Annotated in this window: 104 protein-coding genes, 3 tRNA genes and 4 pseudogenes (2 of these 111 only partly in view); 61 read left to right on the top strand and 50 right to left on the bottom strand. The window is 69.5% G+C overall.

The features are described 5' to 3' along the window. Together QQM39_RS22315 and QQM39_RS22310 are read left to right on the top strand one after the other, a co-directional pair. Positions 1–1,250 carry the 3' portion of an MFS transporter gene (locus tag QQM39_RS22315; RefSeq protein ID WP_301999153.1) on the top strand. Its footprint begins 28 nt before the window's first position, so the window shows 1,250 of its 1,278 coding nt (coding positions 29–1,278); the start codon falls outside the window, past its left edge; its stop codon occupies positions 1,248–1,250. Between the two features lie 110 nt (positions 1,251–1,360). After that, positions 1,361–1,900 (top strand): hypothetical protein, encoded by a 540-nt coding sequence (locus tag QQM39_RS22310; RefSeq protein WP_301999151.1) that lies wholly within the window; start codon positions 1,361–1,363, stop codon positions 1,898–1,900. Between the two features lie 97 nt (positions 1,901–1,997). On the opposite strand, the gene QQM39_RS22305 is transcribed toward QQM39_RS22310, so the two are convergent. Continuing rightward, entirely contained in the window at positions 1,998–3,440 is a 1,443-nt protein-coding gene (locus QQM39_RS22305; RefSeq protein WP_301999149.1) for a CCA tRNA nucleotidyltransferase, read from the bottom strand. A 270-nt stretch (positions 3,441–3,710) separates the two neighbouring features. On the opposite strand from QQM39_RS22305, the gene QQM39_RS22300 reads away from it, so the two are divergent. The 7 genes and pseudogenes from QQM39_RS22300 to trxA all read left to right on the top strand — a co-directional run bounded on the left by QQM39_RS22300 (position 3,711) and on the right by trxA (position 13,441). Then, the gene (locus QQM39_RS22300) at positions 3,711–6,119 is read left to right on the top strand and encodes a DUF6049 family protein (RefSeq protein ID WP_301999147.1); all 2,409 of its coding nucleotides are present in this window, start codon (positions 3,711–3,713) and stop codon (positions 6,117–6,119) included. Between the two features lie 45 nt (positions 6,120–6,164). After that, positions 6,165–8,417, top strand: a complete 2,253-nt coding sequence (gene murJ, locus QQM39_RS22295) for a murein biosynthesis integral membrane protein MurJ (RefSeq protein ID WP_301999145.1) — start codon at positions 6,165–6,167, stop codon at positions 8,415–8,417. Between the two features lie 136 nt (positions 8,418–8,553). Next, a complete protein-coding gene (locus tag QQM39_RS22290) occupies positions 8,554–10,251 on the top strand; it encodes a protein kinase family protein (protein WP_301999143.1) in 1,698 nt (565 codons plus the stop codon). A 21-nt stretch (positions 10,252–10,272) separates the two neighbouring features. Next, complete coding sequence (gene sigM, locus QQM39_RS22285; protein WP_301999142.1) at positions 10,273–11,010, top strand: RNA polymerase sigma factor SigM; 738 nt, start codon at positions 10,273–10,275, stop codon at positions 11,008–11,010. After that, positions 11,007–11,929 (top strand): annotated as a pseudogene (locus tag QQM39_RS22280) (hypothetical protein). The gene sigM and the pseudogene QQM39_RS22280 overlap by 4 nt, the downstream one beginning before the upstream one ends. Positions 11,930–12,097: 168 nt before the next feature. Next, complete coding sequence (gene trxB, locus QQM39_RS22275; protein ID WP_301999140.1) at positions 12,098–13,066, top strand: thioredoxin-disulfide reductase; 969 nt, start codon at positions 12,098–12,100, stop codon at positions 13,064–13,066. 42 nt (positions 13,067–13,108) lie between these two features. Further along, complete coding sequence (trxA, locus tag QQM39_RS22270) at positions 13,109–13,441, top strand: thioredoxin (protein ID WP_062707865.1); 333 nt, start codon at positions 13,109–13,111, stop codon at positions 13,439–13,441. 69 nt (positions 13,442–13,510) lie between these two features. Here trxA and QQM39_RS22265 read toward each other — a convergent pair whose 3' ends face one another. The 9 genes and pseudogenes from QQM39_RS22265 to rpmH all read right to left on the bottom strand — a co-directional run bounded on the left by QQM39_RS22265 (position 13,511) and on the right by rpmH (position 20,449). After that, entirely contained in the window at positions 13,511–14,128 is a 618-nt protein-coding gene (locus tag QQM39_RS22265) for a GNAT family N-acetyltransferase (protein ID WP_062145546.1), read from the bottom strand. A gap of 321 nt (positions 14,129–14,449) precedes the next feature. Beyond that, a complete protein-coding gene (locus QQM39_RS22260) occupies positions 14,450–15,547 on the bottom strand; it encodes a ParB/RepB/Spo0J family partition protein (RefSeq protein WP_301999135.1) in 1,098 nt (365 codons plus the stop codon). Further along, positions 15,544–16,617, bottom strand: coding sequence for a ParA family protein (locus tag QQM39_RS22255; protein WP_302003681.1), 1,074 nt, complete (start codon positions 16,615–16,617; stop codon positions 15,544–15,546). The genes QQM39_RS22260 and QQM39_RS22255 overlap by 4 nt, the downstream gene beginning before the upstream one ends. 298 nt (positions 16,618–16,915) lie before the next feature. Next, positions 16,916–17,632, bottom strand: coding sequence for a 16S rRNA (guanine(527)-N(7))-methyltransferase RsmG (gene rsmG, locus QQM39_RS22250; RefSeq protein ID WP_301999133.1), 717 nt, complete (start codon positions 17,630–17,632; stop codon positions 16,916–16,918). A gap of 122 nt (positions 17,633–17,754) precedes the next feature. After that, complete coding sequence (locus QQM39_RS22245) at positions 17,755–18,267, bottom strand: R3H domain-containing nucleic acid-binding protein (protein WP_301999130.1); 513 nt, start codon at positions 18,265–18,267, stop codon at positions 17,755–17,757. 15 nt (positions 18,268–18,282) lie between these two features. After that, positions 18,283–19,566: a membrane protein insertase YidC gene (gene yidC / locus QQM39_RS22240; protein ID WP_301999128.1), complete on the bottom strand. Its 1,284-nt coding sequence runs from the start codon at positions 19,564–19,566 to the stop codon at positions 18,283–18,285. Between the two features lie 3 nt (positions 19,567–19,569). Then, positions 19,570–19,923 carry a membrane protein insertion efficiency factor YidD gene (gene yidD / locus QQM39_RS22235; protein WP_301999126.1) on the bottom strand — a complete coding sequence of 118 codons (354 nt, stop codon included), beginning with the start codon at positions 19,921–19,923 and terminating at the stop codon, positions 19,570–19,572. Then, positions 19,920–20,290 (bottom strand): annotated as a pseudogene (gene rnpA, locus QQM39_RS22230) (ribonuclease P protein component). The gene yidD and the pseudogene rnpA overlap by 4 nt, the downstream one beginning before the upstream one ends. 21 nt (positions 20,291–20,311) lie before the next feature. Beyond that, on the bottom strand, positions 20,312–20,449 hold the full coding sequence (gene rpmH, locus QQM39_RS22225; protein WP_003956500.1) for a 50S ribosomal protein L34: 138 nt from the start codon (positions 20,447–20,449) through the stop codon (positions 20,312–20,314). A 385-nt stretch (positions 20,450–20,834) separates the two neighbouring features. Here rpmH and dnaA point away from each other — a divergent pair, with 385 nt between their 5' ends. From dnaA to QQM39_RS22180, 9 genes are all read left to right on the top strand, one after another. After that, the gene (gene dnaA / locus QQM39_RS22220; protein WP_301999125.1) at positions 20,835–22,727 is read left to right on the top strand and encodes a chromosomal replication initiator protein DnaA; all 1,893 of its coding nucleotides are present in this window, start codon (positions 20,835–20,837) and stop codon (positions 22,725–22,727) included. Between the two features lie 858 nt (positions 22,728–23,585). Continuing rightward, the gene (gene dnaN / locus QQM39_RS22215) at positions 23,586–24,716 is read left to right on the top strand and encodes a DNA polymerase III subunit beta (protein WP_302003680.1); all 1,131 of its coding nucleotides are present in this window, start codon (positions 23,586–23,588) and stop codon (positions 24,714–24,716) included. 207 nt (positions 24,717–24,923) lie between these two features. Continuing rightward, positions 24,924–25,799, top strand: coding sequence for a phosphogluconate dehydrogenase (NAD(+)-dependent, decarboxylating) (gene gnd, locus QQM39_RS22210; RefSeq protein WP_301999123.1), 876 nt, complete (start codon positions 24,924–24,926; stop codon positions 25,797–25,799). 176 nt (positions 25,800–25,975) lie between these two features. Then, positions 25,976–27,097: a DNA replication/repair protein RecF gene (gene recF / locus QQM39_RS22205; protein ID WP_301999120.1), complete on the top strand. Its 1,122-nt coding sequence runs from the start codon at positions 25,976–25,978 to the stop codon at positions 27,095–27,097. Beyond that, a complete protein-coding gene (locus QQM39_RS22200; RefSeq protein WP_301999118.1) occupies positions 27,094–27,645 on the top strand; it encodes a DUF721 domain-containing protein in 552 nt (183 codons plus the stop codon). The genes recF and QQM39_RS22200 overlap by 4 nt, the downstream gene beginning before the upstream one ends. 526 nt (positions 27,646–28,171) lie before the next feature. Further along, complete coding sequence (gene gyrB / locus QQM39_RS22195) at positions 28,172–30,232, top strand: DNA topoisomerase (ATP-hydrolyzing) subunit B (RefSeq protein ID WP_301999116.1); 2,061 nt, start codon at positions 28,172–28,174, stop codon at positions 30,230–30,232. 42 nt (positions 30,233–30,274) lie between these two features. Continuing rightward, a complete protein-coding gene (gene gyrA, locus QQM39_RS22190; RefSeq protein ID WP_301999114.1) occupies positions 30,275–32,863 on the top strand; it encodes a DNA gyrase subunit A in 2,589 nt (862 codons plus the stop codon). Between the two features lie 18 nt (positions 32,864–32,881). Further along, on the top strand, positions 32,882–33,703 hold the full coding sequence (locus QQM39_RS22185; protein ID WP_301999113.1) for a DUF3566 domain-containing protein: 822 nt from the start codon (positions 32,882–32,884) through the stop codon (positions 33,701–33,703). A 146-nt stretch (positions 33,704–33,849) separates the two neighbouring features. Next, positions 33,850–33,926, top strand: a tRNA-Ile gene (locus QQM39_RS22180). 68 nt (positions 33,927–33,994) lie between these two features. Here the strand turns inward: QQM39_RS22180 and QQM39_RS22175 are convergent. The 13 genes from QQM39_RS22175 to QQM39_RS22115 all read right to left on the bottom strand — a co-directional run bounded on the left by QQM39_RS22175 (position 33,995) and on the right by QQM39_RS22115 (position 40,854). Next, the gene (locus tag QQM39_RS22175) at positions 33,995–35,152 is read right to left on the bottom strand and encodes a site-specific integrase (protein WP_301999111.1); all 1,158 of its coding nucleotides are present in this window, start codon (positions 35,150–35,152) and stop codon (positions 33,995–33,997) included. Next, on the bottom strand, positions 35,152–35,340 hold the full coding sequence (locus tag QQM39_RS22170; RefSeq protein WP_067000369.1) for a helix-turn-helix domain-containing protein: 189 nt from the start codon (positions 35,338–35,340) through the stop codon (positions 35,152–35,154). Before QQM39_RS22170 ends, QQM39_RS22175 begins: the two co-directional genes overlap by 1 nt. Then, the gene (gene repSA, locus QQM39_RS22165) at positions 35,337–36,728 is read right to left on the bottom strand and encodes a replication initiator protein RepSA (RefSeq protein WP_301999106.1); all 1,392 of its coding nucleotides are present in this window, start codon (positions 36,726–36,728) and stop codon (positions 35,337–35,339) included. The genes QQM39_RS22170 and repSA overlap by 4 nt, the downstream gene beginning before the upstream one ends. Before the next feature lie 4 nt (positions 36,729–36,732). Next, positions 36,733–36,921, bottom strand: coding sequence for a hypothetical protein (locus QQM39_RS22160; RefSeq protein ID WP_301999104.1), 189 nt, complete (start codon positions 36,919–36,921; stop codon positions 36,733–36,735). 5 nt (positions 36,922–36,926) lie between these two features. Continuing rightward, positions 36,927–37,109 (bottom strand): hypothetical protein, encoded by a 183-nt coding sequence (locus QQM39_RS22155; protein ID WP_302003678.1) that lies wholly within the window; start codon positions 37,107–37,109, stop codon positions 36,927–36,929. A 92-nt stretch (positions 37,110–37,201) separates the two neighbouring features. Further along, on the bottom strand, positions 37,202–37,516 hold the full coding sequence (locus QQM39_RS22150) for a SpdD protein (RefSeq protein WP_301999102.1): 315 nt from the start codon (positions 37,514–37,516) through the stop codon (positions 37,202–37,204). A 14-nt stretch (positions 37,517–37,530) separates the two neighbouring features. Further along, a complete protein-coding gene (locus tag QQM39_RS22145) occupies positions 37,531–37,686 on the bottom strand; it encodes a hypothetical protein (protein WP_301999100.1) in 156 nt (51 codons plus the stop codon). Between the two features lie 12 nt (positions 37,687–37,698). Next, complete coding sequence (locus QQM39_RS22140) at positions 37,699–37,887, bottom strand: mobile element transfer protein (RefSeq protein WP_030067617.1); 189 nt, start codon at positions 37,885–37,887, stop codon at positions 37,699–37,701. 21 nt (positions 37,888–37,908) lie between these two features. Next, on the bottom strand, positions 37,909–38,574 hold the full coding sequence (locus QQM39_RS22135) for a DUF2637 domain-containing protein (RefSeq protein ID WP_301999096.1): 666 nt from the start codon (positions 38,572–38,574) through the stop codon (positions 37,909–37,911). A 78-nt stretch (positions 38,575–38,652) separates the two neighbouring features. Then, positions 38,653–38,835, bottom strand: a complete 183-nt coding sequence (locus tag QQM39_RS22130; protein ID WP_301999094.1) for a hypothetical protein — start codon at positions 38,833–38,835, stop codon at positions 38,653–38,655. Positions 38,836–38,840: 5 nt separating this feature from the next. After that, positions 38,841–39,098 (bottom strand): hypothetical protein, encoded by a 258-nt coding sequence (locus tag QQM39_RS22125; protein WP_301999092.1) that lies wholly within the window; start codon positions 39,096–39,098, stop codon positions 38,841–38,843. Between the two features lie 83 nt (positions 39,099–39,181). After that, on the bottom strand, positions 39,182–40,522 hold the full coding sequence (locus QQM39_RS22120) for an FtsK/SpoIIIE domain-containing protein (RefSeq protein ID WP_301999090.1): 1,341 nt from the start codon (positions 40,520–40,522) through the stop codon (positions 39,182–39,184). Between the two features lie 2 nt (positions 40,523–40,524). Next, positions 40,525–40,854 carry a hypothetical protein gene (locus QQM39_RS22115; RefSeq protein WP_043433451.1) on the bottom strand — a complete coding sequence of 110 codons (330 nt, stop codon included), beginning with the start codon at positions 40,852–40,854 and terminating at the stop codon, positions 40,525–40,527. Between the two features lie 189 nt (positions 40,855–41,043). Here QQM39_RS22115 and QQM39_RS22110 point away from each other — a divergent pair, with 189 nt between their 5' ends. After that, the gene (locus QQM39_RS22110) at positions 41,044–41,802 is read left to right on the top strand and encodes a GntR family transcriptional regulator (RefSeq protein ID WP_301999085.1); all 759 of its coding nucleotides are present in this window, start codon (positions 41,044–41,046) and stop codon (positions 41,800–41,802) included. Here the strand turns inward: QQM39_RS22110 and QQM39_RS22105 are convergent, their stop codons facing one another. Then, the gene (locus QQM39_RS22105) at positions 41,803–42,372 is read right to left on the bottom strand and encodes a nuclease-related domain-containing protein (protein WP_302003677.1); all 570 of its coding nucleotides are present in this window, start codon (positions 42,370–42,372) and stop codon (positions 41,803–41,805) included. Positions 42,373–43,712: 1,340 nt separating this feature from the next. On the opposite strand from QQM39_RS22105, the gene QQM39_RS22100 reads away from it, so the two are divergent. Both QQM39_RS22100 and QQM39_RS22095 read left to right on the top strand, forming a co-directional pair. Then, the gene (locus QQM39_RS22100; protein WP_301999083.1) at positions 43,713–44,660 is read left to right on the top strand and encodes a restriction endonuclease; all 948 of its coding nucleotides are present in this window, start codon (positions 43,713–43,715) and stop codon (positions 44,658–44,660) included. Between the two features lie 709 nt (positions 44,661–45,369). Next, positions 45,370–46,113 carry an AAA family ATPase gene (locus tag QQM39_RS22095; protein WP_301999081.1) on the top strand — a complete coding sequence of 248 codons (744 nt, stop codon included), beginning with the start codon at positions 45,370–45,372 and terminating at the stop codon, positions 46,111–46,113. A 175-nt stretch (positions 46,114–46,288) separates the two neighbouring features. On the opposite strand, the gene QQM39_RS22090 is transcribed toward QQM39_RS22095, so the two are convergent. Next, a complete protein-coding gene (locus tag QQM39_RS22090) occupies positions 46,289–46,663 on the bottom strand; it encodes a DUF6344 domain-containing protein (protein WP_301999079.1) in 375 nt (124 codons plus the stop codon). 336 nt (positions 46,664–46,999) lie between these two features. Between QQM39_RS22090 and QQM39_RS22085 the strand changes: the two genes are divergently transcribed. Together QQM39_RS22085 and QQM39_RS22080 are read left to right on the top strand one after the other, a co-directional pair. Next, on the top strand, positions 47,000–47,128 hold the full coding sequence (locus QQM39_RS22085; protein WP_003999697.1) for a DLW-39 family protein: 129 nt from the start codon (positions 47,000–47,002) through the stop codon (positions 47,126–47,128). A gap of 220 nt (positions 47,129–47,348) precedes the next feature. Further along, complete coding sequence (locus tag QQM39_RS22080; protein ID WP_301999077.1) at positions 47,349–48,728, top strand: hypothetical protein; 1,380 nt, start codon at positions 47,349–47,351, stop codon at positions 48,726–48,728. Between the two features lie 102 nt (positions 48,729–48,830). Here QQM39_RS22080 and QQM39_RS22075 read toward each other — a convergent pair whose 3' ends face one another. Next, a complete protein-coding gene (locus tag QQM39_RS22075; RefSeq protein WP_301999075.1) occupies positions 48,831–50,492 on the bottom strand; it encodes a serine/threonine protein kinase in 1,662 nt (553 codons plus the stop codon). A gap of 331 nt (positions 50,493–50,823) precedes the next feature. Further along, positions 50,824–51,372, bottom strand: a complete 549-nt coding sequence (locus tag QQM39_RS22070) for a hypothetical protein (protein WP_062707807.1) — start codon at positions 51,370–51,372, stop codon at positions 50,824–50,826. A gap of 182 nt (positions 51,373–51,554) precedes the next feature. Here QQM39_RS22070 and QQM39_RS22065 point away from each other — a divergent pair. Beyond that, positions 51,555–51,627, top strand: a tRNA-Ala gene (locus QQM39_RS22065). A gap of 594 nt (positions 51,628–52,221) precedes the next feature. On the opposite strand, the gene QQM39_RS22060 is transcribed toward QQM39_RS22065, so the two are convergent. Then, positions 52,222–52,935, bottom strand: coding sequence for a DUF5324 family protein (locus QQM39_RS22060; RefSeq protein WP_301999071.1), 714 nt, complete (start codon positions 52,933–52,935; stop codon positions 52,222–52,224). Between the two features lie 327 nt (positions 52,936–53,262). On the opposite strand from QQM39_RS22060, the gene QQM39_RS22055 reads away from it, so the two are divergent. Then, positions 53,263–53,796 (top strand): peptidylprolyl isomerase, encoded by a 534-nt coding sequence (locus QQM39_RS22055; RefSeq protein WP_301999069.1) that lies wholly within the window; start codon positions 53,263–53,265, stop codon positions 53,794–53,796. A gap of 121 nt (positions 53,797–53,917) precedes the next feature. Beyond that, positions 53,918–54,805 (top strand): rhomboid family intramembrane serine protease, encoded by an 888-nt coding sequence (locus tag QQM39_RS22050; RefSeq protein ID WP_301999067.1) that lies wholly within the window; start codon positions 53,918–53,920, stop codon positions 54,803–54,805. Between the two features lie 269 nt (positions 54,806–55,074). Here the strand turns inward: QQM39_RS22050 and crgA are convergent, their stop codons facing one another. Then, the gene (gene crgA / locus QQM39_RS22045; protein ID WP_030047324.1) at positions 55,075–55,329 is read right to left on the bottom strand and encodes a cell division protein CrgA; all 255 of its coding nucleotides are present in this window, start codon (positions 55,327–55,329) and stop codon (positions 55,075–55,077) included. 141 nt (positions 55,330–55,470) lie between these two features. On the opposite strand from crgA, the gene QQM39_RS22040 reads away from it, so the two are divergent. The 6 genes from QQM39_RS22040 to QQM39_RS22015 are packed head-to-tail and all read left to right on the top strand — an operon-like array spanning position 55,471 to position 59,902. Further along, positions 55,471–56,247 carry a DUF881 domain-containing protein gene (locus QQM39_RS22040; protein ID WP_301999064.1) on the top strand — a complete coding sequence of 259 codons (777 nt, stop codon included), beginning with the start codon at positions 55,471–55,473 and terminating at the stop codon, positions 56,245–56,247. 19 nt (positions 56,248–56,266) lie between these two features. Further along, positions 56,267–56,980: a class E sortase gene (locus tag QQM39_RS22035; RefSeq protein WP_301999063.1), complete on the top strand. Its 714-nt coding sequence runs from the start codon at positions 56,267–56,269 to the stop codon at positions 56,978–56,980. A gap of 17 nt (positions 56,981–56,997) precedes the next feature. Further along, positions 56,998–57,195, top strand: a complete 198-nt coding sequence (locus QQM39_RS22030; protein ID WP_199830144.1) for a hypothetical protein — start codon at positions 56,998–57,000, stop codon at positions 57,193–57,195. Then, complete coding sequence (locus tag QQM39_RS22025) at positions 57,192–57,830, top strand: aminodeoxychorismate/anthranilate synthase component II (protein ID WP_301999059.1); 639 nt, start codon at positions 57,192–57,194, stop codon at positions 57,828–57,830. The genes QQM39_RS22030 and QQM39_RS22025 overlap by 4 nt, the downstream gene beginning before the upstream one ends. Beyond that, on the top strand, positions 57,827–59,116 hold the full coding sequence (locus QQM39_RS22020; protein WP_301999057.1) for a class E sortase: 1,290 nt from the start codon (positions 57,827–57,829) through the stop codon (positions 59,114–59,116). Before QQM39_RS22025 ends, QQM39_RS22020 begins: the two co-directional genes overlap by 4 nt. A 12-nt stretch (positions 59,117–59,128) precedes the next feature. Further along, positions 59,129–59,902 (top strand): class E sortase, encoded by a 774-nt coding sequence (locus tag QQM39_RS22015; protein ID WP_301999055.1) that lies wholly within the window; start codon positions 59,129–59,131, stop codon positions 59,900–59,902. Between the two features lie 91 nt (positions 59,903–59,993). Here the strand turns inward: QQM39_RS22015 and QQM39_RS22010 are convergent, their stop codons facing one another. The 7 genes from QQM39_RS22010 to QQM39_RS21980 form a co-directional block, all read right to left on the bottom strand. Next, a complete protein-coding gene (locus tag QQM39_RS22010) occupies positions 59,994–61,034 on the bottom strand; it encodes a restriction endonuclease (RefSeq protein WP_301999054.1) in 1,041 nt (346 codons plus the stop codon). A 203-nt stretch (positions 61,035–61,237) separates the two neighbouring features. Further along, positions 61,238–63,247, bottom strand: a complete 2,010-nt coding sequence (gene pknB, locus QQM39_RS22005; RefSeq protein ID WP_301999053.1) for a Stk1 family PASTA domain-containing Ser/Thr kinase — start codon at positions 63,245–63,247, stop codon at positions 61,238–61,240. 169 nt (positions 63,248–63,416) lie between these two features. Further along, complete coding sequence (locus QQM39_RS22000; RefSeq protein WP_301999051.1) at positions 63,417–64,892, bottom strand: penicillin-binding protein 2; 1,476 nt, start codon at positions 64,890–64,892, stop codon at positions 63,417–63,419. Next, positions 64,889–66,337, bottom strand: coding sequence for an FtsW/RodA/SpoVE family cell cycle protein (locus QQM39_RS21995; RefSeq protein WP_301999049.1), 1,449 nt, complete (start codon positions 66,335–66,337; stop codon positions 64,889–64,891). The genes QQM39_RS22000 and QQM39_RS21995 overlap by 4 nt, the downstream gene beginning before the upstream one ends. 28 nt (positions 66,338–66,365) lie before the next feature. Continuing rightward, positions 66,366–67,910 carry a Stp1/IreP family PP2C-type Ser/Thr phosphatase gene (locus QQM39_RS21990; protein WP_301999047.1) on the bottom strand — a complete coding sequence of 515 codons (1,545 nt, stop codon included), beginning with the start codon at positions 67,908–67,910 and terminating at the stop codon, positions 66,366–66,368. Positions 67,911–68,038: 128 nt separating this feature from the next. Continuing rightward, on the bottom strand, positions 68,039–68,551 hold the full coding sequence (locus QQM39_RS21985; RefSeq protein WP_301999045.1) for an FHA domain-containing protein: 513 nt from the start codon (positions 68,549–68,551) through the stop codon (positions 68,039–68,041). 10 nt (positions 68,552–68,561) lie between these two features. Continuing rightward, positions 68,562–69,440 carry a DUF3662 and FHA domain-containing protein gene (locus QQM39_RS21980; protein WP_301999043.1) on the bottom strand — a complete coding sequence of 293 codons (879 nt, stop codon included), beginning with the start codon at positions 69,438–69,440 and terminating at the stop codon, positions 68,562–68,564. Between the two features lie 521 nt (positions 69,441–69,961). On the opposite strand from QQM39_RS21980, the gene QQM39_RS21975 reads away from it, so the two are divergent. Further along, a tRNA-Leu gene (locus QQM39_RS21975) sits at positions 69,962–70,045 on the top strand. A 143-nt stretch (positions 70,046–70,188) separates the two neighbouring features. On the opposite strand, the pseudogene QQM39_RS21970 reads toward QQM39_RS21975, so the two are convergent. Continuing rightward, positions 70,189–70,550, bottom strand: a pseudogene (locus tag QQM39_RS21970) (DUF1304 domain-containing protein). A gap of 149 nt (positions 70,551–70,699) precedes the next feature. On the opposite strand from QQM39_RS21970, the gene QQM39_RS21965 reads away from it, so the two are divergent. Next, positions 70,700–72,013 (top strand): glycosyltransferase 87 family protein, encoded by a 1,314-nt coding sequence (locus tag QQM39_RS21965; RefSeq protein ID WP_301999041.1) that lies wholly within the window; start codon positions 70,700–70,702, stop codon positions 72,011–72,013. A 406-nt stretch (positions 72,014–72,419) separates the two neighbouring features. On the opposite strand, the gene QQM39_RS21960 is transcribed toward QQM39_RS21965, so the two are convergent. Further along, positions 72,420–73,070: an FMN-dependent NADH-azoreductase gene (locus QQM39_RS21960; protein ID WP_301999039.1), complete on the bottom strand. Its 651-nt coding sequence runs from the start codon at positions 73,068–73,070 to the stop codon at positions 72,420–72,422. Positions 73,071–73,197: 127 nt separating this feature from the next. Between QQM39_RS21960 and QQM39_RS21955 the strand changes: the two genes are divergently transcribed. The 4 genes from QQM39_RS21955 to QQM39_RS21940 all read left to right on the top strand — a co-directional run bounded on the left by QQM39_RS21955 (position 73,198) and on the right by QQM39_RS21940 (position 76,980). Continuing rightward, positions 73,198–73,560 carry a helix-turn-helix domain-containing protein gene (locus QQM39_RS21955; protein WP_301999038.1) on the top strand — a complete coding sequence of 121 codons (363 nt, stop codon included), beginning with the start codon at positions 73,198–73,200 and terminating at the stop codon, positions 73,558–73,560. A gap of 321 nt (positions 73,561–73,881) precedes the next feature. Next, positions 73,882–75,360 carry a DUF2252 domain-containing protein gene (locus QQM39_RS21950; RefSeq protein WP_301999036.1) on the top strand — a complete coding sequence of 493 codons (1,479 nt, stop codon included), beginning with the start codon at positions 73,882–73,884 and terminating at the stop codon, positions 75,358–75,360. 235 nt (positions 75,361–75,595) lie between these two features. Beyond that, positions 75,596–76,498 (top strand): J domain-containing protein, encoded by a 903-nt coding sequence (locus QQM39_RS21945; protein WP_301999034.1) that lies wholly within the window; start codon positions 75,596–75,598, stop codon positions 76,496–76,498. A 152-nt stretch (positions 76,499–76,650) separates the two neighbouring features. After that, positions 76,651–76,980, top strand: a complete 330-nt coding sequence (locus tag QQM39_RS21940) for a rhodanese-like domain-containing protein (RefSeq protein WP_302003676.1) — start codon at positions 76,651–76,653, stop codon at positions 76,978–76,980. A gap of 18 nt (positions 76,981–76,998) precedes the next feature. Here the strand turns inward: QQM39_RS21940 and QQM39_RS21935 are convergent, their stop codons facing one another. Then, a complete protein-coding gene (locus QQM39_RS21935) occupies positions 76,999–78,132 on the bottom strand; it encodes an acyl-CoA dehydrogenase family protein (RefSeq protein WP_301999033.1) in 1,134 nt (377 codons plus the stop codon). 234 nt (positions 78,133–78,366) lie between these two features. Here QQM39_RS21935 and QQM39_RS21930 point away from each other — a divergent pair, with 234 nt between their 5' ends. From QQM39_RS21930 to QQM39_RS21920, 3 genes are all read left to right on the top strand, one after another. Continuing rightward, complete coding sequence (locus QQM39_RS21930) at positions 78,367–79,143, top strand: DUF5819 family protein (RefSeq protein ID WP_301999031.1); 777 nt, start codon at positions 78,367–78,369, stop codon at positions 79,141–79,143. Continuing rightward, a complete protein-coding gene (locus QQM39_RS21925) occupies positions 79,140–80,354 on the top strand; it encodes an HTTM domain-containing protein (RefSeq protein WP_301999029.1) in 1,215 nt (404 codons plus the stop codon). Before QQM39_RS21930 ends, QQM39_RS21925 begins: the two co-directional genes overlap by 4 nt. Before the next feature lie 214 nt (positions 80,355–80,568). Then, positions 80,569–81,321 carry an RNA methyltransferase gene (locus QQM39_RS21920; protein ID WP_301999028.1) on the top strand — a complete coding sequence of 251 codons (753 nt, stop codon included), beginning with the start codon at positions 80,569–80,571 and terminating at the stop codon, positions 81,319–81,321. On the opposite strand, the gene paaN is transcribed toward QQM39_RS21920, so the two are convergent. Further along, the gene (paaN, locus tag QQM39_RS21915) at positions 81,318–83,012 is read right to left on the bottom strand and encodes a phenylacetic acid degradation protein PaaN (protein ID WP_301999027.1); all 1,695 of its coding nucleotides are present in this window, start codon (positions 83,010–83,012) and stop codon (positions 81,318–81,320) included. The two genes, QQM39_RS21920 and paaN, sit on opposite strands and share 4 nt — an antisense overlap. A gap of 160 nt (positions 83,013–83,172) precedes the next feature. Here paaN and QQM39_RS21910 point away from each other — a divergent pair, with 160 nt between their 5' ends. The 3 genes from QQM39_RS21910 (at position 83,173) to QQM39_RS21900 (ending at position 85,652) form a co-directional block, all read left to right on the top strand. Then, positions 83,173–84,735, top strand: a complete 1,563-nt coding sequence (locus tag QQM39_RS21910) for a 3-hydroxyacyl-CoA dehydrogenase (protein ID WP_301999025.1) — start codon at positions 83,173–83,175, stop codon at positions 84,733–84,735. A gap of 19 nt (positions 84,736–84,754) precedes the next feature. Then, positions 84,755–85,345: a TetR/AcrR family transcriptional regulator gene (locus QQM39_RS21905; RefSeq protein ID WP_301999023.1), complete on the top strand. Its 591-nt coding sequence runs from the start codon at positions 84,755–84,757 to the stop codon at positions 85,343–85,345. A 97-nt stretch (positions 85,346–85,442) separates the two neighbouring features. Continuing rightward, on the top strand, positions 85,443–85,652 hold the full coding sequence (locus QQM39_RS21900; RefSeq protein ID WP_301999021.1) for a hypothetical protein: 210 nt from the start codon (positions 85,443–85,445) through the stop codon (positions 85,650–85,652). Positions 85,653–85,668: 16 nt separating this feature from the next. Here the strand turns inward: QQM39_RS21900 and QQM39_RS21895 are convergent, their stop codons facing one another. After that, positions 85,669–86,154, bottom strand: coding sequence for an Lrp/AsnC family transcriptional regulator (locus QQM39_RS21895; protein ID WP_302003675.1), 486 nt, complete (start codon positions 86,152–86,154; stop codon positions 85,669–85,671). A 190-nt stretch (positions 86,155–86,344) separates the two neighbouring features. On the opposite strand from QQM39_RS21895, the gene pdhA (QQM39_RS21890) reads away from it, so the two are divergent. The 6 genes from pdhA (QQM39_RS21890) to QQM39_RS21865 all read left to right on the top strand — a co-directional run bounded on the left by pdhA (QQM39_RS21890) (position 86,345) and on the right by QQM39_RS21865 (position 93,382). Then, the gene (pdhA, locus tag QQM39_RS21890) at positions 86,345–87,481 is read left to right on the top strand and encodes a pyruvate dehydrogenase (acetyl-transferring) E1 component subunit alpha (protein ID WP_301999018.1); all 1,137 of its coding nucleotides are present in this window, start codon (positions 86,345–86,347) and stop codon (positions 87,479–87,481) included. Next, entirely contained in the window at positions 87,478–88,482 is a 1,005-nt protein-coding gene (locus QQM39_RS21885; protein ID WP_301999016.1) for an alpha-ketoacid dehydrogenase subunit beta, read from the top strand. Before pdhA (QQM39_RS21890) ends, QQM39_RS21885 begins: the two co-directional genes overlap by 4 nt. Next, entirely contained in the window at positions 88,482–89,882 is a 1,401-nt protein-coding gene (locus tag QQM39_RS21880; RefSeq protein WP_301999014.1) for a dihydrolipoamide acetyltransferase family protein, read from the top strand. The genes QQM39_RS21885 and QQM39_RS21880 overlap by 1 nt, the downstream gene beginning before the upstream one ends. Positions 89,883–90,033: 151 nt before the next feature. Beyond that, complete coding sequence (locus QQM39_RS21875; RefSeq protein ID WP_302003674.1) at positions 90,034–90,909, top strand: NTP transferase domain-containing protein; 876 nt, start codon at positions 90,034–90,036, stop codon at positions 90,907–90,909. Further along, positions 90,906–92,276, top strand: coding sequence for a molybdopterin molybdotransferase MoeA (locus tag QQM39_RS21870; RefSeq protein WP_301999012.1), 1,371 nt, complete (start codon positions 90,906–90,908; stop codon positions 92,274–92,276). The genes QQM39_RS21875 and QQM39_RS21870 overlap by 4 nt, the downstream gene beginning before the upstream one ends. After that, positions 92,273–93,382 (top strand): TrkA family potassium uptake protein, encoded by a 1,110-nt coding sequence (locus QQM39_RS21865; protein ID WP_301999010.1) that lies wholly within the window; start codon positions 92,273–92,275, stop codon positions 93,380–93,382. Before QQM39_RS21870 ends, QQM39_RS21865 begins: the two co-directional genes overlap by 4 nt. Before the next feature lie 13 nt (positions 93,383–93,395). On the opposite strand, the gene QQM39_RS21860 is transcribed toward QQM39_RS21865, so the two are convergent. Both QQM39_RS21860 and QQM39_RS21855 read right to left on the bottom strand, forming a co-directional pair. Continuing rightward, positions 93,396–94,244, bottom strand: a complete 849-nt coding sequence (locus QQM39_RS21860) for an ABC transporter permease (RefSeq protein ID WP_301999008.1) — start codon at positions 94,242–94,244, stop codon at positions 93,396–93,398. Continuing rightward, positions 94,241–95,269, bottom strand: a complete 1,029-nt coding sequence (locus QQM39_RS21855) for an ATP-binding cassette domain-containing protein (protein ID WP_301999006.1) — start codon at positions 95,267–95,269, stop codon at positions 94,241–94,243. Before QQM39_RS21855 ends, QQM39_RS21860 begins: the two co-directional genes overlap by 4 nt. 160 nt (positions 95,270–95,429) lie before the next feature. Between QQM39_RS21855 and QQM39_RS21850 the strand changes: the two genes are divergently transcribed. Further along, on the top strand, positions 95,430–96,410 hold the full coding sequence (locus tag QQM39_RS21850; protein WP_301999004.1) for an NAD(P)H-quinone oxidoreductase: 981 nt from the start codon (positions 95,430–95,432) through the stop codon (positions 96,408–96,410). 171 nt (positions 96,411–96,581) lie between these two features. Here QQM39_RS21850 and QQM39_RS21845 read toward each other — a convergent pair whose 3' ends face one another. Continuing rightward, complete coding sequence (locus QQM39_RS21845) at positions 96,582–97,217, bottom strand: hypothetical protein (RefSeq protein WP_301999003.1); 636 nt, start codon at positions 97,215–97,217, stop codon at positions 96,582–96,584. A 375-nt stretch (positions 97,218–97,592) separates the two neighbouring features. Here QQM39_RS21845 and QQM39_RS21840 point away from each other — a divergent pair. Together QQM39_RS21840 and QQM39_RS21835 are read left to right on the top strand one after the other, a co-directional pair. Next, positions 97,593–97,700: pseudogene (locus QQM39_RS21840) on the top strand (PadR family transcriptional regulator); the annotation flags it as partial. Between the two features lie 302 nt (positions 97,701–98,002). Further along, the gene (locus QQM39_RS21835; protein ID WP_301999002.1) at positions 98,003–98,545 is read left to right on the top strand and encodes a bacterial proteasome activator family protein; all 543 of its coding nucleotides are present in this window, start codon (positions 98,003–98,005) and stop codon (positions 98,543–98,545) included. Positions 98,546–98,604: 59 nt separating this feature from the next. On the opposite strand, the gene QQM39_RS21830 is transcribed toward QQM39_RS21835, so the two are convergent. Beyond that, positions 98,605–100,239 (bottom strand): protein kinase, encoded by a 1,635-nt coding sequence (locus QQM39_RS21830; RefSeq protein ID WP_301999001.1) that lies wholly within the window; start codon positions 100,237–100,239, stop codon positions 98,605–98,607. Between the two features lie 363 nt (positions 100,240–100,602). Between QQM39_RS21830 and QQM39_RS21825 the strand changes: the two genes are divergently transcribed. From QQM39_RS21825 to QQM39_RS21810, 4 genes are all read left to right on the top strand, one after another. Beyond that, positions 100,603–102,153: a protein kinase gene (locus QQM39_RS21825; RefSeq protein ID WP_301999000.1), complete on the top strand. Its 1,551-nt coding sequence runs from the start codon at positions 100,603–100,605 to the stop codon at positions 102,151–102,153. A 487-nt stretch (positions 102,154–102,640) separates the two neighbouring features. Continuing rightward, positions 102,641–103,819 (top strand): pyruvate dehydrogenase (acetyl-transferring) E1 component subunit alpha, encoded by a 1,179-nt coding sequence (gene pdhA, locus QQM39_RS21820; RefSeq protein ID WP_301998998.1) that lies wholly within the window; start codon positions 102,641–102,643, stop codon positions 103,817–103,819. Between the two features lies 1 nt (position 103,820). Beyond that, positions 103,821–104,816: an alpha-ketoacid dehydrogenase subunit beta gene (locus QQM39_RS21815; protein WP_301998996.1), complete on the top strand. Its 996-nt coding sequence runs from the start codon at positions 103,821–103,823 to the stop codon at positions 104,814–104,816. A 10-nt stretch (positions 104,817–104,826) separates the two neighbouring features. Further along, positions 104,827–106,251, top strand: a complete 1,425-nt coding sequence (locus QQM39_RS21810) for a dihydrolipoamide acetyltransferase family protein (RefSeq protein WP_301998994.1) — start codon at positions 104,827–104,829, stop codon at positions 106,249–106,251. Between the two features lie 95 nt (positions 106,252–106,346). On the opposite strand, the gene QQM39_RS21805 is transcribed toward QQM39_RS21810, so the two are convergent. Next, positions 106,347–107,246 (bottom strand): D-alanyl-D-alanine carboxypeptidase family protein, encoded by a 900-nt coding sequence (locus tag QQM39_RS21805; RefSeq protein ID WP_301998993.1) that lies wholly within the window; start codon positions 107,244–107,246, stop codon positions 106,347–106,349. Positions 107,247–107,452: 206 nt separating this feature from the next. Between QQM39_RS21805 and QQM39_RS21800 the strand changes: the two genes are divergently transcribed. Both QQM39_RS21800 and QQM39_RS21795 read left to right on the top strand, forming a co-directional pair. Then, the gene (locus tag QQM39_RS21800; RefSeq protein WP_301998991.1) at positions 107,453–108,130 is read left to right on the top strand and encodes a GntR family transcriptional regulator; all 678 of its coding nucleotides are present in this window, start codon (positions 107,453–107,455) and stop codon (positions 108,128–108,130) included. Beyond that, on the top strand, positions 108,127–109,419 hold the full coding sequence (locus tag QQM39_RS21795) for a nitrate/nitrite transporter (RefSeq protein ID WP_301998989.1): 1,293 nt from the start codon (positions 108,127–108,129) through the stop codon (positions 109,417–109,419). The genes QQM39_RS21800 and QQM39_RS21795 overlap by 4 nt, the downstream gene beginning before the upstream one ends. Positions 109,420–109,480: 61 nt before the next feature. Here the strand turns inward: QQM39_RS21795 and QQM39_RS21790 are convergent, their stop codons facing one another. After that, positions 109,481–110,254 (bottom strand): cyclopropane-fatty-acyl-phospholipid synthase family protein, encoded by a 774-nt coding sequence (locus tag QQM39_RS21790; RefSeq protein WP_301998987.1) that lies wholly within the window; start codon positions 110,252–110,254, stop codon positions 109,481–109,483. 251 nt (positions 110,255–110,505) lie between these two features. Continuing rightward, the gene (locus QQM39_RS21785) at positions 110,506–111,330 is read right to left on the bottom strand and encodes a maleylpyruvate isomerase family mycothiol-dependent enzyme (protein WP_301998985.1); all 825 of its coding nucleotides are present in this window, start codon (positions 111,328–111,330) and stop codon (positions 110,506–110,508) included. 202 nt (positions 111,331–111,532) lie between these two features. Between QQM39_RS21785 and QQM39_RS21780 the strand changes: the two genes are divergently transcribed. Then, a complete protein-coding gene (locus QQM39_RS21780) occupies positions 111,533–112,330 on the top strand; it encodes a carbon-nitrogen family hydrolase (protein ID WP_301998983.1) in 798 nt (265 codons plus the stop codon). 102 nt (positions 112,331–112,432) lie between these two features. Here the strand turns inward: QQM39_RS21780 and QQM39_RS21775 are convergent, their stop codons facing one another. Both QQM39_RS21775 and QQM39_RS21770 read right to left on the bottom strand, forming a co-directional pair. Next, positions 112,433–112,930 carry an LURP-one-related/scramblase family protein gene (locus QQM39_RS21775; RefSeq protein WP_301998982.1) on the bottom strand — a complete coding sequence of 166 codons (498 nt, stop codon included), beginning with the start codon at positions 112,928–112,930 and terminating at the stop codon, positions 112,433–112,435. Continuing rightward, positions 112,927–113,931: a helix-turn-helix domain-containing protein gene (locus QQM39_RS21770; protein WP_301998980.1), complete on the bottom strand. Its 1,005-nt coding sequence runs from the start codon at positions 113,929–113,931 to the stop codon at positions 112,927–112,929. The genes QQM39_RS21775 and QQM39_RS21770 overlap by 4 nt, the downstream gene beginning before the upstream one ends. A gap of 51 nt (positions 113,932–113,982) precedes the next feature. On the opposite strand from QQM39_RS21770, the gene QQM39_RS21765 reads away from it, so the two are divergent. Next, positions 113,983–114,058: the 5' end (the start) of a cupin domain-containing protein gene (locus tag QQM39_RS21765; protein ID WP_301998978.1), read on the top strand. Its footprint extends 311 nt past the window's final position; the window shows 76 of its 387 coding nt (coding positions 1–76); its start codon is at positions 113,983–113,985; its stop codon lies off the right edge, out of view.

Genomic DNA, 114,058 nt, shown 5'->3' with positions numbered 1-114,058 from the left:
TGCTGCGCTTTGGGAACTTCCGGCGCCTGCTCGTCGTACGCCTGCTCTCACAGGGCGCCGACGGCGTCTACCAGACCGCGCTCGCCACGTACGTCGTCTTCTCTCCGGAGAAGCAGACCTCGGCCGCCGCGATCGCCTCCGCGATGGCGGTACTGCTCCTGCCGTACTCCCTGGTGGGCCCTTTCTCCGGCGTCCTGCTGGACCGCTGGCGCCGCCGCCAGGTCCTTCTGTACGGCAGCCTGCTGCGCACGGTACTGGCCTCGGTGACAGCCATCCTGATCATCACCGAGGTTCCGGACTGGCTCTTCTACGTCTCCGCCCTATGCGTCACCGCCGTCAACCGCTTCGTCCTTTCCGGCCTCTCCGCCGCGCTGCCACGCGTGGTCGACGACGAGCGTCTGGTGATCGCCAACTCCCTTTCCCCGACCGCCGGAACGCTCGCCGCGAGCATGGGCGCCGGTCTGGCCTTCCTCGTACGGCTGGTGGCCTGGGACTCCGATGCCGCCGTGGTCCTCATGGGAGCCGCCCTGTATCTGTGCGCGGGGCTGGCGGCACTGCGCATGTCACGAGAACTGCTGGGTCCTGATCGAGAGTTGGTGCAGCCGCGCCTCGCGGCGGCGATCTCCGGCACCGCGCGCGACCTGGCGGCAGGGGTACGCCATCTCGCCACGCCGCCGCGGAGAGAGGCCGTCTGGGCACTGCTCACGATGACCCTTATGCGCTTCTGCTACGGCGCCCTGCTGGTCACGCTGCTGATGCTCTGCCGGTACGCCTTCTCTTCGAACGCCGATGACGGACTCGCCCTACTGGGGCTGGCGTTGGGAATCTCCGCCGCCGGATTCTTCGCGGCGGCCGTGGCAACCCCCTGGGCGGCGGCACGGCTGGGCTCCGGCCGCTGGATCGCCATGTGCGCGGGGGCTGCCGCGGTCCTGGTGCCCGCGCTCGGCCTCCCGTTCGCCACAACTCCCATGCTGGTGGCGGCATTCGTCCTTGGCCTGACGACGCAGGGGGCGAAGATCGCGACGGACACGATCGTGCAGGCCTCGGTCGAGGACGGCTTCCGCGGCCGGATCTTCTCCATGTACGACGTGCTGTTCAACGTCGCCTTCGTCGGTGCCGCCGGCGTCGCCGCCCTGATACTGCCGCCGGACGGCCGCTCGACACCGCTCGTTGTCGCAGTCGCCGTTATCTACGCGGCAGTTGCTGGGGCTATGGGCCGCTTTGAACGCCGCTCTGTGTCACATCAATGACACAGGGCCGCTCCCGGCCGCTCGGGTGTCAGTGGGGACCGATAACTTACGTGCGTCTTATTTCCGCGCTTAGTTCGCGCCACGCACCCAAGTTCTAGGGGGACCCTCAAGTGACAACTCCGCCGCCCCAGGGCAACCCGTACACCCAGGGCCAGAACCCGTACGCCCAGGCTCAGCAGCCCTACGGCCAGCCCCAGGGCCAGGCCCCGTACCCGCCCCAGGGCGGCTACCCGCAGCAGCCTGGCCAGCCCGGGTTCCCCCCGCAGGGGGCGGCGCCGTACGCGCCGGTTCCGCCGCAGCCTCGCCGCAAGCTCAGTTTCAAGACGATCAAGAACATCCTCATCGTCGTGGCCGCCGTGACTGTGGCCATCGGGGGCTACATAGCCAGCCGGGACGATGCCGAGACGGCGGCGGTCGGTGACTGCATGCACCGCGGCAGCACCAGTGACACCCGCCCGGACCTCGAGGTCGTCGACTGCAGCTCTTCGGAGGCCCAGTACGTGGTGCTGGCCAAGATCGAAGGCTCGTACACCACCGAGCTCTCGGCCAGCAATAAGTGCGCAAGCGAGGCCAAGGACTTCCAGTACACGTACACGGAGAGCAGGAAGAGCAGCGACTTCCTGCTCTGCCTGAAGGAGTACGAGAAGTAAGCAGACGCAAGGGGGGCGGTGTTTCACGTGAAACACCGCCCCTCAACACGTCCCCGGGGAGCATGTTTCACGTGAAACATGCCCCCGTTTCACAGCCTCAGCCTTGCTCGGCCCACCACTCCTTGAGCGCCGCAACCGCCTCGTCGTGCGCCATCGGCCCGTTCTCCAGCCGCAACTCCAGCATGTGCTTGTAAGCGCGACCGATGACCGGCCCAGGCCCGACGTCGAGGATCTCCATGATCTGGTTGCCGTCGAGGTCGGGCCGGATGGCGTCCAGCTCCTCCTGCTCCTGGAGTTGAGCGATCCGCTCCTCCAGGCCGTCATAGGCGCGGGACAACGCAGCGGCCTTGCGCTTGTTGCGCGTGGTGCAGTCCGAGCGGGTCAGCTTGTGGAGGCGGTCCAGGAGCGGACCGGCATCACGGACGTAGCGGCGGACAGCGGAGTCCGTCCACTCTCCGGTGCCGTATCCGTGGAAGCGCAGATGGAGTTCGACCAGATGTGAGACGTCCTTCACCAACTCGTTGGAGTACTTGAGCGCCGTCATGCGCTTCTTCGTCATCTTCGCGCCGACCACCTCATGGTGGTGGAACGAGACCCGGCCGTCCTTCTCGAAGCGGCGCGTGCGCGGCTTACCGATGTCGTGCAGCAGCGCGGCCAGCCGGAGGGTCAGGTCGGCGCCGTCCTCCTCCAGTGCCATCGCCTGCTCCAGGACGATCAGCGTGTGCTCGTAGACGTCCTTGTGCCGATGGTGCTCGTCGCTCTCCAGGCGCAGCGCCGGCAGCTCGGGCAGCACATGATCCGCGATCCCGGTGTCCACCAGCAAGGTCAGCCCCTTGCGGGGGTACGCGGACAGGATCAGCTTGTTCAGCTCGTCCCGCACCCGCTCCGCCGAGACGATCTCGATGCGCCCGGCCATCTCCTTCATGGCCATCACCACCTCGGGAGCCACCTCGAAGTCGAGCTGCGCCGCGAAGCGCGCCGCCCGCATCATGCGCAGCGGGTCGTCCGAGAAGGACGACTCCGGCGTACCCGGGGTCCGCAGCACCCGCGCCGCGAGGTCCTCCAGCCCGCCGTGCGGATCGATGAACTCCTTCTCCGGCAGCGCGACGGCCATCGCGTTCACCGTGAAGTCGCGCCGGACGAGGTCCTCCTCGATGGAGTCGCCGTACGACACCTCGGGCTTGCGCGAGGTCCGGTCGTAAGCCTCCGACCGGTAGGTCGTCACCTCGATCTGGTAGCCGCTCTTCTGCGCCCCCACGGTGCCGAAGGCGATCCCGACCTCCCACACGGCGTCGGCCCAGGGGCGCACGATCTTCAGTACGTCCTCAGGGTGGGCGTCGGTCGTGAAGTCCAGGTCGTTGCCGAGCCGGCCGAGCAGCGCGTCCCGGACCGACCCGCCGACCAGGGCGAGTGAGAACCCGGCCTCCTGAAAACGGCGGGCGAGGTCGTCAGCGACAGGGGCAACCCGCAGCAGTTCACTCACCGCGCGGTGCTGCGCCTGGCTCAGGGCGCTGGGCTTGTCTTCGTAGGCGTTCGGCACAACATAAGAGGGTACGTGGCCCGGGCGACCGGGACCGCCTCCATTAAACGTGCACATCCGAGGGCACAGACAGCTCCGTCAATACGCGCACAAGGCCTGCCCTTACGACGTACGAAAACGCTCCCCTTTATAGGGGCACATACGGGACAGGCCGACGGTCTGAACCGATCTTGTGGAGGAGACCGCGGCACTTCCCCTCAGCGCGCATCGTTACCATGCGTGGACGCACATTCCGACGACCACTGACGACGACGAGGGACGGGCGAGCGCGTGGCCGAGGCGGCAGACTTCCAGGGGATGAGTCCCTCACCTGCCCGCCGGTGGCTGCGGCGCACCGGAGCACTGTTCGCCGGGGCGCCTCTGCTGGCCGGCCTGCTCCAGCTGCCCGCGGCCACGCCTTCGCACGCCGCCGGGCAGGACTCCCTGAAAGCCGCCTCCGACTCGGGCACGGTGGCCGTCGCTGTGGACTCGCTCACCCCCTCTGTCCCCGGCGACGGCGACACGCTGACCGTGTCCGGCACGGTGACCAACAAGGGCAAGCAGGCGGTCACCGACGCGCAGGTGGACCTGCGCCTGGGGTCCGCGCTGAACACGCGCTCGGCCATCGACACGGTCGCCGGGCGCACCGGCTACCAGGGCAGCCTGGACGGGGCACCGGTGGGCGGGAAGTACGTCAAGGAGTTCTCCAAGCTCACCCCGGGCGTCTCCCAGCGCTTCAGCATCTCCGTGCCGGTCGACGATCTGGACCTCGGGGGAGACGGGGTCTACCCACTCGCCGTCTCCCTGTCCGGCGAGACGTCCACGCAGCCCTGGGATCAGGTGCTCGGCATCCAGCGGACCTTCCTGCCGTGGCAGCCCGACGGGGCCGACACGAAGACCCGGACGACGGTGCTGTGGCCGCTCATCTCCACCGCGCACATGACGGCACAGACGGGATCGAACGAGTCGCAGACGCCGGTCTTCCGCGACGACGACCTCGCCAAGGAGATCTCCCCCGGCGGCCGTCTGCAGCAGCTCGTGTCGCTGGGCAGGGAGCTCGACGTCACCTGGGTGATCGACCCCGACCTGCTGGCCTCCGTGGACGCGATGACGGACAACTACCGCGTGCAGGGCGAGGGTGACACGACCACGGCGGGCACCCATCAGGCGGTCGCCAACCAGTGGCTGGCCGAGTTGCAGGCGGCGGTGCAGGACAAGGAGGTCGTCGCCCTGCCCTTCGCCGACCCCGACCTGGCCTCACTGGCGCACAACGGCACGAACGTCACCGGCTCGCTGAACCACCTCAAGGAGGCCGCCGACGTCGCCACCGACACGGTCGAGTCGATCCTTCACGTGGAGCCGACCACCGACTTCGCCTGGCCCGTGAACGGCGCCGTCGACCCGTCCATCGTCAAGGTCGCCACGTCCGCCGGCGCGGACAAGGTGATCACCCGCAGCGACAGCCTGGTGGAGACGGGCGGCCTGCCCTACACGCCCTCCGCGGCCCGCCCCATCGGCGGCGGCACGACGGCGGTCGTCGCGGACGCCAGGATGTCCACGTTGTTCCAGGGGAACCTGACAAGGGCGTCGAGCTCGACGCTCGCCGTGCAGAGGTTCCTGGCCCAGAGCCTGGCCCTCAACCTCCAGTCGGACAAGCAGCGCAGCATCGTCGTCGCCCCGCAGCGGATGCCGACGGCGAGCCAGGCCCAGGCGATGGCGGAGGCGGTGACGGCGCTCCAGGACGGCACGTGGTCCCAGTCCCAGGAGCTCACGACCGCGGCCACGGCCAAGCCCGACTCCGGCGCCGCCACGAACGTGCCGGCGGCCTCCAAGTACCCCTCCTCGCTGCGTAAGCAGGAGCTGCCGCGATCGGCCTATGAGCAGATCGCGACCACCCAGGACAAGCTCGACAAGTTCAAGGTCATCCTCAGCAAGGAGGCCCGCGTGGTGACGCCCTTCGGGCGTGCCATGAACCGCGAGATGTCCACGTCGTGGCGCGGCCGCTCCGGGGAGGCGGCGGACTATCGCAATGCCGTGGAGGCGTACATCGATTCCCTGGCCGGCCAGGTCACGCTGATCGACAAGTCGGAGACCAAGCTCTCCGGCCGCAGCGCCACGATCCCCGTGACGGTGCAGAACAACCTGGTGCAGGGCGTCGAGCACCTGGTGCTCCGGCTTACCTCGAAGAGCCCCAGGCGGCTTGAGATCGGTGGCGAGCGCTTCTACGAACAGGACGTCGCGGTGTCCGGCGGGCACAGCCAGACGGTGAAGTTCACCACGTCGGCTCAGGCCAACGGTCAGGCGACGGTGGTCGCCCAGCTGTTCACGGAGGACGGCCAGCCGTACGGCGCACCCGTCACCTTCGACGTGAAGGTCACCGAGTTCACGGCCACGGTGATGCTGGTCATCGGCGGCGGCTTCCTCCTGCTCGTCCTTGCCGGATTCCGGATGTACACGCAGCGCAAGCGTGCGGCCGCGCGTGCGGCAGAGGATAACGACGCCACGGAGACGAGCGAGGCCGACGGCGGGCCGGAGAACCAGGAAGGCCCCGAGGACCGTCTCACGCCCGAGGACTTCCCTGAGGAGGAATCCGGCACCGGTACCCGGGCAGACGCCCCGGAGCAGCCGAGTGACCTGACACCGGACACCGCAACGGAAAGCGCCGACCCGTCCGGCACGGGTGAGAGAGTGGACCGTTGAGCGATGTCGTGGCCGGTGGGCCCGGGACGATGAGGTGGGGTAACCATGAACGCGCCGTACGACGGTGACCGCGGCCAGGCCGCGGGCAGCTCGGGGCACCCCGAGGGCCCGCCGCCCGAGCACGGCCAGGTACCGCCGCAGCACCCCGCGGACATGTACCTCCAGGACGCCTACGACCAGGATCCCTACCGGGCCCAGGACCTCACCGCCCAGGACCCGGTCGCCGAGGCGCTGTACGACCGTGCCGCCCACCCGCCGCCCCCTCCGGGCACGTACCAGCCGCAGCAGCCGCTGTACGGCCCGCCGCCCCAGTCGCCGTACGCCCCCGACCCGCACGTGTGGGCCCAGACCCCGGCGCCCGAGCCGGACGGCCCGAACCAGTACATGCCGTACGGCGACGACCCCCGCACGACCCAATACGTGGGCGTCGACGACCTCGTCACACACTCCACCGAGGAGCGCCCCGAGCACGACGCCTTCGCGCACCTCTTCCGCGACCAGCAGCAGGGCGGGCATCCGCAGTACCAGCCGCCGACGGTCCCGGGACCTTCCCCGGCACCGGCCGCGGGCCCGGCTGCGGGCCCGTACGAGGCTCCTACGCCACCTGCGGCAGCCGAGGCGACCGCGGCATCGCCCGCTCCTGCCCCGGCGCCTGTCCCGAAAAAGGGTGGGCGAGCCGGTGGGCTGCTGAAGTCGAGCGCTGTGATGGCGGCCGGGACGATGGTCTCCCGGCTCACCGGGTTCGTCCGCTCCATGATGATCGTCTCTGCGCTGGGCCTCGGTCTGCTCGGTGACTCCTTCCAGGTCGCCTACACGTTGCCGACGATGATCTACATCCTGACTGTCGGCGGCGGCCTCAACTCCGTCTTCGTGCCCCAGCTGGTGCGAGCGATGAAGGACGACGAGGACGGCGGCGAGGCGTACGCGAACCGTCTGCTGACACTGGTGATGGTGGCTCTGGCCACGCTCACCACTCTGGCGTGGTTCGGCGCGCCGCTCCTGGTCCGCGCACTGTCCAACCCCGTGGCCAACGACACCGCGGCCAACGAGGTCGCCATCACCTTCACCCGCTTCTTCCTGCCCTCGATCTTCTTCATGGGCGTCCACGTGGTGATGGGTCAGATCCTCAACGCCCGCGGCAGGTTCGGCGCGATGATGTGGACACCGGTCCTGAACAACATCGTCATCATCGTGACGCTCGGCATGTTCCTCTGGGTGTACGGCACTGCGGAGCACTCCGGTATGGAGGTCTCGACCATCCCGCCGGAGGGGCAGAGGCTTCTCGGCGTCGGTGTTCTGCTCGGCCTGGTCGTCCAGGCTCTCGCCATGATCCCGTACCTGCGCGAGACCGGGTTCCGGCTGCGGCTGCGCTTCGACTGGAAGGGCCACGGCCTCGGCAAGGCCGCCATGCTGGCCAAGTGGACGATCCTGTTCGTCCTGGCCAACCAGGCGGGTGCGCTCGTGGTGACCCAGTTGTCCACTTCGGCCGGCATCGACTCCCGCGTCGACGGCACCGGCTACGCCGCCTATGCCAACGCCCAGCTCATCTGGGGCCTCCCGCAGGCCATCATCACCGTCTCTCTGATGGCCGCCCTGCTGCCCCGTATCTCCCGCTCGGCCGCCGAGGACGACGCCGGCGCGGTGCGCGACGACATCTCCCAGGGCCTGCGCACCACGGCGGTCGCGATCGTGCCGCTCGCCTTCGGATTCGTCTCGCTCGGCGTCCCGATGTGCACGCTGATGTTCGGCTCCTCGGGCACGAGCGAGGCCACGAACATGGGCTTCATGCTGATGGCCTTCGGTCTCGGCCTGATCCCGTACTCCGTGCAGTACGTCGTCCTGCGTGCCTTCTACGCCTACGAGGACACCCGCACCCCCTTCTACAACACGGTCATCGTGGCGGCTGGCAACGCCATCGCTTCTGCCATCTGCTACTTCGTCCTTCCGCCCCGCTGGGCCGTGGTCGGCATGGCCGCCTCGTACGGCGTGGCCTACGCGATCGGCGTCGGCGTCGCCTGGAACCGGCTGCGCAAGAAGCTGGGCGGCGACCTGGACGGCGCCCGGGTGATGCGGACGTACGCAAGACTCTGCATCGCCTCGGTGCCCGCAGCCCTGCTGAGCGGGGCGGCCTGCTACGGGATCGCCCGGACCCTCGGTCAGGGCGTCCTCGGCTCCTCCGCCGCCCTGCTGGCCGGCGGAGCCGTGCTGCTCGGCATCTTCTTCGTCGCCGCCCGTCGGATGCGCATCGAAGAGCTGAACTCACTGGTCGGCATGGTCCGCGGGCGCCTGGGTCGCTGAAGCTGGGGTATCCGCACAACCATCGTCCGCCACCGTGTGTCGTGCATAGCGGCGGACTGTGGGCACAATTGGTTCGGCGTCGGACGGCGCGCACGGAGTCGTACGGCGCGCAATAGATGGGGAGGCAGGAACGACGGTGGCGGAACGGAGCACGGCTGCCGTCGACGTGGCAGACAACAGCGGCGACGAGCCGCTGACCGCACAGGCGGACCAGTCCACGGCCGACGGGGTGGCCAAGAATCGGGAGCGGGACACGGACACCGACGAGGCACAGGGGAGTGGCGGGACCGAGGGTCCCGGAAAGGCCTCACCACCCGAGCTGCACAGCGGCCACAAGCTCGCCAGACGCTATCGCCTGGAGGAGTGCGTCACCCGTCTGGACGGTTTCAGCAGTTGGCGTGCGGTCGACGAGAAACTCCGTCGCGCCGTCGGCGTCCACATCCTGCCTGCGGACCATGCGCGGGCCCGTTCCGTGCTGGCCGCGGCCCGCTCCTCCGCGCTGCTCGGTGACCCCCGCTTCGTCCAGGTCCTCGACGCGGTCGAGGAGAACGACCTGGTCTACGTCGTCCACGAGTGGCTCCCCGACGCGACCGAACTGACGACGCTGCTCGCCTCCGGCCCGCTGGAGGCGTACGAGACCCATCAGATGGTCACGCAGGTGTCCGCCGCCATGGCCGCCGCCCACCGCGAGGGCCTGGCCCACCTCCGTCTCAACCCGAACGCCGTACTGCGCACCTCCTCCGGCCAGTGGCGCATCCGCGGCCTCGCGGTGAACGCCGCGCTGCGCGGCATCAACTCCGACACCCCGCAGCGCACCGACACGGAGGCCATCGGGGCGCTGCTGTACGCCGCGCTCACCCAGCGGTGGCCGTACGAGAGCGACGCCTACGGCTTGTCCGGGCTGCCCAAGGACGTCGGCCTGATCGCCCCCGACCAGGTGCGTGCCGGCGTCCACCGCGGCCTGTCCGAACTCGCCATGCGCGCGCTGGTCAACGACGGCGCGACAGCGTCCCGGCACGAGTCCGCGTGTACGACGCCGGAGGAGTTGGTGAAGGCGATCGGCGAGATGCCTCGCATCCGCCCGCCGGAGCCCGCGTTCACGGCCCCGCCGGACTATCAGCGCACGACGTACCAGCAGGGCACGTACGGCCGCCAAGCCCCGCATCCTGGCGCCACCCAGCCGGTACCGCCCCCGCCGCCCCCGCTGCAGAGCCGCACCGGCAAGGCCCTGAAGTGGGCCGTCTCGGCCCTTCTGATCGCCGCCCTCGGTCTTGGCAGCTGGCAGCTGGCGGATGCGCTCATGGACCAGGGCAACAAGTCCGAGGACAGCAACCAGACGCAGACGACGGAAGACAACGACAAGGGCCAGACGAAGCCGGTCAGCAAGCCGATCGCCATCGAAGGCGTCAGCGACTTCGACCCGCTCGGCTCGGACGGCTCCGAGAACCCGAGGGACATAGACAAGATCTACGACACCGCTCCGAACACGTACTGGCAGACAAGCTTCTACACCAGCTCCGACTTCGGACGGCTGAAGTCGGGCGTCGGAGTCATCCTCGATCTCGGCAAGATCCAGCAGGTCGGAAAGGTGACCATCACCTTCGTCGGCGACACCTCCGTCGAACTCCGCGCCGCTTCTGGTGACACCGGTAGCGAACCGACGTCCCTCGAAAGCTACGCCAAGGTGGCCGAGGGCTCCGGAGCGAGCGTGACGCTCAAGCCCGGCGAGTCCCTCAAGGCCCGCTATCTTCTGGTCTGGCTGACCGATCTGCCGCGACAGGCCGACGACGGCAAATTCCGGGGCAGAGTGGTGGACGTCAAGGTGAGCAGCTGAGAGTGAGGGGGAGGGGGTCCGATGGCAGATGGCAACGCATTCGGTGACACAAGCGATCAGGACCTTCTCGCCTGCCATGTAGAGGGCGACCCCGACGCCTTCGGTGAGCTCGTGCGGCGTCACCGCGATCGGCTCTGGGCGGTGGCGTTGCGGACGCTCGGCGACCGTGAGGAGGCCGCTGACGCCGTGCAGGACGCCCTCGTCTCCGCCTACCGGGCCGCGCACACGTTCAGGGGCCAGTCGGCCGTCACGACCTGGCTGCACCGGATCACGGTGAACGCCTGCCTGGACCGCGCCCGCAAGGCCGCCTCCCGGAAGACCTCCCCCGTCGACGACACCGAGCGCCTGGAGCAGTTGCTGGAGCCCCACGAGGAGGCCTCCGCTCCGGCAGAGCGCAACGATCTGCACCGCCAGCTGCTGGAGGCCCTCGGCACGCTGCCTCCGGACCAGCGTGCGGCCCTCGTCCTGGTGGACATGCAGGGATACCCCGTCGCGGAGGCCGCGCGGGTCCTCGATGTGCCGACCGGCACGGTCAAGAGCCGATGTGCGCGCGGCAGAGCCAGACTCCTGCCTCTCCTCAAGCATCTGCGCCCGGAAAGCGGCAGTGACGGCAAGGATCGTGGCGACAGGCGGAACCGGACGCAGGGGACATCCGTCCCACCGGCAGCGGGTCCACAGAGCACGGAGCAAGCCACGGATCCGCGCGATACCGGGCCGAGTGATTCAGCTGCAGTGAAGGGCGGAGGTGGGCGAGCGTGACTTCCACGACAGACACGGCCGGGCACCCGGACGTCGCCGAGATCTCCGACCTCACCGAGGGTCTTCTCCCCCGTCCAGGACCGCCGACGTACGGCGGCATCTGGACGAGTGCGAGCTGTGCGCGGACGTCCACGCATCACTTGAGGAGATCCGGGGGCTACTCGGCGCTCTGCCCGGACCGGCGCACATGCCCGCTGATGTCGCGGGACGGATCGACGCCGCCCTCGCCGCAGAGGCACTGCTCAACGCCACGGCGCCCGATGACGTCGACCAGCCGAAGTTCGCCAGCGCCGCCCGCTCGGTCTCGGAAGCGGACGACAGCGCGCATGTTTCACGTGAAACATCGGCAACGACAGACCGTCCGGCAGGCCACGCCCGCTCCTCGACCACCGGCCCCGGCCGGAAGGACCGCAAGAAGGCCGGCCGACGCAAGGTCGCCGTCCTCAGCGCCGCTTTCACGGCCGCCGCCCTGGGTCTCGGCTCTGTGCTGCTGACCTCTTTGATGGGCGGCGGAGCCGGTCCATCGGCCAACGGTGAGCAGACCTCCGCCGACACCTTCTCCGCAGCGAAACTGGAGAAGCAGGTCGCAGATCTCCTGGCCAAGAGCGAGAGCTCCCCAGGTAGCTCCCGCGGCCCGGAGCGGAGCCTGGGCGTGGAAGGCGGACCGGACACCAAGAGTCCCCAGATCCTGCGCGAGATCACGGTGCCCGACTGCATCAAGAAAGGCATCGGCCGCAACGACGCGGCGCTCGCCGCTGAGGAAGGTGTCTACCAAGGCAAGGACGCCCTGCTCGTCGTCCTGCGCGATGCCTCGGACAACACCCGGGTCACCGTCTACGTCATGGACGCGACCTGCGTGAAGCAGCCGTCGTCAGCCACGGCCAAGGTTCTCCTGAAGGACTCCTACACGCTCTCCTGAGAATCCGGCGCTTCGTCTCCCTCAGGCGTGACAACCCCTACAGTGTGGCGTCACCGTGTGCCCGGACACAGTGGGAATGCGCGCCCCTTAGGATCCGTTGGGTGGGGTGAGAGTTCTGAAAGGGCTCCCCCGGTCCGACGACGCAGTCCAGAGACGAGGAATCAAGCCGTGAGCGACGTCCGTAACGTGATCATCATCGGCTCCGGGCCCGCCGGCTACACGGCAGCGCTCTACACCGCGCGCGCGTCGCTGAAGCCGCTTGTGTTCGAGGGAGCCGTCACCGCTGGCGGTGCGCTCATGAACACGACCGAGGTGGAGAACTTCCCGGGCTTCCAGGACGGCATCATGGGCCCCGAGCTCATGGACAACATGCGCGCCCAGGCCGAGCGCTTCGGCGCCGAGCTCGTCCCGGACGACATCGTCAACGTCGACCTGAGCGGTGAGATCAAGACCGTCACCGACACCGCGGGCACGGTCCACCAGGCGAAGGCCGTCATCGTCACCACCGGCTCGCAGCACCGCAAGCTCGGCCTGCCGAACGAGGACGCGCTCTCCGGCCGCGGTGTCTCCTGGTGCGCCACCTGTGACGGCTTCTTCTTCAAGGACCAGGACATCGCCGTGATCGGCGGCGGCGACACCGCGATGGAGGAGGCCACCTTCCTCTCCCGCTTCGCCAAGTCCGTGACCATCGTCCACCGCCGTGACACCCTGCGCGCCTCCAAGGCGATGCAGGACCGCGCCTTCGCCGACCCGAAGATCAAGTTCGTCTGGGACAGCGAGGTGGCCGAAGTCCAGGGCGAGCAGAAGCTCTCCGGCCTGAAGCTGCGCAACGTCAAGACCGGCGAGCTCTCGGACCTGGCGGTCACCGGCCTGTTCATCGCGATCGGCCACGACCCGCGCACCGAGCTGTTCAAGGGCCAGCTGGAGCTGGACGAGGAGGGCTACCTCAAGGTCGACGCGCCCTCCACCCGCACCAACCTGACCGGTGTCTTCGGCGCCGGCGACGTGGTGGACCACACCTACCGCCAGGCCATCACCGCGGCCGGCACCGGCTGCTCCGCCGCCCTCGACGCCGAGCGTTTCCTCGCCGCCCTCGCGGACGAGGAGCAGGCCGAGCCCGAGAAGACCTCTGTCTGACCCTCACCCACCCCACCACGCACCAAAGTTAAGGAGCCCGCCGTGGCCGGCACCCTGAAGAACGTGACCGACGACTCCTTCGAGCAGGACGTCCTCAAGAGCGACAAGCCCGTCCTGGTGGACTTCTGGGCCGCCTGGTGCGGGCCGTGCCGCCAGATCGCGCCGTCCCTCGAGGCGATCGCCGCCGAGTACGGTGACAAGATCGAGATCGTCAAGCTGAACATCGACGAGAACCCGGGTACGGCCGCCAAGTACGGCGTCATGTCCATCCCGACGCTGAACGTCTACCACAACGGCGAGGTCGCCAAGACCATCGTCGGCGCCAAGCCGAAGGCCGCGATCGTCCGCGACCTCGAGGACTTCATCGCCGAGTGACGTTTCACGTGAAACACGAATGGGCCAACCCGAGGGGGTTGGCCCATTCGCTTTAAGAGGCAGCTCGCTCTACAGCGGCCTCAGCGCCGGTTCCTTCTGCACCGCTCCCAAAAGACGGTCGATCGCCATCTCCACGTCTTCCTTCCAGGACAGCGTCGTCCGCAGCTCCAACCGCAAGCGCGGCGAGGTCGGGTGAGGGCGAACCGTCTTGAATCCCACGGCCAACAGATGGTCCGCAGGCAGAACACACGCAGGCTCTTTCCAGCGCGCATCTCCGAAGGCCTCGATCGCCTTGAAGCCCCGCCGCAGCAGATCCTTGGCGACCGTCTGGACCATCACGCGACCCAGTCCCTGCCCCTGATAGCCCGGCATGATGAATGCGGTCATCAACTGCACCGCGTCCGGTGAGACAGGGCTCGTGGGGAAGGCCGTCGAGCGGGGGACGTAAGCAGGTGGGGCGTACAGCACGAAGCCGACCGGTACGTCGTCGACGTAGACGACCCGACCGCAGGAGCCCCAGTCCAGCAGGACGGCGGAGATCCAGGCTTCCTTCTCCAGGGCTGCAGTGCCGGCTTTTACCGCGGCTTCACCACTGACCGGGTCCAACTCCCAGAAGACACACGCCCGGCAGCGCTTGGGAAGGTCCTGAAGGTTGTCCAGCGTGAGCGGTACGAGCCGACGCCCCATGAAGGCTGTTCCTCGCTTCCTTCGCCCGCGGCGTCGCGAGCGGCTGTCAGGGCGCTTCGTTCCCTGAGCAGGCTGCCGACGAACCCGCCGACTACGCCCAGCAGCCCAAGGCCCGCGCTCACCAGTCCGGTGCGGCTCACCGTTCGCATGGACCCCGCCTCCCCTAAGAGGTCTGCCAGGTGGATGCGCCATACCCGAACGCATCGTATCCATGATGCGATTCCATCGATACCGTCAGAAAGCAAAGAGCGGGCCGTGTTCCGGTACACACCGGACACGGCCCGCGTGGGTAAGCCGGGAAGCAAAACCGGCCTGCCGGCCTCAGGCTTCAGTCTCCTCCGCGTCATCGTCCAGGAGACTCTTCTGCAGAGCCAGCCTCTCGCCCGGAGCGAGCGTGCTGAGAATCCTCTCGAGGTCCTCCGGAGAGGCGAACTCGACGGTGATCTTGCCCTTCTTCTGGCCCAGTTCGACCTTCACCCGAGTCTCGAAGCGGTCCGAGAGGCGGGTCGCGAGATCAGACAGCGCCGGGGAAGGAACAGAGCCGGCCCTCGGCCCCCTGGAACGCTGGGTCTTCTGCGGGCGGGAGCCCATCAGGGTCACGATCTCCTCGACGGACCGGACCGAAAGCCCCTCGGCCACCACCCGGTACGCGAGCCGCTCCTGCTCCTCCGGATCCTCGACGGAGAGGAGCGCCCTCGCGTGGCCGGCGGAGAGCACCCCGGCGGCGACCCGGTTCTGCACCTTGGGCGAGAGCTTCAACAGGCGCAGGGTGTTGGAGACCTGCGGACGGGAACGGCCGATGCGGTCCGCCAGCTGGTCGTGCGTGCAGTTGAAGTCCTTCAGCAGCTGATCGTAGGCGGCCGCCTCTTCGATCGGATTCAGCTGAGCGCGGTGCAGGTTCTCCAGGAGCGCATCCAGGAGGAGCTTCTCGTCGTCCGTGGCCCGCACGATCGCAGGGATCGCATCAAGACCGGCCTCACGGCAGGCCCGCCAGCGCCGCTCGCCCATGATGAGCTCGTACTGTGCGGGGCCGATCTGCCGCACGACGATCGGCTGGAGGAGACCGACCTCCTGGATGGAGGTGACGAGTTCCTGCAGGGCGTCATCGTCGAAGACCTCACGCGGCTGCCGCGGGTTCGGCTTGATCGCATCGAGGGGGATCTCCGCGAAGTGGGCGCCCATGGGAGGTGCGGGCGTCTCCACGGCGCCGTTCGGCGACGGCTCCTCGGTTTCACGTGAAACAGGCGGCAGTGTGGCCACCTTCGCCGCGGCCACCCCGCGGTCGGTCAGCACCGGGACAGCGGCCGGAGACGCGGAAGCAGCGCCCCCCACTGCGGCCGGGGCCACCGTCTTCTCCGTCGGTGCAGCAGGGATCAGTGCGCCGAGGCCACGACCCAAACCCCTCCGTCGCTCGCTCACTGGATCCCCTCCACCATGCTCGGGTTGCTCTGGGCGCCGATATGGGCGTGCGTCGGGTCGTAACTGACGCCGACACCCCTCAGCGCGATTTCTCGTGCCGCCTCAAGATAGGACAGGGCACCGCTCGATCCTGGATCGTAGGTCAGCACCGTCTGTCCATAGCTCGGCGCCTCGGAGATACGGACCGAGCGGGGAATGCTCGTCCGCAGCACCTCTTCGCCGAAGTGGTTGCGCACCTCGTCCGCGACCTGGGACGCGAGCCGGGTCCGGCCGTCGTACATGGTCAGCAGGATCGTCGAGACGTGCAGGGCGGGGTTGAGGTGCCCCCGCACCAGGTCGACGTTGCGCAGCAGCTGGCCGAGGCCCTCCAGCGCGTAGTACTCGCACTGGATCGGGATCAGGACCTCCTGCCCGGCCACCAACGCATTGACCGTCAGCAGACCGAGCGAGGGCGGGCAGTCGATGAGGATGTAGTCCAGCGGCTGCTCGTAGGCCTGGATGGCCCGCTGCAGTCGGCTCTCGCGTGCCACCAGGGACACCAGCTCGATCTCCGCACCGGCGAGATCGATCGTGGCGGGGGCGCAGAAGAGTCCCTCGACGTCGGGGACCGGCTGGACGACTTCCGCGAGCGGCCTGCTCTCGACCAACACGTCGTAGATGGAAGGCACTTCGGCGTGATGATCGATCCCCAGGGCCGTGGACGCGTTGCCCTGCGGGTCAAGGTCGATGACCAGCACACGGGCGCCATGCAGGGCCAGTGACGCGGCAAGGTTGACGGTCGTTGTCGTCTTGCCCACGCCCCCCTTCTGGTTGGCGACCACCATCACGCGGGTCTGCTCGGGCCGTGGCAGGCCCTCGCCGGCGCGGCCTAGAGCCTCCACCGCCAGTTGGGCAGCACGACCGATGGGAGTGTCGTCCATCGGGGGCGGTGTTTCACGTGAAACATCCTCCCCCATCGACTCGGTACGGGGACCGGGGACCGGATCGGTCATCGGTCCCGCGATGTTGGCGTCGGACCGCAAGGATTCACTCTCCTCGACTTCAGGCTCGCAATGAACAGAGCCTCCCATGTCTTCGGGGTCGCGAACCAGTGAGGCCTGTTGTTCTGTGGAGAAATCCACCTCTGTGGACAACTCCGTGCCCCTCAAGGGGGACGGAGCGTCATCGGAGGCACCTTCTCTAAGGGATCCGAGGGGCTTTCGGTCGCGGGGTTCGGCCGCAGCGCGGCCGCGACTGATGATGCCGTGCAGCAGTGAGCGACGTTTCACGTGAAACACGATGCACAGCAGCAGTGGCCGAACTGTCGCGACACTCCGGCGTGCGTAGGTTTGCCAGCTTGTGTGGAGTACGTCTCGTCGTCAGGACGGATCAGCGTCGCCGACGAGCGCGACCCGTCCTGGCCGCCTTCGCCCTCTTCGCAGCGAAGCGCACACCGCCCGGGCTCTCCCCGACCTCGACGCGCACGACCGTGGACATCGGGTCCACCACGCCCTCCCCGACATGGAGGATCGACGTCTCGACCGCGCCCAGCTTGCTCAGAGCCGTCGCCGCGCTCTTCAGCTCCTCTTCCGCCGTGTCGCCCTTGAGGGCGAGCATCTCACCGTAGGGACGCAGCAGCGGGATGCCCCAGGTGGCCAGCCGGTCCAGTGGTGCCACCGCACGTGCGGTGACGACATGCACCGGCGTCAGCTTCCCCATGACCTCTTCGGCACGACCACGGACGACCGTCACATGGTCCAGCCCCAGCAGCTCCACGACCTCCGTCAGGAAGTTCGTACGGCGCAGCAGGGGCTCCAGGAGCGTGATCTTCAGGTCCTCCCGGACAAGCGCCAGGGGAATGCCGGGCAGTCCGGCGCCCGAGCCGACATCGCACACCGTCACGCCCTCGGGAACCACCTCGGAGAGCACCGCGCAGTTCAGCAGATGCCGCTCCCACAAGCGGGGCACCTCACGCGGGCCGATCAGGCCGCGCTGCACACCCGCCTCGGCGAGCAGTTCGGCGTAGCGGACCGCATCAGCGTAGCGATCGCCGAACACCGCACGCGCCTGCTCAGGAGCAGGGGGAAGCTCCGCTGCCTCCGTCACGGGGACCGTCCTTCCGTACCGCCGACGCCCGGGCGCCGGCCACCAGAACCACCAGAACTATCAGGCTGACAAAGTTCGGCCCCGCCTGCGGGCAGACGGGGCCGGGGGAACGTACGGGCCGATCAGGCGGGAAGCACGACGACGAACCGCTGCGGCTCCTCGCCCTCGGACTCGCTGCGCAGGCCCACGGCCTTGACCGCGTCGTGCACGACCTTGCGCTCGAACGGCGTCATCGGCTTCAGCTTCACGGGCTCACCGGAGCTCTTGACCTCGGCGGCGGCCTTGGCACCGAGCTCGGACAGCTCGGCACGCTTCTGAGCCCGGTAGCCCGCGATGTCCAGCATGAGCCGACTGCGGTCCCCGGTCTCCCGGTGCACGGCCAGACGCGTGAGTTCCTGCAGCGCCTCCAGCACCTCGCCGTCACGCCCCACCAGCTTCTGCAGGTCTCGGCCGCCCGCGTCGCTGATGATCGAGACAGCGGCGCGGTCGGCCTCGACGTCCATGTCGATGTCGCCGTCGAGATCGGCGATGTCGAGCAGACCCTCGAGGTAGTCCGCCGCGATCTCACCCTCCTGCTCCAGGCGGGTCAGGGTGTCTACACCCTCGGCAGCGGCGGAGGTGGTGCCTTCCGTCACGGGATGGGCTCCTTCTTACTTCTTGGACGGGGACTTGGGACGCTGCGGGCCGCCCTTGCGCTGCCCGGACTGGGCCTTGCTGCGGGTGCCGCCGCCGGCCTTCTGCGCGGCCTTCTTGGCGCCCTCGGGCTTGGCGTCCTCGGGCTTGGCGTCCTCGGGCTCGTCGGACTTCTCCAGCGACGTCGGCTCACCAGCCTGCTTCGGACCGCCACCCTGACGCTGAGACTTGCTCTGCCGCTTCGGCTGCTGACGCTTGGGGGCAGCAGCAGCGGTCGGCGTACCGTCCTCGGTCACGGTGGCAACAGCACCCTCGCTCTTCACCACGGTGCCGTCGGCCTGCGCCGCGAGACCGGCCTTGCTCAGGCCATTGATGAACTTGCGCTCGAACTCGTTGCGGTCGCGGCCCTTGGCCACGATGGCCTTGACGATGGCGCGCTCGCCACGGCCGCGGGTCTTGCCGTGGTGCGTGACATGCTTGGTCAGCCGCTCCAGGTACGCGGCCTGAGCCTTGGAACCCGGGGTCGGGTTGTTGTGGATGACGTACATCTGCTGGCCCATGGTCCACACGTTGGTGGTCAGCCAGTAGACGAGAACACCGACGGGGAAGTTGATACCGAAGACGGCGAACATGATGGGGAAGACGTACATCAGCATCTTCTGCTGCTGCATGAACGGCGTCTTCACCGTGGTGTCGACGTTCTTCGTCATCAGCTGGCGCTGCGTGTAGAACTGCGACGCCGACATCAGGATGATCATGACCGCGGTGACGATGCGGACCGTGGTCAGCGAGGCTTCGAGCGCCGCGACGTCCGAGGAGCTGTCGGTGAACTTCGCAGCCAGCGGGGCCCCGAAGATGTGCGCCTTCTGCGCGCTCTGCAACAGGCTCTGGTTGATGACACCGATGGTGTCGTTGTTCGCGATGCTGTTGAGCACGTGGTACAGGGCGAAGAAGAACGGCGACTGCGCCAGGATGGGAAGGCACGAGGAGAGCGGGTTGGTGCCCGTCTCCTTGTACAGCTTCATCATCTCTTCGGACTGACGCTGCTTGTCGTTCTTGTAGCGCTCCTGGATCTTCTTCATCTCAGGCTGGAGCGTCTGCATGGCCCGGGTCGCCTTGATCTGCTTCACGAAGAGCGGAATCAGGCAGATACGGATCAGAATCACCAGGGACACGATGGACAGGCCCCAGGCCCACCCGGTGTCATCGCCGAAGAGAGCGCCGTACACCTTGTGGAACTGGACGATGACCCAGGAAACGGGTGTCGTGATGAAGCTGAAGAGGCTGGCAATCGTGTCCACTAATCATGCTCCTTGGACATGGGACGGGGTCTCTGCGGCCGGGCTCGGAGGGACTTTCCCTTCGGTGGCCGTTTCGGCGGCGGAGTGCCCGCCCTTGCGTGCGCGCCAAGCGTTGCGCAGCAACTCGTGCCACCGAGGACGCTTGCGGGGCGGGACATGGTCCACCCCGCCCAGCGACCACGGATTGCACCGCAGGATGCGCCAGGCGGTGAGCGCCGTGCCCTTGATCGCACCGTGCCGGTCGATGGCGGTATAGCCGTAGTGAGAGCACGACGGGTAGTACTTGCACACCGGCCCGAGCAGCGGACTGATCGTCCACTGGTACAGCTTGATCAGAGCCAGCAGCGGGTACTTCATCGCGCGCCCCCTCCCAGCAGCCGCTGCAGAGCGGCATCCAGGTCTTGGGCCAGCTGTGCATGGTCGGCGTCACCCGCACCGGGCAGCGCTCGTACGACTACCAGGCTACCGGGGGGCAACTGGTCGACTCGGTCGCGCATCAGATGACGAAGCCTGCGCTTCACCTTGTTCCGCACCACCGCGCCGCCCACTGCCTTGCTCACGACGAAACCCGCACGCGTCGGGGAGCGCTCTCCCCAGGCGCGTGCGGGTCCGTGGCACCGCTACGAAGGTGGACGACGAGGTGCTGGCGTCCTGCTCGGCGTCCTCGTCGTACCGCGGTCGCGAAGTCCTCGCGCCGCCTCAGCCGGTTCTCGGTGGGCAGCACGACGTCATGACCTGACCGGGATCAGGCGGACAGACGGGCGCGACCCTTGCTACGGCGGGACGCGAGAATCGCGCGGCCGGCACGGGTGCGCATACGCAGCCGGAAGCCGTGGGTCTTCGCGCGACGACGGTTGTTCGGCTGGAAGGTGCGCTTGCTCACTCGGGGGCTCCAGAAATAAATCGGTAGTTGCGGGGTGCCGTCCTGGCTGTCACCGTGCGCCCACGAGTAGCTCGCAGTAACGCCCGAGTGCACCGCTTCCCGATCACCGAAACGCGATCTGTGCCCATCGGAGGCAGGCGGCAGCAGCCATCGACAACTCGACCTGGTTACGGTACGCGCGGCTGCGCCATCCGGTCAAACCAGCGGTCACCAGGAGACACTATCCACAGGCTGGGGACAACAACTTGAACCGCAGCCGCCGCCCTGACTACCGTGGCTGAACTCCGATTCGTTCCCTTGTCCCCTTGATTCGGGCTCCACCCGATTTGAATCCCGACCCGTCCCACAATCACACGTTCGTGGGACCCGTGAGAGAGCGTGCCCTGTGGCTGACGTACCTGCCGATCTTGCCGCAGTGTGGCCACGAGTACTGGAGCAGCTCCTCGGTGAGGGCCGCGGACAGGGTGTCGAGGTGAAGGACGAGCACTGGATCCGGCGCTGCCAGCCGCTCGCGCTGGTCGCCGACACCGCTCTGCTCGCCGTACCGAACGAGTTCGCGAAGGGCGTACTGGAGGGCCGTCTGGCCCCGATCGTCAGCGAGACCCTGAGCCGCGAATGCGGCCGCCCCATCCGCATCGCGATCACCGTCGACGACTCCGCCGGCGAACCCCCGGCCCCGCCGGCGCCCCCCACACCACCCCAGTCCCGCTACGAGGAGCCGGAGCTGCCCTCGTACGACGGCTACGGCCGCCACCGCGCCGACGACCACCGGTCCGGCGGCTCCAACGACCCCCTGCCGACCGCCCGCCCGGCCTACCCGAGCGAGTACCAGCGCCCCGAACCCAACCCCGGCAGCTGGCCGCGCCCGACACAGGACGAGTACGGCTGGCAGCAGCAACGGCTCGGCTTCCCGGAGCGGGACCCGTACGCATCGCCGTCGCAGGACTCCTACGCACAGGACTCGTACGCACAGGACTCCTACGGCCCGCCCTCCCAGGACTACCGCCCGCAGCCCATGGAGCGGCCGTCGTACGACGGACACCGCCCCGACTACGAGCAGCAGCGGCCCGACTACGACCAGCCGCGCGGCGACTACGACCGTGACGGCCGTCGCGACCTGCCCGAGCCGCCCCGCGGCTCCGGCCATGTGCACCGCGGCGGCCCCGTAGGCGCGAACCTGCCCACCACCGGCGCCCCCGGCCCCCTGGCCGCACAGCCCGCGCCGGCACCCGGGCCCGGCGAACCGACCGCGCGCCTGAACCCGAAGTACCTCTTCGACACGTTCGTCATCGGCGCCTCCAACCGCTTCGCGCACGCGGCCGCCGTCGCCGTCGCCGAGGCTCCCGCGAAGGCCTACAACCCCCTCTTCATCTACGGGGAGTCGGGCCTGGGCAAGACCCACCTGCTGCACGCGATCGGGCACTACGCGCGCAGCCTGTACCCCGGCACCCGCGTGCGGTACGTGAGCTCGGAGGAGTTCACCAACGAGTTCATCAACTCCATCCGCGACGGCAAGGGCGACAGCTTCCGCAAGCGCTACCGCGAGATGGACATCCTGCTCGTCGACGACATCCAGTTCCTCGCGGACAAGGAGTCGACGCAGGAGGAGTTCTTCCACACCTTCAACACGCTCCACAACGCCAACAAGCAGATCGTGCTCTCCAGCGACCGGCCGCCCAAGCAGCTGGTCACGCTGGAGGACCGGCTGCGGAACCGTTTCGAGTGGGGTCTGATCACCGACGTCCAGCCGCCCGAGCTGGAGACACGGATCGCGATCCTCCGCAAGAAGGCGGTCCAGGAGCAGCTCAACGCCCCGCCGGAGGTTCTGGAGTTCATCGCCTCCCGCATCTCGCGCAACATCCGCGAGCTGGAGGGCGCGCTGATCCGGGTGACGGCGTTCGCCTCGCTCAACCGGCAGCCGGTGGACCTGGGCCTCACCGAGATCGTCCTCAAGGACCTGATCCCCGGCGGCGACGACGCGACGCCGGAGATCACCTCGACGGCCATCATGGGGGCGACCGCCGACTACTTCGGCCTCACGGTCGAGGACCTGTGCGGCAGCTCGCGCGGCCGCCAGCTCGTCACGGCCCGCCAGATCGCCATGTACCTGTGCCGCGAGCTGACGGACCTGTCGCTGCCGAAGATCGGCGCACTGTTCGGCGGCCGCGACCACACCACGGTGATGCACGCCGACCGCAAGATCCGCAACCTGATGGCCGAGCGACGCTCCATCTACAACCAGGTCACCGAGCTGACCAACCGCATCAAGAACGGCTGACAGAGACAGAGCCACGACGCCGAGGGCGCCCCCGGGACGAGTTCCCGGGGGCGCCCTTCTTCGTCCCGCGGCCACCCGCTGTTCGATTACCTGCCGCGTTACGGCCTCTCTCCACAGATTCGGTGACTTTTTCCCGTCCACATCCTGGGGACTGGGAAGTTGTCCAGAGTGTGTCCACAGCCCCCTCTGCCGAGAGACCATCCAGCGAGGTCAGCCGCCTGTGGATTGGTGGACGAAGGATCTCCACAGACTGTGGACAGCGCGGTGATCCACAAGCTGTGCATGAAGTTGTCCACCGACAACCCACAGGCTGAGGACAGTTGTCCCCAGTGATCCCCAGCTTCTCCACATCGCTGTCCACTGTTCGGCAACGCGACGCGCCTCCTCACCGTGTCGAGTGAAAGGCGTCACATGAAGTTGCCTGGTTGGGCTGTGGGAAAGGTGGGTAAAGCTGGGGACGGCACTGGGGAGAAGTCGCCCCATCCTGTGCACGGCGTGTGCAGAACTTTCCGTTCTCCACAGAGACGCCCAGTTGTCCACCGCCTCCGCCCACAGGGTCCGTGGACAAAATTTCCTGCCTGACCTGCGAAAACAAGGTTATCCACGGTTTCCACAGGCCCTACTACTACTCCCAACTAGAGAGAGCTGGGAATCCGTTTCGAAGTGGGCCCTGTGCACAACTCGCTGTCCGGCTCCTGGCTGCCCCTCGTCACGACTTGACCCCGAGAGGCACCTACTGTCAGTGGGGTGCGTCAGACTGGTCCCGGTGTCCTTCCCCTCACTGGGGCCGACGACACCGAGACAGACGACGAAGCCAGGCAGGCCGAGAAGCGCCGGCAACAGCAGGAGGCGGCAACAGTGAAGATCCGGGTGGAACGCGACGTACTCGCGGAGGCCGTGGCCTGGGCGGCGCGCAGCCTCCCGGCCCGTCCGCCGGCGCCTGTCCTCGCCGGCCTCCTGCTCAAGGCCGAGGACGGCCAGCTGAGCCTGTCCAGCTTCGACTACGAGGTCTCCGCGCGTGTGTCGGTGGAGACCGAGGTCGAGGAGGAGGGCACGGTCCTGGTCTCCGGCCGCCTGCTCGCCGACATCTGCCGCGCTCTCCCCAACCGGCCGGTGGAGATTTCCACAGACGGTGTACGGGCGACCGTGGTCTGCGGCTCCTCGCGGTTCACACTCCACACCCTGCCTGTGGAGGAGTACCCGGCACTGCCGCAGATGCCGAACGCCACGGGCACCGTGCCCGGCGAGGTCTTCGCGTCCGCGGCCGCCCAGGTCGCCATCGCGGCCGGCCGTGACGACACGCTGCCCGTTCTCACCGGTGTGCGGATCGAGATCGAGGGCGACACGGTGACGCTGGCGTCCACCGACCGCTACCGCTTCGCGGTCCGCGAGTTCCTGTGGAAGCCGGAGAACCCGGAGGCCTCGGCCGTCGCCCTGGTCCCGGCCAAGACGCTCCTGGACACCGCCAAGGCGCTCACCAGCGGCGACAGTGTCACGCTGGCGCTGTCGGGCTCGGGTGCGGGCGAGGGCCTGATCGGTTTCGAAGGCGCCGGGCGTCGTACGACGACCCGCCTCCTGGAGGGTGACCTCCCGAAGTACCGCACGCTGTTCCCGACGGAGTTCAACAGCGTCGCCGTGATCGAGACGGCCCCCTTCGTGGAGGCCGTCAAGCGCGTGGCCCTGGTCGCCGAGCGCAACACCCCGGTGCGGCTGAGCTTCGAGCAGGGCGTGCTCATCCTGGAGGCCGGCTCCAGCGACGACGCACAGGCTGTGGAAAGGGTCGACGCCCAGCTGGAGGGCGACGACATCTCGATCGCCTTCAACCCGACGTTCCTGCTGGACGGCCTGAGCGCCATCGATTCCCCGGTCGCCCAGCTGTCCTTCACGACGTCCACGAAGCCCGCGCTGCTGAGCGGCAAGCCGGCGGTGGACGCGGAGGCGGACGAGGCCTACAAGTACCTGATCATGCCGGTGCGGCTGAGCGGCTGAGCGTCCCGCTCGCCGTGAGTTGTCCACAGGCCGGTGGAGAAGTATCCCCGGCCTGTGGGGGGAACCGCAGGTGAGGGCGTACGTATGAGCGCGTATGCCCACAGCTGTGCGCGGACGTCCGGGTTTAGGCTCGGACGCGGGTACGAAGGTGCCCCAGGGGTGCGAGGGCGCCCCGCACGCCACACAGCGACCTAAGGAACACAACTGATGGAGCTCGGTCTCGTCGGCCTCGGCAAGATGGGCGGCAACATGCGCGAGCGGATCCGCCGCGCCGGCCACACCGTCGTCGGATACGACCGCAACGCGGACCTCGCGGATGTCCACAGCCTGGAAGAGCTTGTGGGCAAGCTCTCGGGCCCGCGGGTGGTCTGGGTGATGGTCCCGGCCGGTGCCCCGACCCAGTCGACGATCGACGAGCTCGCCGAGCTGCTGGAGCCCGGTGACGTCGTGGTGGACGGCGGGAACTCCCGCTGGACGGACGACGAGCGGCACGCCGAGGAGCTGGCGGCCAAGGGCATCGGCTTCGTCGACTGCGGCGTCTCCGGCGGCGTCTGGGGCCTGGAGAACGGCTACGCGCTGATGTACGGCGGCGACGCGGAGAACGTCGCCAAGGTGCAGCCGATCTTCGACGCCCTCAAGCCCGAGGGTGACGTCGGCTCGGTGCACGCCGGCAAGGTGGGCGCGGGGCACTTCGCGAAGATGGTCCACAACGGCATCGAGTACGCGATGATGCAGGCCTACGCCGAGGGCTGGGAGCTGCTGGAGAAGGTCGACTCCGTGACCGACGTCCGGGAGGTCTTCCGATCCTGGCAGGAGGGCACGGTCATCCGTTCCTGGCTGCTGGACCTCGCGGTGAACGCCCTCGACGAGGACGAGCACCTGGACAAGCTCAGGGGTTATGCACAGGACTCCGGTGAGGGACGCTGGACTGTGGAAGCCGCCATCGACCACGCGGTGCCGCTGCCGGCGATCACCGCGTCGCTGTTCGCGCGGTTCGCGTCCCGCCAGGACGACTCCCCGCAGATGAAGATGATCGCCGCGCTGCGGAACCAGTTCGGCGGCCACGCGGTCGAGACGAAGTAGCCGTCGAGAACGACCGCTGGAAACGGCCGTCGAGAACAACAGTCGGAAACGGCCGTCGGAAACGAGAAGAAGTAATCCACACCCTGGGGATGGCACCCTGGCACCTTCAGGAGTGACCCGGTTGTCCACAACTGGGGAAAGTTGAAGCACACGTTGGGGGAGGTCGGCGAACGACCATGCACGTCACGCATCTGTCGCTGGCCGACTTCCGCTCGTACGCCCGGGTCGAAGTCCCGCTCGACCCGGGCGTCACCGCCTTCGTGGGGCCCAACGGCCAGGGCAAGACGAACCTCGTCGAGGCCGTCGGCTATCTCGCGACCCTCGGCAGCCATCGCGTCGCCTCCGACGCCCCCCTCGTCCGTATGGGTGCCGACCGCGCGATCATCCGGGCCCAGGTCAAACAGGGCGAGCGGCAGCAGCTGGTCGAGCTGGAGCTGAACCCGGGCAAGGCCAACCGGGCCCGCATCAACAGGTCTTCGCAGGTCAGACCCCGTGACGTGCTCGGCATCGTGCGGACCGTCCTGTTCGCCCCGGAGGACCTCGCCCTGATCAAGGGCGACCCCGGCGAGCGGCGCCGTTTCCTAGACGAGCTGATCACCGCCCGCTCCCCGCGCATGGCGGGCGTCCGCTCCGACTACGAGCGGGTCCTCAAACAGCGCAACACCCTCCTCAAGACGGCCGCGCTGGCCCGTCGGCACGGCGGCCGCACGATGGACCTGTCCACCCTCGACGTCTGGGACCAGCACCTCGCGCGCGCGGGCGCCGAGTTGCTCGCCCAGCGCCTGGACCTGATCGCGACGATCCAGCCGCTGGCCGACAAGGCGTACGAGCAACTGGCCCCTGGCGGCGGCCCTGTCGCCCTGGAGTACAAGCCGTCGGCTCCCGGCGAGGCGCACACGCGGGACGACCTCTTCGAGCAGCTGATGGCGGCGCTCGCCGACGCCCGCAAGCAGGAGATCGAGCGCGGTGTCACCCTCGTAGGCCCTCATCGGGACGATTTGGTTCTCAAACTCGGTCAGCTGCCCGCCAAGGGATACGCCTCGCACGGCGAGTCCTGGTCCTACGCGCTGGCGCTCCGTCTGGCCTCGTACGACCTGCTCAGGGCCGAAGGAAACGAACCGGTGCTGGTCCTGGACGACGTCTTCGCCGAGCTGGACAGCCGGCGCCGCGAGCGCCTGGCCGAGCTGGTCGCGCCCGGTGAGCAGGTCCTGGTGACCGCCGCGGTCGACGACGACGTACCGCATGTGCTGGCGGGGGCGCGGTATGCCGTGGCGGAGGGGACAGTGGAGCGCGTATGAGCGAGAAGCCGTCCGAGAACCCGTCCGAGAACGCCCCCAAGAAGGCGCCCGAACCTTCCGGCGTCGACCTCGCGCGCGTGGCGCTGCGGGCGGCCAAGGAGCAGGCACGCGCGCGTGGGGACGCGGCGCGGCAGAAGAAGCAGGCCCGGCGCGGAGGCCTGCGCTCCGGCGCGCGGGCGGACGGCCGCGACCCCTTGGCGCTCGGCGCTGCCATTAACCGCTTGATCACCGAGCGGGGTTGGGAGACCCCGGCGGCGGTGGGCGGTGTGATGGGCCGTTGGCCGCAGATCGTCGGCGAGGACGTCGCCAAGCACTGTGTGCCGGAGAAGTACGACGAGGACGAGCGGGTTCTGATCGTGCGCTGCGACTCGACGGCCTGGGCGACGAATCTGCGGCTGCTCACCCCGATGCTGGTCGCCCGCCTCAATGAGGACCTCGGCCACGGCGCGGTGCGGCAGATCAAGGTGAACGGCCCCGGCGGCCCCGCACGCCGTTACGGCCCCCTGCGCGCGCCCGGCAGCACCGGCCCCGGCGACACCTACGGCTGATCGGATCGGCCCGCACGCGCGTGTGTCCGACGTCGGTGCGAGGGGCGAGCGGCGGCGTCCGAGTCGCCGTGATCCGGGCTGCGGAGCCGCCGTCACAGCAGTCCCACCGGCCCCGTTTTCCACAGGTGATGGACATCACATCAGTGGTCGTCGGCGGTCCCGGCGTACGGTCGGCGACCCCCTCGTCGTACAACCGCACGCGGTTGCGAATCACGACCTGACTCCGAAGTAGCCAAGGGTTGACGGCCGGAAGCGCTGAGTGCCTCCCTGAGCCTCTTGGAGCCCCCATCCGTATATCGGGAGTCGGCCGAGCCGGGTTCAGGGCGCCACATGCGGACTCAGGTACCGGCAAACCCCCATCACTGTCGGCGCAACCGGTAGACTGGAGGCCAATCCCGCCCCAATCGTGGGGACCGTCCGGGAAAAGCTGAGCAACGCTGATCAAGGCTTACCAACGCAACATGCCGCAGCCGCTCCGGCAACCCGCCGACGAGCCTGGCTCGTGCTGTGCCAGAAAGGGCGCTTCGTGGCCGATTCCGGCAACCCCAACGAGAACATCCCGTCCACCGACGCCGGCGCCAACGGCGCGGTGACCCCGTCGAACGGCGAGGTCACCGCCTCGTACGACGCCAGCGCCATCACCGTCCTCGAGGGTCTGGACGCGGTCCGCAAGCGACCCGGCATGTACATCGGCTCGACCGGTGAGCGCGGACTCCACCACCTGGTGCAGGAGGTCGTCGACAACTCCGTCGACGAGGCGCTGGCCGGCCACGCGGACACCATCGACGTGACGATCCTGGCCGACGGCGGCGTCCGGGTCGTCGACAACGGCCGCGGCATCCCGGTGGGCATCGTGCCGTCCGAGGGCAAGCCGGCCGTCGAGGTCGTGCTGACCGTCCTGCACGCGGGCGGCAAGTTCGGCGGCGGCGGCTACGCGGTCTCCGGCGGTCTGCACGGCGTCGGCGTCTCCGTGGTGAACGCCCTGTCGACGAAGGTCGCCGTCGAGGTCAAGACCGACGGCTACCGGTGGACGCAGGACTACAAGCTGGGCGTCCCGACCGCCCCGCTCGCCAAGCACGAGGCCACGGAGGAGCACGGCACCTCGGTCACCTTCTGGGCCGACCCGGACATCTTCGAGACCACCGACTACTCCTTCGAGACGCTCTCGCGGCGCTTCCAGGAGATGGCGTTCCTCAACAAGGGTCTGCGGATCAACCTCACCGACGAGCGTGAGTCGGCGAAGGCCACGGCCGGTGCGGACGAGGCGGGCGAGGACGAGAAGCACGAGGTCAAGCACGTCTCGTACCACTACGAGGGCGGCATCGTCGACTTCGTGAAGTACCTCAACTCCCGCAAGGGAGAAGTGGTGCACCCCACCGTGATCGACCTTGAGGCCGAGGACAAGGACAAGCACCTGTCCCTCGAGGTCGCCATGCAGTGGAACGGCGGCTACACCGAGGGTGTGTACTCCTTCGCCAACATCATCCACACCCACGAGGGCGGTACGCACGAAGAGGGCTTCCGCGCCGCGATGACCTCGCTGATCAACAAGTACGCGCGCGACAAGAAGCTGCTGCGCGAGAAGGACGACAACCTCACGGGTGACGACATCCGCGAGGGTCTGACCGCGATCATCTCGGTGAAGCTGAGCGAGCCGCAGTTCGAGGGCCAGACGAAGACCAAGTTGGGCAACACGGAGGTCAAGACCTTCGTGCAGAAGGTCGTCTACGAGCACCTCGCGGACTGGCTGGACCGCAACCCGAACGAGGCGGCGGACATCATCCGCAAGGGCATCCAGGCGGCCACCGCGCGCGTGGCGGCCCGCAAAGCCCGTGACCTGACGCGTCGTAAGGGCCTGCTGGAGACGGCGTCCCTGCCGGGCAAGCTCTCCGACTGCCAGTCGAACGACCCCACCAAGTGCGAGATCTTCATCGTCGAGGGTGACTCCGCCGGCGGCTCGGCCAAGTCCGGCCGCAACCCGGAGTACCAGGCGATCCTCCCGATCCGAGGCAAGATCCTCAACGTCGAGAAGGCGCGGATCGACAAGATCCTGCAGAACCAGGAGATCCAGGCGCTGATCTCCGCCTTCGGCACGGGCGTGCACGAGGACTTCGACATCGAGAAGCTCCGCTATCACAAGATCATCCTGATGGCGGACGCCGACGTCGACGGCCAGCACATCAGCACACTGCTGCTGACCTTCCTGTTCCGCTTCATGCGGCCGCTGGTCGAGGCCGGGCACGTGTACCTCTCCCGCCCCCCGCTGTACAAGATCAAGTGGGGCCGGGACGACATCGAGTACGCGTACTCGGACCGTGAGCGTGACGCGCTGCTGGAGATGGGCCGTCAGCGCGGCAAGCGTGTCCGCGAGGACTCCATCCAGCGCTTCAAGGGTCTCGGCGAGATGAACGCCGAGGAGCTGCGCGTGACCACGATGGACCAGGAGCACCGCGTCCTCGGCCAGGTCACCCTCGACGACGCCGCCCAGGCCGACGACCTGTTCTCGGTCCTGATGGGCGAGGACGTCGAGGCCCGCCGCCAGTTCATCCAGCGCAACGCCAAGGACGTCCGCTTCCTCGACATCTGAGTCGGTCTCAGCTGACCGCACCAGGAAGGACCTTCACCAGCAATGACCGACGAGAACACTCCCGTCACTCCTGACGAGGGACAGACCCTGCGTGTCGAGCCCGTCGGGCTCGAGACGGAGATGCAGCGCTCGTACCTCGACTACGCGATGTCCGTCATCGTCTCGCGTGCGCTGCCCGACGTCCGCGACGGCCTCAAGCCCGTCCACCGCCGCGTGCTGTACGCGATGTACGACGGCGGCTACCGCCCCGAGCGCGGCTTCTACAAGTGCGCCCGCGTGGTCGGCGACGTCATGGGCAACTACCACCCGCACGGCGACAGTTCGATCTACGACGCGCTGGTCCGCCTCGCCCAGCCGTGGTCGATGCGGATGCCGCTGGTGGACTCCAACGGCAACTTCGGCTCCCCGGGCAACGACCCGGCGGCGGCGATGCGCTACACCGAGTGCAAGATGGCGCCGCTGTCGATGGAGATGGTCCGTGACATCGACGAGGAGACCGTCGACTTCACGGACAACTACGACGGCCGCTCCCAGGAGCCGACCGTCCTGCCGGCCCGCTTCCCGAACCTGCTGATCAACGGTTCGGCCGGTATCGCGGTCGGCATGGCGACCAACATCCCGCCGCACAACCTGCGCGAGGTCGCGGCCGGCGCCCAGTGGTACCTGGAGAACCCCGAGGTCTCGCACGAGGAGCTCCTGGACGCGCTCATGGAGCGCATCAAGGGCCCCGACTTCCCGACCGGCGCCCTGGTGGTGGGCCGCAAGGGCATCGAAGAGGCGTACCGCACCGGCCGCGGTTCGATCACCATGCGCGCGGTCGTCGAGGTCGAGGAGATCCAGAACCGCCAGTGCCTGGTGGTCACCGAGCTGCCCTACCAGGTCAACCCCGACAACCTCGCGCAGAAGATCGCCGACCTGGTGAAGGACGGCAAGATCGGCGGCATCGCGGACGTCCGCGACGAGACGTCGTCCCGCACCGGCCAGCGCCTGGTCATCGTGCTGAAGCGCGACGGCGTCGCCAAGGTCGTCCTGAACAACCTCTACAAGCACACGGACCTGCAGACGAACTTCGGCGCCAACATGCTGGCGCTCGTCGACGGCGTCCCGCGCACCCTCTCCCTGGACGCGTTCATCCGCCACTGGGTGACGCACCAGATCGAGGTCATCGTCCGCCGTACGCGCTTCCGCCTGCGCAAGGCCGAGGAGCGGGCGCACATCCTGCGCGGCCTGCTGAAGGCCCTGGACGCCATCGACGAGGTCATCGCGCTGATCCGGCGCAGCGACACCGTCGACATCGCGCGCACGGGCCTGATGGACCTCCTGGAGATCGACGAGATCCAGGCCAACGCCATCCTCGAGATGCAGCTGCGCCGACTGGCCGCCCTGGAGCGCCAGAAGATCGTCCAGGAGCACGACGAACTCCAGGCGAAGATCACCGAGTACAACGAGATCCTCGCCTCGCCGGTCCGCCAGCGCGGCATCGTCAGCGCGGAACTCGCCGCGATCGTCGAGAAGTACGGCGACGACCGCAAGACCATGCTGGTGCCCTACGACGGCGACATGTCCATCGAGGACCTGATCGCCGAGGAGGACATCGTCGTCACGGTCTCGCGCGGCGGCTACGTCAAGCGCACCAAGACCGTCGACTACCGCGCGCAGAAGCGCGGCGGCAAGGGTGTACGCGGCACGAAGCTGAAGGAAGACGACATCGTCGACCACTTCTTCGTCTCGACCACGCACCACTGGCTGCTGTTCTTCACCAACAAGGGCCGCGTGTACCGGGCGAAGGCGTACGAACTGCCGGACGCCGGACGTGAGGCGCGCGGCCAGCACGTCGCCAACCTGCTGGCCTTCCAGCCGGACGAGGCGATCGCCGAGATCCTCGCGATCCGCGACTACGAGGCGGCGCCGTACCTGGTGCTCGCCACGAAGGCCGGACTTGTGAAGAAGACGCCGCTGAAGGATTACGATTCGCCCCGCTCCGGCGGCGTGATCGCGATCAACTTGCGTGAGCGCGAGGACGGTTCCGACGACGAACTGATCGGCGCCGAGCTCGTCTCGCCCGACGACGATCTGCTTCTGATCAGCAAAAAGGCACAGTCTATCAGGTTCACCGCCACCGACGAGTCGCTGCGCCCCATGGGCCGTGCCACCTCCGGTGTCAAGGGCATGAGCTTCCGCGAGGGAGACGAGCTGCTCTCGATGAATGTTGTTCGAACCGGTACGTTCGTGTTCACTGCCACCGACGGTGGGTACGCGAAGCGGACCCCTGTCGACGAGTACCGCGTCCAGGGCCGCGGCGGCCTCGGTATCAAGGCCGCCAAGATCGTGGAGGACCGCGGCTCGCTCGTCGGGGCGCTGGTGGTCGAGGAGACCGACGAGATCCTCGCCATCACGCTGGGCGGCGGTGTGATTCGTACGCGAGTCAACGAGGTCAGGGAGACGGGCCGTGACACCATGGGCGTCCAACTGATCAACCTGGGCAAGCGCGATGCCGTGGTCGGTATCGCTCGTAACGCCGAGGCGGGACGCGAGGCGGAGGAGGTCGACGGCGATGTGGCCGTCGACGAGACCGCCGAGGGTGTCGCGACCACCGGCATGGACGAGGGTGAGGCACCCTCGGCCGAGTAGCACGAGGAGAGAGTCATCGTGAGCGGAGCCACGGGCGCCGGATCGTCCGGTACCTCGACCGGTTCTACGGCCGGCAAGGACACGGACGGCGGCGGCCGTGGCTCCGCCGCGCGTGCGGCGGACACGCACACGACCCAGCTGAAGGCGATCAAGTCGCCGGCGAAGGACTCGCCCTCGCCGGACGCACCTGGATCCCAGGGGGGAACCGTGTCGGACACCCGAGGCTCGCAGCCCCAGCAGTACGCGGCCGGCGCGGGCTCGGCTGCTCCGGGCGCCCAGCCGCAGCCGCAGCCGCAACCCGCGCCCACAGGGGCGCAGCAGGCGGCCTCCGCGCCGCCGGCGTCGCCGCTGCCGGGGGAACGGCAGACGCAGCAGCCCTCCGGGCCGTACCACCCGCCGCAGGCCTACCAGACGCCCGCTCCGGCGAGCACGGCACGCCGGCCGCGCACGGGGGCGAGTACGACGCCCCGCACCCGCAAGGCGCGCCTGCGCGTGGCCAAGGCCGACCCGTGGTCGGTGATGAAGGTCAGTTTCCTGCTCTCCATCGCGCTGGGCATCTGCACCATCGTCGCGTCCGCGGTGCTCTGGATGGTCATGGACGCGATGGGCGTCTTCTCGACGGTGGGCGGCACGATCTCCGAGGCGACCGGCTCGAACGAGTCGAACGGCTTCGACCTGCAGTCCTTCCTGTCGCTGCCGCACGTGCTGATGTTCACGTCGATCATCGCGGTCATCGACGTCGTCCTCGCGACGGCGCTGGCGACGCTCGGCGCGTTCATCTACAACCTCTCCGCCGGCTTCGTAGGCGGCGTCGAGCTGACGCTCGCGGAGGACGAGTGAGGGTGACCGAGGCCGGATGACGGTTGCCGCCCGGAGACGGTTTCAAACCTCTCCTGACGGTCCCCCGACAACCGATTTTGGGACTGCCCATGTCGTGCGCTAATCTTCAAGAGTCAGCGCGCGGGACACACACCGCAGAGCGCGGCGGGGCTATAGCTCAGTTGGTTAGAGCGCATCCCTGATAAGGATGAGGCCACAGGTTCAAATCCTGTTAGCCCCACCAGCGAAAAGACCCCCGGATCATCGGTCCGGGGGTCTTTTGACACCATCAGTTGACACCAACAGCGGCGGTCAGCCGATGAGCGGATCTTCCAGCAGCTCCGCGAGCATGCCGACCGCTTCACGCTCACTGTCGCCGACGACGTGCGTGTACACGTCCATGGTCATGCTGATCTGGCTGTGCCGGAGGATCGCCTGAGCCACCTTGGGGTGCACCTTCAGGAAGGCGAGCAGGGTCCCGCAGGTGTGCCGGGCGAGCCGCACCGTGATGCGGCGGACGCCGGCGCGCTTGACGAGGCGATCAAAGGTGCGGGAGAAGCCCACCGGGTCGATCATGCCGCCATGCTCCGAGGAGAAGATCAGGTCATGGTCCGGCTCCTGTGACCAGTGCTCACCGGCGATCTTCTGTTCCAGCTCTTGCAGCTCCCGACGCTCTTCCAGGGCGCGGGCGCAGAACTCCGGCAGGGGAAGCACGGCCTGTGACGACTCGGTCTTGAGGTCTTTGAGGACCAGGCCGACGCCCTTCACGCGCTGCACCTGCTTGACCGGCGTGAACTGCCTCGCCTCGAAGTCGACATCCTGCCAGCGCAGGCCCAGCACCTCACTCCGGCGGAGACCAAGCACCAGGACGAGCACGCAGGCCGCGTAGAGGCGGTGGGAACGAGTCGCGCGGAGGAACGTGATCGCTTCACGTGCATTCCATGCCGTGCCCTTGTCCTTGCTGACCTTGGGCATGTCGACCAGGAGAGCGACGTTGCGCGTCAGGATCTCCTCTCGGATGGCTCGGTTGAGCGCGTTGCGGAGGACGCGGAGCACCTCGAAGCGAGTGGACGCCCCGACCTTTTCGCGCTTCAGGCCGGCCATGAACGTACGGATCTGGGCGGGGGTGAGCTTGACCAGCGGCTTCTTACCGAGGTGCGGCAGCAGATACAGCCTCACCTTGGACTCGTACTTGACGTACGTGTTGTGCTCGGAGTCCGGCTCAACGATGTGCTCAAGCCAGTACGCCAGCCACTCGCCGAGCGTCCAGGAGCGGGAGGGCACCGGTACGCCGTTGCGTTCCTGGTCTTGAAGCTTGCCGAGCTTCTCGTTGGCTTCGTCCCATGTGGCGCCGTACACGGTCTTGCGGACGCGGTTGCCGTCCGTGTTGGTGACGTACGCGCGGCCCATGTATCGGCCGTCCGCTCGCTTTGAGATCGTGCCGCCGCCGTTGGGGCGCCTCTTGGTCATCAGGCACCCCTCTCGATCTGCCCGCGGATGAAGTCCCCGACCGAGTCAGCCGGGATACGACGGCAGCCGTCGACTTTGATCGAGACCAGGCGGTGAGTGCGGATCAGGTCGTAGACCTTGGTCCGGCCGACCTTGAGACTCGCCATGACCTCCGGCACAGTCAGCAACTCGGGGGCGGCGGTGGTCATGCGGCAGCTCCTTCCAGGTCGAGCAGGGCGGGTAGTTCCTCGCGGGCGGTTTCGCGGTTGTGCTGGATGTCGCGGCGGACGTTGGCGGCTAGCCAGGATTCGCCGGGAGTGTGGCCGTGGCCGGCGTAGGCCCAGTGGGCGAGGGTGAGCGTGGTGGCCTCTTCGTCGTCGGGGTCCGGCAGGCCGAGGGCGGCGCGTTGCTGGGCGGCGCGGTAGTCGGCGCGGGTCTGGCGGAGGGCGCCGAGGGTGGTGGAGTAGCGGCGGGACTTGGTGGAGAAGTGGCCCCGGAAGCCGAGCATGTGAGCCCAGTCCCGAAGCTTTCGGTCCGGGTAGAGGGCGTGCAGGTCGAGGCACGCGGCGATGAGCCGGGCAGGGTGGTCGGGTACGCCGAGCAACGCCAGGGCCTCTTTGTTGCCGATGCGGCGATCCACGGTGCCGGTCGTTTCGGCGGCCTTGGTGGCGTACTTGGCCACGTAGGAGGCGACGGCCTGTTCGGTGATCTCTTCGCCGTGGCCGAAGGCGCCGATCGGCTGGACATCGAGCTGTGTGCCCCAGTGCAGGGTGCGGGCGGGCTGGTCTCCCGCGGGCGGTACGTCGACAGCGACGCGGCCGGCGGCGGCGCGGATAGCGTCGGTGAGCAGGTCGAGGGTTGCCCAGGCCGGCGGCGGACTGTCGGGCCCGTCGGGACCGTCGAAGCGGACCACGGCATGGAAGTGCACGGCACCGCGCTTCTGGTACTCGGCGACCTTGCCGAAGGACACACGGGACTGTTCGTGGGCGTCCTTCTGCGTGAGGCCGGCCCGGCGGGCGATCTCGCGGCGCAGGTAGATCGTGAAGTAGCGCCACAGGTCGGAGGCATGGTTGTTCCACAGCACCGCGCCCGCGTAGTCGTACGTGTCCGGGTCGAGTGGCGTGCCGAGTTCGGGTGCGTCCTCAGCGTGGCGGGTGCCGCAGGCGCACGGGCGGTTGCCGGGGCGGTTGTGAACGCGGCCGAACGAGGGCGCGGTGAGCGTGGCGAAGACGCGGGGGTGATCCCGGATGGTGTGCGGGGTGCCCTTGTCGGGGTCGCCGACGAGGCCGGCGCGGATCAGGTGGTAGGTGTCGCCGGCGTACGTCCAGGCGCAGGACGGGCAGCGCGAGGCACGGCGGTTACCGCAGGCGATACGGAGCCGTCCGCCCGGTTCGGTGTCGGTCGAGTAGGAGTGCAGCACGTAGCCCGTGGCAGCGTCGCGGGTGACGGTGGAGCCTTGCAGGTGGATCGGGTCGGAGCAGCCGCCGGTACGGCGGATCTGTTCTTGGATGCGGTCGAGGTCCGAAGACCCGGCCAGCCTCAGCACGTCAGCGAGGGTGGCCGGGTCCAGGCCCGCCATGGTGGCGGTATCAGTCAAGGTGTCACCTCCTGCCGTGGGCAGGGCCGTGGTTGGCGGTGTAGCCGTCGACCAGCGCCTTGACCTGGGCGTCACCCTTAGCGGTGGCGCTTGCACCGCAGTGGCAGACGGCCGATGCGGTGGCGGGGGCGGACGGGGACGGCTTGCTGACGTGCAGGCCGGGGCGGTCCGGGGTCGGGGTGAGGTCAGCCACGGCGGTCACCGCCCGGCGCGGGCGAGGGCGGAGGCGGGGGCGGTGTGACCGGTGCCCTTGCAGGTCGGGCAGGTGACGCGGAGGGTGGCGCGGGTGCCGTCGGCGTGGCGGGTGCCGGTGGTGATGGCGGCGGTGGCGAAGCCGTCGCAGTCGCGGCAGACGCGCGTGTTCTGGGCGTGCTGGGGCATCATGAGGCTTCCCTTTCGGGTCCGATGGATCTGGAAGAGGTGCAGGCGTCCGGGGCGGCGGTTCTTTGGCGAGAGAGCCGCCCCGGGGGCCGTTAGCGGTGCTTGTCGAGGTCCTTGAGCAGCGAGCGGAGGACGACCGCGACCACGGCCACGGACATGCCGGTGATGGCGACCGCGAGTAGGAGCGAGACCAGGACCGCGCCGACGACGAGGACCACGGCGCCGCCGCCGGCGGCGAGGGCGAGCGCACTACCGGGAGTGAGCTGGACGGTGGGCCGGTTCGAGGCCGGGGCGACCGGGACCGGCGCCGGGGCCGACGGCTGGATGGGCGCCGGGGTGTAGGCGGTCGGGGCGGTGGCCGTGGCGGGCGGTGCGGTGTCCTGAGGCGGGTACTTCGGCGTGAACACGAGGGTGATCCCTTCTACTTGAGGACGGTGCCGAGGGCGGGGGCGAGGAAGCTTCCGGCGACGAGGTAGCCGCCGACCAGGAGCACGGCGACCAGCCACCACGGCGGGCGGGCGAGCTTGACGCCGAGCCATCCGACGATGAGCAGGGCGAGCCAAAGCGGTACGTCCATGGCGATCTCCTGTCAGGCCTTGCAGCGGTGGGTGCGGGCGGCGAGTTCGGCGCCGGCGCGGGTGTCGTAGTCGGCGGCGAAGCCGCAGCCGGGGGCGGTGCAGGCGGCGGTGTGCTTGTCGCGGCCACGGCCGTCATAGGACGTGGCGACCTGCACAGGGCCGATGCGGATCACGTTGCGGAAGCGGCGGTAGGCGGTCACGGGCGGTTTCTCCCTTCCTGGTCAGGTGAGTTGGAGTTCAGCGGCGATGGCGTCGGCCATCGGGGCGGGCAGTTGGAGCCGGGCGGACAGGGCGTCGGCGGGCATCGGGGACCCGGTGGAGGCCTGGTGGGCGTCGGCGATCTTCCGCGCGTGGTCGAGCAGCGCGACCGGAACAGCGGGGGCGCCGGGCGCGGGCTTGGGCGGTGCGGGGGTCAGCTCCGGCACGGTCGCAGCGGGGGCCGGTTCGGGTGCGGGTTCGTCGGTGCGGTGCATCTCGACTTCCGGCGCGGTCACCTCTTCCACAGGCTGTGGAGGAGTGGCCGCGTCGGTGGGCGAGTGGACCAGGAGGGTTCCGCCGAGGAAGGCCAGGGCGGGCCAGCCGGCGACGAGGATGCACAGCCACGCGGGCACGTGGGCCAGGTCGAGGAGTCCGGCGGTGGCGATGTTCGCGCCGAGCGAGGCGAACAGGGCGATCACGAACCAGGTCCAGGCGGACCGGTCGCGGCGAGCCGTGCGCAGCCGACGCCAGGCGGCGACCAACAGCAGGTCGACCGAGACCGGGTAGGCCCAGGCCTTCCAGCCGGTCTGTCCGGCGGCTTCGGCCAAGTCGTGCAGGTGGGCGAAGGACAGCGCGCCGGCGATGACAGCCTGTACGAGTACGGCATCCGGGCGGATCGGTCGGGACATGCGGGGCACCTCCCTTCAGGGAGTCGGGCCAGGGGCGGGCGGGGAACGGTGTCTGGGCGGCCCAGCCCCGGCGGGGGTTCAGTCGGTGGGGGCTTCGCCGGACCCGAGGCAGGCCAGGCACAGGCCGGTCTGCCGGCCGACGGTGCGGCGCTTGCGGCCGACGCGGACGGTTCGGGAGACCTCCCCGGAGCCGTGGCACGTCGGGCACTTCGCGGGCTCCGGGTCGGCGGTCACCGGGGCGGGGGTCTTCCGTGCGGCCACGGCGATCACCCGTCCTGCGTGGTCGCGGTGTCGGCACTCTGCGCGGCGGCCCAGCGGTCCACGGCCGCGAGGTAGCCGGTCACCGTCCGGGCGAGGCTCTCGGCGAACGCCTTGTGGTCGGCGGGCGAGCGGCTCTCGAAGACCGAGATGGTCAGGTGGTAGCCGTCTCCGTCGAGGGCCAGGATGGGCGGGTGGACGGTGCCGTAGTCGTGAACGTGGACCCAGGTGGAGGGCTCCCCGTGGAAGGACATAGAGGCGGACATCGTGCGTACCTCCCTGCGTTCGGGCATGGCTCGGGTAGGGACCTGGCGCGATGCGGTCGCGCCGACCGGGGTGGAGCGGGGTGCTAGTCGGTGACCGGGCGGGGCTTGACCAGCGACGGACCGGCCGCCGGCGCGGGGGCGGGCACGTAAGGGCGGAACGGGCCGAGGAACGGCAGCTCCGGGACCAGGTGGGCGAACTCCCGGCAGACCGCCACGACTTCATCCCGGCTGGTGTTCGGGGTGCGGATCTTCGACCAGCCGCCCGAGGAGTCCGCCGCGACAGCCGTGCCGGGGCGGTTCATCGGGATCAGGCTCGCGGCCGGCACAGCGTCCGGGGCCACGTCCGCCAGGCCCATTTCGGCGGTCTGCTTGTCGTTGACGCGGTGCACCACGCGGCCGGTGAGCTGAGCGCGGAGCATGGTGGCGCCCTTGCCCAGGTCGGAGCCGAAGCGCTGCCCGCAGATCTCCAGATAGATGCCGATCGCGCGGGCCATCTGCGCGAGGCGGATCAGCGCGGTGACGATCCGTTCCCGGCGCTCCTCATCCTTCTTGGAGGAGATCAGGAACAGTTCCGCCACCTCGTCGACCAGGACGACCACCGGCACCGGGCGCAGCTCTGCGGGGAGTTCCCACAGGTCCGAGACGCCGTGACGGCTCAGCAGGTCGAAGCGGTCTTCCATCTCCGCGACCAGGACGCCGAGCAGTGAGCTGGCATCGTCGGGGTTGGTGACCAGAGCCGACAGACGAGGCGCGAAGGCGGACTGTTCCACCCCTCGCTTGCAGTCGACCCCGACCAGGGCCACCGGCAGTTGCGCCAGTCCCTTGATCAGGTTGCGCTGATACATGGACTTGCCGGAGTGGTTGGCGCCCAGGGTGAGCGCCATCGGTGCCTTGCGGTAGTCCCGCTCGAACGCGGTCCCGTCCTCCCGCACCGCGACCGGAACGGCCATGTCGTGGGGTACGGCCTTGCGGGGCATCTTCACCCGGCGCAGCACGTCGTAGCCGGTCATCCGCAGTTCGACGAAGCCGGGCTTCGTCTCGACCACGGTCACGGAGTGGACGCCCCAGGCGTGCCGGAGCCGTTCCGAGGAGGCGATCACGTCGGCGGGCTCCAGGCCGGCGGGAAGCCGCAGGGTCACCCGCAGTCCGGTCGACGTGCCGCGTACCCGGCGGATCTTCGGCGGGACCGGCTGAACCTCACGACGGGCAACGCTGCGCGTCATGAACGCCCGCAGACCCGACGGCTGCACCGTCAGCCCGCACACGTCCATGGTCGACCGGTACGAGAGGGTGAAGCGGCCCCACGTCACCGGCATCCCGACCAGCGACCAGTACACACGCGGTGCGCGGTACTTCGCGTAGCCGAGACCGCCGGCACCGGCCAGGGCTCCCGTGGCCTCCAGCCACATCGTCAGGTCGGTCATGGTCAGGCCGCCGGGGTGATCGCGACCGCGCGGAACGAGATCCCGTGCCGCTTCTGGCCGTTGAACTCGTTCTCCCAGTCACGGGCCTTCAGGCCGATGACCTTGACCGGCATGCCCGGCGCCAGACCCTCGGGGAGGCCGGTCTCCGGCACGGTCACCTGGTAGAGGTTCCCCTCCCCCTCGTCCGAGACCAGCAGACCCACGGTCGAGAGGCTCGCGTTGGTCTCCCGGTCCACGGCCCGCTCGCCGGTCTTCTTGTTGACCATCTTCGGTTCCGGCGCGGTCGCCACGAACACTACGGCGGTCGAGGTGTCGATCTTGAAAGACGGCATCAGCACATCCCTCGTTCTGTGAGGTCACCTTGCGCGACCTCTCTAGACATATCCATGGGAGCACATCTCTAGAGATGCCGTCAAGGGAGATGTCTAGAGATGTTGTCGGCGAAGGATTGCGGATACACGCACAGAGCGAGCGACTTACCCATGGCCTAGGCTGTCTAGAGAAGAGAGGAGGGCTCCCGAATGGCCACCACCGACGACGACCGTCGGCCGAAGTACCAGCGGATTGCGGACTCTCTACGAGAAGCGATCCAGTCGGGCGAGTACGGTCCTGGTGATCGGCTTCCGGGGGAGAACGACCTGATGGCCGCGCATGGCGTGGCTCGCATGACAGCGCGCCAGGCGTTGAGCGTGCTCAAGGATGAGGGCGTTGCCGAATCCCGCAAGGGCGCTGGCGTCTTCGTTCGATCCTTCCGCCCGTTGAGGCGCCGAGGCATCCAGCGGCTTGCACAGGAGCAGTGGGGCAGCGGCCGGTCCATCTGGTCTGCCGACATCGAGAACCGCACCCTTTTGGTGGATCAAGTGACGGTGTCGGAGGAAGCCGCACCGGAGCAGATCGGGCAGGTGTTGGACCTGAGCGAAGGGGACACCGTCTGCGTCCGACGCCGGCGGTTTGTCTTGGACGGGAAGCCTGTTCTTCTCGCGACGAGCTATCTCCCCACGGCGGTGGTCGCAGGGTCGGCGATCACTCAGGAGGACACGGGGCCCGGCGGAACGTACGCCCGCCTTGCTGAACTCGGCTACAAGCCAGTGCACTTCCGCGAAGAGATCCGCTCACGCATGCCCACGAGGGACGAGGCAGCACAGTTGAGCATCTCCGCAGGTACGCCGGTCATACTCATCTGCCGAACCGCGTTCGCAGACGAGGGGCGTCCCGTGGAGATCAACGAAATGACGCTTGACGCAGCCTCTTACGTCCTTGAGTACGACTTCGACGCCTGATCAGCCAGACCAGATTTGAGCCCGCCGTGCGACTCCGTAGATGTGGGACACCTGGTCGGCTGACAGCGTCGGTGTCAGCCCGGACAGAACTCGGTCGAGTTGATCGACAGCGAGGACGAGCACCGGCGGATTGGCGCTCTTGACGGTGAGCTTCCCCGCGTGCACGACAGAGATCACGGGGCGGACTGGCACATCGAATCCGCAGTGTTCGGACAGGGTGCGGGAGACTCGACGCGCTTCGGACTGACTGGCCGCGATGTGGCGGGTAGGAGTGCCGTTCACAGTGATGGCCCTGTCTCCGTACCAGACCGTCTTTCCCCGGTGCCGCTTGGAGTTGATGGAGAAGACGCCGGCTGGCCCGATGGTGAGGTGATCGATGTCCGTGCCGGTCACCCACTGGACAGCGTGAAGGGTGAACCATCCATGGCCACGGAGCCTGCTCAGTCGCCGGGCGGTGAGCAGTTCACCACGGAGGCCGACAGCCCAGTTGTAGACGTCCGTATCGGGCCGCCACCGATCGACCAGTCTCAGCAGAGGGTTCGGCTGCAACTCCCGGATCTTGCGGCGCACCGCGTCGCCGGGCCGATTACGTGCCAAGTCATCTGCCAACGGCTGCACACCTGCCCCCTCGCGTGTGACTGAACTGCCAGATCACCACGGAGACGGCTTCTCTGCCCAGGCCCGGACAGGCCATGAGCTGTTACAGGTTTCTCTACCTCATCAAGGCACCCGGCTGCGCTCCGCTCCGCCGGGCGCGCTTCCCGGCTCCGCTCCGGGCGCCGCTCCTGCCTTCGGCCCGCTCCGCCCGCGCTGCGCCGACGCGCGCCCACACGTGGATAGGGCCGGTAGCCATGAGTCGATCACCGCACATAACGCCCGCGGGTTAGAACAGTGCCTCCGGCGGGGGATCGGCCGGCACCGGGATGGAGGGGGCGCCGTTCCCGACCGCGGGTCCATAGTGGCGTGCGCGGGAGGCTCCCATCCCGTACGCCATCGACCCAGGCAGAGCCGAGCAGGCGCGGCCCATGGCGTCCAGGTCGTTCGTACAGTGGCGCGCTCCACCTGGACGCCATGAACCACGCCTGCTCCACGGTGTGTGGGTCGACGGCGTACGGGATGGGAGCTGGGGAGAGTGGTGGGTTGCTGAAGCCCGTAGCGCGACGTACCGCGATGAAGCCGCTAACGGCATCCAGAACCATCTAGGGGTAACTGGAGGCAAGACAGATATAGTGGGTTGACATTGCAATCTCGGGTTGCAACTTCGGATTGCAAGCCCGCAGCGCACCTAGGCTCTCCAGCACGGAGGCCCGGCCCAGGTTTGCCGACCAGGACCGGGCTCGTGCGTGGAGTAATCGAAGCGGGTCCGGCCGAGTATCAGACGGTCGGACCCGCTTCGTTGCGGTCCACCATCGCCCGGCACCACTTCAACTCGCGGCTCTAGAGCCGCGCCAGCTGCTCCACACAGGCTGCGATAGCCGCCGCAGCGGTCAGAGTAGCGATCAGGAGCCGGAACCACCGTGGGTCCGGGCCGCGATCAGACTTCTCTTCCTGCTCCTCAGGCTCTCGCTTCTCCATCTCTTCTCCTCACCTGAGTGGTGGGACCCGGCGAACCTGGGCCCCCTCGACCATGTGCAGGTCAAGAGCAGGGATCGGTGAGAAGTCAGATGGCGACAGCTTACCTGCCGCTTCTAATGCTCCACGGAGCGTAATTAGTAGAGCGAATTAGCAAGCCGCGCAGATCAATTCATTCCTTCCAAAGCTCGTCACAGGTTCGTCGTCGTGGCACGCCCTGTCCGAATCGGATACCGAAATCACGCATCCGATTCCTGTGTCTGATTCACATCCGTCCCGGACAGCGTACAGTACGACGAGCCGTAGTAGACGCGGCTGGACTGAGGAGGCGAGCAACCGTGACGGAGGTGAGCTCCGCGGAGCACGAGGCCATCGAGTGGGATCTCGAACCAGGTGCTGTGATCGAGCGCAAGCAACTGCACGTCAAGTACGGCGGACGGACGCAGGGCGGCATCGGACCCTCGGCGAAGACGCCGAACGTGATGATCTTTACGGATCCGATCGCTGGCGAGAAGCATGGGTATTACGACGGCTGGATGCCCGATGGGCTCTTCCACTACAGCGGGGAAGGGCAGTACGGAGACCAGCGGATGCTCTCCGGAAACGCCAGCATCCTGAACCATGAGGCCGAGGGGCGAGCCCTGCGCGTCTTCCAGGGCGCCCGCGGCAACGTGACCTACCTCGGCCGTTTTGCCGTCGCGGGATGGTACGAAGCAGACGCGCCGGAGACGGGAGACGGCCCGCTGCGCAAGGTCATTGTCTTCAAGCTTCACCCCTTGGACATCCCAGCCAAGCACCCTGGCACGAAGTTGGGCCGGCTACTCGCGGAGCAGCGTGGTGAGACGGTCACCGAGATCGACATCGAGCGGCTCGAAACCGAGAAGACGTTCGTTGACCCGAACCGCGAGCCGTACGAGGCCGAGCGCCGAGAAAGCAAGCTGGTGCTGGACTTCAGCGCGTACCTGCGCACCAAGGGCTACCGCGTGCACCGCCAACGCATCCTGCCAGAAGGGGAGACTAGGCCCCTCCTCACAGACCTCTACGTGCCAGACCTAGACGTTTTGATCGAGGCCAAAGGCAGCGTGACGAGGGAAAATATGCGTATGGCCCTGGGTCAGCTGATCGACTACAACCGCTTCGTGGGCGCCAAGTATCAAGCCGTTCTATTGCCGAGCAAGCCCCGAGCTGACCTCATTGGGCTCGCGAACGCTGCTGGGCAGGCGATCATCTGGCCTCATGGGAGCGGCTACCAGTGCTCGGACGCTGACCTACTACCCCACCCTTGATCACCCTTCACGGGTTCCCAACGCAGTTCTTCGGCGCAGATGTCAAGGGGAGCCCTAGCATCTGACACCAGTGGCTGACACCAACAGACCCGGACGCGAGCGGTCAGACCCGGCTCTCAGCGGAAGCGCATCCGAGGCCGGGAGCTCGTGAGCCGGTACCGTCAGCTCGCCGTGATCGACCTGATAAGGATGAGGCCACAGGTTCAAATCCTGTTAGCCCCACCAGCCAGAAGACCCCCGGACCATCGGTCCGGGGGTTTTTGACATCAACAGCTGACACCACCAGTTGACACCAACGGCGGTGAACGGCTGCGGTCAGCCGATTAGCGGGTCCTCCATCCGGCGTGGTTGAGACGGTCGTTCCTGACCCACCGTCGGGTGGGGACCCGATCGCCTCGCCCGGCCAGTCCTGCCCTTTCGGGCGCCGCCCGCGTTCTGGTACCCCGCAAGGTGATGGAGTCCACGCGCACGGGTCTGCCTCCCCGCCTCTGCTCTGGCCGCCTCTGCTCTGGTCGACGGCGCAAGCCGGTAGCGAGGCCGAGGCCGAGGCCGGTGGGGGTGCAGCGAGGCATACGCGCGCCTGACCGGCCGACGAACCCGCCGTTGTGGCTGGCTGTTGTTGGCCTCACCAGTGAAAAGGCCCCCAGTCCACACGGACTGGGGGTCCTTCGCACGCACGATTGTCAGTGCCGGATGAGAGCCTGGCGGCATGATCGTCGAACGGGCATACGCGCATGTTGCCGAGGGCGAGCTGGGCGAGGAGAGCCAGTGGCCGTGGTCGGTGCCGTGCGTGCGGCAGCTGCTCGACGACGGCCTGAAGTTCACCGCGCCGGTCACGTTCCTGGTGGGGGAGAACGGCTCGGGCAAGTCGACGCTCGTCGAGGCGCTGGCGGAGGGGTTCGGCCTGGACTCCTGGGGCGGATCCGCGGGCTACCGATACGCCAGTGGGCGTGAGCCGTCGGCGTTGGGCGGGCGGATACGGTTCGAGGCGACGGCGGCCGGCCGCCGCATGCTGCGCGGGCCGCGTACACGCCGTAGAGGCTTCTTCCTGCGGGCGGAGACCGCGCTCGAAGCGCTGGGCCGGGAGCAGGAGACGGGGCGGCTGTCCGGGGCCGCGGACGAGATGAGCCACGGCGAAGGCTTTCTGATGGCCTTCCGAGAGCGGTTCCAGGAGCTGGGGCTGTACGTCCTGGACGAGCCCGAGGCCGCGCTGTCCTTCGCTTCTTGTCTTCAACTCGTCGGGCTGCTGCATGAACTGGGGCGTTCCGGCGCGCAGATCATCTGCGCCACGCACTCACCCGTGCTGACGGCGCTGCCCGGCGCCGAGATCATCGAGGTGGGCGACCACGGAATGCGTCCCGCCGACTGGCGGGAACTGGAACTCGTCGACCACTGGCGGCGTTACCTCAACGACCCTTGGGCCTATCTCCGGCACATCGTCGAAGGGGGATGAGGTACGTCGTAGGGGCCGGCGTCCTGAGCGGTGCTGTGTATGAGCGGTGCTGTGCTTGAGCGGTGCTGTGCTTGAGCGGTACTGACTGTGTGCGGTGCTGTGTACGCAAGCTCGCCGTGGCGGTGCGGTCTGGACAATGGGATTACGCGGTTACGGCTCGGGGCGAGCCGTGGGCTCAGCGCTGGTGCGGGACCAGGGGCTGGGCCGGGGGCGCGGCGGAGTCGCAGGCGCCGACGGCCGAGGTGGGAGGGGCCGCTTCGGTGTCCGTGAGCGGACGGTGGCGGCAGCTGGGGGTCTTGCCGTGCGCCTCGGCGCGGATGCGCTGCTTCATAGTGGGGGGCAGTGCTCTGGCGTAGGACCAAGCCCACTGGGGCATCGCCGGCACTGTCAGCTGGGTGCTGGTGTCACGCTCGCTGTCGCTCTTGCGCGCCGCCTCCTTGTGCGGTGCGGCCGCGGCGGCGGTCGTCGTGACGAATCCGAGCGCCGTGCAGAGCGCGAGGAAGGCAGTGACGATGGTGGTCCACAGGTTCATGACCTTGTTCCGGGCCATGGCCCCTCACTTTCGGGTTGGGCGATTTGCGTACTTTCCTCATGATGTGTATGGGGGCCGAGAAGTCATGGACCGACGCCCATGAAGCGCCGATCTTCAGATGAACACCACACGAATGGGCGCATCAGACCTGAAAAGTGCCGGAAGTGAAGGAAGGGGAGCAAAGTCACCATCTGTCGAGGCGTCATCACTCTCCGATCACAGCGCCGTCGTCCGCTTCTACTGCGCTGTACCGGACGGCAGTTGAGCCCCGGCGCAGGTCACCGATCGATATCGGTCGGTGTGTATAGTCGGGCGCCAGAGGTCCCCTACGTCAAGGAAAGACGAGGTCGCGCGGTGAAGAAGCTTCTCCTGGTCGCACTGGCCGCCATCGGCGGGCTCCTCGTGTACCGCCAGATCCAGGCGGATCGCGCCGAGCAGGATCTGTGGACGGAGGCGACTGACTCCGTGCCCACGGGTTCGTGAGTCACCACAGCGGAATCTGAACAGACCCCGGCCGCCCTCGCGGTCGGGGTTTTGTGTGCTCGCCGAGAGCTCGCCGCGTTCGCGCCGGGTTCGCGCCGTCCCTTGTCGTGTCGCGGAGTGCCGTGGCTTCGAGTTGCGGGAGCGGCGCGGAGGTCCTAGAGCCGGGCGTTTCGGACGGTCGTACGGATTGCGCGGGTGACGAGCGGCCGGGCTGGGCAGGATGGGCGACGGTCGATGGTCCGGTGACGACGAGGAGCGGCGCGTGATGGGGCGGCGGCGTACGGCGCGGTGGCGTCGCGCGGGGATGAGGCACGGACATCGCTCGGCACGCGCGCGTACGGCTGTCGTAGCCGCACTGCTGCTGTGTACGACGGCCGCCCTGCCGGGCCGGCCCGCCCTCGCGGCCGGAACGCCGAGCCCTTACGCCATCGCTCCGGACGCCCGCCCCGTCGCCGGCGCGACGGACGCCGCGGACGCCGCACCCCTTGTGCCCGGCACGACGTACAAGAGCTCCCTGCCGAGCGGCGCGAAGAGCTACTACCGCCTCGACCTCGACGCCACCTCCGACGCGTACGTCTCCGCGACGGCCATCCCCGCCCCCGGCACCTCCGTCGCCGCGGGCGACGGCATCAAGGTGTCCGTGCAGAACGCGGACGGCCGCGACTGCTCCTCCGGCACCAAGACCTTCGGCGTCGTCCACACACCACGCCCGATCGCGGCGTGGGCCGCACGCGAGGTCTCCTCCAAGCGGCCTCGCTGCGAGGGCGCGGGTACCTATTACGTGCTCGTCGAGCGCATCGGTACGGCGGTTTCCGCCCAGGACACCTGGGACCTGGAGCTCTTCGCCACCGCTGAGCCGGCCCTGAAACAGGCCGGAGCCACGAGCTCCCCCGAAGCCTGGAACTCCACCTCACCAGAGCCCGTCACCGGCGAGGGCGTGCGCCGCGCCGGCGGCTCCGGATTCGCCTCGGCGGCACCCGTGGGGCAGGGCGTCTGGAACTCCGGCATCGAGCCCGGCCGGACGTTGGTCTACGAGGTGCCGCTCGACTGGGGCCGGCAGCTGTCCGTCACCGCCGAACTGGGCGGTTCGAACGGCCGCGACGGCTACGTGGCCGGTGCGCTGAACCTCTCGCTCTACAACCCCGTACGTGGCTTCGTCGACGATGCCAGCACCAGTTACAACGGCAGCCAAGAGGCCGTCGAGATCGGTCCCCTGCCGCCGGTCGCGTACGAGAACCGGTACGCCGTTCCCAAACGGTTCAAAGGCATGCGGTTCGCCGGTTCCTACTACCTCGTGGTGCACCTCGCGGCCGACGTGGCCGAGAACTACGGCGACGGGCCGCTCCAGCTGACGTTGCGCCTGCGGGTGGGGGGTGCGGCGGAGGCTGGGCCCGGCTATGCGGGGGAGCCGGAGCCCGGAGACGTCTTTCAGGTCGTGGAAGGCGATCGGTGGGTGGCTGCGGGAGGCGGGGCGGCCGGGGGTGGCGGTGACGCTGCGATGACCGTGCTCGCGGTGAGCGGGATCGGAACGGGGACTTTGGTGCTGGTGGTGCTGGGGGTGTGGGCTGTGGTGGCTCGGCGGAGGGTTGGGGCCTGGTAGGGCGTGGTCCTGGCCGGGAGGGTGCCGGCTCGGGGTCCGGAGCGCGCCGACTGGGCCACTCGGGCAGCTGCGCTCGGGGCGGCCTTGGCCGTCGGCAGCGGCTCAGATGCGGGTCAGTGCCCAGAAACCCACGGCGTAGCAGGCCAGCGCCAGCAGCAGGAGGGGGACGGTCACCTTGGCGGGCGGGCCGGGCCGTCGTGCGAGGCCGTGGGAGGCGCGCCGGGTGGCACGGTGGCCGCCGCGGCGGCGAGGCTGCCGAATCGGGGGCTCCGAAGACGGAACCTGAGGGCTCTGAGCGGTGTACGAAGCGGTAGAGGCATCGACGCGCTGGTGCTGCGCCGGCGTCGGGGGCTGAGCCGGGTACTGAGGCGCGTGCGAGTGAGGGGAGGACAGGACGTGTGTGTTGTCGTAGGGGGAGATGTGAGCGGAGTGATGCTGCGCGCCATGGTGTGACTGGCCCCCCGGTCTCCGATCCTGTGCCTGTGCCGGTGCATGTGCCTGCATGCGGGCTGGTGCCTGCGCCACGTGTGGCTGTGACGGGGGCGTTTGGGTCCGGGGGGAGGAGCCTGTGGCGTCAGGCGGGGGCAGGTGGAAGCTGCCGGTGTCCGACATGGGGAGAGGAGCGTCCCCGTCGCTGGGCTGCGAAGGGATGGACGGCTCCTGAGCGACGGGTGGCTGGGACCCGGGTCGGGGCGTCGGCGGGGCGGGCGTGGAGGGGGGCGCCGAGACCTCCGAGGCCGGGATCGGCCCCGCCACGCTGTGCCGTGGATCGCTCGGTACGGAGCCGGTGCCCGTCAGCCCCGAGCCGGTGACACCAGCACCCGCGGTGCCCGTGCCGAACTGCCCGGAGCCACCCCTGCCCCGGTCGACTCCTGGCGCCGGTTTGAGCGGCCCGCCCGCCTCGAACCCCGGTGGCAGCGGTCCGAGTTGGTCGAAGATCTCGATCAGCTCGTCGTCGGGGCCCGGTTCCGGCAGGAGCTCGGCGGCCGAGGCGAGAGCCTTGCGTGCCCCGGTGGCCGTGCGGAACCGGGCCTGCGGATCCGGCTGCACCAGCGAGGCCACGACCTGCCACAGTGGTTCGGGAATTCCCTTGGGCGCACCGGGTGTTCCGTGCGCGGCGAAGTACTGGACGAGCGCCTTGGTGTCCGGCTTGGCGCCCTCCAGCAGATACAGCGCGACCAGTCCTACGGCGAACAGGTCGGCGGGGAAGTCCGGTTCCGCGCCCATGAGTTGCTCGGGCGCGAGGTAACCGGGCGTTCCCACCACGAGGTTGGTCTCGGTCAGGCGGGGTTCGCCCAGCCGCATGGCGATGCCGAAGTCGGACAGGCGAAGCCGCGGGCGAGCAGTGCCGGTGGCCTCGAGGAGCAGGTTGGCGGGCTTGATGTCCCGGTGGACGACGCCCTCCGCGTGCACGGCGGCCAGACCGGCGAGGAGCTGGTCGAGGAGCGTGCAGACGAAGGAGGGCGGCAAGGGGCCGTAGTCCCCGACGAGATGGACCAGTGAACCGCCGGCCACCAGGTCCATGGTGAACAGGACCTTGTCGTCGTCGGCGGCCCAGCTGGCGGGCGCGAGCACATGGGGATGATCGATCCGCAGGGCCTGTTCGCGGACGAACCGCAGCAGGGAGTGCGCGTCGCTCTGCTGCAGGACCTTGGCGGCCACGTACCGGCGGCGGCGGTGGTCCCAGGCGCGCCAGACGGCGCCGACGCCTCCGCGTCCGATCGGGTCGACCAGTTCGTACCGGCCGGCGAAGACCTCACCCATGGCTGTGCGTCGCTCCTCCCCCTTCGGTTACCCCCCTTGCTTCCCCCTCGACGAGCGATACGACTCCCCTCGCAGTCCCCTCCCTTTGCGGACTCCCCTGTCGGCCCCCCGTGAACCCCTTCGCGGGCTCCCCCGTTGCTGCCTGCCCCGCGCGCCCTTCCCTGTGAGGGACACGCCCCCGTCGTAGTCCCACCGTGAACGGCCGGCCAGTTTCCCCGCGTGGTCGCGCCGGTGAACCGTACGGCCTGCTCATCACGGCCTGCTCATGACCGCCCAGAACCTGGGCCGTCGGCCCGGCTGCCGAACCCCCTTCGGCGACCGGGCCCCGGGGTCAGTTCTGGTGGGACTGGTAGTGCGTGACCGCGTCGGAGGTGCGGCCGGCGCCGTACACCCGAAGGAACTCTGCCAGTTCCGGGTGGGTGGGGGCGAGGGTGTCCGCGGCCTCGATGATGTCCCCCGCAGCGGCCACCGAGCGCAGCAGCGACTGGATCTCGCGGACCACCCGCTTGACCGTGGGCGCCCCCGAACTGCTTGTTGTCTGCGTCGTGTTGCTGAGCACCGAGCCCCCCTGCGACTTCTTGATCTCCTCCATGCGGTCGGTGGCCTCGGCCGCGCTCACGCTGCCGTCCGCGACCTGCCCTGCCAGGTCCTGCAGCAGCTGCACCCGCTGGACCACGGCGGGATTGCCGATCTTCGCCCGCTGGCCGCTCATCAGCTGCGACAGCATCGGTGCGGACAGTCCCAGTACCCCCGCGAGACGAGCCTGGTTGAGACCAAGATCGTCGATGAGCTTACGGAAGAGCGCCCCCAGCGGCTCCCCGTACCAGTTCCGCTGCAGTTCCCGCGCTCTTGCGGTCGCTTCCTGCTGTGCGGCGTCCATTGCGTCTCCCCATCGCTTCCCCAAAAACCGTGGTTCGCTGTAGCGAACCACGCCGAGCATCTTACGGAGAGTGGTCGTTCATCGGGACCCCCAATCTTTTTGCGAGATCAGGGGGGCGACCCGGTAGTCTGGTCTGCGGCACCTGCCGGTACGTGGTTCTTCCGGTGGGATGCTTCCCTTCCGGGGCCTTAGCTCAGTTGGTAGAGCGCTGTCTTTGCATGGCAGATGTCAGGGGTTCGACTCCCCTAGGCTCCACACCTCGGACCGGTCAGACGCCCTCGCGGCCTCTGGCCGGTTTTGCATTCCGCAGGCACCGACGGAGCCCCCTGGGTGACCTGCATCACGTGACGGGCGGTGGCGTCGTTGCGGATGTTTGCGCAAACCGGTGCGGTGAACGCAGCGCGGGGGATGGTCGGACCGGTGTCCCACACGGCGCCAGGGTCACGCGCTCCACTGCGGAGACCTTGTGTGAGCTGGCATGAACGCAGACGGGTAACCAGAAGGATGCGCCCCGTTAAGAAAGTCTGTGCGGGACCCGCACAGACGGCCCGTTGCAAACGTCATCGCGGAGGCAGGGCGTAAACACGCGCCGTCCCGAGGTCGCCGGGGGCGCTGACAGCCTCGGGGAAAGCCTCGACCTCTGCGCAGCGATCGGGCGACTGCCGCCGCGTCAGACGGACGTCACCTTCCTGCGCTTCGGCCCCGGCGAAAGAGGCGGCCTTACCGCGAGCACGGGAGATGTTCCACGTGAAACATCGCTGTGGGGCGGAGGACCCTCAAGTCCTCCGCCCCACAGCGCAGTTCGGCGTGCAGGCCGTCACCGGCCCTCACACATCAGCTGCCCTCACATCACCGGCCCTCGTCGCGCCGGGCAGCCTCCTCCTCGGCCTCCTTCACCTGGACCTCAGGATCGAGAGCGGACTGGCCGCTGCCGTCCACCGAAGAAAGACGGCTCGACTCCGGCACCTCGGTCGCGGCAGGGGGCTCGACCAGCCAGTCCGGGTTGGCCTGCTTGTCCCACCACTTCCAGGCGGCGAAGGCACCACCTGCGAGAACACCGACCACCGCCAGCACCCTCGCGGCACGGCCGGCCTTCGCACGCCGCTGATGCTTGCGTACCAGTTTCTCGATCTCCTTCGGCGAGACCTGACCGCGCAGCGCAGCCAGCGCGGCGGCGCCACGCGCAGCGGCCTCGCCCCTGACGGGCCCGGCCGCGGCCACCGCCTGCTCGATCCTCGGCCGGGAATAGTCGGCGGCCTGCCGGGCCGCCTTGCGTGTACGGGCGGCCGCCTCATGAGCGGCCAGGTCGACCTTCAGCGGCACATGTGAACGGGCCTGCTCCAGACGCGGCGCGACATACGCCCCGTATTGCAGCAGGGCTTGCGCGCGAGCCTGCTCGGTGGCCTGCGTCACCTTCGGCGCGAGCCGTACGCGTGCCTCGTGTGCGTAGTGCGCGGCCCTGTCCTTGGCGGTGTCGGCGTAGGGCGCCACCACTTCCGCGGCGTGCAGCACGCTGTCCTTCGCCGAGCCGGTCGCGGCGCGCACGCTGTCGATGCGGGTCACGGGATCCTCCTCCTCGGTGGCGTACGGTATTTCGACTCTCCACCCTTTTACGGATCATGCCTCCCCGACCGCTCCGCAGCATGCGAAGGCAGGCATATGGGTGCGGATCGAGTTGATCGACTGCAATAGCGGATCAATAAGGGACAACGGGAGCTTGTCGTCGACAATGCCACGGATCCCCGCGCCGCGCGCCCCGTCCCGGGACTACTCGCGCAGTTTTCTGCAAGGGATCGCCCAGGTTGCGTGCCCATGAACGAGCGACGGGGGACGTGAGCCACCGTCCATGCGAGGATCGGGGAGTCACAGAAAGACAACGGAAGGCAGATCGTGGCCGAGCAGCTCTACGCCACCCTGAAGACCAACCACGGCGACATCCAGGTCCGGCTCCTCCCGAACCACGCGCCGATCACGGTCAAGAACTTCGTCGAGCTAGCCAAGGGCGAGCGTGAGTGGACGAACCCCACCACCGGTGAGAAGTCCGCCGCCAAGCTCTACGACGGCACGGTCTTCCATCGCGTCATCAGCGGCTTCATGATCCAGGGCGGCGACCCGCTCGGCAACGGCACCGGCGGCCCCGGCTACCAGTTCCAGGACGAGTTCCACCCGGACCTCCGCTTCGACAAGCCCTACCTGCTCGCCATGGCCAACGCAGGCCCGGGCACCAACGGCTCGCAGTTCTTCATCACCGTCTCCCCGACGACCTGGCTGAACCGCAAGCACACCATCTTCGGCGAGGTCACCGATCCCGCCAGCCAGAAGGTCGTCGACGCCATCGCGACCGTCCAGACCAACCCGCGCACCGACCGCCCGCTGAGCGACGTCGTCATCGAGTCGGTGGTCGTCGAGACCCGCGAAGGCTGAGTCCGAGACGCAGCTGAGTCCGACACCTCCCACAGGGAACCAAACGCCCCGCTCGTCCGTAAGGATGAGCGGGGGCGGTGCATTGAGGACGTGCACCGCGTAAAACGACCTAGGGGACCTCATGGACCAGCCGGCAGGCAGCCCGCAGGACGCGCAGAGCCTGCCCGTCTGCTACCGCCACCCCGACCGAGAGACCGGCGTGCGCTGCACCCGCTGCGAGCGCCCTATCTGCCCGGACTGCATGGTCAGCGCTTCCGTCGGCTTCCAGTGCCCCCATTGCGTCCGTAGCGGCTCCGGCACGGGACACGCCCCCACCGCCTCCCAGCCCCGCACTCTGGCCGGCGGCACCATCACGGCCGACCCTCGGCTGTTCACCAAGATCCTCATCGGGATCAACGTCGCGGTCTTCATCGCCGTGCACGCGCGGTCGTCACTACTCACCGACCTGGTCCTCCTCGGCGCGTGGCCGCCGGCCCCGTTCACGCCCACCGAGGGCGTCGCCGGAGGCGAGTGGTACCGCCTGGTCACCTCGATGTTCACGCACGAGGAGCCATGGCACATCGGCTTCAACATGCTCAGCCTGTGGTTTCTCGGCGGCCCTCTGGAAGCCGCCCTCGGCCGGGCCCGCTACCTCACGGTCTACTTCGTCTCGGGCCTGGCGGGCAGCGCCCTCGCCTATCTGCTGGCCTCTCCGACCACGGCCACCCTCGGCGCCTCCGGTGCCATCTTCGGCCTGTTCGGCGCCACCGCCGTCCTGATGCGGCGGCTCAATTACGACATGCGGCCGATCATCGCCCTGCTGGTGATCAACCTGATCTTCACCTTCAGCCCAGGCTTCAACATCTCCTGGCAGGCCCACATCGGCGGCCTCGTCGCCGGTGTCATCACGGGGTATGCGATGGTCCACGCCCCGCGCGAACACCGCGCTCTCGTACAGTACGGGGCTGCCGCTCTCGTACTGGCTGTCGTAGTGCTCCTGACCCTGCTCAGGACCGCGCAGCTCACCTGACGCGTCCTGTTGTCCACAGCGTGTGCCGGATCTTGTGCACGCTGTGTGGGAACAACTGTGCCCCCTGTCCGAGACTGCCGTTTCCGCAGGTCAGACAGGGGGCGAACAAGCTTTCGGCAAGTCGCGATTGACCGGTAGTTCCGTCACACCGGCGTCAACTGCCGATGGGTTATCCACAGATCGTCTTTCTTTTTCAACACTGTGGAAAACGGCTGTGGATAACTCACCGGATAGCCCTGGGCAGAGCTGCGTTCACCGCTGCTTCCGCGCTACTTCCACTGCGTGGAGACGCCGAATCCGGCGGCGATGAAGCCAAAGCCCACCACGATGTTCCAGTTGCCCAGCGCGTCGATGGGCAGCGAACCGTCGGTCACGTAGAAGACGACGATCCAGGCGAGGCCGATGAGGAACATGGCCAGCATCACGGGGGCGACCCACGCGCGGCTGTTCAGCTTGATGGCGGTCGCCTGCTTGGACGGCGGCGGCGTGTAGTCGGCCTTCTTGCGGATACGTGACTTCGGCACGAGGGTCTCTCCTGTCGATGCGCTGCGTGGCCGCGCAGGGAACTGTGGCTGGCTCGGGGCAGCGTACAAGGGGACTCTGATTGCTCCCCCGGGCGTCCGTTAGCGTAGTGCTTCCGCGGCGCCGAAGGAGATAAGGGTACGTTGAGCAATTCTGCCGACTCTCCCGGGTCAGGATCCAGTCCTGTCCGCAGCCGTTTTCGGCCGGTGTGGGTGCTGACCGCGGCTGTCTTCGCTCTTGCGGGGCTCATATTCTGCACGAGCTTCAACACGGCCAAGGGCACCAACATCCGCACGGACGCCTCGCTCCTGAAGCTTTCGGACCTGATTCAGGAGCGCAGCCACGAGAACGGCGAGCTCAACGAGTCCAACGCGGCCCTGCGGGACGACGTGGAGGCGCTCGCCGAGCGGGACGACGGCAGCACCAAGGCCGAGGACGACAAGCTGGCGGCGCTGGAGCGGCGTGCGGGGACGCAGAAGCTCACGGGCGAGGCGATCACGGTGACGCTGAACGACGCCCCGCCGGACGCCACGGCCAAGCTCCCCGGTTATCCCGAGCCGCAGCCGGACTATCTGGTCATTCACCAGCAGGATCTCCAGGCCGTGGTCAACGCATTGTGGCAGAGCGGTGCCAGGGGCATCAAGGTCATGGACCAGCGGCTGATCTCCACCAGCGCGGTGCGCTGCGTGGGCAACACCCTGATTCTCCAGGGCCGGGTCTACTCTCCGCCGTACAAGATCACGGCGGTCGGTGATCCGGAGAAGATGCAGAAGGCGCTCGCGGCTTCGTCGGCGATCCAGAACTACATGGTGTACGTCAATGTCTACGGTCTCGGCTGGAAAGTGACCGAGGACGGGACGGTGACTCTGCCGGGCTACTCCGGCACAGTGGATCTGCAGTACGCCAAGCCCGTGGAGTGAGCCTTCTCTGGAGCTGCCGGTGCGTGTCGTGGTCAGGACCGTCAGCGAGCTGTGTATCACCGTGGGCACGGTGATCGTTCTTTTTGTCGTCTATGTGCTGTTCTGGACGGGCGTGAAGGCCGACCATGTCATGGACGATCAGATCGATCGGTTACAGGAGCAGTGGGCGCAGGGGGCGGTGCGGCCGACGGGTGCGGCATCCGGTGGCGCCGCGAGTCCGGGTGAGAGTTCGCAGTCGAGTCCGCCGAAGCCGGGGCCGTACACCGCGGACGAGCCCTTCGCGATCATGTACATCCCGCGTCTTGGTTTCACGTGGAACAAGCCGGTTCTCGAAGGCACCGCCGCCAAGACCCTGAAGAAGGGGCTGGGCCACTACGCGAACACCGCCGAGCTCGGTCAGAAGGGCAACTTCTCGGTGGCCGGCCACCGGCGTACGTACGGTGATCCGTTCAAGGACTTCCCCAGGCTGCGTCCCGGTGACGCGGTGGTGCTGACGGACGGGGCGTCCTGGTTCACGTATCGGATCGACAAAGGCCCTTACAAAACACTGCCCACGGACATTGAGGTGATCGACCCTGTGCCTCGTAAGTCGGGGTACACGAGGGAGGGCCGTTATCTGACCCTGACCACGTGTGATCCGGAGTGGGGGCACAGTCACCGGCTGATCGTGTGGGCGCATCTGGACTCCGTCCAGCCTGTGGAGGCCGGGATACCGGAGGCGTTGCGCCGTTAGTCTGTTGGCTGTACGGCGTGAGTCTGGTGCCGTGGTGCGACGGAAGGGACGGCATGTACGGCTGGATCTGGCGGCATCTGCCGGGGAATGCGTGGGTGAGGGCGCTGATCTCGCTCGCTCTGGTCGTGGCCGTGGTCTACGTCCTGTTCAACTACGTCTTCCCGTGGGCCGAACCGCTGCTGCCCTTCAACGATGTGACGGTGGACAACCAGTGAGCGCGCGCATCCTTGTCGTGGACAACTACGACAGCTTCGTCTTCAACCTGGTCCAGTACCTGTACCAGCTGGGCGCCGAGTGCGAGGTGCTGCGCAACGACGAGGTGTCGACGGCGCACGCCCAGGACGGCTTCGACGGCGTGCTGCTGTCGCCGGGCCCGGGTACGCCGGAGGAGGCCGGGGTCTGCATCGAGATGGTGCGGCACTGTGCCTCGACCGGGGTGCCGGTCTTCGGTGTCTGTCTCGGCATGCAGTCGATGCAGGTGGCGTACGGCGGTGTGGTGGACCGTGCGCCGGAGTTGCTGCACGGCAAGACCTCGCTGGTGGAGCACGCGGGCAGGGGTGTCTTCGCGGGCCTCCCGACGCCGTTCACGGCGACGCGCTACCACTCCCTCGCCGCCGAGCCGGAGACGGTGCCGACCGAGCTGGAGGTGACCGCGCGCACGCACGACGGCATCATCATGGGCCTGCGTCACCGTGAACTTCCGGTCGAGGGTGTGCAGTTCCACCCCGAGTCGGTGTTGACCGAGCACGGGCACCGGATGCTGGCCAACTGGCTGGTGGAGTGCGGCGACCAGGGTGCGGTGGCGAGGTCGGCGGGGCTCGCCCCGGTGGTGGGCAGGGCCACGGCGTGACCGCGCTGCGCCCCGAGCGCGAGTCCGGCGCCGCGTACGGGGAGTCCTTCACGGATTCCTACGGCGGCGCCGGCGGCCAGGGCACCTCGTACGGGCAGCAGCCGTACGAGGAGTCCGGTGCGCTCGGGGAGTGGTACGGCGGGGAGACTCACGTCGCTCAGGGGCGGGGCGCCGAGGGGTATGGCGCTGACGGTTACGGCAGCGATGGCTATGGGGGCGAGGGCTACGGCGCTGGCGGTTACGGCGCCGAGGGGGCTGCCGCGTCCCAAGAGCCGTATGCGGAACCGCGTGTGGAACCGTACGCCGAGCCGCCCGTGGAACCGTACGCGGAGCCGTATGTACCCCCTCCCGACGACGAGACCGTGGCGTTGCGGATAGCCGATCCGCCCGTCGGCGGGTCCATATCGGCCTCTCCGGCCACCTCCGCCCCTTCGGCCACAGGAACCCCTACGGGCGGCCGTGCGGCCCGTAGAAAGGCCGCCAAGCGGCGTCACGGGCGTCATGGCGGCTCCCGTCAGGAGTCCGAGGCCGGTGAGGCGGCCGAGAGTGGCTCGGAGGCCTCTCAGGCCCCCCTCTCGCGTCTGGAGGCCCGTAGGCAGGCGCGGGCGCGCAGGCCCAGCCCGGCCGTCCTTGCCAGCCGGGCGATCGGTGAGGTGTTCATCACCACCGGTGTGCTGATGCTGCTGTTCGTGAGCTACCAGCTGTGGTGGACGAACGTCCGGGCGCATGCGCAGGCGGACAAGGAGGCGAGCAGCCTCCAGGACGACTGGGCGAGCGGCAAGCGCAACCCGGGGACGTTCGAGCCGGGGCAGGGTTTCGCCATCCTGCACATTCCGAAGCTGGACGTCGTCGTTCCGATCGCGGAGGGCGTCAGCAACAAGAAGGTGCTCGACCGGGGCATGGTCGGTCACTACGGCGAGGGCAAGCTGAAGACGGCGATGCCGGATGCCAAGACCGGGAACTTCGGGCTGGCGGGGCATCGTAATACGCACGGCGAACCGTTCCGGTACATCAACCGGCTCACGCCCGGTGATGAGATCGTCGTGGAGACGCAGGACAAGTATTTCGTCTACAAGATGGCGTCGATCCTGCCGGTGACGTCGCCGAGCAATGTGAGCGTGCTGGATCCGGTTCCGCGGGACTCGGGTTTCACCAAGGCGGGCCGTTACATCACGCTCACCACGTGCACGCCGGAGTTCACCAGCAAGTACCGGTTGATCGTCTGGGGCAAGATGGTCGAGGAACGGCCGCGCAGCAAGGGCAAGCCGGATGCGCTCGTCAGTTAAGGGCAGATGAACGTGGCAGCGACCACCGACGACACCGAGCACACGGAGCGCACCGCCGCGACCGAGTCCACGCGCCGGCCGGCTCGCCGCCGCGGCATGGGCCGGATCGCGACGGCGATCAGCGTTTTCGGCGAACTCCTCATCACGGCGGGCCTGGTGCTGGGCCTGTTCGTCGTCTACTCCCTGTGGTGGACGAACGTCGTCGCCGACCGTGAGGCGAGCAAACAGGCCGACAAGGTGCGTGACATCTGGGCCCACCAGGACGACGGGGACTCCGGCCGTCCCGCCGAGTTCGACTCGAAGAACGGCATCGGCTTCCTGCATGTGCCGACGATGAGCGGGGACGACATCCTGGTCGAGAAGGGCACGTCGTCGAAGATCCTCAACGACGGCGTGGCCGGCTACTACACCGACCCGGTCAAGGCGACTCTGCCGACCTCGGGCAAGAAGGGCAACTTCTCCCTCGCCGCCCACCGCGACGGCCATGGCGCGGAGTTCCACAACATCCACAAGATCGGGAAGGGTGACCCGATCGTCTTCGAGACGAAGGACAAGTGGTACGTCTACAAGGTCTACGCCGTCCTTCCCGAGACCTCGAAGTACAACGTCAAGGTCCTCTCCGCCGTCCCGAAGGAGTCGGGTAAGACGAAGGCGGGCCACTACATCACACTGACGACGTGTACGCCGGTGTATACGAGCCGGTACCGGTACATCGTGTGGGGGGAGTTGGAGCGGGTGGAGAAGGTGGATGCGGAGCGGACGTTGCCGGAGGAACTGCGCGGCTGACAGAGGTTCTTCGAGGACCTCTGTCCCCTAACATGGCGGAGGCCCGAAGCCGCAACTTGCTCTTGCGGCTTCGGGCCTTTGCGCGTGGTGCCTATCGCAGTGCCTTGAGCCGCACTCCGGCGCTCCATGCCTCCAGCTCGTCGCGGTTCACAGTGATGACGCCGCTCAGGTCGGCGATCGCCTGTGCTTCCAGGCTGAAGTTGCAGGTGGCGACGAACAGTGCGATGTCGACGCGGTCGACGGCTCGGGCGGCGCCGGCGAACTTCTGCATGTCAGCGCTGGGGACGGACGATCGACCAGCCCGGTTCTTGCACTGGACGGCCACGCTGCGTCCGTCGGCCGTGCGCCCGGTGATGTCGATGCCGCGGTCGCTGCGGGCCTGCCGTACGACGACGTCCGTGCAGCCGTCCCGGCGCAGCAGGTCGGCGACGTGGCGCTCGAACGCCTGCCAGGTCATGGCCGCGATGGAGGCCCTGATCTGGTCCGTCGGGGCTTCTCCTTCCAGGGTGCTGATCCGCCGGTGATGCCAGCAGAGCTTGCGCTCGACGTTCTCGATGTCCTCGCGGAGCTCGATGAGTTCGCGGCGGTGTTCGCCGGCGGTGGCGATCAGGGCGTTGAACATGGGGACGACGGTCTTGCCGAGGATGTGGGTGATGTGTTGGCCGACGCGGTCGTCGAGGGAGATGACGTCAGCGGGGGCTGGGTTTTCCACAGGCTGTGTGCGGGCCAGGTACTCCATGTCGAGGAGGTACGTGCGTACCTGACGGGCGACGTTGCTGTCTCGGAGGAGCATGGCGACGTTGAGGACTGCGCGGCGCGGGTAGAGAGTGAGGCTCGACCGAGGCTGTGGATAACCTCCCGGAAAGCGTGACAAGACGTCACGCTTGAATTCTGCGAGCTCAGAGCCCTGGAGCGTCACCATTCCATTGCACGACAGCTCCTCGTGGTGGCGTGCCTTGAGCTGGCGGATCGCCTCGGCGCTTACCCCGAAGTACGCCGCCACCATCGCCGTCGTCACATGCATCCCGTCCGGCAGAAGCGACAGCGCCTTCACTTTGTCGAGGACGTCGGTTCGTTCCAGCACGCTGTCGCGCAGGCTCTTCGATTCCAGCAGTGCCGATTCGTTGATCACGTTCTGCCCCTCTGTTCGCGGTGTGGCCGTATGGCCGGGGCAGAGCTCTGACTCCCCACCCCACCCGATCAACGAGTCGTGAAATGGGAAGACACGATCGACGTAGGAACGATTGACCTACAGCTCGGTGGTCATGGCAGCCCGACATGGCTGAGCCCCGGCACCCTGCTCAGGGCGCCGGGGCTCAGCCAGGTAGGCCGGGGTCAGTCCTCCGTGCGGGCGGACGTTCCGGTTACGCCGCCGAAGATCTGGCCGCCATTGTCGCCGCCGCCGCCGTTGTTGTTGCCGTTCTGGTCGAGGGCGATCAGGTTGACCGCGGTGCCCTGGGCGACCTGGGTGTTCGGCTGCGGGTCCTGGGTGATGACGACGGCGTTGTCGTCCTGGGAACCCTGGATGCTGCCCACGGTCAGCCCCGCGTCCTCGATGGCCTTCTTGGCGTCCTTCAGCGACAGCTGGGTCACGGTCGGCACCGTCACCTGCTGCTGCTCGGCGGCCTTGCCGATCTGGATGTTCACAGAGGAGTTCTTGTTGGCCGGCGTTCCCGCCTCCGGCGAGGTCGCGATGACCTTGCCGACCTGGTTCGGGTCCTGGGTCTCCACCTCGGTGCAGTTGCCGACCAGCTCGTTGGCCGTCATCTGGGCCTTCGCCTCGTCGCAGGACTTGCCGAGGACGTCCGGCACGGTGGCCTTCTCTTCCTCCTTGGCGACGGTGAGGGTGATCGTCGTGCCCTTCTCCTGCTCCGTGTCACCCTGGGGGTCCTGGCTGATGACGACGCCTGGAGTCCGGTCGGATTCCTCGGTCTTCTGGTCGACGGTGAATCCCTTGTCCTCGAGCTGGGCCTTCGCCTTGTCGAAGGTCAGGCCCGTGACATCCGGCACAGTCACCTTCGGCGCACCGGTCGACACCACGATGTTGACCGTGGAGTTCTTCTCGACGTTGGTCTTGAAATCAGGGTCCTGGTCGCAGATCTTGCCTGCGGGCTGGTCCTCGCACTCCTTCTTCGTGACCGTGCCCATTTTGAGGTCGACGTTGCCCAGCAGTTCCCTCGCAGTGCTCTCGGACTCGCCGACAAGGCTCGGGACGGCCACGGTGTCGTTGCTCGCGCCCTGCCCGTCGAACACCCACTTGCCGATCAGGACCGCGCCCACCAGGACCAGTACAGCCGCGACGACCAGCAGGATCGTCGAGGTGTTGGACTTCTTCTGGCGGCGTCGGTCGACGCGGTCGTCGTAGCCGTAGCCGCCGTCGTCGGGGTTCATGGGCGGCAGCATCGACGTAGCGCCGGCGTCCGTGGCGCGCAGGGCCGTGGTCGGCTGGTCGTCGGGGTAGCCGCCGTAGCCGACGGAGCCCATGGCCGCGGTCGCCGCCACCGGCTGGCCGTCGAGGCAGGCCTCGATGTCGGCGCGCATCTCGTCGGCCGACTGATAGCGGTAGTCGGGGTCCTTGGTGAGGGCCTTCAACACGATCGCGTCCATCTCGGGCGTGATCTCGGGGTCGAAGACGGACGGGGCCTGCGCTTCCTCGCGGACGTGCTGGTAGGCGACCGCGACCGGGGAGTCGCCGACGAAGGGCGGGCGGACCGTCAGGAGCTCGTAGAGCAGACAGCCGGTCGAGTACAGGTCCGAGCGGGCATCCACCTGCTCGCCCTTCGCCTGCTCCGGCGAGAGGTACTGGGCGGTGCCGATGACGGCCGCGGTCTGGGTCATCGTCATGCCGGAGTCGCCCATGGCGCGGGCGATGCCGAAGTCCATGACCTTGACCTGGCCGTTGCGCGTCAGCATGACGTTCGCGGGCTTGATGTCGCGGTGGACGATGCCGTTGCGGTGGGCGTACTCGAGGCCCTGGAGGATGCCGATGGTCATCTCCATGGCGCGCTCCGGCAGCAGCTTGCGGCCGGAGTGGAGCAGCTCACGCAGCGTGGAGCCGTCTACGTACTCCATGACGATGTACGGGATCGACACGTTGTCGATGTAGTCCTCGCCCGTGTCGTAGACCGCGACGATCGCGGGATGGTTGAGCGAGGCGGCCGACTGGGCCTCCCGGCGGAACCGGGCCTGGAAGGACGGGTCGCGCGCGAGGTCCGCTCGCAGCGTCTTCACCGCCACGGTGCGGCCGAGGCGGGTGTCATGCGCGAGGTAGACCTCCGCCATGCCACCACGACCGAGCACCTGGCCCAGTTCGTACCGGCCGCCGAGGCGACGCGGCTCTTCCATAGCTACCTACCAGCCCTCTCCGTCGGTCCCGCCGTCACCCTTGCGGGTGTGGCGGTGGTCCGTCCGGGCATACCGTACCCGGCTCATCTTGTGTGACCTGGCCAAGCCCGTAACCCGATACAGGACCGGTATCGCAACGTGCACCGATGTGAAGGGGGCGTGAGCGGGGTCACTTCCTGTTGCCGATGACCGCCTCCATGACCTTCTTCGCGATGGGGGCCGCGAGGCCGCCGCCGGAGATGTCGTCGCGGACCGCGTTCTCGTCCTCGACGACCACGGCCACGGCGACGGGTGAGCTGTTGTCGCTGAGCTTGGCGTAGGAGATGAACCACGCGTAGGGGTTCTCGCTGTTGTCCACGCCGTGCTGGGCGGTGCCGGTCTTGCCGCCCACCTTGACGCCGTCGATCTGGGCGTTCTTACCCGTGCCCTCATCGACGACCGTCTCCATCATCGACTGCAGGATCTCCGCGTTCGCCGCCGAGAGCGGCTTGCTCATCTCCTCGGGGGTGGTCTTCTCGAGGGGGTCGAGGTTGTGCGTCTGGACCTCGTCGACCATGTACGGCTTCATCAGCGTGCCGTCGTTGGCGACGGCCGAGGCGACCATGGCCATCTGCAGGGGCGTGGCGGCGGTGTTGAACTGGCCGATGGAGGACAGCGCGGTCTGCGAGGGGTTCATGTCGTCGGAGAAGACCGATGCGCTGGTGCGGACCGGCGTGAACTGCTCCTCGGTGAAGCCGAACTTCTTGGCTTCCTCCAGCATTTTGTCGTTGCCGAGGTCGGAGCCGATCTTGCCGAAGACGGTGTTGCAGGAGTACTGCAGGGCGACCCGCAGCTTGGCGTTCTTGCAGGGGATGTTGCCCTCGTTCTTCAGCACGGTCGTGGTGCCCGGCATGGTCCACGGCAGCGGCGTCCTGGTGTTCTGGTCCGCGTCCGTGTAGAGGCCGTTCTCCAGGGCCGCGGCCGCGGTGACGACCTTGAAGGTCGAGCCGGGCGGGTAGACCTCGCGCAGCGCCCGGTTGAGCATCGGGTCGTCGGGGTTGTTCTTCTTCTGGAGCTTCTTCCAGGCCTCTTCGTCGGAGGTGCTGCCGCCGGCGATCGTGCCGGGGTCGTACGACGGGTAGGAGGCCAGCGCCAGGATCTTGCCGGTGGACGGCTCGATGGCGGCCACGGCGCCCTTGCCGCCCTGCGCCTTCAGGCCGTTGTACGCGGCCTTCTGCGCGGCGGCGTTGAGGGTGGTGACGACGTTGCCGCCTTCCCTCTCCTTGCCCGTGATCATGTCGAGGGTGTTGCGGAAGAAGAGGCGGTCGTCGGTGCCGCTGAGGATGCCGTCCTCGATGGACTCCAGCTGGTTGGCGCCGTAGGCCTGCGAGACGAAGCCGGTGACGGGCGCCCACATCGCGCCGTTCTTGTACGTGCGCTTGTACTTGAAGTCGCCCGTCGTCGTCTCCGCGTACCCGGTGATCGGGTTTCCGCCGACGATGATGTCGCCGCGCGGCGTGGCATAGCGCTCGATGGCGACCCGGCGGTTCTTGGGGTCGTCCTTGAGGCTGTCGGCCTTGACGTACTGGAGCCAGTTGTCCCGGATGAGCAGGGCGAGGATGAGGAGGCCACAGAAGATCGCGATCCGGCGCAGGGGCTTGTTCATGACGGTCGGACCACCTGGGTCATCTCGGCGTCGGGGTTGGGGGCGGGGGCGGGGGCGGGGCGGCGGGCGGTGTCGCTGATGCGGATGAGCACGCCGATGAGTGCCCAGTTGGCGATGACGGAGGAGCCGCCGTACGCCAGGAACGGCATCGTCATACCGGTCAGCGGGATCAGGCCCATCACACCGCCGGCCACGACGAAGACCTGGAGCGCGAAGGCGCCGGAGAGGCCGATGGCGAGCAGCTTGCCGAAGGGGTCGCGGGCGGCGAGGGCGGTGCGCACGCCGCGCTCCACGATCAGGCCGTAGATCAGCAGGATCGCCATGACGCCGGCGAGGCCCAGCTCCTCGCCGAAGGTGGCGAGGATGAAGTCGGAGTTGGCGGCGAACCGGATGAGCTCGGAGTGGCCCTGGCCCCAGCCGGTGCCGAGGGTGCCGCCGGAGCCGAAGGCCCACAGGGCCTGCATCGACTGCTCGGAGTGTCCGCCGACTCCCTGCTGGCTGAGGGTGTACTCGCGCATCGGGTCGAGCCAGGCGGCGACGCGCTGCTGGACGTGCGGTTCGAAGCTCGCCACGCCGACGGCGCCGGCCCCGGACATCAGCAGACCGAAGACGATCCAGCTGGTCCGCTCGGTGGCGACGTACAGCATGATGACGAACATTCCGAAGAACAGCAGGGACGTACCCAGGTCGGTCTCGAACACCAGGATGAGGATCGAGATCATCCAGACGACGATGATCGGGCCGAGGTCGCGGCCGCGCGGCAGGTACAGGCCCATGAAGCGGCGGCTGGCGAGGGCCAGCGCGTCGCGCTTCACCATGAGGTAGCCGGCGAAGAAGACCGCCAGCACGATCTTGGCGAACTCACCGGGCTGGATGGTGAAGCTGCCGACCTGGATCCAGATCTTGGCTCCGTAGGTGAGTTCGGCGCCGAGACCCGGGACGAGCGGTAGCAGCAGGAGGATCAGCGCGCCGACCATGGAGATGTAGGTGTAGCGCTGCAGCGTGCGGTGGTCCTTGAGGAAGATCAGCACCACGATGAACAGGGCGATCCCCATCGCCGTGTAGATCAGCTGGTTGGTGGCCTTGCCGCCGGCCTGCCCGATCTGTTGCAGCAGCTTCGACTGGTCCAGCCGCCAGATGGCCACCAGCCCCAGTCCGTTCAGCAGCGTCGCCAGCGGCAGCAGCAGCGGGTCCGCGTAGGGCGCGAACTTCCGTACGGCGAGATGGCCCACGCCGGCCAGCAGGCCGAGCCCCACGCCGTAGCTGAGCAGCCCGGCCGGCACCTGGTCGTCGATCGCCAACCCCACGTTGGCGTAGGCGAACACCGGGATGAGGACCGCGAAGACCAGCAGCGCGAGCTCGGTGTTGCGCCGGCTCGGCGCGCCGATCGCGCCGATCGTGGATGTGTGGTGCGTCGGCGAGTTCGTTGAATTCGTACCGCTCATGGATGTGACGGGGCCTCTCACGGCTTGCCTACTGCGTACCGCAGTTCGAGACGACCTTCTGCTCTTCCTCCGAGAGAGTCGGGCCGGGGTTTGGCGTCGCAGTCGGTGTCGGGGAGGTGGACGGGTTCGGGGAGTTGGTGGCCGACGGATTCGGCGTGGGTGTCGCCTTGGACGTAAGAGAGGTACGGGTGGTTCCCATGGTGCCTCCGGCCTCGCCCTCGCCCGTCCTGGAGTTCTTCTCGCTCTCGGTGGCCTGCTGCTCGGCCCGCTTCTGGCACGCGGAGGCCTGCAGGGCGAGCTCGTCGATCTTCGCCTGGGCGTCCTTCAGGCCGCCCTCGGTGATGGTCCCCTCGACCAGCTTCCTCTGATATGGCGGCAGGTACTTGAGTTCGATCTCGGGGTGGTCCTTCTCCACCTTCGAGAGCGAGACCCAGGCCAGGTCCTGGCTGATCCCCCGGTACAGCGCGACGTGTTCCTCGTTGGCGCCGACGTAGTACTGGGTCTGCGTCCAGCGCCAGCCGCCGTACAGACCGCCGCCGATCACGCCGAGCGCGAGGGCGATGTAGAAGGATCTCTTCAGCCACTTGCGGCCCTTGCGGGGCTTGACGAAGTCGTCGTCGCCGTAGTCGCCGAAGCTGCCCGCCGGGATGTAGCCGGTGGTGTCGCCGGAGCCGGGCGGGCCGAACTCGCCGCCTCCGCCGCTCTGCCCGGGCACCTGGCGGCCGAGCCCGGAGGCGCGTCCGGCGGGGGTCTGCATGATGCCGTTGTCGTGCAGCTGGTGCTGGTTCTCGGCGACGGCGCCGACCACGACCGGGGTGTCGGACAGCTGCCCGGCGAGGGTGTCGCCGGTGTCCAGGTCGAGGACGTCCGCGATGATCACGGTGATGTTGTCGGGGCCGCCGCCGCGCAGCGCGAGCTGGATGAGCTCCTGGACGGTCTCCTGGGGGCCCTGGTAGCTGGCGAGGGTGTCCTCCAGGGTCTGGTGGGACACCACCCCGGACAGGCCGTCGGAGCAGATCAAGTACCGGTCGCCGGCGCGGACTTCGCGGATCGACAGGTCGGGCTCGACGTGGTCGCCGCTGCCCAGTGCGCGCATCAGCAGGGAGCGCTGCGGGTGGGTGGTGGCTTCCTCTTCGGTGATGCGGCCTTCGTCGACGAGGCGCTGCACCCACGTGTGGTCCTGCGTGATCTGCGTGAGGACGCCGTCGCGGAGCAGGTAGGCGCGCGAGTCGCCGACGTGGACGAGGCCGAGGCGCTGACCGGTCCACAGCAGGGCCGTCAGGGTCGTCCCCATGCCTTCGAGCTGGGGGTCCTCCTCGACCATCGAGCGCAGCTGGTCGTTGGCGCGCTGTACGGCGGTGCCGAGCGAGGTGAGGATGTCCGAGCCGGGGACGTCGTCGTCGAGCGCGACGATGGTGGAGATGGCCTCGGAGGAGGCGACCTCGCCCGCGGCCGCGCCGCCCATGCCGTCGGCGATGGCGAGCAGGCGGGGTCCGGCGTATCCGGAGTCCTCGTTGCCCTCCCGGATCATGCCTTTGTGCGATCCGGCGGCGAAGCGCAGTGACAGACTCATGCGCACCTCGCCCGTCGGCTCCGGGTACATCCGCACGGTGCCCACCCTCCGGTCGGGAGCGCGCCGGGGCCCGGGGTGGGGGCCCACGCCGCGTGCTCGCTCCGCTCGCGCCTATTCATGATGTAGCACTACTTCCGCAGCTCGATGACGGTCTTGCCGATGCGGATCGGCGCGCCCAGCGGAATCGGTGTGGGGGTCGTCAGCCGCGTTCGGTCGAGGTACGTGCCGTTGGTGGAGCCCAGGTCCTCGACGATCCACTGGCCGTCGCGGTCCGGGTAGATCCTGGCATGTCGGCTGGAGGCGTAGTCGTCGTCCAGCACGATGGTGCTGTCGTGCGCCCGGCCCAGGGTGATGGTCTGGCCCTGGAGCGCGACGGTGGTGCCGGTCAGGGTGCCCTCGGACACGACCAGCTTGGAGGGGGCGTTACGGCGCTGGCGGCCGCCGCCCTGCTGGCCGCGCTGCTGCGGCGGCGCCGCTTGCCGGGCCGCCTGCTGCGCCCGGCCGGCCTCGCGCCTGGAGCCGCGCTGGGTGACGCGCGTACCGAACAGGTCGCTGCGGATGACCTGCACGGCCACGATCACGAACAGCCACAGTACGGCCAGGAAACCCAGCCGCATGACCGTGAGGGTCAGCTCTGACATTGCCCCCGCTTCACCCTTCGGCTTGCCGGTAAATGATGGTGGTGCTGCCCACGACGATCCGCGAGCCGTCGCGGAGCGTAGCGCGGGTGGTGTGCTGCCCGTCCACCACGATGCCGTTGGTGGACCCGAGATCCTGGATCGTCGAGGGCGTTCCGGTCCGGATCTCACAGTGCCGGCGCGAGACGCCGGGGTCGTCGATCCGCACGTCGGCTTCGGTGCTGCGGCCCAGCACCAGCGTCGGGCGGGAGATCTGATGGCGGGTGCCGTTGATCTCGATCCAGTAGCGGGTGCGTCCGGCGGCCGCGGGAGCCGCGGGGCGCTGGCCGCCCGCGGGCTGCGGGTAGCCGTAGCCGCCGGGGCGACCGCCCGGGGGCGGCGCGGTCGGCATGGGCGGGGCCCCCGCGGGTGCGGCGGCCGGCGGATAGCCGTAGCCGCCCTGGCCCTGGGCGCCGCCGGGCCGCCCGGCCGGGGCGGCGGGTGCGGGAGCCGGTCGGCCGCCGCTCTGCTGGTCGGTGGAGCCGGCGAGGGTACGGCTGCGTACGCGGTACAGGCCGGTGTCGAGGTCGTCGGCCTTCTCCAGGTTGACCTTGATCGGGCCCATGAAGGTGTAGCGCTGCTGCTTGGCGTAGTCGCGGACCATGCCGGCGAGCTCGTCGCCGAGCTGGCCGGAGTAGGGGCTCAGGCGCTCGTGGTCCGGCGCGCTCAGCTCCACGATGAAGTCGTTGGGGACGACCGTACGGTCGCGGTTCCAGATGGTCGCGTTGTTGTCGCACTCGCGCTGGAGCGCTCCCGCGATCTCCACGGGCTGGACCTCTGACTTGAACACCTTGGCGAAGGTGCCGTTGACCAGACCTTCGAGACGCTGCTCGAACTTCTTCAGGACTCCCATGGGGCACCTCCTCCGTCGCCTGTTTCGTCCTGCATCCCGCGGGGCGGGCACTGCTTCACCTGGTACTGCTTACTGATCGTATCCACGCAGCCGGTCAATCGGCTGGTTCCCCCTGTCGGCCCGGTCGACGGGTGTCGACGCCCTCGAAGTTCCCTGTGGGGCTCTGCTTCGAACTCCTCGCTTCGAACTCCTCAGGGACATCGTCCTGCCATGGATCGTAGAGGCGGCCGCAAACCAGTGTCCCGCACCTGACTGTGGACCCCTACCGGCTCCTGGACAGATACGTGGTACCGGTACGAGGTTGATACGTGAACAGGTACTCGTTGATACGGAACGGCGGGCGCCGCGGGTTTGTCGGTGTTGTCGGGGGCTGTCGGCGGGAGTGCCGACGGTGCTGGTGGGCGGCTGTGGGGCGGCTGCCCGGGGGTAAGGGATGTGAACCCACCCTGGCCGGCGTGCTAATGTTCTGCGTGTCGGAAGGCGCCGGACCGCAAGGAAAGAAGCCCGAAGACACACCCAATGCGCGGGTGGCGGAATAGGCAGACGCGCTGGATTCAGGTTCCAGTGCCCGCAAGGGCGTGGGGGTTCAACTCCCCCCTCGCGCACGCTCGAAGAGGCGGCATCGTAATCACGATGCCGCCTCTTCTGTTGTGTTCCGGTGTTCTGTTGCGTTCGACACGTTGTGCTTCGGTACGGGGTCCTCGGCGGCCATGACCTGTGACGAAGCTCTCAGGTCACGGCACGGGACTCAGCCGGCCGCGATGACCGTGGCGAGGGTCACGGGCCGGGCAGGGCCTGGGCGAAGAGGATGCGGCGGTTGGCGGTGGCCGCGCCGTAGAGGCCCGCGACGATGATGCAGGACAGGAAGAAGATCTGGACGCGGTAGCCCGTCGGGTCGTCGGCGATGAGGCCCCAGACCAGGCCCGCGGCCAAGAAGCCGTTGCAGAGGCCCTGGTTGGCCGCCAGCGCCGCGGTGGAACGGGCCAGCTCGGCGTCGAAGCCGGAGAAGCGGCGGCCCGGGCCGCGCTGCCACAGGAACATCTCCAGGACCAGGATGTAGGCGTGCAGCAGCGCCATGAGGGCGACGAGGACGACAGAGATCAGATGCATGCGGTGATGGTGCCGGTGCGGTGTCTGTGGTTGATCGGTCGTTCGGCTGAGCTGCCCGGCGCGAGGGTGGTGAACGGTGGCCGTTCGGCCGAGGTGGCCGCTGGGGGCTCGGCGCGAGATTGGAGCTCCCCTCCCCCAGGAGCCCACCGATGCCACCCGAGTCAATCGCCTTCGTCGCCGCAGTCAGGCCCGGCGTTGCCCTGCCTGTCCCCGCCCCCGCACGGCAGGCGTCCTCCCAAGGCAGCCGTAAGCCGCCCGGCAGGGCTCGCCGTGTGGCGCCCCGTGTGCGCCGGGACGTGCTGTTCTGGCTCGGCTGCGCGGGTTTCGCGCTGTCGCTTGCCCTGGTCACGACCCTCACCCCGCACCGGATCTGGGGTGCCTGCGCCGCTGTTGGATACGTCGTCGCGGCGGAGTTCGCCCGCCGGGCGCCGCGCCCCTGGGGCGGCCGCAGTGCGGTCGCGGCGCTGCTCGGAGCCGTCGTGGTCCCGCTGGCGTTCGTGATCGTCGCTGGCGGCGCGCAGTCGGAGGTGCGGGTCGTCGAGCACTCGGGCGGTCTGCTGCTGCACTCGGGCAGCCCGTACCTGCCGCATCCGGCCGGCGTCGACGACTACAACCCCTACCTGCCCGGCATGGCGCTGTTCGGGATACCCCACGCGCTGTTCGGCGGCACGCCGCTCGCGGACGCCCGGGTGTGGTTCTGCGCGGCGTTCCTGGCGAGCATGCTCGTCGCCGCCCGGCGCTCGGGGCGCGTCTCCCTGGGAGCGGACGGGGAGTCGAGGGCGCGCGCCGCCGTGCTGCTCCTCGCGGCCTTCCCGGCCGTAGCGCTGCCTCTGGCTGTCGGTGGCGTCGACCTTCCGGTGATCGGGCTGATGTGCCTGGGGCTGGCGCTCGCCGGCCGGAAGGGGTCCGGTACGGCGGCCGGGCTGGCGATGGGGGCCGCGGCCGCGCTGAAGTGGACGGCTTGGCCGCTGCTGCCGGTGGGGTTGGTGCTGCTCGCGGTGACGGCGGGGCGGCGGGCGGCGGTACGGGCCGGTGTGGTCGCCGTGCTGGTGGCCGCGGCCGCGGTGGTGCCGGTGGCCCTGGCCGACCCGCACGCCTTCGTCGAGCACGTGGTGCTCTTCCCGCTCGGCGAGGGCGGGGTGCGCTCGCCGGCGGCCAGCCCGCTGCCGGGGTACCTGCTGGCCACGTACGTCCCCGGCGGTTCCGTCCTCGCCATGGCAGCCCTCGCGGCCGCCGCCGTCGGCGTGGCGGTGTCGTTGGCGGTACGCCCGCCCCGGACCGTGGTCGCGGCGGCGGACCGGTTGGCGGTCGGCTTGGGGCTGGCGATGTGCCTGATCCCGGCGACGCGGTTCGGGTACCTGGTCTATCCCCTGGTGCTGGCCACCTGGTTCCGGCGTACGGAGCTGGTGGCGGCTGCTCGTCGGGTCGGGTGGGTGGTGGGGGCGGGTGTCGGGCGTGGGTGAGGGACGGGGCGGGCGTTCGTGGGGAGTGGCGGAGCGCCGGGGCGGGCGTTCGTGGGGAGTGACGGAGCGCCGAGGCGCGTATTTGGCGCGGGTCACCGTGCTCGCGGTGGTCGGGCTGGTCGTGGCGCTGTGCCTGCCGTCGGTGGGGCAGTCCGCGGCGGGGGCCTCGCGGGGGAGCTCGTCGGGGAATCCGCCGGGGTACGCAACCGGTGTTTCGGTGCGGGGAGTCGACGACGCTCGGTGAAGCGTCGTGGCCGATTCCGATTCCGATTCCGATTCCGGCTCCGGCTCGAACTCCCTGCCACGCGCGCGTAGGGACGCCTTGGAACCCGCACTGCTGGAACGGGCCCCTACGCGCGCGTGCGGCCGCCGACCGTGCCGCGCCGACGCCGGACCCGGGCCTTGGCTACGCCGTGAGCCGCTGGGCCAGCTGCTTCGCCTTCGTGGCGGCCTCGTCGAGGGCGCGCTCGCGGGAGGCCTCGAAGAGGGGGACCAGGTCGGCCATCTCCGGGTTGGCCGGGGCCATCGTGAGCTCCGGGACGATGAAGTCGAGGTCGGCGCCGAGGAAGTCGGCCAGGATCGCCGACAGGTAGTTCTGCACGTACTCGTAGCCCTCGCGCGGCGTCCCCGGCCCGTAGGCGCCGCCGCGGCTCGCGATGACGGTGACGGGGGTGCCCTTGACCGACTGGGCGGCGCCCGCCGTACGGCCGAACAGGACCACGTTGTCCAGCCAGGCCTTCAGCGTCGACGGGATCGTCAGGTTGTACATCGGGGCGCCGATCAGCACCGCGTCCGCACGCTCCAGCTCCTCGATCAGCTGCACGCGCTCGGCGAAGGCCGCGGCCTGTTCAGGGGTGTGCGTGGCCGGATCGGAGAACCCGGCCGTGTGGGCGTGGGCGGAGATGTGCGGCACGGGGTTCATGGCTAGGTCGCGGTGGATCACCGTGCCCTCGGGGTGCTGTTCCTGCCAGGTGCGGCGGAAGGCGTCGGTGACGGTGCGGGAGGTGGAGGCGTCGGCGGGGAAGACCGAGGAGTCGATGTGCAGGAGCGTTGCCATGAGGTCTCCAAAAGGGGACGGCAGCGGCCGGGGCTCCGGCCACGGGCTGAGGATTCGTACCCGACTATGAATAACACAGTCGCTTACTTTTTTTCATCCCCGTACGGCAGGGCAGTACCCTGAAGGCATGGCGGCTGAGCAGAGTCACGACGTAGCGGCGTGCAAGCGGGTCGACGACGGCATCACCCGCGTCTTCCAGCTGCTCGGCAAGCGCTGGACCGGCCCGATCGTGTCCGTCCTGACCACCGGGCCCGCGCACTTCGTCTCCTTGCGCCGGGCGATTCCCGGTATCAGCGAGCGCATGCTCTCCGACCGGCTCACCGAGCTGGCCGCCGCCGGACTCGTCGTGCGCGAGGTGTACGACGGGCCGCCGCTGCGGGTGGTGTACCGGTTGACGGAGGCGGGCGCCGCGCTGGAGCCCGCGCTGACCGAACTGGGTGGGTGGGCGAAGAAGTATCTGGCGGACGGGGCGGGGCCCGAGGGCTGCTGAGGTCGGTGATTCGGCGGGGTTCTCCGCGAGCCGCTACCGATACGAAGCCGCTACCGGCAGGAAGCCGTTGCCAGTACGAAGCCGTTGCCAGTACGAAGCCGCTGTCGGTACGAAGCCGCTGTCGGTACGAAGCCGCTGTCAGCACGGGCGTTTTCCACAGGCCGGGCCGCCGAGCCACGTTTTCCACAAGCTGTGGAGTCGGGAACAGTCGGCGAGTTGTCCACAGCCGTGGAGTTGTCCACAGGGTGTGACGCGTTTCGGCCACCGGCTGTACCGTCGGCACGAGTTGATGTTCGTGTGTGAGCGGGGGAGGCGGTCGGTATGACCGAGGTCGGTGGCGGGGCTACGGCGGAGGCGGCTGCGGGGGCGTCGGAGTCGGCGCCGGCATCTGAATCCGCGGCGTCGGAATCCGTGGCGCGCCGGCTCCCCCGGGTGCGCGGCTTCGCGCAGTGGCCCGGCGGTGGGTCGCCCAAGGAGGAGGGCAAGGCGCTGCGCAGGCGGGTGCCGCGCGGTGAGCACGCGCTCTTCGACCTCGATGCCGACCGTCCCGACGCCGTGGCGGCCGTCGAGGAGTCCAACCTCGGCCGGCTTCCCGAGCTCACCCCGATAAGGGTGGGCCGGATGGCGGCGACGCCCTTCGCGTTTCTGCGCGGCTCGGCGGGGCTCATGGCGTACGACCTCGCCCGCACTCCAATGACCCGGATCCGCGCCCAGATCTGCGGCGACGCACACGCGGCGAACTTCGGTCTGTACGGCGACGCGCGCGGCGGCCTGGTCATCGATCTGAACGACTTCGACGAGACGCTGCACGGCCCCTGGGAGTGGGACCTCAAGCGGCTCGCCGTCTCGCTCGTGCTCGCGGGCCGGGAGGCGGGCGCGGACGAGGACGCGTGCCGCAAGGCGGCGCACGACACGGTCGGTGCCTATCGGCGCACCATGCGGCTGCTGGCCAAGCTCCCGGTGCTGGACGCGTGGAACGCGATCGCGGACGAGGAGCTCGTCTCCCACACCGACGCCCATGACCTGCTCGGCACGCTGGAACGGGTCGCGGAGAAGGCGCGGGCCAACACCAGCGGGCGCTTCGCGGCGAAGTCGACGGAGCCGACCGAGGACGGCGGCCGCCGCTTCGTCGACGCCCCGCCGGTACTGCGCCGGGTACCGGACGCGGAGGCGGCGGCGGTGGCGGCGTCGCTGGAGGGCTGGGTCACCACGCTCTCCGAGGACCGCCATCCCCTCGTGTCCCGCCACTCGGTGCACGACGTGGCATTCCGTGTGGTGGGCACGGGCAGCGTGGGCACGCGCTCGTACGTCGTCCTCCTCCTGGACCACCGTGGCGAACCCCTGGTCCTCCAGGTGAAGGAGGCCCGCCCCTCGGCTCTCGTCCCGCACCTGGTGACGGCCGGCTTCGAGGCGCCGCAGACGGAGCACGAGGGACGGCGCGTGGTCCTCGGGCAGAAGCGCATGCAGGTGGTCAGCGACATACTGCTGGGCTGGACGACGGTCGACGGACTCCCCTTCCAGGTACGCCAGTTCCGCAACCGCAAGGGCAGCGTCGACCCGGCCGCGCTGGCCGCCGACCAGATAGACGACTACGCCCGCATGACCGGCGCCCTCCTGGCCCGCGCCCACTCCCACAGCGCCGACCCCCGCCTGATCTCCGGCTACTGCGGCAGGAACGAGGAACTGGACGAGGCGATCGCCACGTTCGCCGTCACCTACGCCGACCGCACGGAGGCGGACCACGCGGCACTGGTGATGGCGGTGCGGGCGGGGCGGATCGCGGCGGAGGTGGGGGTGTGACGTAGGGCGGGTGCGGGTGCGGGTGCGTGGGCGGGAGGATGCCTGGATGCCTGCGGTGGCCTGTGCGGGTGCGGTGGGGTACGCGCAGCGTTTACGGGTGGGCGCTGGTGGCACCCCGTGGGCGCCGGGGCGGCAGCCCCAGCTGGGCCTGCGACAACGCCGGGTCTCTTCCGGGCGGCGGTGCCCGGGGGCTCGGCTCAGCCGACGCGGTCACGGCGTGGCCTAGGCTGGTCGGGTGACGACGCCGGAAGCTGAGCAGTCCCAGGCCGAGCCCGCTGGTGCGGGGACGCGGGGCGGTGCCGAGGTGCCCGCCGGTGGAGCTGAGCAGGGTGGTGAGGCGCAGGTGACCGCCGAGGACGGTGCGGGGCGACCCAAGGAGCGGCTGGAGCGGGCCGTGCGGGCCGCCGAGCAGGCGTTGATCGAGTACGAGATCGCGGTGGAGACCTTCCGCGTCGAGGTGGACAACTTCTCCCGCCTGCACCACCAGAAGCTCGGCCCGATGTATGCCCGCCTCGACGAGCTGGACGCCCGGATCGCGGAAGCCACGGCCGCCCGCACCGGCGATCCCGAGGACATCCGCAAGGCCGACGAGGCACGTGCCCGGGTGTTGCCGATGCCCGGCGTCGAGGAACTGTTCCACGGCTGGATGGACGGCGGGGGGCTGTTCCCGGAGGCCGCCGCGATGCTCACGGACCAGCCCGTTCGACCCCCGGAGCGGGTGCGCCCCAGCGACGAGGCCCGCAAGCTCTACCGCGAGCTGGCCCGCAAGGCCCACCCCGACCTGGCGCAGGAAGACGCCGAGCGGTCCCGGCGTGAGGAGTTCATCACCCGCGTCAACGCCGCCTACGCCCGTGGCGACGAGGCGCTGCTGCGGGAGCTGGCCGAGGAATGGGCCGCGGGACCGGCGCCCAAGGAACAGGGCCCGACCCCTGCGGAGGAGCTCTACGCCCGCCTCGAATGGCTCGCCCAGCGCAAGGAGATGCTCGCCTTCGTCGCGAAGGAGCTGGAGGAGAGCGCGATCGGCGCGATGCTCCGCCTGGCCCCGGACGACCCGGACCGCCTCCTGGACGAGATCGCCGATCAGCTCCTGGCCCAGGTGACGGAGCGGGAGGCGGAGCTCGCGGCACTGCTCGGTTAGGGGGACGGAATCGCCTGAGAGGCGCGGGACGGAATCGCCTGAGGGGCGCGGGACGGTATCGATGTGCGGTTCCGCCGCGTGGGCGCGAACGACCACGGCGAACCCTGCACCACCCGTCAGGTAGCGTCGGAGTCATGAATTTCGGATCTGCCGTGCCCGCAGTCGAGGTCACCGACCTCAAGGACGACGACTTCCTCCTGGACGTCCGCGAGGCCGACGAATGGCAGGCGGGTCACGCCGAGGGCGCCCTGCACATCCCCATCAGCGAGTTCGTCGCCCGCTACGGCGAGCTGGCCGAGGCCGCCCCGCAGGACGGCCGCGTCCATGTGATCTGCCGCTCCGGTGGCCGCTCGGCGCAGGTCACGATGTACCTCGTCCAGCAGGGCATCGACGCCGTGAACGTCGACGGTGGCATGCAGGTGTGGGCAGCAGCGGGACGCCCCGTGGTGAACGACGAGGGACAGCCCGGGTACGTGCTGTAGGCACCCGGTGTCCGCGGGTCACCCCAGCGGATGCGCCGCCAGCAGGTCCCCCAGCGCCTCCTCGTACGCCGCCGCCGGGCCGAGCGCCAGCTCCAGGTGCTTGGCCCAGGCGTGGTACCGGTGCAGCGGATAGTCGACGTCCGCGCCGAAGCCGCCGTGCAGATGCTGGGCCGTCTGCACGATCCGCCGTACGCCCTCCGAGGCCCAGATCTTGGCCACGGCCACGTCTCCGGAGGCAGGCAGCGCCCCCGGCGCCCCGGAGGTGATCCGCCACGCGGCCTGCCACAGCGCGGCCTCCATCGCGCGCAGGTCGATGTAGCGGTCGGCGGACTGCACGGCGACCGCCTGGAACGTGGCGATCGGATGCCCGAACTGCTCCCGCTTGCTCGCATACTCCGAGGTCATCCCCAGCACCCGCTCGCCCAGCCCGAGGGCCAGCGCACACGTCCCGGTGGCCAGCAGTTCCCGCAGCCACTCCCACGCCCCCTCCGCGTCGACGACGTCCCGAGCCGCGAGCCGCACCGACTCCAGCCGCAGCTCCCCCAGCCGCTCCCCGCTGGTCGAGAACTGCTCGGCGAGCGTGGCCCCCTCCGCATCGCGCCGCACCAGCGCGAGGACGGTCCGGTCGGCGGCCGTACGGGCCGGCACGAGGACGAGATCGGCGTCGTAGGCCCAAGGCACCGCCGTCTGCACCCCGTCCAGCACCCACCCCGAACCGTCCTGCCGCGCGGTCACCGCGAGTTCCGCCGGGTCGTGGCCGGTGCGGCCGTGTGCGGCGACCGTCAGCACCACCTCGCCGCGCCCCGCACGGGCGAGCAGCTCGGCTTTCAGCTCCGGGCCGCCGTACGCCTGGACCGCCGCCATCGCCGCACTGCTCTCCAGCAGCGGCACCCGGGCCAGTACCTTCGCCGACTCGCGCAGCACCAGGCACAGCGCGATGGCGTCGAGGCCCGCCCCGCCGTACTCCTCGGCGAGCAGCAGACTCAGCAGGTCCGCATCCGCGAGGCGGTCCCACAGTGGGCGGTCGAAGCCGTCGGCGACGGCGCCCGGGGTGAGCGCGGGAGAGGGCACCGCGTCCGGCGCGACCCCGGCGAACACTCCGCGCGCCGCCTCGGCCGCCGCCTGCTGCTCCTCGGTGAAGGTGAAGTCCACGATGCCTGCCCTTCCACACCCACGCACACTCACGGCGATCTGACGGAGCGTCAAGATAGAACAGGTTCTAGAAGAAGGGAATGGTCCTCGGCGGACCCCCGTAAGGTCTCGTAGGGCCCCCGTAAGGTGTGGGCAACGGCGGCCCGGCAGGGGCTGTGCCCGGCGGGTGGGCCTGAGTACCGTTCCCGTGCGAGCGCTGAGGGAAGACGAACCGGAATCAGGGAACGGGGCAGAATGGACGCCTACGACGCAGGCTCGGCCGCCCGCCGGCCGGACGAGGAGCCGCAGGACGCCCCGTCCGCCATCGCGGCCCCGCCTGCCCCACCCCCGCCGGCCCCGGAACCCCGCACCGGCGTGGCCGCCCTGTCCCTGCGGTACCAGATCGGCGCCGCCCTCGCGCTCGCGGTCGTGGCGATCGCCGTCTGTGTCCACATAGGCATGGTCTTCCTGCACGTCGCGCCGCCGAACACGGTCACCAAGCAGCACGGCAAGGCGATCGACGACTGGATATACCCGGAGTTCGAGCAGAACTGGAAGCTGTTCGCCCCGAACCCCTTGCAGCAGAACATCGCCGTGCAGGTCCGTGCCCAGGTCGCCGCGGCCGACGGCGGCACCCGCACCACCGGCTGGTACGACCTGTCCGCCCAGGACGGCCGGGCCATCGACGGCAATCTGCTGCCCAGCCACACCCAGCAGAACGAGCTGCGCCGGGCCTGGGACTTCTTCCTCGCCACGCATGACGCCCAGAACCGTCCCGTGGGTCTGCGCGGCGCCCTGTCCGAGACGTATCTGCGGCACATCGTGCAGCTGCGCCTCGACCGTGCGAACGCGGCCGGCGACGGCGGCGTCGTCGAACGCGTCCAGGTCCGCTCCCGCACCACCCATGTGCGCCCGCCCAAGTGGAGCGAGGAGCAGGTCTCGGACAAGCCGACCTACCGCGTGCTGCCGTGGTGGTGGGTGCCGAAGGACGGGACCGCCCCTGAGGCCGCCACCCAGGAGGGCGCCCGGTGAACCGCTTCACCCTCGCGATCTCCTCGGGCATCGCCCGCGTCACCGAGTCCGCCCTCGGCCCGTACCAGACGGCCGTGATCCGCATCGGCTTCACCGCGACCTGGCTGCTGTTCCTGCTGCGCGAGTTCCCCCACCGCCAGGAGCTGTACGGCCCCGACGGCCCGTGGGACTTCGACCTCGCCCAGCAGCTGATCGGGACGAACGGCTCGTTCACCGCGCTGATGTGGTCGAGCAGCCGGTTCTGGTTCGAGTCCGTGTACGCCCTCGCCGTCCTGGCCGGCGTTCTGCTGCTGCTCGGCTGGCGCACCCGCACGATGTCCGTGCTGTTCATGGTCGGGGTGCTCTCGCTGCAGAACCGCTCCATCTTCATGGGCGACGGCGGTGACAACGTCCTGCACCTGATGTGCGTCTACCTGGTGTTCACGCGCTGCGGCCAGGTCTGGTCGCTGGACGAGCGCCGGGCACGGCTCGCACGCGAGGCACACGCGCGTGGCGAGCGGATCGGGCCCGACCGGGTGGGCCCGGCCCTGTGGGGCGTGTTCGGGTTCGCGCTGGTCGCGGTGACCGCGGCGGGCCGCCTCGACGGCGACCTGACCGTGCCGGTGATCCTGTGGGGCGTCTGGCTGGGGCAGGCCGTGTGGTGGATCGTGGGCCGCCGTGCCCGGACCCCCCAGCCCCGCATCCTGCTCGACGTCATCGGCAACATCGTGCACAACGGCGCCCTGCTCGTGATCATGGCCGAGGCCTGCCTGATCTACGCGACGGCCGGCTGGTACAAGATCCAGGGCTCCCGCTGGCAGGACGGCACAGCTGTCTACTACCCGCTGCACCTCGACTACTTCTCGCCCTGGCCCGCCCTCGCCGATGTGCTGTCGTCCAGCGGCACGATGGTGATGCTCATCACCTACGGCACGGTCGTCGTGCAGGTCGCCTTCCCGTTCACGCTGTTCAACCGGCGGGTCAAGAACGTCCTCCTCGCCGCGATGATCACCGAGCACGCCGTGATCGCCGTCGTCCTCGGCCTGCCCTTCTTCTCGCTCGCGATGATCGCGGCGGACGCGGTCTTTTTGCCGACGTCGTTCCTGCGCCGCCTGGGCGAGTGGGCGGCACGCGCGCGTGGACGGCTGTCCGGGCGGGGCGGCTCCCGTGTGCTGCCGTTGCCCCGCGTCCCCGATGACGAGCGGGCCACCAGTGGGATTAGCGGTCCGTAGTGATGCTGTGCAGACTGTCACGCGCGCGGCCGGCGCCCAGGCGACGTCGGGCACCCTCCTCGATGAGGTCGTGCGGCCTCATCGACCAGCGTCCGGAGGGACGTGCCACGAGGGCTGACGGCTCGCGCCGTTCAGCACCAGGGCACGAAGGCGATGGGCTCACATCCCTGAGCAACATTGGGGATCACTAAGCCAATCTGAGACGCTTCACGGCATGACCGATCCCGTGACCCGCTGGCGCGAGCGCGCCGACGGTGCCGTGTTGCTCGACGGCTTCCACACCCTTAAACACGCGCTGCGCTTCGGCGCCGAGGTCCCCGTGGCGGTCGCTGTCGACCGGGAAGCCGTGCTCGCCCTCGCCGAGCAGCTGGCGCCGGACGTACGGGAGACGCTGGACGCGCTGCTGACGGAGGTCCCCGAGACGACGTACGCCTCGCTCGTTCCGCGCCCGCACCCCACCGCGGTGGCCGCCTTGGCGGTACGTCCGTCCCGCGCGGCCAACCTCGAGAAGCTGGCGCATACCCCCCGTACCGCCCCCGTCGTGGTCCTCGACAACCCGCGCAACCTCGGCAACGCGGGAGCCGTGATCCGCCTGGCCGCCGGTTTCGGCGCGACGGGCGTGGTCACGACAGGCACCCTCGACCCGTGGCATCCGACGGTCGTACGAGGCGGGGCGGGCCTGCATTTCGCGACGGCGGTGGAGCGGCTGGACGTGGACGAGCTGCCGCCCGGGCCGGTCTTCGCGCTGGACCCGGAGGGCGACGACATCCGGGGCAGCAAGCTCCCGGACGACGCCGTCCTCGCCTTCGGGTCGGAGCGAAGTGGCCTCTCGGCCGAACTACGCGCGCGTGCCGACCATTTGGTGTCCTTGCCGATGCGTCCTCAGGTCTCCAGCTACAACCTCGCGACCAGCGTGGCGATGACGCTGTACCACTGGAGTCTCACCGGGGGCGCGTCCCGGGCTTAGGCCTCCCGACGCACCTCGACAACCCGGAACCGGTTGGCGACGAACGCCCCGTCGCACAGCGCCGAGTTGGCCGCGGGGTTACCCCCCGACCCATGGAAGTCGGAGAACGCGGCCGTCTGGTTCACGTACACCCCGCCCGTCAGATTCAGCGACAGCTGGGCCGCCTCTTCCAGGCAGGCCTCCTGTACGGCCTGCTCGACCTCCTCGTCGGTGGTGTACGCACCGACCGTCATCGCGCCCTTCTCCCGCACCGTCCGCCGCAGCAGCTCCACCGCCTCCGTCGCCGAGTCGACCGCGACGGCGAACGAGACCGGCCCGAAGCACTCGCTCATGTAGGCGGCCTCGTCGTCCGGCTTGGCCCCGTCCAGCTTGACGATCACCGGCGTACGGACCACCGCGTCCGGGAACTCCGGGTTGCTGATCTCGCGGGAGGCGAGGGCGACTTCGCCGAGCCCTGCCGCGGCCTCCAAGCGGGCCTTGACGTCGGGGTTGACGATCGCGCCGAGCAGGGCGTTCGCGCGGGCGTCGTCGCCGAGGAGGCCGTCGACCGAGCGGGCGAGGTCGGCGACGACCTCGTCGAAGGTCCGGGGGCCCTCCTCGGTGCGGATGCCGTCGCGGGGGATGAGCAGGTTCTGCGGCGTGGTGCACATCTGGCCGCTGTACAGGGAGAGGGAGAAGGCCAGGTTGGACAGCATCCCCTTGTAGTCGTCCGTCGAGTCGACGATCACCGTGTTGACGCCGGCCTTCTCCGTGTAGACCTGCGCCTGGCGGGCGTTGGCCTCCAGCCAGTCGCCGAACACGGTCGAGCCGGTGTAGTCGATGATCCGGATCTCCGGGCGGAGAGCCAGCGTCTTGGCGATGCCCTCGCCGGGTCGCTCGGCCGCCAGCGCCACCAGGTTCGGGTCGAAGCCGGCCTCGGTCAGCACCTGCCGCGCGACCTGCACGGTGAGCGCGAGCGGCAGTACCGCGCGCGGGTGGGGCTTCACCAGGACCGCGTTGCCGGTGGCGAGGGAGGCGAACAGGCCCGGGTAGCCGTTCCAGGTCGGGAAGGTGTTGCAGCCGATGACCATCGCGATCCCGCGCGGGACCGGCGTGAACTGCTTGTTCAGGGCGAGCGGGTCGCGCTTGCCCTGCGGCTTGGTCCACTCCGCCGTGTCGGGGGTGCGGGCCTGCTCGACGTATGCGTACGCCACCGCCTCCAGGCCACGGTCCTGCGCGTGCGGGCCGCCCGCCTGGAAGGCCATCATGAAGGCCTGGCCGGAGGTGTGCATGACCGCGTGCGCGAACTCGTGCGTCCGGTCGCTGATCCGCTTGAGGATCTCCAGACAGACCACGGCGCGCACCTCCGCGCCCGCGTCCCGCCACTCGCGCTGGCCGGACTTCATGGCGGCCAGTAGTACGTCGATGTCCGCGTGCGGGTACTCGACGCCCAACTCGATGCCGTACGGGGACACTTCGCCGCCCACCCAGTCGTCCGTGCCGGCCTGGCCGAGGTCGAGGCGGTTGCCCAGCAGGGCGTCGAAGGCGGCCTTGCCCGCTGCCGCGTCCAGGCTGCCGTTCTCGCCGTAGGCCTTGGGGTGCTCCGGGTGCGGGGACCAGTACGCGCGGGTGCGGATCGCCTCCAGCGCCTGGTCGAGGGTGGGCCGGTGCTTGGCGATCAGCTCGTGGGTGGTCAGTTCGGCGGTGGCCATGCGGGACCAACTCCTCGTCTGAAGAGCTCTTCGTTGAGCTCATGACCTGGGCAGAAACATGGGCAGGAACAGGCGGTCAGAGTTAGAGTAACCGAACGATCGGTCGGTTCAAGGGGGTCCGCCGCATCTGTGGAAAACCCCGTGCGGGAGGATCGCGCACATGACAGCACTCGACCTCAGCAGCCCCGTGGCCGTTGTCGGCACCGGCACCATGGGCCAGGGCATCGCCCAGGTCGCGTTGGTCGCGGGCCATCCCGTACGGCTGTACGACGCCGCTCCCGGGCGCGCCCAGGCAGCGGCCGACGCGATCGGCGCGCGCCTCGACCGGCTCGTCGAGAAGGACCGCCTCACCGGCGCCGACCTCCCCCACGCTCGAACAACCTCGCGCGGGGGCACCCCCATCGCCGCCCGCGCCCGGCTGCTGCCCGCCGAGTCACTCGCCGACCTCGCGGACTGCGCCCTGGTCGTCGAGGCCGTCCTGGAGCGCCTGGACGTCAAGCAGGAGCTGTTCCGGGAGCTGGAGGGCATCGTCGGCGAGGACTGCCTGCTCGCCACCAACACCTCGTCCCTGTCCGTCACGGCCATCGGCGGCGCCCTCGCCAACCCGGGCCGCTTCGTCGGCCTGCACTTCTTCAACCCGGCGCCACTGCTGCCGCTCGTCGAGGTGGTCTCCGGGTTCGCCACCGACGTCACGTCGGCCACGCGCGCGTACGAGACGGCACGCGCCTGGGGCAAGACGCCGGTCGCCTGCGCCGACACCCCCGGGTTCATCGTCAACCGCATCGCCCGGCCCTTCTACGCCGAGGCCTTCGCCGTCTACGAGGCGCAAGGCGCGGACCCCGCCACCATCGACGCCGTCCTGCGCGAGTGCGGCGGCTTCAAGATGGGCGCCTTCGAACTCACCGACCTCATCGGCCAGGACGTCAACGAGTCGGTCACCCACTCCGTCTGGCAGTCCTTCTTCCAGGACGTGCGCTTCACGCCCTCGCTCGCCCAGCGCCGCCTGGTGGAGTCCGGCCGGCTCGGCCGCAAGAGCGGGCGCGGCTGGTACGACTACTCCGATGAGAACGGGGCTGCCGAGCGCGACGAGCCGCACACCGCGGAGAAGGGCCGGACGCCCGCCTATGTCGTCGCCGAGGGCGACCTGGGCCCGGCCTCCGAGCTGCTCGCGCTGATCCGCGAGGCGGGCATCCCGGTGCGCGAGGAGGACGAGGACCACGGCACCCGCTTGGTGCTGCCCAGTGGTGGCCAGCTCGCGCTCGCCGACGGCCAGACGTCGGTGGAGTTCCGGGACGTCGTCTACTTCGACCTCGCCCTCGACTACCGCCGGGCCACCCGCATCGCCCTGTCCGCCTCCCAGGACACCGCGCCGCAGACCCTCGCCGAGGCCACCGGCCTCTTCCAGGCGCTCGGCAAGGACGTCAGCGTCATCGGCGACGTCCCCGGCATGATCGTCGCCCGCACGGTCGCCCGGATCGTCGACCTCGCGCACGACGCCGTCGCCAAGGGCGTGGCCACCGAGGAGGACATCGACACCGCGATGCGTCTCGGCGTGAACTACCCGCTCGGCCCCTTCGAGTGGAGCCGCCGGCTCGGCCGCAACTGGGCGTACGCCCTCCTCGACGACCTGCACCTGCGCGACCCCTCCGGGCGCTACGCGCCGTCCCTCGCGCTGTACCGCCACGCGTACGCCTCCGACAAGCGCGAGGGCAGCACCTCATGACCCGGGAGGGCAGCACCGAATGACCACCGCCAAGCGCGACACGTACACGCCCGAGACACTGCTCTCCGTCGCCGTGCGGATCTTCAACGAGCGCGGTTACGACGGCACCTCCATGGAGCATCTCTCCAAGGCGGCCGGCATCTCCAAGTCGTCGATCTACCACCACGTCTCGGGCAAGGAGGAGCTGCTGCGCCGCGCCGTCAGCCGGGCGCTCGACGGGCTCTTCGGGATCCTCGACGAGGAGCACGCGCGCGAGGGGCACGCCGCCGACCGCCTGGAGTACGTCGTACGGCGCATGGTCGAGGTGCTCATAGGCGACCTGCCCTATGTGACGCTGCTGCTGCGCGTGCGCGGCAACACCGACACCGAGCGGTGGGCCCTGGACCGGCGCCGCGACTTCGACCACCAGGTCGCCGCACTGCTCAAGGCGGCCGCCGCCGACGGGGAGGTGCGCGCCGACGTGGAGGTGCGGCTGGCGACGCGGCTCGTCTTCGGGATGATCAACTCGATCGTGGAGTGGTACCGGCCGGACGGCCGCGGCATGAACGAGCGCGAGGTCGCCGACACGGTGGTGCGGCTGGTCTTCGGGGGACTGCGGCAGGCGGGCTGACCGCCCCTGGTGCGGCGGCGGGTTGAGTACGCGCGCGTGGACGGATGAGTGCGCCGCCCGATGTCCGCGGGCGTTCCCGGCCGGTGGGCTGTGACGCATGATCGAGAACGACGCGGAGCTCGCAGCCGACCCGACGGGGTGGACGGCGCCTTTCGTGGCCACGCTGGCCGGACTGCCGCTCCTCGTGGGGGAGTGCATCATTTTCGGCATCGACAGCTACGTCAGCAGCCTCGACGTGATGGTCTACGGGGGACTCCGCCGGTCGGCGCGGATGCTGCTCATGGGCACGGCGATGGCCTCCGGCTGACCCCCGGGACGGATGCTCAGCCCTGCGGCTCCAGGTCCTCCTCCTCGAACACCAGCAGCGTGCGCGAGCTGAGCACCTCGGGGATCGCCTGGAGCCGGGTGAGGACCAGCTCGCGCAGTGCCCTGTTGTCGGGGGTGTGGACCAGCAGCAGCACATCGAAATCGCCCCCGACGAGGGCGATGTGAGAGGCGCCGGGGAGCTGTCTGAGCTGCTCGCGCACCGTGCGCCAGGAGTTCTGGACGATCTTCAGGGTGATGTACGCCGAGGTGCCCTGGCCTGCGCGTTCGTGGTCGACGCGGGCGCCGAAACCCCGGATGACACCGTCCTCGATGAGGCGGTTGATGCGCGCGTAGGCGTTGGCACGGGAGACATGGACCCGCTCGGCGACCGACCGTATCGAGGCGCGGCCGTCCGCCTGGAGCATCTGGAGGATGTCCTGATCGATGGCGTCGAGCGGGCGCGGGGGCGGCAAGGGGGTGCCGCTGTCCGGGCTCTCGGCCATTTGTTCAGGCGCCATGTCCCCCCACCTTCCTGCCGTGGACGTACTGCGTTCATTGCAGGCTGTGGAGAACCGTTTGTCCACAGCCTGAGGGTGCCTGTAGCCAAAATGTGCCGACGACCGAACAATCGGTAGGTGAGGCGCATCACAAGAGCTGCGCCTTCCGTAGCCGCTCCCACGAGGAGGTGCCGTCATGACGGTCATGGAGCAGCGAGGCGCGTACCGGCCATCGCCGCCGCCCGCCTGGCAGCCCCGCATGGACCCCGCGCCGCTGCTGCCCGACGCGGAGCCGTACCGCGTCCTCGGCACCGAGGCCGCCGCGAAGGCCGATCCGGGCCTGCTGCGCCGGCTCTACGCCGAGCTGGTGCGGGGCCGTCGGTACAACGCGCAGGCGACCGCGCTCACGAAGCAGGGTCGCCTCGCCGTGTACCCGTCCAGCACCGGCCAGGAGGCCTGCGAGGTCGCCGCCGCGCTGGCGCTGGAGGACCGCGACTGGTTGTTCCCCAGCTACCGTGACACCCTCGCCGCCGTGGCCCGCGGCCTGGACCCCGTCCAGGCGCTGACCCTGCTGCGCGGCGACTGGCACACCGGCTACGACCCGCACGAGCACCGCGTGGCCCCCCTGTGCACCCCGCTCGCCACCCAGCTCCCGCACGCCGTCGGCCTCGCGCACGCCGCCCGCCTCAAGGGCGACGACGTGGTCGCGCTCGCCATGGTCGGCGACGGCGGTTCCAGCGAGGGCGACTTCCACGAGGCGCTGAACTTCGCCGCCGTGTGGCAGGCGCCGGTCGTCTTCCTGGTCCAGAACAACGGCTTCGCGATCTCCGTCCCGCTCGCCAAGCAGACCGCGGCCCCGTCGCTGGCCCACAAGGCAGTCGGCTACGGCATGCCCGGCCGCCTGGTCGACGGCAACGACGCGGCCGCCGTGCACGAGGTGCTGAGCGACGCCGTACGGCACGCCCGCGCGGGCGGCGGACCGACGCTGATCGAGGCGATCACCTACCGCATCGACGCCCACACCAACGCCGACGACGCGACCCGCTACCGCGGCGACTCCGAGGTGGAGACCTGGCGCGGGCACGACCCGCTCGCCCTCCTGGAGCACGAGCTGACCGAGCGCGGCCTCCTCGACGAGGCCGGCAAGCAGGCCGCGCGGGACGCCGCCGAGGCGATGGCCGCCGACCTGCGCGAGCGCATGAACCAGGACCCGGTGCTCGACCCGATGGACCTGTTCGCCCACGTGTACGCCGAGCCCACCCCGCAACTGCGCGAACAGCAGGCCCAGTTGCGTGCCGAGCTCGACGCCGAGTCGGAAGGGTCGCACCGATGACCACCGTCGCCGTCAAGCCGGCCACCATGGCGCAGGCCCTCACGCGCGCGCTGCGCGACGCCATGGCGGACGACCCCACCGTGCACGTCATGGGCGAGGACGTCGGCACCCTCGGCGGCGTCTTCCGCGTCACCGACGGACTCGCCAAGGAGTTCGGCGAGGACCGCTGCACGGACACGCCGCTGGCCGAGGCGGGGATTCTGGGCACGGCGGTGGGCATGGCCATGTACGGCCTGCGCCCGGTCGTGGAGATGCAGTTCGACGCGTTCGCCTACCCGGCGTTCGAGCAGCTCATCTCGCACGTGGCACGCATGCGCAACCGCACGCGCGGCACGATGCCGCTGCCGATCACCGTCCGCGTCCCCTACGGCGGCGGCATCGGCGGCGTCGAGCACCACAGCGACTCCTCCGAGGCGTACTACATGGCGACTCCGGGGCTCCATGTCGTCACGCCCGCGACCGTCGCCGACGCCTACGGGCTGCTGCGCTCCGCCATCGCCTCCGACGACCCGGTCGTCTTCCTGGAGCCCAAGCGCCTGTACTGGTCGAAGGACTCCTGGAACCCGGAACACCCGACGGACGTTGAACCGATTGGCCGCGCGGTGGTGCGGCGCTCGGGCCGGAGCGCCACGCTCATCACGTACGGACCGTCCGTGCCCGTCTGCCTCGAAGCCGCCGAGGCGGCGCGCGAGGAGGGGTGGGACCTGGAAGTCGTCGACCTGCGCTCGCTGGTGCCGTTCGACGACGAGACGGTCGCCGCCTCGGTACGGCGGACCGGGCGAGCGGTCGTCGTGCACGAGTCGGGCGGGTTCGGCGGCCCGGGAGGGGAGATCGCGGCCCGGATCACGGAGCGCTGCTTCCACCACCTGGAGGCGCCGGTGCTGCGCGTGGCCGGGTTCGACATCCCCTACCCGCCGCCGATGCTGGAGCGTCACCACCTGCCCGGCGTGGACCGGATCCTGGACGCCGTGGGGCGTCTGCAGTGGGAGGCGGAGGGCTGATGCCACAGGTGCTGGAGTTCAAGCTTCCCGACCTCGGGGAGGGGCTCACCGGGGCGGAGATCGTCCGCTGGCTGGTGGAGGTGGGTGACGTCGTCACCGTCGACCAGCCGGTCGTCGAGGTCGAGACGGCCAAGGCGATGGTCGACATCCCCTGCCCCTACGGCGGCGTGGTCACGGCTCGCTTCGGCGAGGAGGGCACGGAGCTGCCCGTCGGGGCGCCGCTGCTCACGGTGGCGGTGGGGGCGCCTGCCTCCGGCGGACCGGCAGAGAGTCCGGGCGAGGGCACGGCCCGGGGCGCGGCCGAGAGCGCGGCCGCCTTCGGCGGTACGACCGAGGGCTCCGGAAACGTGCTGGTGGGATACGGCACCTCCGAGGCGCCCTCGCGGCGGCGCAGGGTACGGCCGACGGCTCCGGTGCGGCCACAGGCGGCCGGTCCCGCGTCCGCCACCGCACCCGCCGGCCCGGACCGGGCCGACGCCCGCAACGGCAACCACGAGGGCCCTGTTCCGGTGATCTCCCCCCTGGTGCGCCGCCTCGCCCGCGAGAACGGATTGGACCTGCGGGAGTTGCACGGTTCCGGACCCGAGGGGCTGATCCTGCGGGCGGATGTGGAGTACGCGCTGCGGGCCGCCTCCGCGCAGGAGCGCGTGGCCAAGGCACCGGCAGTCACACCGGCACCTGCTCCCCCTGCCCACGCCAAGGCCGCCCCTGAAGGCATCCGTACCCCCCTCAAGGGCATCCGCGGCGCCGTCGCCGACAAGCTCTCCCGCAGCCGGCGGGAGATCCCCGACGCGACCTGCTGGGTGGACGCCGACGCCACGGAGCTCATGAGGGCGCGGACCGCGATGAACGCCGCCGGTGGGCCGAAGATCTCCCTCCTCGCCCTGCTGGCCCGCATCTGCACCGCCGCCCTGGCCCGGTTCCCCGAGCTCAACTCCACGGTGGACATGGAGGCCCGGGAGGTCATCCAGCTCGACCAGGTGCACCTTGGGTTCGCGGCGCAGACCGAGCGGGGCCTGGTCGTCCCGGTCGTACGGGACGCGCACGCGCGGGACGCGGAGTCGCTGACCGCGGAGTTCGCCCGGCTGACCGAGGCGGCCCGCACGGGCACCCTCACGCCCGCGGAACTCACCGGCGGCACCTTCACCTTGAACAACTACGGCGTGTTCGGCGTCGACGGCTCCACGCCGATCATCAACCACCCCGAGGCCGCGATGCTCGGCGTCGGCCGCATCATCCCCAAGCCGTGGGTGCACGAGGGCGAACTGGCGGTGCGCCAGGTCGTGGAGCTCTCGCTCACCTTCGATCACCGGGTCTGCGACGGCGGCACGGCAGGCGGCTTCCTGCGGTATGTGGCGGACTGCGTGGAACAGCCGGCGGTGCTGCTGCGCACGCTGTGACACAGCCACCACGGCCGGCCGCCTCCCCTGCGTTCCCTGTGATCGTGGAGGCACGCATACTCGGGGGGTGACCGCGTACGAACCGCCGGGCGGGCAAGGCGCCGCCGACGCCCAGCAGGAGGCCGGGCACGACGTCGCGTACGACGCCGTCGTGCTCGCCGGAGGTGCGGCGCGGCGGCTCGGCGGCGCGGACAAGCCGGGGGTGCGCGTCGGCGGGCGGGCCCTGCTCGACCGCGTCCTCGCCGCCTGCGCCGACGCGCGGTCCACCGTCGTCGTCGCCGACCCCCGCCCGACCGCGCGCCCGGTCACCTGGGCGCGCGAGGACCCACCCGGCGGCGGCCCGCTGGCCGCACTCGACGCCGGGCTGCGCCACACCACGGCACAGCGGGTCGTCGTCCTCTCCGCCGACCTGCCGTTCCTCGACGACGGCACGGTACGGCGGCTGCTGGCCGCCCTGCGCACCAGCGGCGCCGACGGTGCGCTGCTCACCGACGCCGACGGCCGCGACCAGCCGCTCGTCGCCGCGTACCGCGCGCCCGCGCTGCGCCGCGAACTGGAGGCGCTCGCCCAAGGGCGGGACGGCCTCACCGGCCTCCCCCTGCGCCGGCTGACCGGCGCGCTCGGCCTCACCCGCGTCCCCGACCCCGTCGCGTCCTTCGACTGCGACACCTGGGACGACATCGCCACCGCCAGGGCACGCATCAGGGAGCATGGGCACGTGTTGGATGAATGGATTTCCGCAGTCAAGGACGAGCTCGGCATCGAGCTCGACGTCGACACCAAGGTCCTGCTCGATCTCGCCCGCGACGCCGCCCACGGGGTGGCGCGCCCCGCGGCCCCGCTGACGACCTTCCTCGTCGGGTACGCGGCAGCGCAGGCCAAGGGAGGCGAAGGCGGCCCCGAAGCCGTCGCCGAGGCCTCCCGCAAGGCCACCGCCCTCGCCCTGCGCTGGGCGGAGGAGGCGGCCGCCGCGAAGTCCGACGCGGCCCCCGACGCCACGCCCGACACCCGCCCGGACGCCGGATGACCGCCCGCGGCGTCCAGGCGGACGAGGACGCCGAGGACCTCGACGTCGAGGAGGTGCTCGCCCTCGTGAACGAACACAACGGCCCCCACACCCCCGGCGACCACGGGCCCGCACCCGGCGCACCCGCCCCGGGCTCCCCCCACCCGGACCGCCACCACCAGGCCACCCCCTGGCGCGAGGCCCGCGAGACCGCCGCCCGTGCCGCGCGTGCCGCCACCCGGGCCGCCGGCCGCGCTCCCGTCTCCGTCCCCCTCGACGCGGCCCTCGGCCTCACCCTGGCCGCCCCCCTCACCGCCCTCACCGACCTGCCCTCCTTCGACACCTCGGCCATGGACGGCTGGGCGGTCGCGGGCCCCGGCCCCTGGGACGTACGGGACGAGGGAGTGCTGGCCGGGCACGCCGAGCCCGAGCCGCTCACCGACGGAGAAGCCGTCCGGATCGCGACCGGCGCCCGGATCCCGCCGGACACCACCGCCGTCCTGCGCAGCGAGCACGGCCGCACGGACGCCAAGGACCGTCTGCACGCCACCCGGGAGATCCAGCCCGGCCAGGACATCCGCCCACGCGGCCAGGAATGCCGTAACGGCGACCAACTGCTCGCCGTCGGCACCCTCGTGACCCCGGCCGTCCTCGGCCTGGCCTCCGCCGCCGGATACGACACCGTGACCGCCGTACCGCGTCCCCGCGTCGAAGTCCTCGTCCTCGGCGACGAGTTGCTCACCGCGGGGCTTCCGCGCGACGGGCTGATCCGCGACGCCCTCGGCCCGATGCTGCCGCCCTGGCTGCGCGCACTCGGCGCCGACGTCACCTCCGTGCGCCGGCTCGGTGACGACGCCAAGGCCCTGCACAAGGCCCTCACCCGCTCCGACGCCGACCTCATCGTCACCACCGGCGGCACCGCGGCCGGCCCCGTCGACCACGTCCACCCCACGCTGCGGCGCATCGGCGCCGAACTCCTGGTGGACGGCGTCAAGGTACGGCCCGGCCACCCCATGCTGCTGGCCCGCACCAAGGAGAACCAGCACTTCGTCGGCCTGCCCGGCAACCCCCTCGCCGCCGTCTCCGGCCTGCTCACCCTCGCCGAACCCCTGCTGCGCACGCTCGCCGCCCACCCGTCCCCGGAGCCGTACACACTCCCCCTGAAGGAGGCGGCCCACGGGCATCCGTACGACACCCGGCTCATCCCCGTCGTGCTGCGCGGCGACCACGCCGTGCCGTTGCACTACCACGGGCCGGCCATGCTGCGGGGCATGGCGGCGGCCGACGCCGTCGCCGTCGTACCGCCGGGCGGTGTCCGCGCAGGTCAGGAGACCGAACTGCTCGACCTGCCCTGGGCGAGTGCCGGCATCGAGGTGTGTTTCACGTGAAACTTCCGGGCCAGGACGCGATCGCCCGTCGGGCGGACGAGCGCGTCGCGACCTACCGGGTGAAGCTCCCGAAGAAGATCGTGGAGCATCCGTTCCGGCAGGTTGCCAAGCGGGTCGTGCTGGCCCTGACGCTGCTCGTGGCGACCGCCTTGATCGTCTACGCCGACCACGACGGCTACAACGACAACTCCGACGGTTCCGTCGACCTCCTCGACGCCTTCTACTACGCGACCGTCAGCCTCTCCACCACCGGATACGGCGACATCACCCCCGTCAGTGACGCCGCCCGGCTCACCAACATCTTCGTCATCACGCCCATGCGCGTGCTGTTCCTGATCATCCTGGTCGGCACCACGCTCGAGGTCCTCACCGAACGGACCCGGGAGGAGTGGCGTCTGAACCGCTGGAGGTCCACCTTGCGCGACCACACCGTCGTCATCGGCTTCGGAACGAAGGGGCGTTCGGCGATCCAGACCGTCTGCGCCACCGGCCTGAGGAAGGACCAGGTCGTCGTGGTCGACCCGAGTTCCAAGGTGATCGATGCGGCGGTCGGGGACGGGTACGCCGGGGTCACCGGGGACGCCACGCGCAGTGACGTCCTGATGCGGGCCGAGGTGCACAAGGCGCGGAAGATCATCATCGCGACCCAGCGCGACGACACCGCCGTCCTGGTGACGCTGACGGCCCGGCAGCTCAACCGCGGCGCGAAGATCGTGGCCGCGGTGCGCGAGGAGGAGAACGCGCCGCTGCTGAAGCAGTCCGGCGCCGACGCGGTCATCACCAGCGCCAGCGCGGCCGGTCGGCTCCTCGGCCTCTCCGTGCTCAGCCCCGCCGCCGGGATGGTCCTGGAGGACCTGATCCAGCAGGGCAGCGGGCTCGACATCGTCGAACGACCGGTCATAAAGGCCGAGGTGGGCAAGAGCCCACGGCAGACGGACGACCTGGTGGTGAGCGTCGTACGGGGGCACCGGGTGCTCGGATACGACGATCCGGCCGTGGGGACGCTGGAGTTGACGGACCGGCTCATCACCATCGTGCGGGCGACGCCGGGCACTCAGGTGGCACCCGATGACCGGCGTCTGCCCCCAGGGATGAAGCCCATCTGACGGGCCGCTTCGACTACTTGCGGTTGTACAGCCGCATCGTGATCGGCCCGAAGACCAGCACGAACAGGCCCGCCCACCCCAGCGACCAGGCCACCTCGGCCGCCGGCCAGTCACCGGCCATCAACCCCCGTACCGCCGAGGACAGATGAGTGATCGGGCTGTTGTTGACGAAGGCCTGGAGCCAGCCCGGCATGGTCTTCGGGTCGACGAAGACGTTGGACAGGAACGTCAGCGGGAAGATCACCATCATGCTGACGCCCATCACCGACTTCTCGGTGCGCAGCATCAGCCCGAACATCGTCCAGATCCACGAGAACGCGAACGAAAAGGCGACCAGCAGCGCGATCCCCGCGAGCACCCCGACGACCCCGCCGTCCGGGCGGTAGCCCAGGATCATGCCGACGGTGAGCATCACCACGGACGCGATCGTGTAGCGCAGGGCGTCGCCCAGCAGATAGCCGACCATGGTCGACGGCCGCCAGATGGGCAGCGACCGGAACCGGTCGAAGACGCCCTTCTCGATGTCGGTGTTCACCGAGACGCCGGTGTACATCGTGATCATCACGACCGACATCACCAGGATGCCCGGCAGCAGGAACTGGATGTACTCCCTCGGGGACCCGGCCAGGGCGCCCCCGAACAGGTACGTGTACATCAGCACCATCATGATCGGGAACGCGGTGACGTCGAAGAGCTGCTCGGGTACGTGCTTGATCTTCAGGATCGCCCGCCAGCCGAACGTCATCGAGGCCGACCAGGCGCTGGGCCGCGGCGGCCGCTCCCCGGAGACGAGCAGCGCGGCGAGCGACTCGGCGCTGACGGGGGCGAGTTCCTTGCTCTCGGTCTGCGTCACGGTGCTCATGCCGCCACCTCGTCCTTGTCGTCGTTGCCGGGCTCGTCGTGGGTGTCGTGGGTGTCGTGTCCGGTGAGGGCGAGGAACACCTCGTCCAGGCTGGGCTGGCCCAGCGAGAAGTTGTCGACGGTGATGCCGGTGCGGGCCAGTTCGGCGAGCGCGCGGGCGGCCTGCTCCGCCGCGCCCTGTCCATTGGCCGCCCCGGAGCCGACGCGGGCGGTGAGGGCCACGGGATCCGGCTCCAGCTGCACGTCCGCGTCGAGCGTCAGCCGCAGCACGCGCTCGGCGTCCGGCCGCTGCGCCGCGTCACGCAGCCGCAGATGGACGGACCCGGCGCCGACGGACGCCTTGAGCTCGCCCTTGGTCCCCTCGGCGATCACCTTGCCGCGGTCGATGACGGCGATCCGGGACGCCAACTGATCGGCCTCGTCCAGGTACTGCGTGGTCAGCAGCACGGTGGTGCCCTGGGCGACGACGGCGCGCACGATGTCCCACACCTGGTTGCGGCTGCGCGGATCGAGGCCGGTCGTCGGCTCGTCGAGGAAGAGCAGGTCGGGGGTGTTGAGGATGGACGCGGCGATGTCGATACGGCGCCGCATGCCGCCGGAGTAGTTCTTGACCTGCTTCCCGGCCGCGTCCGAAAGCCCGAAGGCCTCCAGCAGCTGCGCGGCACGCTCCCGCGCGGCGGGCTTGCCGTGGCCGAGGAGCCGGGCCAGCAGGACCAGGTTCTCGGTGCCGGTGAGGTCCTCGTCCACGGAGGCGTACTGGCCGGTGAGGCTCACCCGGCCGCGCACCTCGTCGGCCTCACGCACGATGTCGTGGCCGAAGACGTGGGCCTCGCCGCCGTCGGGTCGTAGGAGGGTGGCGAGCATCTTCACCGTGGTCGTCTTGCCGGCGCCGTTCGGGCCGAGGACGCCGTAGACCGTGCCGGCCGGAACCGCGAGGTCCACGCCGTCGACGGCCCGTGTCTCACCGAACGTCTTCACCAGGCCTGCCGTCTCGATCGCGAGACCGGACGTCGTCTGCGTGCTCATGCTTCGGGTCCTTCCGAGTGGTCCTTCCGCGTTCTTGGGCTGCGTATGGGGAGACCTTTACGGTCGCGCAAACTCATCGGTGCCGCACCGGATTTTCCGTCCGAACCCGTCCAAGGACCGAGGGGCAGGGGGTCGGAGGCCGGGGAGTAGCGTCCGTGCCATGCATACGATCACGATTCCCGAACCTGGTGGGCCCGAGGCGCTGGTGTGGGACGAGGTCCCCGATCCCGTGCCCGGTGAGGGCGAGGTGCTGGTCGAGGTGGTGGCCGGGGCCGTCAACCGCGCCGACATCCTGCAACGCCAGGGCTTCTACAACCCGCCGCCCGGCGCCTCCCCCTACCCCGGCCTGGAGTGCTCCGGCCGGATCGCCGAGCTCGGCCCCGGCGTCTCCGGCTGGGCCGTGGGCGACGAGGTGTGCGCGCTGCTCTCGGGCGGCGGCTACGCCGAGAAGGTCGCCGTGCCGGCCGGCCAGCTGCTGCCCGTACCCAAGGGCGTGAGCCTGACGCGGGCCGCTGCCCTGCCCGAGGTGGTCTGCACGGTCTGGTCCAACGTCTTCATGATCTCCCACCTCCGCCCGGGCGAGACCCTGCTCGTGCACGGTGGCTCCAGCGGCATCGGCACCATGGCCATCCAGCTCGCCAAGGCCGTCGGCGCCAAGGTCGCCGTCACGGCGGGCACGCCGGAGAAGCTGGACCGGTGCGCCGAGCTGGGCGCCGACGTCCTGATCAACTACCGGGAGCAGGACTTCGTCGACGAGGTCAAGAAGGCCACCGACGGGGCCGGAGCCGACGTCATTCTCGACAACATGGGCGCCAAGTACCTCGACCGCAACGTCCGGGCCCTCGCCGTCAGCGGGCGCCTGGCGATCATCGGCATGCAGGGCGGCGTCAAGGGCGAACTCAACATCGGCGCGCTCCTGGCCAAGCGCGGCGCCATCAGCGCGACCTCGCTGCGGGCCCGTCCGCTCGGCGAGAAGGCGGCGATCGTCGCGGCCGTACGCGAGCATGTGTGGCCCCTGGTGGACGCCGGCCATGTACGTCCGGTCGTCGACCGCGAGATCCCGATGAACGACGCGGCCGAGGCCCACCGGGTGGTGGAGGAGAGCGGGCACGTCGGGAAGGTGCTCCTGGTCGCGCCGTAAGGCTGGCGCGGTGCAGGAACCCCCTAGGCTCTGTCGTCAAATTCCCGCCTGCCGCGCGACGCCATGCACGCTCCCCCAGAGGGGGCACCCCCCACGCGGCACGCCGAGAGCACGCACCTCACGCCGCGCGGCCCGCCCTTCGGGCGGACGACGGGAATTTGACGACAGGGCCTAGCCGCGCCGCAACCGCAGACCGACGAAGGCGAGCCCCAGACCGAGCCCGATGAGCACCAGCCCGCTGCCGAGGGGCAGGACCTGCAGCACGGGCTCGGTCGGGCTCTCGGCATGCGGGACGGGCTGCCGTGCGGGACGGTTCGACGGGGCCGAGGGCACCGTGGCGGAGTCCGCGGCGGAGTCACCGGCGCCGTCCGGACGCTCGGCCACGCCCCCGCCGTCGTCCTCACCCTCACCCTCGTCCTCCGGCAACGCCGAGCCCTCCCCGTCCTCGTCGCCCGTGCCGCCGTCCGGCTCCTCCTCCGCTGCTTCCTCCTCCGTGGCTTCGTCGTCCGCCGCTTCCTTGTCCGCAGCTTCCTCGTCCTCCAGTGGCCCTTTCTCCCGCCCCGGCCGCTCCCGCCCCTCACCGGCCCTGCTCCCGGCCCGGGACGGCTTGTCGGAGGGGGCCGGAGGGGCGGGAGGGGCGGGAGGGGAGGCGGTGGGCGCGTGGGCGGGAGAGGTGGCCGAGGCCTGGGACGCCCGGGACTCCCCGGAAGGGGCGGGGGAGGCGGAGGGCGCCCCGGACGGAGTCTCGGCGGCGGAGGAAGGCAGGGGCTCGACCGAGGAGCTGGCGGAAGCCTCGGAGTCAGCCACGGACGCGGAGGGGGACGCGGCCGCACGGGGGGAGACGGGCGAGGGCGAACCCGGGGAGCCGGAGGAATCGCCGGATGCGACAGCACCACGCGGGCCATCAAGGCCGTACGACACCCCACCCCCACCCCACCCGACGACCAACCCCGCCACCAGCACCACCAGCGTCCCCGCCCTGAGCCCAGGCGCAGCCCCCGGCGACGACGAACGCGCGAGCCCGCGCCCCGCGCCCGGCGAGGTCAGGAACCCGCTACCCGGGACGAACCGCCACCCCCGCGTCGCCCCCAGCAATGAAGTCACGGCACAAGCCTCACAGCACCGAACGCACCCGGCATTCCGGACTCCGCCACCCGACCGAATCGGGCGCACAATCCGGTTATGTCGATACGACACGGACTGCTGGCGCTCCTGGAAGCCGGCCCCCGCTACGGCTCGCGGCTGCGTGCCGAGTTCGAGACGCGTGCCGACGGGACCTGGCCGCTGAATAGGGCGGCGTGGACGAGGCGGGGCGGGTGCTGTACGCGCTGGCGGGGGCGGGCCGAGGTCGTGGGGGCGCAGCGCAGGCATGTGACCCGGACCCCGCACGGTTACGTACGGCGGAGGGCCGAGGGGCCGGCGCGGGCGCGGGCGCACGAGCACCCCGACGAGATGGCCCGGCTGCTGGTCCTGGAACAAAGAGCGACAGCGTGACTGGGCGACTGACGGAATCTCCCCCGGCCTAAACGGTGGATCACCCCACACGGGGGGCACCACGATGATGAGCTGTACGGGTGCGAGAGAATGGCGGCATGGAGATGCCGAGGAACGAAAGGCCGTCCGAGAACCCCCAGATCCTGGTCGTGGGCCAGGACGGGATGGCGCTCACCGGCGGCAACGGAGACGAGGACTCCCGCGAGATCCCGGTGACGGAGCAGGTCGAGCAGCCGGCGAAGGTCATGCGGATCGGCAGCATGATCAAGCAGCTGCTCGAAGAAGTGCGCGTGGCTCCCCTGGACGAGGCGAGCCGGGTCCGGCTGAAGGAGATCCACGCCAGTTCCGTGAAGGAACTGGAGGACGGCCTGGCACCGGAACTCGTCGAGGAGCTGGAGCGGCTCTCCCTGCCGTTCACGGACGAGGCGACCCCGAGCGACGCGGAACTGCGCATCGCGCAGGCCCAGCTGGTCGGCTGGCTGGAGGGCCTCTTCCACGGCATCCAGACCACGCTCTTCGCCCAGCAGATGGCCGCCCGGGCCCAGTTGGAGCAGATGCGCCGCGCCCTGCCGCCGGGAGTCGGCGGTCACGAGGACGGCGATCAGCACCAGGCGGGCCGCACCGGCGGGCCGTACCTGTAAACCCCACCCGCACGCGAAGGGCCCGGCAGCCAGCGCTGCCGGGCCCTTTCACATGGGCGTCACTCCGGATTGCCCGTCGAGACCGTGAACTTCATCGTCGGCGGGTTCTCCGGATCGAAGTCAGTGCCCGTCTCGGGGGACTGCACCAGCACCGTGCCGTCGCCGTACGTGTTCTCGTCCTTGGAGGTCTTCTCGTACTTCCAGTCGGCAGCCTTGAGACACTCGACGACCGAAGGCCAGTACTGGTACGAGAAGTCCGGCATCCGTACCTTGTCGGGGTCGAGGAACGACTCCCGCGGCTCGGTGCACGTGGTCGTCTCGACCGTCCTCGAACTGTCCCCCGCCCGGTATCCGGCCGCCTTCGTGGCCGGCGCCGACGTGCTCGTGCCGCCCCCGCCCTCGTCGTCCTCGGTGCCGCCGCCGGTCAGTGTCAGTGCGGCGATCAGGCCGCCCACGGCGACGAGGGACACGACGATCGAGCCGATGATCACCGCGCGGTTGTTCTTGCCGCCGCCCGACGTGGGCTGCGGCTGGGGCGAGAGGGTGTACGGCGGCGGGGTCGGATGGCCCGGCTGCGGGGAGTACGCCGCCGGCGGCGGTGTCTGGTAGCCGGGCTGCTGCGGGTAGCCGTACCCCGGCGGGGGCGTCCCGGGCGGCGGGGTGCCGTACGGGTTCGGGGCCGGGGTCGGCTGGTACGGCGTCTGGACCGGGCCCCCGGGCGGCGGCGTCTGGCCGACCGGCGGGAACACCGAGGCGCCGACGCCCTGGCCGCTCTGCGCCTGTGAGCCCGGCACGATGCTCGGCGGGGCCGCCTGGAAGGACGCGGCCACGCGCAGGCACTCGTCGCGCATGGCCTCGGCGCTCGGGAAGCGCTCGTTCGGGTTCTTCCTCAGGGCGCGGGCGACCAGCGCGTCCACGGCGGGCGGCAGGGCGCGGTTGATGGAGGACGGAGCGGTCGGCTCCTCCTGCACATGCGCGTACGCGATCGCCAGCGGCGAGTCCGCGTCGAACGGCAGCCGCCCGGTGACGAGTTGGAACAGCATGATGCCGACCGAGTAGAGGTCGGAGCGGGCGTCCACGGCCCGGCCCAGCGCCTGCTCGGGCGAGAGGTACTGCGGCGTGCCGACCACCATGCCGGTCTGTGTCATCGACGTCACACCGGACTGCATGGCGCGCGCGATGCCGAAGTCCATGACCTTGACGACGCCGCGCTTGTTCATCATCACGTTGCCCGGCTTGATGTCCCGGTGCACCAGCCCCATCTCGTGGCTGATCTCCAGCGCCGCGAGCACGTCCGCGGTGATCTTCAGCGCCTTGTCGGCGGGCACCGCTCCGAACTGCCGTACGTCCTCGTCGAAGACCGAGCTGAGCGGCCGGCCCTCGATGTACTCCATGACGATGTACGGCGTCGTCATGCCGTCGAGCTCGTCCTCGCCGGTGTCGAAGACGGAGACGATGTTGGTGTGCGTGAGCTTGGCCACGGCCTGGGCCTCGCGGCGGAAGCGCTCGCGGAACGCCTGCTCGCGGCCGAGTTCGGTGTGCAGGGTCTTGACCGCGACCTGCCGGTCGAGCACGGCGTCGTAGGCGAGGTGCACCGAGGCCATGCCGCCCTCGCCGAGCAAGTCGCGCAGCTGATAGCGGCCGCCGGCGAGCGCCCGCCCCGCGTACCGGCCCTGTGCGCCGTCCTGGCTCATGTGCTGCGTCCCCCGTAGCCTCTTAGGCGCCTGCGATTGCCGTGGATTGTCGTGGATCGGGTTTGATCCCGAGTGATCCAACTGCTATTCCCGGCCAAGTCTGCCCCACGGCACTGACAGGTCAAGCGCGGTGCCCGTTCCGTGACCGTACGCGAAAGAAGCGTCGCGGAAGAGTTACCGGGGCAGTACGGGCGGTACACAGAATTTGCACGAGCGGACGCGGTGCCGGTTTGATGGCCGGTCCGTCTCCCTCCGGTTGGGGCGGCCGTCTCGGACCGACGGCTTGCGTGGAGGCTGTAGCGTGGCCGACGGAGACCGTAACAACACCGCGCGCACCGCGGGCAGAAACGACGGCGAGGACTGATGGCACAGCAGCAGCGCGCTCAGGGCCCGTCCGACCCCGAGGCGGCTGGCGGCGGTATGTCAGACGCGCCGGAGATGTGGGGTAACGGCGGGCTTGTCGGGGACGGCCGTTATCGGCTGACCCGCAGACTCGGCCGGGGCGGTATGGCCGAGGTGTTCGCGGCCGAGGACGTGCGCCTCGGCCGCACCGTGGCGGTCAAGCTGCTGCGTTCCGACCTCGCCGAGGACCCGGTGTCCAAGGCCCGCTTCACGCGCGAGGCCCAGTCGGTGGCCGGCCTCAACCACCACGCGATCGTCGCCGTGTACGACTCCGGCGAGGACTTCGTGGGCGGCCACAGCGTGCCGTACATCGTGATGGAGATCGTCGAGGGGCGGACCATCCGCGACCTGCTCCTCAACGCCGAGGCGCCCGGCCCCGAGCAGGCCCTGATCATCGTCTCCGGCGTCCTGGAGGCGCTCGCCTATTCGCACCAGCACGGCATCGTGCACCGCGACATCAAGCCCGCCAACGTCATCATCACCCACAACGGCGCTGTGAAGGTGATGGACTTCGGCATCGCCCGCGCCCTGCACGGCGCGCAGTCGACGATGACGCAGACCGGCATGGTCATGGGCACCCCGCAGTACCTCTCGCCCGAGCAGGCGCTCGGCAAGGCGGTCGACCACCGCTCCGACCTGTACGCGACGGGCTGCCTGCTCTACGAACTCCTCGCGCTGCGCCCGCCGTTCACCGGCGAGACCCCGCTGTCGGTGGTCTACCAGCACGTCCAGGACATCCCGACGCCCCCGTCCGAGTTCTCCGACGGCTGCCCGCCGGAGCTCGACGGCCTGGTCATGCGCTCGCTCGCCAAGGAGCCGGACGACCGGTTCCAGACGGCCGAGGAGATGCGCGGCCTCGTCCAGTACGGCCTGCAGATGCTGTACGACCAGGGCGGCCACACCGGCACCTGGAACACCGGCCCGGTGACGATGCACGACGGCCGGCACACCCCGGCGGCGGGCTTCGCGAACACGACCGTCATGGGGCACCCCTCGGACTCCGGTTCCGGTACGACGCAGGTCCCGCAGCCGATCCTGCCCGCCGGGTACGGCGGCGGGGACGACGGCGGCTTCGAGGGGCACGGCAACAGGGGCAGCGGTCGCGGCAAACTGTGGATCCTCGCCGTCCTCGCGGTGATCGCGATCGCGGCGGGCGTCGCGCTGGCGCTCAAGGACACCGGCTCGGGCGGCGGCACCGACACCACGCCGACGCCCACCACCTCGCAGAACGCCGACAAGGACACGCCCAGCGAGACGCCGAGCGACGAGGCGACCGAGGAGCCGACCGACGAGTACACGGACGACAGCACCGGTACGGGCACCGACCCGGACTACACGCCGTCGTACGAGCCCTCCTACACGCCGACCGAGGACCCGACCACGGCCGAGCCGACCGAGACCCCGACCACGGCCGAGCCGACCGAGGGCCCGACGGAGGACCCCACCGAGGACCCGACGGAGGACCCCACGGAGGACCCGACGCTGCCGACACCGACGGACGACGGCCTCTGACCGGCCTCGCGGCACCGTCTCACTGAAGAAGTCAGCCCCACGCGCGCGTGCGGCCCGGAAACGGGCTCCACGCGCGCGTGCCGTTTACGGCGGGTGGCTGGATCGTTCTGCTGGCATAACCTGACTTATCCGCCTTCGTGCACGAGATCAGCGTCACGCCAGTTCAGTGACCTCGCCCTCGGCGGCTCTTCCCGTGACCTGGGTCACCGATATAACGTGCCGTTGTTCCGGCCCCCTGCAAGGCTGTGACCAGGAGTTGTTCCGGACTTTGGCGATTTACTTGGATATCCAAGCAAAATCGCAGGTCAGGAGGGGTTTCACAGAAATGTGGAGCACTGGGTAACGTGCCTATTGCAGGGCGCTCGCCGGGGCACCTGTCACGCCTGTTCCCGCACGAGCCGCACCCACCCTGTGCGTCCGTAGGGCTTCAGGTGAGCCGCACTGGCACCCGGCGAACCCGGGTAGCCGGACCGACGGAGGAGCACACGTGACCGTGGAGAGCACTGCCGCGCCAAAGCCGCGACGCAGCGCCGGTACCAAGAGCACGGCCGGCAAGCGCACAACCGCAAGGAAATCGCCAGGCACCGACCCCGAACTCGTCCAGCTGCTGACGCCCGAGGGCAAGCGCGTCAAGAACGCCGAGTTCGACAAGTACGTCGCCGGCATCACCCCCGACGAGCTCCGCGGCCTCTACCGCGACATGGTGCTCACCCGCCGCTTCGACGCCGAGGCCACCTCGCTGCAGCGCCAGGGCGAGCTGGGCCTGTGGGCCTCGCTGCTCGGCCAGGAGGCCGCCCAGATCGGCTCCGGCCGGGCCACCCGCGAGGACGACTACGTCTTCCCGACCTACCGCGAGCACGGCGTCGCCTGGTGCCGCGGGGTCGACCCGAGCAACCTGCTCGGCATGTTCCGCGGCGTGAACAACGGCGGCTGGGACCCGAACAGCAACAACTTCCAGCTCTACACGATCGTCATCGGCTCCCAGACGCTGCACGCCACCGGCTATGCGATGGGCATCGCCAAGGACGGCGCCGACAGCGCGGTGATCGCGTACTTCGGCGACGGCGCTTCCAGCCAGGGCGACGTCGCGGAATCGTTCACCTTCTCCGCGGTCTACAACGCCCCCGTCGTGTTCTTCTGCCAGAACAACCAGTGGGCGATCTCCGAGCCGACCGAGAAGCAGACCCGGGTGCCGCTCTACCAGCGTGCGCAGGGCTACGGCTTCCCGGGCGTCCGCGTCGACGGCAACGACGTCCTGGCCTGCCTGGCCGTGACGAAGTGGGCGCTGGAGCGTGCCCGCAGCGGCGAGGGACCGACGCTGGTCGAGGCGTACACGTACCGCATGGGCGCCCACACCACCTCCGACGACCCCACCCGCTACCGCGGTGACGAGGAGCGTCTGGCCTGGGAGGCGAAGGACCCGATCCTGCGCCTTCGCCGCTACCTGGAGGCTTCAAACCACACGGACGACGGATTCTTCGCGGAACTGGAGGCGGAGAGCGAGGCGTTGGGCAAACGAGTGCGCGAAGCGGTCCGCGCCATGCCGGACCCGGACCACTTCGCCATCTTCGAGAACGTGTACGCGGACGGGCATGCGCTCGTCGACGAGGAGCGCGCCCAGTTCGCCGCCTACCAGGCGTCGTTCGCGGACGTAGAGGGGGTCTGACATGGCAGCGGAAGCTGGGACGTTCAAAAGCATGGCCCTGGCCAAGGCGATCAACGAGTCGCTGCGCCGCGCCCTGGACACGGACCCCAAGGTCCTCATCATGGGCGAGGACGTCGGCAAGCTCGGCGGTGTCTTCCGGGTGACGGACGGCCTGCAGAAGGACTTCGGAGAGAGCCGCGTCATCGACACCCCGCTGGCCGAGTCGGGCATCGTGGGCACGGCGATCGGCCTGGCCCTGCGCGGCTACCGCCCGGTCGTGGAGATCCAGTTCGACGGCTTCGTCTTCCCGGCCTACGACCAGATCGTCACGCAGCTGGCGAAGATGCACGCGCGCTCGCTGGGCAAGGTCAAGCTCCCGATCGTCGTCCGCATCCCCTACGGCGGCGGCATCGGCGCGGTGGAGCACCACTCGGAGTCCCCCGAGTCGCTCTTCGCGCACGTGGCCGGTCTGAAGGTCGTCAGCCCCTCCAACCCGTCGGACGCCTACTGGATGATGCAGCAGGCCATCCAGAGCGACGACCCGGTGATCTTCTTCGAGCCGAAGCGGCGGTACTGGGACAAGGGCGAGGTCAACCCCGAGGCGATCCCGGGCCCGCTGCACAAGGCGCAGGTCGTCCGCGAGGGCACGGACCTCACGCTGGCCGCCTACGGCCCGATGGTGAAGCTGTGCCGGGAGGTCGCCGACGCGGCCGCCGAGGAAGGCCGGAACCTGGAGGTCCTGGACCTGCGCTCGGTCTCCCCGCTCGACTTCGACTCCATCCAGGCCTCCGTCGAGAAGACCCGCCGCCTGGTCGTGGTCCACGAGGCCCCGGTGTTCTTCGGCTCGGGTGCGGAGATCGCCGCCCGGATCACGGAGCGCTGCTTCTACCACCTGGAGGCCCCGGTGCTGCGGGTGGGCGGCTATCACGCCCCGTATCCGCCGGCGCGTCTGGAGGAGGAGTACCTGCCGGGCCTGGACCGGGTGCTCGACGCCGTCGACCGTGCCCTGGCGTACTGAGGAGAGGGTCGTGACGACGATGACTCAAGCGTCCGTGCGCGAGTTCAAGATGCCCGACGTGGGCGAGGGACTCACCGAGGCCGAGATCCTCAAGTGGTACGTCCAGCCGGGCGACACGGTCACCGACGGTCAGGTGGTGTGCGAGGTCGAGACGGCCAAGGCGGCCGTCGAGCTGCCCATCCCGTACGACGGGGTGGTCCGGGAGCTGCACTTCCCCGAGGGCACGACGGTGGACGTCGGTACGGCGATCATCGCGGTGGACGTGGCGGGAGGGGCGGGCGGGGCGACCCCGGTCGCCGAGGCGCCGGCTCAGGCCCAGGTTCCCGCCGAGAAGCAGCCGGAGGAGGCCAAGCCGCAGGGCCGCCAGCCGGTGCTGGTCGGCTACGGCGTGGCCGCGTCCTCGACCAAGCGCCGCCCGCGCAAGGGGGCCGACGTCCCGCCTCAGGAGCCCTCGACGGCGGCGCAGGCCCTGCAGTCCGAGCTGAACGGCCATGGCCCCGCCGCGGCGGTGAAGCCTCCCCGGCCGCTGGCGAAGCCGCCGGTGCGCAAGCTGGCGAAGGACCTGGGCGTCGACCTGGCCACGGTGACCCCCACCGGCCCCGACGGCATCATCACGCGGGAGGACGTCCACGCGGCGGTGGCCCCGCCGGCCCCGGCTCCCGAGCCGGGGCCCCAGCCCGCCCCGGTCGCCGCCCCGGCGGCCACGTCGGCGCCGGTGGCCACGTACGACGCGGCCCGCGAGACCCGTATCCCGGTGAAGGGCGTCCGCAAGGCGACGGCGGCGGCGATGGTCGGCTCGGCGTTCACGGCGCCGCATGTCACGGAGTTCGTGACGGTGGACGTGACGCGCACGATGAAGCTGGTCGAGGAGCTCAAGCAGGACAGGGAGTTCGCGGGCCTGCGCGTGAACCCCCTGCTGCTGATCTCCAAGGCTCTCCTGGTCGCCATCAAGCGCAACCCGGAGGTGAACGCCTCCTGGGACGAGGCGGCCCAGGAGATCGTGCGGAAGCACTACGTCAACCTGGGCATCGCGGCGGCGACCCCGCGCGGCCTGATCGTCCCGAACATCAAGGACGCCCACACCAAGACGCTCCCGCAACTGGCCGGGGCGCTGGGCGAGTTGGTGTCGACGGCGAAGGAGGGCAAGACGTCCCCCGCCGCGATGCAGGGCGGCACCGTCACCATCACCAACGTCGGCGTCTTCGGCGTCGACACCGGCACCCCGATCCTCAACCCCGGCGAGTCCGCGATCCTCGCGGTCGGCGCGATCAAGCTCCAGCCGTGGGTCCACAAGGGCAAGGTGAAGCCCCGTCAGGTCACCACGCTGGCGCTCAGCTTCGACCACCGGTTGGTGGACGGCGAGTTGGGCTCCAAGGTGCTGGCCGACGTGGCGGCGATCCTGGAGCAGCCGAAGCGGCTGATCAGCTGGGCGTGAGCCACGCGCGGTGACGAAAGGTGACGGAAAGGGGGCGGCCACTGTCGAGTGGCCGCCCCCTTTCGTCGAGCCGGGGCGTCAGCGGTCAGCCGGAGTCAGCTGATCTTCGCGTAGCCGTAGTTGATCAGCTTCTTCACGTCCGTCGTGCGGTCGGTCGCAGAGGGGGAGGTCATGACGGTCCCCATCACCGACTCCCCGTTGAGAGTGGCCGCGAAGACGAGGCAGTACTTGGCCTCGGTGCCCGAGCCGGTCTTGATGCCGAGCGTGCCGTTCCAGCCGAGCAGCGTGTTGGTGTTGGTCCAGGCCCCCATCGTGCGGGTGGAGCCGCTGCTGGTGATCGTCTTGGCCGTGTACGACTTGGTCTTCACGACGGTCTTGAACGTCGTGCTCTTCATCGCGCTCCGGGCGAGCTTCGTCAGGTCGCGCGGCGTCGAGTAGTTGGACCCGTTGCTGATGCCGTCGAACGAATCGAAGTGCGTGTTCGTCATGCCAAGGTTCTTGGCCATGGTGTTCATCTTGCCGATGAACGACTTCACGCGAGCGTTGACCGTCGTACCGGTACCGAACTTGTCGGCGAGGGCCATCGCGGCGTCGCAGCCGGACGGCAGCATCATCCCGTACAGCAGCTGGCGGACGGTGACCTTGTCGCCGACGATCAGCCTGGCCGACGAGGCGCCCTTGGAGACGATGTAGTCGCTGACTGCCTTCTTGATCGTGACCTTGGTGTCCAGGTTCAGGTTCGTCTGCGAGAGCACGACCTTCGCGGTCATGATCTTCGTGGTGGAGGCGGTGAGCCTCTTGGTGTCAGCGGCCTTGGTGAACAGGGTCGTGCCGGTGGCGCTGTTCATCAGGAACCCGCCCTTGGCGGTGATGGTGGGCGCCGTCACAGCCTGCGCGGGTGCCGCGGTGAGGGCGCCGGTGACGAGCACCGCGCCGGTCGTCACGGCGACGGCTGCGGCTCTGCGGACACGGAAGCCCTTGGTGGCGGTTATCAACTGAAATACCCCGATTACGTCGAATGCCCTTGTGTGCGGCCGAGTTGGAGGGGAAGACAGGTGGGCCGCACATGTGTGACACGTAAGTAGCACAGAAGGTTGTGGGACGTGTGTCGCGGGTCCCCGTGTCTGACTCCTGATCAGGTTTCTCGTCCGCATGCTGGACGAGCGTCCTCATGCGTACGTGTTGTATCTATGCTGTGGGCATGCCCTCAGCCCCGCCCGCCCCCGTGAAGCAGCAGTCCATGAAGCAGCCCCCCGCCGCCGACCGCGTCTACACCCACGTCAAGCAGGGCGTCCTGGAGCGCCGCTACGAGGGCGGGACCCTCCTCACCGAGGGCGAGCTCGCCGAGGCCGTCGGGGTCTCACGGACGCCGGTGCGGGAGGCGCTGCTGCGGCTGGAGGTCGAGGGGCTGATCAAGCTCTATCCGAAGAAGGGCGCACTGGTCCTGCCGGTCTCCGCACAGGAGATCAAGGACGTGGTCGAGACGCGGATGCTCGTCGAGGAGCACGCGGCGCGCAAGGCCGTACCCGCGCCCCCCGGCCTCATCGCGCGCCTGGAGGAACTGCTCGCCCAGCAGAAGGCCCAGGCCGCCGCCGGCGATCTCGCCGGAGCAGCCGTCACCGACCGGTGCTTCCACGCGGAGATCGTCCGCAGCGGCGGCAACGAGATCCTGTCGCGGCTCTACGACCAGCTCCGCGACCGGCAACTGCGCATGGGCGTCGCCGTCCTGCACTCCCACCCCGACCGGATCGCCAAGACCCTCGTCGAGCACGAGGAGATCCTTCAGGCCCTGCGTTCCGGAGACGCCGAGGCCGCCGTCGGGATGGTTCACCGGCACATCGGCTGGTTCTCGCACCTGGCGCGGGGTGAAGAGCGATGAAGACCGTGCTGCCGGGTGACCCTCCGGGCGGCCGCCGCGCCGCCGCAGTCTGGGGCATAGGCGTCTCGGTCTACTTCGTCGCCGTCATCTTCCGTACGTCCCTCGGGGTCGCCGGCCTCGACGCGGCGGACCGCTTCGACGTGAACGCCTCGGCCCTGTCGACCTTCTCGATCCTCCAACTGTTCGTCTACGCCGGCATGCAGATACCCGTCGGCCTGCTCGTCGACCAGCTCGGCACCAAGAAGGTGCTGACCATCGGCGTGGTGCTGTTCACGGCGGGCCAGCTGGGCTTCGCCTTCTCGCCGTCGTACGGCATGGCTCTCGCCTCGCGTGCGCTGCTGGGCTGCGGCGACGCGATGACCTTCATCAGTGTGCTGCGGCTCGGCACCCGCTGGTTCCCGGCCCGGCGCGGGCCGCTGATCGCGCAGCTCGCGGGGCTCGCGGGCATGGCCGGCAACCTCGTCTCCACGCTGGTGCTGGCCCGGCTGCTGCACGGCGTGGGCTGGACGGCGGCCTTCGCGGGCAGCGCGGCGGCGGGCGTCGTCGTACTGGTCCTGCTGCTGTTGTTCCTGAAGGACCACCCCGAGGGGCACGAGCCGGAGCCGCTGCCGCATCTGGGCACGGCCTACGTACGCCGTCAGATCGCCGCGTCCTGGCGGGAGCCGGGCACGCGGCTGGGGCTGTGGGTGCACTTCACGACGCAGTTCCCGGCGATGGTGTTCCTGCTGCTGTGGGGGATGCCGTTCCTGGTGGAGGCACAGGGGCTGTCCCGGGCGACGGCCGGTGAACTGCTCACTCTGGTCGTCCTGTCCAACATGGTCGTGGGCCTGGTCTACGGCCAGGTCGTCGCCCGGCACCACGGGGCGCGGCTGCCGCTGGCGCTCGGGACCGTCGGGGCGACGGCGGTGCTGTGGGCGACGACGCTGGCCTGGCCCGGCGATACGGCGCCGATGTGGCTGCTGATCGTGCTGTGCGCGGTGCTCGGGGCGTGCGGGCCGGCCTCGATGCTCGGCTTCGACTTCGCGCGGCCGGCGAATCCGCCGGAGCGGCAGGGGACGGCGTCCGGCATCACCAACATGGGCGGTTTCGTCGCCTCGATGACGACGCTGTTCGCGATCGGGGTGCTGCTGGACGCGACGGGGGACGACTACGCCGTCGCCTTCTCGGCGGTGTTCGTCCTCCAGGCGCTGGGAGTCAGCCAGATCCTGCGGCTGCGCAAGCGGGCGGCGCGCAGGGAGCGGGAACGGCTGGTCGCCAGCAGGGTGGAGACCGTGCACGTTCCCGCGTGAGCCGCGTGAGCCGCGTGAGCCGCGTGAGCCGCGTGAGCCGGTGAGGCGGCGAGGCGGTGCGTCAGAGGGCTGGGACGAGTGTGAGGTACGCGAGTCCCAGGACCCCGCGGTAGCTCATCCACTGGGCGCGATGGCGGTCGAGGCGCTCGCGTGTCTCGGCCGCGAGCGGGTGGTCGGGGTGCTCGGCCAGCCATATCTCGACGTCCGCCTGGTACGCCGACTCGAACTCCTCCCACTCGTCGAGGCTCGCCGTCTCGGTCCACTCCGGGCGGAAACCGGCGTCGACCGCGAGGTCGAGCAGGGTGGCGAGGTCGTGGTGGTCCGTGGCGGCGGCTTGCGGCCACATGCCGGAGAGTTCGGCGGGGGTCGGGGGGCGCTGCCAGAAGCCCTCCCCGAGCAGTACGCGGCCGCCGTCGGTGACCAGGCGGCGCAGTGCGCGCAGCGCCTCGGTGGTGTGGTCCGGGGGCTCGGCCGTGCTCAGGGCTTGGCTCGCTCCGACGCACAGGACCAGGTCGGCGGGGCCGTGCGAGGTCGCTGCGGCGGACTCCTCGACGAACGTGGCCCTTTGTGCCAGGCCTCGGGCCTCGGCGTTGCGGCGGCCGCGGGCGAGGTCTTCGGCCTTGATGTCGATGCCGGTTCCTGTCGCTTCGGGGGCGGCGGCCAGGATGCGGAGCATCAACTCGGCCCAGCCGCAGCCGATGTCCAGGACTGTGGCGGGGTTCGTGCGGGTGAGTCGCTGGACGAGGCTGTGCGCTCGTGCCTCGGAGAGGGGGCCGTGGAAGGTCAGGCGGGTCAGGCGTGGGGGGCGGGTGGTCGCTGGGGCGGTGTCGGTCACAGCGGGACGTTAGCCTCGGGCGCCGGGTGGGCGACAGTGGATTTCGCCCCCGCCGCCCCTACCCGTCCCATCCTTAAGGGGCTCCGCCCCTTCGCCCCGCCTCTGGGGGCCTGCGGCCCCCAGACCCCCGCTTCGGCCCTGAACGGGCTTCGTCCTCAAACGCCGGACGGGCTGAATGACGCGGGCCGGCCTCGCCCTCAAACGCCGGACGGGCTGGAATTGCCTGGACCGGCGTCGAAAGGGCGCTGTGCCTACGGCGTCACCGTGAAGTTGCGCAGGATCGCTGCCGTCAGGTCCGGGTCGCCCTCTGCCTTTACCCGGTCCGCCGCCGCCTCCGGCGTGACGCGGCCGCAGGCGAGGCGGACGTAGGTTTCCCAGTCGAGGGTGAGGGTGGCGGCGGGGCCCAGGGCGGGGGCCGTTTCGAGGGTGCCTCGGCCCTGGATGTCGACGCGGATCGTGCGGAGGAACTCGATCGGGCCGTGGACGTCGAAGACGATCGCCGAGCTGCGGGGGGCGTCGGCCCGGACGGCGACGATGTCGGGCAGCTGGGCCAGCAGGACGTCGCGGGCGACGTGCGCGCCGGGGGAGTCGAGGTTGCCGGGGCGGCCGAGGGCGGTGCGCAGGTCCTGCTCGTGCACCCATACGTCGAAGGCGTGGGCCCGCATGGACTCTTCGAGGGTGAGCTCCGTCCCGAGCGGGCCGCGTACCTTCGTGCCGGGGTCACGGGACTCGTTGCGCAGCTGGCGGTTGCGGCGGATGACCGTGTACTCCAGCTCGGACGTCATCTCCGGCGCCGTGTGGTGGCGGCGGACGTCGACCTGCATCTCCATATAGCGCTGGTGGTCGTTCGTGACGTGGAAGAGGTCGCGCGGGAGCGTGTGGATGGGACGCGGGTCGCCGAGCATCTCGCAGTCCAGGCCGATGACATGGGACACCACGTCGCGCACCGACCAGCCGGGGCAGGGGGTACGCCGGTTCCACTCGCCCTCCACTAGCGGTGTCACCAGCTCGGATATCGCTTCGATGGAGTGGGTCCAGGCGTCGGCGTAGGGCTGGAGGGTGGGATGCAGACTCACGGAACGGGACCCCTCGGCGGTTGGAACGTCGGTACGCGGGCGGTTTCTGGCGGCGGTGCCAGTGGGCGGCGGCTGCTGTCGGCGGGTGTCTTGGAACGCTAAGTTACGCTGCTGTGAGGCACCCCGGCAGTGCTTTCGTGTGACGATCGTAGGCCTGTGTGGAAGCCCGTGTGGACCGCTCGAATGCCAGGACGGTGGTAGTGTGCGCGCCTCTTTGCTCCAGATCGATGTCAATGAGGGCGAATCGGTCGAATCGCGTCGGGTGAGGGTTGCCTCGCTGGTACGGGAACAGGCCGGGGCGGCGGATCTGGTCGTCCTCCCCGAGCTGTGGACGACCGGGGCGTTCGCCTACGAGGAGTTCGGCAGCGAGGCCGAGCCGCTCGAAGGGCCGACGTACGAGGCGATGGCGAAGGCGGCGAGCGACGCGGGCGTGTGGCTGCACGCGGGCTCGATTCCCGAGCGTGACCCTGAGGGTCCCCTCTACAACACCTCTCTCGTCTTCTCCCCCTCCGGTGATCTGGCCGCCGCGTACCGAAAGATCCATCGGTTCGGCTTCGACAAGGGCGAGGCCGTGCTGATGGGCGCGGGCGAGGAACTGGTGACGGTGCGTCTGCCCAAGACGGTCCTGGGTGTGGCCACTTGCTACGACCTCCGTTTCCCCGAGTTGTTCCGCGGCCTCGTCGACGCCGGCGCCGAGACCCTGGTCCTCCCGGCGGGCTGGCCGGAGCGCCGCCGGGCGCACTGGACGCTGCTGGCTCAGGCGCGGGCGGTGGAGAACCAGGCGTTCGTGCTCGCCTGTGGAACGGCCGGGACGCACGCGGGAGTTCCGCAGGCCGGTCACTCGATCGTGGTGGATCCGTGGGGCGAGGTGCTGGCGCAGGCCGGCGCGGGGGAGCAGGTCCTCACGGTGGAGTTCGACCCGGCGAAGGTCGCGGCGACGCGGGATCAGTTCCCGGCGCTGAAGGACCGGGTGCTGGGGCTGGCGGCGCCGCGCCGCTGACGGCCGCCGAGGCGGCGGTGGTGGTGGCGGTGGTGGCGGTGGCGGATTGCCCCCGCCCCACAGCACAGTCGCCCGCGTGCGCTTCAGCCATTCGCGCGCCCCTCAGTCGTCCACGTGTTCCTTCTCCGCGAGGTGGATCACGCACACCGCCACCGCGATCAGCAGCGCCGGGTCCGCTTCGTCCCGTACGACGTCCACGCCGTACGTCTCCCGGACGTGCAGCCAGCGCCGGGAGACGACGGCCAGCAGTTCGCCGTCGTACTCGACGGCGAACTCCCGGTCGAGGATCTTGCCGCTGACGTCGAGTTCCGTGCTGCCGTCGGCGAGGGACACCCGGTAGTGGTTGCGCAGCAGGGACAGCCGCTTGCGGCGGATCTTCGCGAGCGGCTCGCCGTCCCGCTCGATCACCATCGTGTCGCGCAGGGAGAGCATCTTCTGGTGGATGTCGATGAGGACGCGCCCCTGCGTGTCCTTCAGCTCGAAGGTGTCCCGCAGCCGCATCGCCTTGCCGTCGACGAGGAACACCTTGTTGCCCCGGTCGTCCTCGATCCAGTAGTCGTCGCCGATGCCTAGGAGCCGGTCGCGTACGAGGAATCTCATGAGACGAGGGGTTCCCCGCTGCCCGGCCCGAAACGCCGCCTGTAGGCCGACGGACTGAGCCCCGTCTCGCGCCGCACGCGCGCGCGGAGGTTCGCCGCGGTGCCGAGTCCGCTCCTCGCCGCGACCACGTCCAGCCGTTCTTCCCCGCGCTCGATCAGCCGGCACGCCAGCGCCACCCGCTCCCCCGTCAGCCAGGCCAGCGGCGTAGTCCCCAGCTGCGCCCGGAAGCGGCGGTGCAGGGTGGCCGGCGACACCGACGCGCGCGCCGCCAGGTCCGCCACCGTCAGCGACTCGCCCAGCCGTTCCTGCGCCCACGCCAGCAGGGGCCCCAGCGACGCGTCCGGCACGTCCGGCACCGGCCGTTCCACGAACTGCTTCTGCCCGCCGTCCCGGTGCGCGGCGAACACGAGTCTCCGCGAGACCGCGTTGGCGACCTCGGCACCGTGGTCGCGCCGTACGACATGCAGGCAGAGGTCGAGCGCGGCGGCGCTGCCCGCGGCCGTCAGGAGGTCGCCCTCGTCGACGAAGAGCACGTCCGGTTCCAGCAGCACCTTCGGATGCAGTTCGCGGAAGATGTCGGCCCAGCGCCAGTGGGTGGTCGCCCGACGCCCGTCGAGCAGTCCGGCCTCGGCGAGCGCGAAGCTGCCGGTGCACAGGCTGATGACGCGGGCGCCGCGCGAGTGGGTGCGCCGGATGGCGTCGAGTACGGCGGCGCCGCGCGGCACGACGTTGTCCGGGCGGCCGGGGACGACGAGGGTGTCCGCCTCGTCCACCACCTCCAGCCCGGGCACGCCGGTCAGGGTGAAGAAGCCGTGGTTCATCCGAACCTCGGGCGTGGGCGTGCACAGTGTCACGTCGTACAGCGGCCCGGGGAGGCCGAGCTCCGGACGCGGCAGCCCGAACAACTCGGTTGCCACGCCGACCTCGAAGGGGTTGGTGCCCTCGTCGACGATCACGGCGACACGATGGGTTCGCACCGGCTGAGAGGATCCTTGCGCCATATGCGATTCCTAGCACTCGTACGGCTGCGCAGTCACCCGCACGATGAGCGCATGGAACCCATATCCCTCGACGACGCCCTCGCCTCCTTCACGGCGACCTGGAGCCCTCGCATCGTGACGGCCGTCA

Source organism: Streptomyces sp. DT2A-34 (assembly GCF_030499515.1).
GTDB lineage: Bacteria > Actinomycetota > Actinomycetes > Streptomycetales > Streptomycetaceae > Streptomyces.
Note: the sequence above shows the minus strand (reverse complement) of the source record. Positions and strands in the feature narration are given on the sequence as shown.

Excerpts from the sequence above, each read along its gene's own strand:
- QQM39_RS22170 (WP_067000369.1), bottom strand. The coding sequence starts at position 35,340 with ATGACCACCGCCGCCCCCGAGTTGCTGACTGTGCCGGAGGTCATGGCG.
- QQM39_RS21960 (WP_301999039.1), bottom strand. The coding sequence starts at position 73,070 with ATGGCAACGCTCCTGCACATCGACTCCTCGGTCTTCCCCGCCGACGCC.
- QQM39_RS21990 (WP_301999047.1), bottom strand. The coding sequence starts at position 67,910 with ATGAGTCTGTCACTGCGCTTCGCCGCCGGATCGCACAAAGGCATGATC.
- QQM39_RS22145 (WP_301999100.1), bottom strand. The coding sequence starts at position 37,686 with ATGGACGTACCGCTTTGGCTCGCCCTGCTCATCGTCGGATGGCTCGGC.
- QQM39_RS22200 (WP_301999118.1), top strand. The coding sequence starts at position 27,094 with ATGAGCGAGAAGCCGTCCGAGAACCCGTCCGAGAACGCCCCCAAGAAG.
- QQM39_RS21860 (WP_301999008.1), bottom strand. The coding sequence starts at position 94,244 with ATGAGCACCGTGACGCAGACCGAGAGCAAGGAACTCGCCCCCGTCAGC.
- yidD (WP_301999126.1), bottom strand. The coding sequence starts at position 19,923 with ATGAAGTACCCGCTGCTGGCTCTGATCAAGCTGTACCAGTGGACGATC.
- QQM39_RS21910 (WP_301999025.1), top strand. The coding sequence starts at position 83,173 with ATGACAGCACTCGACCTCAGCAGCCCCGTGGCCGTTGTCGGCACCGGC.
- QQM39_RS22110 (WP_301999085.1), top strand. The coding sequence starts at position 41,044 with ATGGCCACCACCGACGACGACCGTCGGCCGAAGTACCAGCGGATTGCG.
- QQM39_RS21870 (WP_301999012.1), top strand. The coding sequence starts at position 90,906 with ATGACCGCCCGCGGCGTCCAGGCGGACGAGGACGCCGAGGACCTCGAC.
- QQM39_RS22155 (WP_302003678.1), bottom strand. The coding sequence starts at position 37,109 with ATGCCCCAGCACGCCCAGAACACGCGCGTCTGCCGCGACTGCGACGGC.
- QQM39_RS21770 (WP_301998980.1), bottom strand. The coding sequence starts at position 113,931 with ATGGCGCAAGGATCCTCTCAGCCGGTGCGAACCCATCGTGTCGCCGTG.
- QQM39_RS21900 (WP_301999021.1), top strand. The coding sequence starts at position 85,443 with ATGATCGAGAACGACGCGGAGCTCGCAGCCGACCCGACGGGGTGGACG.
- QQM39_RS22135 (WP_301999096.1), bottom strand. The coding sequence starts at position 38,574 with ATGTCCCGACCGATCCGCCCGGATGCCGTACTCGTACAGGCTGTCATC.
- QQM39_RS21800 (WP_301998991.1), top strand. The coding sequence starts at position 107,453 with ATGCCCTCAGCCCCGCCCGCCCCCGTGAAGCAGCAGTCCATGAAGCAG.
- QQM39_RS22080 (WP_301999077.1), top strand. The coding sequence starts at position 47,349 with ATGGGCGACGGTCGATGGTCCGGTGACGACGAGGAGCGGCGCGTGATG.
- QQM39_RS21930 (WP_301999031.1), top strand. The coding sequence starts at position 78,367 with ATGGACGCCTACGACGCAGGCTCGGCCGCCCGCCGGCCGGACGAGGAG.
- QQM39_RS21775 (WP_301998982.1), bottom strand. The coding sequence starts at position 112,930 with ATGAGATTCCTCGTACGCGACCGGCTCCTAGGCATCGGCGACGACTAC.
- QQM39_RS22050 (WP_301999067.1), top strand. The coding sequence starts at position 53,918 with ATGGACCAGCCGGCAGGCAGCCCGCAGGACGCGCAGAGCCTGCCCGTC.
- gnd (WP_301999123.1), top strand. The coding sequence starts at position 24,924 with ATGGAGCTCGGTCTCGTCGGCCTCGGCAAGATGGGCGGCAACATGCGC.
- gyrA (WP_301999114.1), top strand. The coding sequence starts at position 30,275 with ATGACCGACGAGAACACTCCCGTCACTCCTGACGAGGGACAGACCCTG.
- QQM39_RS22115 (WP_043433451.1), bottom strand. The coding sequence starts at position 40,854 with ATGCCGTCTTTCAAGATCGACACCTCGACCGCCGTAGTGTTCGTGGCG.
- QQM39_RS21825 (WP_301999000.1), top strand. The coding sequence starts at position 100,603 with ATGGCACAGCAGCAGCGCGCTCAGGGCCCGTCCGACCCCGAGGCGGCT.
- QQM39_RS21795 (WP_301998989.1), top strand. The coding sequence starts at position 108,127 with ATGAAGACCGTGCTGCCGGGTGACCCTCCGGGCGGCCGCCGCGCCGCC.
- QQM39_RS22090 (WP_301999079.1), bottom strand. The coding sequence starts at position 46,663 with ATGGCCCGGAACAAGGTCATGAACCTGTGGACCACCATCGTCACTGCC.
- QQM39_RS22265 (WP_062145546.1), bottom strand. The coding sequence starts at position 14,128 with ATGGGGCGTCGGCTCGTACCGCTCACGCTGGACAACCTTCAGGACCTT.
- recF (WP_301999120.1), top strand. The coding sequence starts at position 25,976 with ATGCACGTCACGCATCTGTCGCTGGCCGACTTCCGCTCGTACGCCCGG.
- QQM39_RS22070 (WP_062707807.1), bottom strand. The coding sequence starts at position 51,372 with ATGGACGCCGCACAGCAGGAAGCGACCGCAAGAGCGCGGGAACTGCAG.
- QQM39_RS21850 (WP_301999004.1), top strand. The coding sequence starts at position 95,430 with ATGCATACGATCACGATTCCCGAACCTGGTGGGCCCGAGGCGCTGGTG.
- QQM39_RS22075 (WP_301999075.1), bottom strand. The coding sequence starts at position 50,492 with ATGGGTGAGGTCTTCGCCGGCCGGTACGAACTGGTCGACCCGATCGGA.
- QQM39_RS21985 (WP_301999045.1), bottom strand. The coding sequence starts at position 68,551 with ATGTCAGAGCTGACCCTCACGGTCATGCGGCTGGGTTTCCTGGCCGTA.
- QQM39_RS21955 (WP_301999038.1), top strand. The coding sequence starts at position 73,198 with ATGGCGGCTGAGCAGAGTCACGACGTAGCGGCGTGCAAGCGGGTCGAC.
- murJ (WP_301999145.1), top strand. The coding sequence starts at position 6,165 with ATGAACGCGCCGTACGACGGTGACCGCGGCCAGGCCGCGGGCAGCTCG.
- QQM39_RS21815 (WP_301998996.1), top strand. The coding sequence starts at position 103,821 with ATGGCAGCGGAAGCTGGGACGTTCAAAAGCATGGCCCTGGCCAAGGCG.
- QQM39_RS22000 (WP_301999051.1), bottom strand. The coding sequence starts at position 64,892 with ATGAACAAGCCCCTGCGCCGGATCGCGATCTTCTGTGGCCTCCTCATC.
- QQM39_RS22095 (WP_301999081.1), top strand. The coding sequence starts at position 45,370 with ATGATCGTCGAACGGGCATACGCGCATGTTGCCGAGGGCGAGCTGGGC.
- QQM39_RS21830 (WP_301999001.1), bottom strand. The coding sequence starts at position 100,239 with ATGAGCCAGGACGGCGCACAGGGCCGGTACGCGGGGCGGGCGCTCGCC.
- QQM39_RS21905 (WP_301999023.1), top strand. The coding sequence starts at position 84,755 with ATGACCACCGCCAAGCGCGACACGTACACGCCCGAGACACTGCTCTCC.
- sigM (WP_301999142.1), top strand. The coding sequence starts at position 10,273 with ATGGCAGATGGCAACGCATTCGGTGACACAAGCGATCAGGACCTTCTC.
- QQM39_RS21950 (WP_301999036.1), top strand. The coding sequence starts at position 73,882 with ATGACCGAGGTCGGTGGCGGGGCTACGGCGGAGGCGGCTGCGGGGGCG.
- QQM39_RS22120 (WP_301999090.1), bottom strand. The coding sequence starts at position 40,522 with ATGACCGACCTGACGATGTGGCTGGAGGCCACGGGAGCCCTGGCCGGT.
- QQM39_RS21920 (WP_301999028.1), top strand. The coding sequence starts at position 80,569 with ATGACCGATCCCGTGACCCGCTGGCGCGAGCGCGCCGACGGTGCCGTG.
- QQM39_RS21885 (WP_301999016.1), top strand. The coding sequence starts at position 87,478 with ATGACCACCGTCGCCGTCAAGCCGGCCACCATGGCGCAGGCCCTCACG.
- pknB (WP_301999053.1), bottom strand. The coding sequence starts at position 63,247 with ATGGAAGAGCCGCGTCGCCTCGGCGGCCGGTACGAACTGGGCCAGGTG.
- QQM39_RS22125 (WP_301999092.1), bottom strand. The coding sequence starts at position 39,098 with ATGTCCGCCTCTATGTCCTTCCACGGGGAGCCCTCCACCTGGGTCCAC.
- QQM39_RS21965 (WP_301999041.1), top strand. The coding sequence starts at position 70,700 with ATGCCACCCGAGTCAATCGCCTTCGTCGCCGCAGTCAGGCCCGGCGTT.
- QQM39_RS21880 (WP_301999014.1), top strand. The coding sequence starts at position 88,482 with ATGCCACAGGTGCTGGAGTTCAAGCTTCCCGACCTCGGGGAGGGGCTC.
- QQM39_RS21980 (WP_301999043.1), bottom strand. The coding sequence starts at position 69,440 with ATGGGAGTCCTGAAGAAGTTCGAGCAGCGTCTCGAAGGTCTGGTCAAC.
- QQM39_RS22175 (WP_301999111.1), bottom strand. The coding sequence starts at position 35,152 with ATGACCAAGAGGCGCCCCAACGGCGGCGGCACGATCTCAAAGCGAGCG.
- QQM39_RS21895 (WP_302003675.1), bottom strand. The coding sequence starts at position 86,154 with ATGGCCGAGAGCCCGGACAGCGGCACCCCCTTGCCGCCCCCGCGCCCG.
- QQM39_RS22255 (WP_302003681.1), bottom strand. The coding sequence starts at position 16,617 with ATGGGAGGCTCTGTTCATTGCGAGCCTGAAGTCGAGGAGAGTGAATCC.
- QQM39_RS21995 (WP_301999049.1), bottom strand. The coding sequence starts at position 66,337 with ATGAGCGGTACGAATTCAACGAACTCGCCGACGCACCACACATCCACG.
- QQM39_RS21855 (WP_301999006.1), bottom strand. The coding sequence starts at position 95,269 with ATGAGCACGCAGACGACGTCCGGTCTCGCGATCGAGACGGCAGGCCTG.
- QQM39_RS21835 (WP_301999002.1), top strand. The coding sequence starts at position 98,003 with ATGGAGATGCCGAGGAACGAAAGGCCGTCCGAGAACCCCCAGATCCTG.
- paaN (WP_301999027.1), bottom strand. The coding sequence starts at position 83,012 with ATGGCCACCGCCGAACTGACCACCCACGAGCTGATCGCCAAGCACCGG.
- pdhA (WP_301999018.1), top strand. The coding sequence starts at position 86,345 with ATGACGGTCATGGAGCAGCGAGGCGCGTACCGGCCATCGCCGCCGCCC.